Source organism: Planctomicrobium stercoris, from assembly GCF_051465655.1.
In the GTDB taxonomy this organism is placed as follows: domain Bacteria; phylum Planctomycetota; class Planctomycetia; order Planctomycetales; family Planctomycetaceae; genus Planctomicrobium.
In genome coordinates, this window is the sequence record NZ_CP195791.1 from 5,289,624 (window position 1) to 5,403,634 (window position 114,011).

Here is a 114,011-nt window from a genome sequence, read left to right on the forward strand (position 1 = left end):
TGTCGAAACGGACATAGCTGCCGTCTTCACGGCGAGTCCCCTTCCGGACACGAACCACGACTCCACGTGCCACTCTTCCTGACTTGAATGCGTCCGGAGCTCCAGCGATCGACTTCTGAATACTGACGACGATCACATCACCGAGCCCAGCGGCGCGTCGCTTGGTTCCGCCAAGCACTCGAATGCAGCGGGCCGATTTCGCACCGGTGTTATCCGCGACATCCAACATTGTTTGCATCTGAATCATGACGACTCTGTCCTTGTTGCCCTGGCGGCCAGTTCAACTCAATTCATCGCCGGATCAACCGGCTTTTCCGATGCCCGAAACGGACAAGACCAACCACAAGCTTACCGTGTGCCTTCCGGGACTTCGCTTTCAGCTCCGGCCTTGGCAGCGGCGATTGACTCTCGAGTCAGCTGGCTTTCCACGTCGCCGACGGCCGAAACGACCCGGACCAGTTCCCAGCGTTTCGTCGCTGAGCGGGGACGGGATTCGACGATCTCGACCGAATCGCCGACTTTGGACTCATTTTTTTCATCATGCACGTAGCAGATGGTCCGACCGCGGACAATCTTCTTGTACTTCGCGTGCTGATAGACCCGGCCGACATCCACGCGACGCGTCTTGTCGTTGCGGTCGCTGACTACAGTTCCAATTAACGTTCGTCGCATCTCGTCGGTACCTGGCAAATCTTGACTGATGAATCTTGTGTCTTCTAAATCGCTTCTCAACCGACCACCGATCTCTCGATAGTCAACCACACTACTGTCCGGACACCGGCTGACGTTCGTGAAGAATCGTCTTCATGCGTGCGATTGATCGCCGCAGTTTACGCAGGTTGCTGGGAGCATCGAGCTTCTCGGTTGAAGCCTGCAGCCGCAACCGGAACAGTTCCTGCTGAGTCTGTGACAACTCGGCAGTCAGCTGCTCTTCACTCATCTCTCGCAATTCTTTGGCTTTGGACATTGTCTTGCTTCACTTGTTGCGGCTGATGTCTCTTGTGTTGCCCGGCACCAAACTTGATGTCTCACCGGGCTCTTTGAAGTGGTGCGAATGGCGTCCACTTGCAAGTGCTGAACTAGGTCCCCGGAACTCGCTCGACCAGACGCACTTTCACCGGCAGCTTATGAGCCACGCGGTTAAAGCAGTCACGGGCTGCCTCTTTGTTTGCTCCCGCAATTTCAAAGAGAACAGTTCCAGGCTTGATCACAGCGACCCAATGATCTGGTTCGCCTTTTCCCTTACCCATTCGAGTTTCCAACGGTCGAGCCGTCACGGGCTTGTCCGGGAAAATACGAATATACAGTTTTCCGCCGGAACCGCGAATGTACTGGGACGCGGCGATACGGCAGGCTTCGATTGTGGTCGCTTTGACATGCCCTGGCTGCAGAGATTGCAGACCGAACTCGCCGAACACAACTGTGTTCCCGCGGGTGGCATTACCTTTTATGCGACCTCTTTGGTTTTTTCGATGCTTGACCCGTTTCGGCATAAGAGCCATCGGTATTCTCCTCGTCCGCGTAATCGCCTAAATCAACCCAAACCTTGACACCAATGACACCCTGCGCTGTCTGGGCGACAGCAAATCCGTAATCGACTCGACGTTGAAGGGTCGAGAGGGGGATCGATCCGCGGCTCGCCTTTTCACATCTTGACATTTCCGCCCCGCCCAATCGGCCGGACAGCTGAACTTTCACCCCATTGACTCCGGCTTCCATCACCTGGTCCAGAGTCCGCTTGATCGCCCGGCGGAAACTTCCGCGTTTGATCAGCTGCTGTGCAATGTCCTCTGCAATCAACTGAGCCCGTTTAAACGGATTGTTGATCTCGATGATCTTGACTTCCATCCGGCGGCCGAACTCGTCTTCGAGCCGGGCCTTCAGGCGGTCAATTTCCTGACCCTTACGGCCGATGATGATCCCGGGCCGAGCGGAGTGCATGAACACCACGACCTGATCGCGGGTCCGCTCAATCTCGACCTTGTCAATCGCAGCCGACTTGTATTCCGTGTTGATGAACTTGCGGATCTTCTGATCTTCGACCAGCAGGTCGCCAAATTCCTTCTTTGTAGCGTACCAGCGACTTCGCCAGTCTTCTGTCACGCCAATCCGGAAACCAAGCGGATGTGTCTTCTGTCCCATTTTTTATGTACTCTCGTCCCTAGACTCTCGTCCCCAGACCAAATCCACTATTCCACTTCCGGAGCATCAATCGCCACATGAATGTGAGCAAACCGACGACGAATCATGAACGACTGGCCGCGAGACTGCGGGCTCAGACGCTTGAACATCGGACCACCGTCGACCTGACAATCCACGATCGGCAGGTTATCCACATTCCGAGCTCCACGGTCTTCAGCGTTAGCCGCTGCACTCCGCAGAACCTTCTCGAGGAATCGCGCACCACGATTGGGGACGTATTTGAGGGCGTTCAAGCCTTCCTGAACCGTCATCCCTCGAATCAGGTCTGCAAACGGACGCACCTTGGTCGCTGCAATTCTTGCGAACCGATGTGTGGCCTTGACTTGTGACATGTTTCTGCTCGCTTCATCTGGCGTCGGTTATCTTCCCAGACATCGGGAAGGACCGCAAATCGTTTCGACGTTGACTATCGATTTCCCTTGGCACCGTGACCCCGGAAGGTCCGGGTCGGGGCGAATTCACCCAGTTTGTGGCCCACCATATCCTCGGTGACATAAACCTGGACATGCACTTTGCCGTTGTGCACCATGAACGTGTGACCGATGAATTCCGGGGAGATCGTGGAACGACGCGCCCAGGTTTTGATCTGCTGCTTCGCCCCGGAAGAATCCAGCCGAGAAATTTTCTTCAGCAGATTCTCATCGACGTAGGGGCCTTTTTTCAGCGACCGACCCATGACTGACCTTCCTCACAAACCGAATAATTAATTTCAGGAAACTGTTGTGTTCACCCAAACGAGGAGGACAACCCTCCACCGATTGAGATCATTAAACCTTTTTCAGACCATTGCGACGCGAACGACGGCGACGAATGATGGCCTTCGAAGAGGCTTTCCGTCGCTTACGGGTGTTTCCACCTTTCGCCAGACGCCCGGTCGGGCTACACGGATGACGTCCACCCGCTGTTCGTCCTTCTCCACCACCCATCGGGTGAGCGACTGGGTTCATCGCTGTTCCGCGGACGTGAGGACGTTTCCCCTTCCAACGGTTACGACCAGCCTTACCGATATTGATCTTAATATGCTCAGAGTTGCCGATCGTTCCGATCGTCGCTCGGCAGAGTGCCGGCAGACGACGAACTTCACCCGAGGGCAGCGTAATCTGAGCCCACCCCTTGTCGGTGGCATTCATCACTGCAGCTCCACCGGCACTTCGAACCAGCTGTCCGCCGCCGCCTGGCTGCATTTCGATGTTGTGAATGTTGGTTCCGGGTGGAATGTTGGCCAGCGGGAGGCAGTTGCCGTTTTTCGGCTCGGCCGATGGTCCGTTCATGAGAACGTCGCCGGCCTTCATCCCTTCAGCAGCCAGAATGTAGCACTTGCTCAACTTCTGAGTCTGCGGACACTGGAATTCCAGCAAGGCAATACGAGACGACCGATTCGGATCGTATTCAATGTGCGTAACTTTGAACTCAACCCCGTCGATTCGACGCTTGAAGTCGATCATCCGGTACATCTTGCGATGACCACCGCCACGATGACGTGAGACGATCTTACCGTGGTGGTTTCGTCCGCCGTGCTTCTTCAGACGGATCGTCAGGCTCTTCTCGGGTTGCTTCTTACGATCCGTGATTTCTGCAAAATCACTGACCGACGCCCCGCGACGTCCTGGTGTGACCGGTTTGTAAAAACGAATCCCCATCGATTCATCCCGAAATTTTCAGTGCCTGCGAACCTGTCGACCTGTCTATCGGTCTTCGTGTGATGCAGGCGGTTTAACACACCCCCAAAGGGATGCGACTCCTAGTTCCAATCAAGTTCGACCACGACTTAGAAGAACGAAATACGATCTTCTTCGTGCAGCTGAACAATTGCCTTCTTCCAGTCGGTCGTGTGCCCCACCAGAACTCGGCTGCGACGCGGCTTTCCACGGCGGGTCTGCGTCCGGACGGACACAACCCGAACATTCCACAATGTCTGCACAGCATTGCGAATGTCACTTTTGTTAGCCTGCGGATGAACTTCAAACGCATAGGCATTCAGCTTCTCTGACTGATGCACCCCTTTTTCGGTCACGAGTGGCCGAAAAATCACCTGATGCGGCTCGAGCTGAAGGCCTGCCTGGACTGTTTCTTCGATTTGCGGTGCTGACACTGCCATTACTCCCGACGTTGCATCCCGTTTTGCTACCTGCTTCATTCATCAACATGAACGCTGCAATTAGCTTGCGGTGACCGCCTCTCTTTGTTTCTGTCGTGCCTGATCGATTGCTTCGCGGGTGATGATCAGCCGCTTCTGATGGAGGAGCTGGTAGGCATTCAGCTCGGCAACCGGGGAAATCCAGAGATTTCCAATATTCCGACCGGAACGCCACACAGTCGTATCGTAATCCGGAATCACCAGAAGACACGACTCTTTGGCGACCCCCAGAGCAGTCAGCATCTGGGAAATGTTCTTGGTTTTGATTTCAGAAACCTTGAACGAGTCAACGACCGTTGCCTCGTTGTCCTGGAACTTGCTCAACAGAGCCATCCGGGTTGCCAGCTGAACCGCACGACGTGGAAGCCGGTAGCTCCAGTCTTTCGGACGCTTGGCGAAGGTGTGACCGCCGCCCCGACGGGTCGGAGATCGCTTTGTACCGACGCGGGCATTACCAGTCCCCTTCTGTCGATACAGCTTCTTTGTACTACCAGCCACTTCACCGCGAGTCTTGGTGCGAGCCGAACCCTGACGCTGGTTCGTCTCGTACATCACCACAACATCATGCAGCAACTGCTTGCTGATACGATCGGCGAGGTCTGCACTGTCGAAGTCGTAGGATCCGACGTTCTTGCCGTCCATCCCTCGAATCGGTGCGGAAATTTTTGTGTTCTCTGCCATTGCTCTGTCTCTAAACCGCGACTTTAAACGTTCACCGAAGACCGCGTTACTTTGCCACCCGAACCATCAGGTAGCCGCCATTCGGTCCCGGCACGGCGCCGTTCACCAGCAACATGTTGTTTTCAGCATCAACCTTAACAACCGTGAGATTCCGAACGGTGGCTCGCTCGTTTCCGTAGCGACCAGCCATCCGCATCCCCTTCTTGATCATTCCCGATGTACCGCGGTTCATCGCATTGGCACCGATTGCCCCGACGCGACGATGCACCTTCTTGGTACCGTGAGCTGCGCCCTGGCCGCTGAAGTTATGACGCTTCATCGCACCAGTAAAACCGCGACCCTTTGTAGTTCCAATCACATCCACTGCTTTAATGCCATCAAACAGGCTGGCAGTGATCACCTGGCCCACAGACACATCGTGCTGCTCGCCATCCATCCGAAACTCACGAACATACTTCTTCGGCTCGCAGTTTGCCTTCGGACGGCTCTCAACACCTGCCTCAGCCAACTTCTTCTGCCGCTTGCTCTTCAACTGAGCAACATGCCCCCGCTCTGCGCGATTGGCACGACTACGATTCCGCTGATCCTCAGGACGCTCCTGATCTTTCCAGCTCAGCTTATCGTCAAAGCCAAGCTGAACCGCCTGATACCCATCACGATCCAGAGTCTTCACTTGGAGAACGGCACACGGACCAACCTCGAGCACGGTGACCGGGACAACCGTCCCATTCTCACCATACACCTGTGTCATTCCGATTTTTCGTCCGAGAAGCCCGACGGGCATGGCTCGACCCCTCAAATATCTAACGCGACTGCAAACTAAATTCCACCACGAGGACTCAATCGCGAGCCACTCGAACGCACTTCACACACCGGCAACACACCCGCCCAGAACGGCGAACGCGACTCCACGCTTATGTCGTTGCCTTAATCTTGATGTCCACACCCGCCGGCAAAGAGAGCTTGTTCAGAGCATCAATCGTCTTACCAGTAGGCTGCACAATATCAATCACGCGCTTGTGAGTCCGAATCTCGAATTGCTCACGAGACTTCTTGTCAATGTGCGGACTTCGAAGCACGGTGTACCGCTCAATGCGAGTCGGCAAAGGAATCGGACCATGAACAATTGCACCCGTCCGCTTAGCGGTATCGACAATATCGGTTGCCGACTGATCCAGGATGGTGTGATCAAAAGCTTCCATCCGAATCCGAATTCGTTCGTTCGCAGCCACGACTTAACTTCCTTCGACTGAACATCTTGCGCCACAACTATGGCGACACCGGAAGCCATGCCCCGGTGCGGGAAACGGAGCATGTTACTGGTCACTCTGTTTTCTGTCAACGAACTGCGGCACTCGATTTTCACGGGAAATACACCGGATTCTCGAAGTTTCCTTTTCATTACCGCTGAATCTCGAAGTTTCTCCCGGTAACTTCGCGGACATCCAACTAACCTCCAACCTGCGCGGACACCCCATAATGACAAGTCATTCCAAGCATGCATAACAGTGACCATCGCACCCCTCAGCAGGCTGTGCCTCCCTGGTCACGATCATATTGCTGTTTCCGAACTCTGTACTCGGGAAAGGGTTTTTGCACATCTCGAGAGACTCAATGTTGCCCTGCTGCACTCGCCTCAGCATTGCATTGGCACTTGCGAGTCGTCATACTGTCACGCTTCTCAGACGCGAAGGCGAGAGCTGCAGGCTCTTCCAACTCCCTCTCAGGTTGAGGGGAGAAGTCAGGAGAATCGGCGACGGTTCAGACTGGCCTCTCTGAGTACGCCTTTCAAAACTCAGGTAAAATTCATGGCAACGCTGAACAAAGTCGACATTCGCAAGATTCGCAAAAAACGAGCACGCCTGAAGCGGAAGCTCAAATGCCGGTTCTGTCCGGACGGCACCATTCCACGTCCCGTCTATGTGGACTACAAAGACACCAAGACGCTGAAGCAGCTGGTCGACCGGGAAGGTCGCATCCTGCCGCGTCGCCGCACTGGCACCAGTGCCATTTTCCAGCGAGCAGTGCGTGAAGCCATCCTTCGCGCCCGCTTCATCGGCCTGATGCCGTACGTTGCGGAAGAATAATTCCTCGCAAAAAATATGGCTGCGAAATCCAGAGGGGAGACGAAATCGTCTCCCCTTTTTGCTGCGCGTGCGAGCACCGATTGTCGACGACTGGCAATTTGAAGCGAGTGGTTCGTGATTGCTTCAGAGTGAATTCCGAACATCAGCAAGGGGCCCCTTCTCATGCAGAGAGGTATTGCCCCCTCCACGTGTCACGCCACAGTAGCAGTCTGGCTGGGTGGGGGACGCGGAAAGGATTCGCCTACCCCGGAGAATCTGCACAACCCTCACAAGAAGCCGGGGAAAGCTGAGCAATCCCGTGCCGTTCGCCTTGTGAGAGGTTTCCATCGACCCGGAAGATTGGGAGTTCCGTCCCCCCGTGGAGCCCCCTGCGATGCCGATTCTCACTCAGCAACCGCGATCTGCCCATCACTCCAGGTGCGAACAGCCCGATTCCGTGGTCGGGACCGGGGATTCAACATCGCCCCGGCAACAAAGAAGCCAGACTCTCCCACTGCTTCTCTGTCTGCTGCTTCTCTCTGCATTGCTCGGATTAGGCCCGATCTACAGTGCCGACACGTGGTGGCATCTCAAGGCGGGTGAGATCGTCGTGACGCAGTTTCGCGTGCCTGCGGTCGATGAATTCACATATACAAACGCAGGGCGGCCCTGGGTGGATCTTCACTGGGGCTTTCAGGCCTTCGCCTACAGCCTTTACCAATCGGGTGGGCTGACAGCGCTCAGCTTCTTCCAATCGCTGCTCTTCACAGCGGCGGTCCTGCTGGGGTGGAAAGCCGGGGAAGGAAAGCTGCCCGCAGCGTACCGCCTTGCCATCTGGATTTTTCCAGTCCTCTGTATGTCCTCACGAATCATGATGAGGCCGGAACTGGTCACGTTGGTCTGCCTGGCTGCAATGCTGTCCATTCTTCATGCTTCCAGGAATCGCAGCGGCTTCCTCTGGCTGCTTCCCGCGCTGCAGGTGATCTGGGTGAACTGTCACGGGCTCTTTATTCTTGGTCCAATTGTGCTCGCGTGCTGGCTGGCGGATCAGCTTTTCGAGCGGCTTCGCACCTCATCCTCTCTTCCTGACGAATCAGAACACCCGGCCAGCGTACCGCAACTGTTGATGATCTTTGCAGCCACCACCGGTGCCTGCCTGCTCAATCCTTACGGACTCGAAGGATTTCTTTTTCCGTTGACGCTGTTTCGGAAGCTCTCCGTCGACCGCGAGATTTACGCGGGTGTCGTGGGTGAATTTCAGCCGCTGTTCTCATGGATCCGAGAACGAGGCTTCATGAACGTTGACGTCATCGCCCTGCTGGGAAGTGGACTGATCGTGACCGCAAGCTTTCTGACAGCAGCACGTCGCAGTCGATTTTCCCTGTTCGGAGCTCTGTTGTGCGCCGCGTTTGGGTATCTCGCCTGCACGATGGTTCGCAATGTCAATCTTTTCGGGCTGATCTGCGGTGTTGTCTCATGCCAGAACTTCCAGGCAGGCTGGCAACACTCGAATGCAGTTGCCATGACCCGCAGACGAGCGTTCTGGGAGTCTTCGCAGACACGGCTGTTGATGGCCAGCCTGATGGCTGTGCTCATGTGTGGAGTGACTTCGAACACGATTTACACGGTCGGAGGCCGACCCGGCTGGTTCACCTGGGGCGAGCCTGAAGACTGGTTTGCACATGGTGCAGCTGAGATCGCTGGCCGGGAAGGAATGCCAGCTTCTGCCTTCATCGCGAGCTTCGGTCAGGCGGCCCCGTACCTCTATCACAATGGGCCTGCAAAGAAGGTGTTTCTGGACGGACGGCTGGAAGTGGCTGATGTCAAAACTTTCAGCACGTACCTGCAGGTCAAACGGCTGATGTCACAGCGGGATCGCAAATGGGAAGATCTGGTCCGCGATCCGGCCGGAGAGTTGCCCGCTGTCATTCTCGACAAGCGGTCAGCCCCGCGACTGATTCAAAATCTGGCTCGCACGCCCGGCTGGCGACCCGTCTTTCAGGAACCCGCCGCCGTTTTGTTTCTGCCGGAGCACGTTGCAGCGAAGCTGAAGATGAGCCGGATTGAGCTGGAGTAAACTCCGTGCCGGATTTTCACTGTGTCGAGTCCGGCAGTCCCAACACTTCTCGGTGCTCAAATTCGTCGATCCGCCCTAAGTCCACTCCCCCCTCGGGCGAAGAACTCAGGATTTCATCCAGTCTCTCGAGCAGGTGAATCGCAGCCACTTCGCCAATTTCTCCTCGACGCCGGTAGATGGAGTCAAGAACCCATATGCCTCTACAGCCAACGATAGTCCTTCCAAACCATCCTGTCCGCAATTCATCTGAGTGTGTCAGCCAAAAGTGCTGACCATCATCAGGTCGGACGGTGTCGATCCACTTCGAAATGTCACCCTCCTCAATCGTGTCGACCTGTTTCTTTCCAAGCACCCATTTCTCAGTGCGCCAGCGTCCGCACCGCAGACATTGGGAATTCTGATTTTTCATGGGAGCGTACGCGATGATATCAGACTGGACGGCCCCCCAGAGCACGAGACCTGCCAACACCACTGTTGCCATTGCCCAGCAAACCCATGGCTCCCGCAGAAGATTCCTGCGGGTTGCACTCTTGCTGAATTCCGTCATCACACGCGGCCCTCCAGAGAGAACAGAATCTGAACGTTCACGACTGACGCGGCAGGAAAATTTCCTGCTCTGGACTCTCGTCTCTAGCGCCTCGGCCCCTCCCCATTTCTAAAACGCGTCGCCCTGCTTCAATGACAAATGACCATTGACCAATGACAAATCCCTCACACCTCAGGTGAGGGATTCATCCAGCACCGCATGCCCCCCCTGCACCATCCTGCGGGTCAGAGCGACTTCGCAGATCAGCATCGCCAGCACCAGCAATAGCAACACCCACCACAGCTCAACTCGGGGTCCTTGCCCGGCTGCAGCAGCGTTGATGTCTCTCATGGTTTTGACCCGCTGCATGCGGCCGTCACTGGTCAGCGTCGCCCAGTCCTGCTCGGTGAGCGAAGCCAGATTCGACTCCCGGTGATCATCATCAACCACGAACGGCTGAGCTGCGGATGCTCGATCATTCTTTTTCTGAAAGCGGTAGAGGCCCGGTGTGGATGTCTGTCGAAATTCAGCGAAGAAGTTTCGCCCCCGTTGAGCTGCGACAGCGGGCTCGTCGCTGAATCCCGGTCCACTCACAAAATAATCACTGGCATTCTCACCTGCCTTCAACGCCAGCAGCAGCGGCGAGCCGACATCAACATTGCGACGCTGACCGCTGGAGGTGAGTGCAAAGACGAGCTCGTGCAGGAACGGGACGAAATCACTCTTGGCGGGAAGCGTTGACCAGTCCGCATCCAGCGGAGTCGCCATCTCGATGACGCTGCCATGCCCATAATCACGCTGCAGCAGCCACGGGTCCCCCTGGGCAAGTCTCGCAATGGCCCGCACTGGACGGCTGTCGTCGGATGTCTTCTTTGAATCATCTGCACTGGCTGCGGGCGAGCGAACTGGCTCGAGCCGCCACCATCGGGAGAATCGGGACCGCGCGAGATCGACACCATTTTCCTCACGAAACCGCTGTAGCCAGGGAACCTCCAGCGAACTGGAATCCAGAGTGACTTCGGGTGATGGAGAGTCCGCTTTCCCCTGCACAAGTTCACTGAATTTGGCTGGTAGAAATGGAACCTTCTCATTCTGGTCGACTGCGTTCCACTGGGCGACATTAACCTTCTCCCCGGGTGCGATGACGAGCCCTCCGCCATCGCGGACGTATCTTCGCAGCAACTCCCATTGCCGCTGTGTCAGCTTCTCGACATTGCAGAGAAACACCGCCTGCTGGTCGAGCAGGAGACTGTCGTCCAGTTCATGGGGAGAAATCACCCGGGCTTTGATCCACGGAGATTCACTTCCAGAAGCGGCAAAGACCGATTGAATGTAAAAGGTCTCGCTGCGGGTAGGGTCGACGTGTCGATCGCCATCGACCAGCAGCACCGGAATGCTGGACGCGATGACGATGATCGCCTCAGCGTGGTCATCGTTCGGCAACTGGTCCGCTTCTTCCAGAACAATACTGGCAATGAAGTTCCCTTCAGCCGGGAACGCATGATCAAATTCAACGAGCGCCTCGCCGTCGGGAAGCAGATCGACTTCTGTGGTCTTCCCCGGGATCTGCTGACCATCGACAGAGAGCGACGCCTTTCGCCGGGCGGGAGCGGTTCCGCCCGATTGCCGGATCATCGCACGGATCTTGATCGGAAACTCGGGAACCGTGACCTGCCGGGAGAGTTCAATCCTGCCAACGGAAAAGTTGGTACGTGGTCTTTCCGACGCCCCTAGCGTCACAACGTCAATCGCCGGCACGACCTGCGTCTGTTTCCGCAGTTCATCGACTCGAGTCCAGGCCAGCTCGTCCCCGGGTCGCCAGGCCAGCGACTGGTCGTCCGTCAGCACTACCACCCGCCGGGAAACGTTCGAAGAGGTCGCGAGCACCTTCAGGGCTTCTTCGATCGCTTCGGGGAGTTGAGATGTTCCAGCGGGAGCGGCAATCCTGGTCAACTTGTCCCGTACCGCCTTGAAATCACTCGCGGGGGGAGAGACGAGTCGTCGGGGCTGATTCCGGGCGTCAATCAGCCCGGCGGTGTCTCCGGGCGACAGTTCCTCCAAAGCATCAAAGATCCACTGGACGGCGGCAAGATGCGGAGTTTGCGGATCGCGACGATTTTGAGGAGGCTGGCCTGCTACCCCTTCGTGCCAGTCCATACTGGCGGATCCATCAAGGATAAAAACGAGGTCCTGCTGGACATGAGCCCCGAAAGCACCGAACAGTCGATTCCCCCCCCAGGGGCGGGACAACGCGACGGCCAGACTGGCCAAGAGGCCCATCCTCAGCAGAAGTAAGAGTATATCCTGCAGTCGGATACGATTTCGGGTCCGCTGACCGAGTTCCAGAAACCGCATCGCCCCCCACTGGACGACGTCATACCGGCGTCGACTGATGAGGTGGGCCGCCACGGGCAGAGCGACGGACGCTAACCCTATCAACATCCAGACGTTAAGAAATCCAAGCCCCATTATTCCCGGAATTCATTCCTACGGAGGGTACGGCTGGCTGGCATTCCGACCCCGGCGGAGAATCGGAGCTGGAACTGTGACGCATTTCTGGCCGACTTCGTTCCCAAAATGCGCGAACTGCCTCACTCTATCGAATTCCGGTTGCCGATGCAGTTGATTCATCGGGGTCGGTCAGCTATTCTGCTCCGTTTCCCCGGCTGAGGCCCCATTGCGGTCCAGCCGTGCTGCCCTGCTTGAGAGTGCAGAAACCGCATGATTTGCGGCACGAGCCTCAAAAATACGGGCGACAGACATCACATTCGTGATCATCGAAGCCACCCAGTTAGCATCGAGGTATTGCCGTGCAAACGGTCCAGAAGACATACGTTGCCAAAAAAGAAACGGTCAACCCGGAGTGGTTCATCATCGATGGCGACGGCGCAATCGTGGGACGCCTGGCAGTCCGTATCGCCACCGTGCTGATGGGCAAGCATAAGCCCGGCTACACGCCGCACGTGGACACCGGCGATTTCGTCATTGTGACGAACTGCGATCAGGTCCGTTTCTCCGGAAAGCCGGTTGCCGACAAGGACAACCCGCACTTCACGAAGAAGACCATGACCAAGGAATACGATTACTGGACCGGTTATCCCAGCGGTCGCAAGATCGACACCGCTGCAGAGCTGCTCAACCGGCGACCGGAGAAAGTGCTGACCGAAGCTGTCCGCCGCATGCTTCCCAAGAGCAAACTCGGCCGCAAGATGCTTTCGAAGCTCAAGCTGTACGTTGGTACCGAGCATCCGCATCAGGCTCAATCGCCCGTTCCGTTCCCGGAATACGTGAAGTAATCCAGACGGCAACGTAATTCACAGATACACAAGATTTCGTTCATCAGTTGATGGAACCTCAGGACTCGGTTATGTCGGACAACGCGGATCACTTGGACACCCCAGAACTCGAACCAGCCACCGGTCTGGCTTCCGGACTCGATATCGGCAGCGAAGCCGCCGCTGATGCTGGCGAAGCTGCACCGCTGTTCGAGCCGAATATTCGCGGTAAAATCGACCGTTTCGGCGTCGCCTGGGGAACAGGCCGTCGCAAGACTGCCGTTGCCCGCGTTCGCGTGAAAGACGGAACCGGCAAGTTCCTGATCAACGGCCGAACCCTCGAAGAGTACTTCCCCGTCGAACGCGATCAGGGAATGATCTTCGCCCCACTGGATGCGACCAGCATGAAGGGGAAAGTGGATATCGAAGCCAGCGTTCAAGGTGGCGGCCCGACCGGACAGACCGGTGCAGTCGTTCTGGGAATCGCCCGCGCACTGCAGGCCAAGAACCCGCAGAACCATTCCGCACTGAGCGAAGGCGGCTTCCTCACTCGTGACAGCCGTATGGTCGAACGCAAGAAATACGGTCTGGCTGGTGCTCGTAAGAGCTTCCAGTTCTCCAAGCGTTAATGTCGCTGAGGATCATCAAAGGTTTGACGTCGATCGGTTCACTCAACCAAGTTTCGACCTGAACCCCCTCAATCTTCAACCAACTGCTCAGCCACAAGCGGCAAAGAGCTTTCAGAGTACAGAGGTCTTGTCATGGCACATAAAAAGGGACAGGGTTCGACACGGAACGGTCGTGATTCGAACGCACAACGCCGCGGCGTGAAGAAGTTTGGCGGCGAAGCAGTGATCGCTGGCAACATCCTCATTCGCCAGTGCGGAACCAAGTACCATCCCGGCAAGAATGTCGGCATGGGATCTGACTACACGCTGTTCGCACTGGTTCCGGGAACCGTGAAGTTCGACCAGAACGGTCGCCGTATCAACGTGATCGCTGCCGCCAACTGAGCTTTGACTCGGTTGACCTATTGTCTTTCAAGCCGCACACTATCATGCAGTGTGCGGCTTTTTTGTATTTGAAGCGACTGACTTTCCACATCGGTCCGCCGGGGAGCGCCCAGATGATTCGACGTCACTTGTCCATGGCCCTCTTCGTGCTCTGTACAGGCAGCACCGTCTTCGCGCAAGAGGACGTGGCGCAGTTGGAATCGCGTCATCTCTCGAACATCCGGCAGGAAACAAGCGGCCTCCCGCGCGCGGGCGAAGGTTATTTCTCTCCAGATGGGGAATGGATCGTTTATCAGGCGTATCCCGTCGGATATCCCTTCTACCAGATCTATGTCAAGAAGGTGGGCGACTCCGCCCCCCGTCGTATCAGTCCCGGCCGGGGACGAACAACCTGTGCATACTTCACGGTCGACGGCAAGCAGATCCTGTTTGCCTCCGCTCACACCAGCCCCGACCTCGAGGCTGAAGAGAAGAAGGCCCGTGACGAACAGGCTTCAGGAGCTCGTCGCCGATACATGTGGGATTTCGATCCGCACATGGACATGTACGTCTGCAACTTCGACGGCACCGGGCTCAAGCAGTTGACCGACTCTCCGGGGTACGATGCTGAAGGAAGCTATTCGCACGACGGCAAGCAGGTTGTCTTTACCTCTTCGCGCGACGGCGATCCCGACCTGTTCATCATGGACGCAGACGGTTCCAACGTCCGCCAGCTGACAAACGTTCCCGGTTACGACGGCGGTCCGTTCTTCTCCCCCGATGATAAATGGATCATCTTCCGCAGCGACCGTAAGCAGGAACATATGCTTCAGCTGTATGCCATTTCAGTCGACGGCAAACATGAAGTTGAACTGACCGATGACCTGAACACCGTTAACTGGGCTCCATTCTTTCACCCCAGCGGCAAGTACATCATCTGGACACGTGCTGACTATTCGAAAGGCCCGCAGGGGGCGAACTTCGACCTGTGGACCATGGACGTCACTTCGACCGACACCACATTCGAAGGCGGAAAGGTTGAAAGAATCACCTTCCAGGAAAAGGCGGACGTCCTGCCGGTCTTCAGCCCGGACGGCAAGAAACTTCTGTGGACCAGCAGCCGGGGCGAAGACGGCTCCAGCCAGCTCTGGATCGCCGACTGGAACCGCGAATAGAGCGGCAATGGAATCCTCATGGAAATGACGACAGACATTTCAGCTCCGACATTGCAGCAGAGGATGCGAACCTCGTGGGTCATCCTCCGCACCTGCATCGAGGAGCGCCTCGTCTACCGCGCGGATTTCGCGTTGGGAACCCTGTTCCGATTCCTGCCCATCGTCACTCAGATTTTCCTGTGGGGGGCCATTTTCGCCGTCGGCACGAGCCACGCCCACAAGGAGATAGGTGGCTACACCTATCACGATATGGTCGCCTACTACCTGCTGACGATGGTGGGGCGGGCTTTCTCCAGCATGCCCGGGCTTGCCAGCGGGATTGCCGCACAGGTGCGCGATGGCTCCATCAAGAAGTTTCTGACGCAGCCGATCGACATGCTCGGTTACCTGTTCTGGCATCGTGTCGCTCACAAGCTGGTATACTACGGAGTGGCCATCGGTCCATTTGCCCTGGTGTTCTGGCTGTGCCGAAGCTACTTCCCGGCCGTTCCCGATGCTGTCACCCTCGCAGCGTTTATCGCCACTCTCATGATGGCATTCCTGCTCGGCTTCCTCATCGAATCCCTGCTGGGACTGATCGCGTTCTGGTTTCTGGAAGTCAGCTCACTGCTGTTCATCTATATGATGCTCAATTACTTTTTGTCGGGGCACATGATCCCGCTGGACTTTCTTCCACCGTCCATTCAGTCAGTCATCTTCTTCTCGCCGTTTCAGTATCTGGCCTACACACCGGCAGCGATCTGGCTGGGCAAGTACACCCACGCTGAAATCGGGCGTCTCCTGATCGTGGAAGCCGCCTGGGTGATCGGGCTGCTGATCGCCAATCGACTCGCCTTCCATTATGGAGTCAAGCGGTATAGTGCCTTTGGAGGATGAGTTCGCGAAGCCCTGCCTCGAGTGAGCTGAACATGAGCTGTCGAACCGAATCTGCTCAGCTTCACTGGGCATTCCGAAACCTGCTCCTGTGCACGCTTCTGGTTCTGATCTGCTATTCCTGGATCGATCGACCGGTGGCGTTCTTTGTTTACCGGCATCAGCTCAACCACATCGAGCTGTTTCGCTGGCTGACCTATCCTCCGCCGATCTTTCAGGCGTGGGCCCCTGTGGTCATCATCGTTCTGACCATCAGGTCCGCATGGAAGCCGCTGGAGAGGTGGCAGCAGGTTTTGTTGATCGCCAGCCTGAACATGATTGTCGCCGACCAGTTTCGGACGTCACTGGGTGATGTGTGCGGTCGGTACTGGCCGGAAACCTGGTTTGACAACAACCCGTCGCTGATCGGCACGGGGACCTACGGATTTCATCCATTCGTGCACGGAGACGACATCGGCAGCTTCCCTTCAGGGCACGCCTGCCGCATTCTGGCGTTCGTCTCGATCTGGTGGATCGCGATTCCGCAGAGCCGCGTCTTTCTGTTGCTGATCGCACCTCCGATGCTGCTCAGCCTGATCGCAATGGACTACCACTTCGTGGGCGATGTCGTCGCTGGAGCAACGCTAGGGGGCGTGCTGGGAAGGTATGCCGCCCGATGGGCGAAGCTGAACGGATCCGACGCTTCCGTCAAATCCCGTGCATGAATGCCGACGCCTTCACGTCACCGGACTCTTCCTCACCCTTTGCGATCGACGCAGGATGCTCCGTTGTCGAATGGCACGCCGCTTGCAATCGACACAATCACTACAATCAGCTTCGCCAACATGTTCAGCACAACCATCAACACTGTAAAACTCAACGAAGTTGTTATTTCCTGAATGCCAGCAGCCAATCAAAGGGATCAGCAAACCTGAGTTTTCGCGCTGAACATGAACATGACTTCATTCGAACAGCGATGAGCTGACCAGAGTTTGAATCAATGTTTTAAACAAGTTGCTTCAGAGCCTGAGCGCGCCGCCACGTCCGCTGTTGTCAGATAACCACATCAGCAGAATGCGTGTTGAAATTATTCAACCTGCAGGAACGCTGGTTTTTATCAGGCCATCGGCAGGATTCACTCCCGACGCCATGATGCATTTTGGCATCACCCAGCGTCTTGGCGATGCTTTTCGGCACGCTGCCTGCTTTTCCTCTCTCACGTGAGCCGCCATGAGAAACGGCAGTACACCAGCGAAGCAGCTGACACGCCTGATCTTGATCAGGTGAATCAGTTCTTCCAGGCAGTGAGATCCACCGCGCATTCGAGTGCTTTCGCGGCGGAGTCCTTCACACGGCGTCCAGCGGGCTGACCCCCGTTTGGTGCCCACGCAGTTCACGGGTCGGCGTGAACGCGATCTCTTCTCAACCGGGAGGATCAGTCCTGGATGAGAGTCTGCACTCAACATTTACAAGAACCATCACACAGAAAACTTTAGGAACTCACACAAATGTTGCGTAACCTCCTCAATGACGAAGCTGGTTTCATCGTTTCCGCTGAACTCGTTCTGATTGCCACCATTCTCGTCCTGGGAATGATCGTCGGTCTGAGCCAGGTCCAGTACGCTGTGGTCGAAGAACTGAACGACGTTGCTCACGCTATCGGTGCCCTGAACCAGAGCTACATCTTCACCGGTTTCCACGCTGACAAGGCTGCTGGCCAGCTCAAGTCCCAGACCATCGGATCCAGCTTCAAAGACGAAGCTGATCAGTGCGATTACAACTGTGCAGCAATCGCCTGCGATCCGCCCGGTACTGAATGTGCCCCGTTCGCTCACTAATCCTCGATTAGTCTGAGAGAATGAAAAAACTTGACCTCGCGAACGTCCTGTTCGCGAGGTCTTTTTCATTTGATCTCACAACTCCTGCGACTACTGCCGTACCCGCAGTCGATATTCGGAATTGTTCTTGTCGAAGTCGGCTGCGTTGAGATTCTGTTCGAATTTCAGGTCGGTATACGCATAGAACTCAATCAGGGTTTCTTCGTCCATCTTCTCGGGGTCGACGTCTTTCCCCCAGGTGAAGTTCTTTACGCAGATCGGCAGTGACAGCTCCTTGTCGACATACACCATCGACTTCCGGTACAGATCGTTGAATTCCGGAGCCTCGTACTCGATCAGGTACAGATAGCACTGTCGGCCTTCAAACTCCTGCTGATCGAACAGCTGACAGGTGAAGCCCTTGCCCCGCTGCAGATCCTGCTTCTGATAGGTCAGAACGGATCGGGCCAGCTCCAGCAAACCGGCCTTGGTAATGGAGTACCTTGAATCGGACATTGCGAGCGAACCGGTCGGTTCAAGAGAAAGTACACCGGTTAAACGCCCTTTGATTCCCCCGGGCTGCACGAGCATGTTTCCATCGTTCTGACCGTCCACGTAGATCAGCTGCCGGCCGCGGTCCCCTTCACTCCACTTCATGTAAACGCTGAAGGGTTCGTGCCGGATCTTGACGTCGATCACCTGACAGATCCCCAGGGCTCCGCCGATCCGCTCCTGCTTGAGCATGTTGGCAGTGTAGTCGGGAACTTTGGCGAAGTTCTCACACCCTTTTTCCAACAGAGCCGAGGCCATTTTCACAGCCCAGATCCCTCGCAGGATGGCAGCATCGTCCTGACTTTGAGGTTTGGCTGCAGTGTGATCCTTTGCGTCCGCTCCCGAAGGAATCGGAACAGGCAGCTCCGGAGGGGGAGGTCCCAGGCGGGGGGCAGCAGCCGTCGCCGTGGAATGACTTCCCTGCAGCCCGCCGAAGTTAAACGGATCCAGATTGAGCTGGGCAATACTGAACGCCCCGCCCGCCACCAGGAGGGCAAGGAAATTTCGACCAAACGGAGAAGCCGATCGTTGCGAACGCCGCATGCGCCAGAACCTCAGAAAGAAATGCGTTCGGGTGAAGATCACACAAGTGCCCACAATTTGGAATCGGTTCACATCCAGCAGGATCGGCAACAAAATGCAGTTGGGTCGCGCAGTCGATTCCTGAATACGAAAGCGGACACACCGCAAAGCTTTCGCGAAAGGATTCGTTTCGCAAAACTCACCAGATTGCCAGGCACGAACTTTCCGCAGTCTGTTTTGCCGCGATCGGTCGAAGCGTTGAGACCGACGGGCGTGACCTGCAATTCGCCCCGGCCTCGGGTAAACTGGAGAGAGCGCCTGAGTTTCAGACTGGAGTAAACTGAAAATGCAGTGGTTTTCCTGCCCCGTACGAGTGCTGATCCTTTCCGCCTTCCTGCACATCGGGGGAACTGCCCTTGCCCAGAGTCCAGCAGCTCCGATGATGAAACTGCTGCAGAGCGGACGGGTTCCGGAACAACGACTGCCCGCCATCGTCAAACTCGTGTGCGAGCGAGGGGACGCAGACGATCTGAGCTATCTGCTTGCGGAAGTTCTGAAGGAAAACCACTGGCCCGAGAGTCTTCGGTCGGACGTGCTGACGGGACTGATCGTCGCCTCCGTTGAACGGAAAGTCATTCCGAGCGGAGACCTGTCCGGACTTTCATCCCTGATCGAGTCGACGCAGCCTGAGCTCAAGTTGAAGGGGGTCGAACTCGCTGGGGACTGGAAGGTCGCGTCGACGACACCGCTGCTCACAGAGCTGGCCGGGTCATCAGAAGCTGATGTTGAAGTTCGTCGTGCTGCGTTGAATTCTCTTGTGAAACTGGCACCGGAGCAGGCGGGCGATCTCCTGAAAGCACTGGCGAGCGAGAAGGAGACGTTCGCGCTGCGCGTGCTGGCTGTGTCGGTTCTGGCAAAGTTGAACGTCGAGGAAGCAGCCAAACTCGCCGCAGAACTTCTGCAGAAAGCCCAGCCCACCGATCAGTTCAATCCGCTCCTGCCGGCTTTCCTCGATCTGAATCAAGGTTCGAAGATCCTGGCAGCCCAGTTGCAGCTTGCCCCTCCGGAGAAGGACGTGGCCCGCCTGCTTCTGCGTCAGATGTACGCACTGGGGCGAACCGATCTGGAGTTGAATCAGGTACTCTCCAATCATGCGGGGATGAATCAGGTGGCAGCTCCACCGACCCCTGAAGAAGTGCAGGCACTGGTGAAACAGGCCGTTGAACAGGGCGATCCCGCCCGCGGGGAACTGGTCTTTCGACGCAAGGATCTCAGCTGCGTGAACTGTCATGCAGTCAGCAAGGCGGGTGGCCAGATCGGCCCGGATCTGAGTGCGATTGGTTCCAGCTCACCGGTCGAGTATCTGGTGACGTCGGTCCTTGATCCAGATCAGGCCATCAAGGAAGCCTTTATTTCAAAGACGATTCTGACCTCAGACGGCAAGATCCTGCAGGGGATTGTCGCGGACCGCACGAAAGATGCCCTGGTCCTCAAAGACGCGACCGGCAAGAAAATCTCCATTCCGCTGGAGGACATCGAAGACGAAGTCGAAGGGAAGTCGCTGATGCCCAAAGGTCTGGTCAATTTCATGACACAGGCGGAATTGTTCGACCTGATCTCGTTCCTTTCACACCTGGGCAAGCCCGGCGAATATGGAATCCGGTCGACGCAACGCATGCAGCGGTATCGCGTGCTGAACCACGCCCCCGAGAGTGTTCTGGACCATGTTCCGACCCTGCCTGTCTTTGAAGATGCCGTCCTGCAGGCTCAGACCTGGGAGCCGGCATACGCCATGGTGAACGGCAATCTCCCGTTGGAAGAGCTGGCAGCCCAGGTGCATTCCCGCGTTCTTTACCTCCGCGGCGACATCAACTGCACGGAATCGGGAAAAGTCGAAATCCAGCTGAACAACGCTGAGGGGGTCACGCTGTGGATCGATGACACCGAACTTGGCTCGGAGCAGTCGACGCTCGTAGACCTCACCCCGGGGGAACATGCCCTCGTCGTGCGAGTTGACCTGTCAAAGCGTTCGGTCCCGACCCTGAAGATTGAAGTCAATAAGCCGCAGGATTCCGCAGCGGAGTACACCGTCGTGGACGGCCAGTAGACACAGCTGCTGTCCCATCATGTCAAGAATGTACTCGCTCACGCTTCGTGCTCTGACAGATCATTCATTAAGTTTTTCAAGGAGTCGAACTGTCGCGCTGGAGCGAATCTCACGAGAGTGTGGATGCAACGAACGCCTTCAGTCAACTTCAATGTCGCAATCGATTCGTTCAATGCCATCCACAGCCAGAACGGCCTGATGCGCCAGTTGTTTGGCGTAGTAGCTGGGGACCGTCCCCGCCATGCGAACATGTCCCTGGTGGACGACCACCCGGAGCTCCGCAATGTGCCGGCGTCCGGTCGCCATTAACGACCGCTGGATTCTGGCAGCCAGCAATTCATCAGCCGCATCGACCCTGTAAAGGTGATGGTGATCATGCCATGGACTGAAGGAATGTCTGGGACCCGCTGCGCCGGTTGAAGGCAGGGGCCCCTCCGGCTGCGATTCTGGCAAATCACTGGCAGCCATTGTGCCGCTCCATTGAGTTTCGCCGAAACAAACCGCCTCAGCGTCTCAACGATGATCGGCAGTTTTTGCCGGAAGAGTGAGAACTTTTACAAAATTGGGCCGAGAATCGAAAAAATACTCAACTTCGAGTGACGCCCCGGAGCAGCTCCGGGGAGATGGATATCGATTACGAATTCACTTGTCAGCTCGCGATCAGCAGCTCGTTGAAGATCACAATAACGTCTTCCGAGAAGATTCCTCGGGATGTCAACGGACCGCTATCGCGAATCTCACGAAAGTGTGGTGTTCCGGCGGCGATAAACACAGCTTTCGAACGACAAATCTCCCCGAATCGCCGCCACACTCCGCTGAGACAGGGGCTAGACCAGTTTGGTCTATCATGTGCAGGCGATCCAGGATTTTCACCGCATGAAAGTCCATATTATCGCCTGCGGAACGTAATAGATTATTGGCAAAACCGCTCTAGTCCTTCTTCTGCTCGGCTTCAAAGAGTTCCTTGAAGAAGAGCTGCATGTTCGCCCAGGAGCGGCGATCAGCATCGGCATCGTAGGCGATGTTTTCAATACCGTAGCGGGCTGCGTCCGGATTGGTGAATCCGTGTCGTGCCCCGCCAAAGACCATGATCGTGTACTTCGCTTTGGCCTGCTCCATGCCAAATGCAAACGCATCGACCTGAGCTGCCGGAACAAACGTGTCCGCTCCTCCGGTACAGACCAGCACCTGCGGGTTCACGGGCGTCTCCAGATTCGGGGGGCTCAGTGCTCCATGAAAACTGACCACCCCTTTCAAAGGAGCATCGGCATATGCCATCTGCAGCACGGTCGAACCGCCAAAGCAATAACCGATCGCTGCCAGTTTCTCAGGATCGACTCCGGGTTGCTTCTTCAGAACGTCCAGGCCTGCCAGCGCACGGGATCTCCACTTTTCCGTGTTTGAACGGACGACGCCGGACCATTGAGTCGCCTGCGTGGGATGCTCTGTCACTTTCCCTTCGCCGTACATATCCAGTGCGAAAGCGATATATCCCATCTTCGCGAGCTGGTCGGCACGTGTCTTGGCGTAGTCGTTCAGCCCCCACCATTCATGCACAATCAGAATGCCGGGACGAAGCGCCGAAATGGATTCATCCAGCGCGAGATAGCCTTTCATTGGCAACCCGTCGTGCTCGTAAGTGATGTCCTTCCCTGTCACTTTGAACTTCTCAACCTGCGCCCACGCTGGGACTGCCATCGCAGCCAGCATCAGACCAGGGAACAACACGCGGCAAAACAGGGTGCGGACACTCAACATGTTCACTTCTCCAATGGGATTGATTTCCATACCCCGGAGACTACCAGCGCTACGAAAAGCGTCAACCCGATCAGCCTGTCTCCAGCATGATCACGCACTCGGAGAGTGCGAAGCCCTGTACGCCGCACTCTCCGAGTGCGGCAAACCCACGACCCTTCTCACGGGGCGTCGACATTGAGAACATCTGCAGGCTGCGTCGTTTTCCCACAGTGCTCGCAGCTGGGCAACAAGGAATGCCGAACCTGATGACAGGCATCACATTCTTCGTAGAGCTGCGTGCTGCACGAAGGACAGCAATACGGCGTTTCCGCTTCGACAGACAGCGGCACGGCCCCTTGCATCTTCTTGATCGAACGTCGCGTCCAGAACAGATATTTCAAAGGTCCACGGCGGATGGGATAGCTGCAAATCGGACACAAAAACACTTCATAAGCTTCACGGCATTGCTTTAACAGGAACTGCGGTGCCGGCCGCTTGATCGCTTTAATCAGACTCAGAAGCGCGCGAGTCACTACTGCTAGACTCGTGAGCAGAAGAATGTATTTAAATGGTCTCGCCGGAAAGTATTGATGCATCACAAACAGCACTTTTAATCCCACTGCGATCGCGAACGCGATATACATGGGGATAAACGGACTTGAACGCCGGGTGAAGAAGAGTCCCAGGGCAATGAGGAGAAGCGGAATCAGGATCGCCAGTTGAATCGCGGCCAGCCAGAGGGCGTGACGCTGCGACCTTCGGTGAAACTCTTCACGAATCGGCTGCGTCGCGAGTCTCATCTCATTTTCCAACGACTTCTGTTCTTCCGCATTGACCCGCAATTCGGACTGAATTTCTCCAATCTGCTTCGTCAGTTCCTGATACTGCTGCTGATTGGAAAGAAAAATTCGCTGACTCTCAGCCAGGGCCTGCTGTTCCTGTTCGGTCGGCTTGACCTCCTTCTCGAGGCTGAGCCTTTGGAACTGCAGGAGCTGGTTCATCGTTGTCTGGGCGTTCTCTGTGCTATCTCGCAAGATCTGCTGGCGCGACTGCTCCGTCCCAAGCCGTTGATTTAACGTCGCCTGCTGTTCTGACAGTTGCGTGGACCGGGCTTGAAGCTGCGGGTCCAACATCGACTTTTCCAACTCTGAATAATCCGGCCCGGGAAGAGTCGAGATATCGTTCAGCAGAAAACCAAGCAGCCAATAAATCAACAGCGCGAACAGCAGCGTAAACAGCCGCACAAGCCAGCGTTGCAGCCATGTCCCCTGATAAGAAGTGACAGCCATTCGCAGGTCCCAGACAAAAGAGGATTCACTCCCGCACCTGCGGGATGCGAATGACACACTATCCAATCGAAATTGCAACAACAAGCAGAACGAGGGCGAACCGGTCCCTTCGATCTTCAAACCGCTAGAGCGGTTTTGCAAATAATCTATTACGTTCCGCAGGCGATAATAAGGACTTTCATGCGGTGAAAATCCTGAATCGCCTGCACATGATAGACCAAACTGGTCTAGCAACTTCAGATCAGGGTAAACTCCGGCAATGCGACAATCGCTCCCCCCTGCATCGCGGACTGATGGGCACAGATCCCGACGCAGGTCCAGTTGGCCGACTGCACAGCATTCGGCCATGGGTCACGATCTTCGATCAACGCGCTGAGGAACTCGTGAACCAGATGCGGGTGGGAACCGCCATGCCCGCCCCCCTGCAGGAAGGAAAGATGTTCAGCATCGTGAATTTCCTGAGGCAGTGTGAACTTCTGGATCGATTCGGGGAGCAGATGAGCGTAGTCCGGAACTTCGATCGGCTGAGCGATCTCCGGCTCGGGCTTCTTGGCGGTGTGCAGGACGTGCGATTTTCCTTCCACCAGCGTCCACTCGAAACTCTGCTGGGTCCCGTAGACGTCGAAGCTCTCGCGGTATTGCCGGGCGACGTCATACAGGCATCGCCAGACATGCGCGACCAGATCACTGTCCTTGATCCTGATATGACACGACTCCACAGCGAAGCGGCTCCCGGACCGGCGGGCAATCTCTTCCCGGACCGTCCCCGAACCGAAGCAACTCACAGATTCCGCCAGCCCATTCACCAGACCCAGACAGGGACTCACCACGTGGGTGGCGTAGTACATGGGAATCATGTCTTTCCAGTACTCCGGCCAGCCATCCATATCTTGCGGGTGTGACGCCGCCAGATGCTGAAGCTTGCCGAACTCACCTCGTTCATACATCTCTTTGACGAACAGAAATTCGCGACTGTAAACCACGGTTTCAGCCATCATGTATTTCAGGCCGGTCTCCCGAACCTTCTCAACGATCTGACGGCATTCCTCAATGGTCGTCGCCATCGGGACAGTGCACATGACATGCTTGCCCGCATCAAGCGCCTTGAGCGACATCCAGGCGTGATCGGGAATCGGACTGTTAATGTGCACCGCATCGACCTTCGGATCACTCAACACGTCGTCATAGGACGTGTACCGCCTGTCGATTCCGAACTGATCTCCGGTCGCATGAAGTTCCTTCTCATTCCGTCGGCAGATCGCGTGAACATGTGCCTGCGGGTGGGCCTGATAAATCGGAATGAACTCCGCACCAAAGCCAAGACCGACCATCGCCACATTGACTCTGTTCGAGTTGAAGGATGCTTTGGAAGTCGGTTCAGCCAGAGGGGTGGAGCGCACGAGAAAGTTCCTTCAGATCGACCGGGCAGCAGGAAGAGGCTGTCATATTACAGCCTCTCTGAAAACCTGTTCCATGAACTTCCGCGCAATACACATGAGTTTTTTCACTCCCCCCAAGTGCACGATCTACTGTCCGCATCCCGACAAATATGCGATAGTCTCTTTGAAAGGGAGCAGGAGCAGACTCCGCCATCACCCGAAAATGATTTTTTACGCACATGAAGCAACGCGAAGTCGCACTGCTGATCGAAACATCGAATGGCTACGCACGCGGGCTCGTCGAAGGAATCATCCGCTACATTCGCGAGCATCATCCATGGTCGGTTTACCTGCCTGAACAGGGCCGTCGCGCAGACGCTCCTGCCTGGCTCTCCCAGTGGCGCGGCGACGGCATCATCGCCCGCATCGAAACGCAGGAGATCGCGAACATCGTCAAACAGACCGGTCTGCCTGTCGTTGACGTCAGTGCCGCCCGGCTCATCGAAGGAATCCCCTGGGCAGAAACTGATGACTCTGTGATCGCCGGCATGGCTGCGCAGCATCTGCTCGAGCGGGGATTCCGAAATCTCGCATTCTGTGGAGACGCGAGCTTCAACTGGTCCGTCTGGCGCGAGCAACACTTTGTCGCAGCAGTCCGCCAACACGGGTACACCTGTCACACGCACTCCACTTCCCCCGCCCACGGTCCGGGAACATCCTGGAGCCATGAAAAGAAGCAATTGGCCAAATGGCTGCAAAAGCTGCCCCGCCCGGTGGGAATCTTCGCCTGCTACGACATCCGTGCTCAGCTGCTGCTGGATATCTGCCGCGAACTGAATATCTCCGTCCCCGAAGAAATGGCGGTGCTGGGAGTCGATAACGATCGGCTCCTCTGCGATCTTGCGACTCCCCCACTCTCCAGCGTCATCCCCAATGCACACCACACCGGCTACCTGGCAGCGGAACTTCTGGACCGAATGATGTCCGGAGAAAGTGTTCCCCCCGAGGCCCATCGAGTCCGGCCGCTGGGAGTGCAGACTCGTCAGTCGACCGATATTCTGGCCATCGACGATCCGCACGTGGCTGCTGCACTGCGATTCATCCGGGCAAGAGCGTGCCAGGGAATCAACGTCAGCGATGTCCTGGATGCCGTCCCCCTGTCGCGACGAGCCCTCGAAAGCCGTTTCCGAAAGATCCTCGGCAGAACGCCGCATGAAGAACTGATTCGACTCCGGATCGATCGGGTCCGACAACTTCTTTCCGAAACCGAGCTCTCGCTCGCGGAGATCGCGGACCTGGCTGGCTTCACGCACGTTGAATATCTTTCCGTCGCTTTCAAGCGGGAGACCGGCCTCTCCCCTCGGGAGTTCCGGAACCGTTCCTGAAATTCAGCTCGCAACGCCCATCATCCGCCCTCCCCAGCGACAATCACCGAATCCCCCCACAACCCGCTTGCAAGTGACTGCATTCATCAAGATACTTGGCGTGTCGACGTGGATCTCCACAGCAGTCACCCCTGATTCCAGCGCTATCGTCTTGCAAGAACGATGACCGCATGGAACAGAGTCAGGGCCACGAACGCTGATCGAACTCCATTCTTGACACAGGTTTCCCGACCTTGCAGCCAGCACGAGGGCTCAACAGCCACCCTCATCAAGCCGGAGAAATCGATCCCACAGTGTTTTCACTGTCCGCGAGAGTGGCGAAACTGGCAGACGCGCTGGATTTAGGTTCCAGTACCGAAAGGTGTGCAGGTTCAAGTCCTGTCTCTCGCATTTTGATTCATCAGTTTCAGTTCCAAGACGTGACCCGAAACGTTCTTCCTGCTTGGGGAGAACGTTTTTTTGCGCACAGTCATTCGGAGCATCCGGAGAAATCACTTTTCCGGAACCTGCTGGTTGAGCCCGCGACTGTCGATCGTTTCACCCCATGGCAGTTGTTTGTCTTCTCGGCTCGCCACCTCCTCATGGCCGACGACCGCTGAAATCGGTTCTGGAGTTCTGGGGCAATATTCGAAGGAAAGGGCTTCCGCACCTCGAACACTTTCAGCAATGATCACAGCGGCGCATCTTGGGCTTCATCAGCAGTCGCTACACCATGCCACACGTTGCATTCATTTCGCTGGCTGGATTCCGAATCCACGAGCAGGAACTGCTCGAGTACGGAATGACATTGCCCGGATTTCATGATCGAGCACGGGCACTCGCTGAGCTCCCTGCGCTGGGCCTTCTCACCTTAGCTGGAATGCTCCCTGAACATTGGACCTGTTCCTATCGCGCTCCCGTCAGCGTTGACGAAAAGCTCATCGCACAGATCGAGGACGAACGGCCGGACCTCGTCGCCATTTCCGCGCTCACCGCCTCAATTCAGGAGGCCTATTGGCTCAGCGACCAGTTGCGAATCCGCCAGTTCCAAACGGTCCTTGGAGGTTTGCGCGTCACAGCCTGCTCACAGGAAGCAACCCGACACGCCGATGCGGTGGTTGTAGGGTCAGGCGAACCTGTCTGGAGAAAGCTCCTCTCCGATGTGGAAACCGGTTCTCTGAATCCGCTCTATCGTGCCTCACGAGCACTCCCCGAAACGGAATGGGCTCTTCCACGTCTCGATCTGCTCGAAAACGTTGCTCGATTCACGCTGCAGACACAGCGTGGCTGCCCATTTGCCTGCGACTTTTGCGCCGCGAGTCGACTTCTGGAACGCTTCCGTGAAAAGCCCGTCCAGCAAATTCGCGAAGAACTCCGCGCCATCTGTCAGTTATGCGAATCACCGCTGATTGAGTTGGCCGATGACAACACGTTCGCGGGATGCCGACCCGCTGACGAACTGCTGGACGCGTTTCGGATTTCAGGGGCCCGCTGGTTCACGGAGAGTGACTGGAGAATTGGAGAGAGACCGGACGTCCTGCAAGGCCTGGCGACTTCCGGATGCGTGCAGGTCCTGATCGGCATGGAGTCGATGGTCTTTCGCTACCCGGGAATGGGAACCAAGCAGGCTGAACTGCAACGTCTTCTCGATTCTGTGGAGGCGATTCAGGAATCCGGAGTGGCTGTGAATGCCTGCTTCATTCTCGGGGCCGAAGGAGAAACACTCGCTTCGATTGATCGTCTGACGGATTTCCTGCTCGAGGCCCCGTTTGCAGAAGTTCAACTGACCTTGCAAACTCCATTTCCGGGCACAGCTTTGCGGGAACGACTCAGGCAGTCAGGTCGCCTCTTGTCGCACAGAGGTTGGTCCTATTATTCTCTTTTTGAATTGACCTACCAGCCCGATCAACTGACCGTGGAGGAGCTGGAGCAGGCTTTCAAGGAAAGTATCACGCATGTCTATGGGCCAGCCGCATCGCGTCGACGCAAACGAATCCGCAACGACATCTGGAAGCGACATCCACGATTCAGGCGGGACTCCACGTCCTGACTTACAGGATGTCACGCTGGGAACTCTCGGCCTGTTTCTGATCGGGAATCGAGCCGCAATTCAGCGGGTGGCCAACGCCCCGGCAGCGACATGGCTGGCACTCTCCTCGGTGATCCTGGCCGGGTTATTCCGGGATTATGACCAGGCGGACCTGCTGCGTTATCCCGGCTGGCTGCTGGTCCCGTTACTGGCCTCCACGTTGCTGACCGCGTTCCTCTTCCTCTTTTTGAAATCAATTCCGGATGTCCGCAGCTGCTCAATTCCGAACGGGTTTCAATTTCGACGACTGCTGACCTGCTTCTGGATGACAGCTCCGATGGCAATCATTTATGCCATTCCTGTGGAGCGGTTCCTCTCTCCTCCCGATGCGACACGCTGGAATTTGATCTTCCTGGCTTTGGTGGCAACATGGCGTGTGCTGCTGATCACGCGCGTGGTTCAAGTTCTGTATGGCCTCGCATTCTTTCGGGCTCTTTTCCCGGTGATGCTTCTAGCCGACTCGCTGGCTTTGGCGGTGATGATCCTCATCCCGATTCCGATCATTCAGTTCATGGGGGGAATTCGGGTGTCCGAATCGTCAGAGATCATCAACGGAGCCCGACTTATCGTGATACTTCTGGGAGCAACAACGTGGCTCATCTGGTTTTTCGGACTGGTGGCTTTGATGTTCGGTACACGCCGAACAGGAACCGGCCCGGAGTGGACTCCTCCATCTGCAGCCGTCCGGAAAGGGCCGTGGGCTGCGGTCGGGTGTGGATTCGCAGCGATGCTCATCGCATGCGGTTTCACGCAGCCGGAGCAACAGCGTGCTTCGAAATTCCGCAGCCTGCTCCTCAGCGGTCATTCGGCACAGGCGATTGAGTACCTCAGCCAGTTTGATCGCGATAGACTCCCGCCGCACTGGGACGCTCCCCCTCGAATCGATTATCTGGAGCAGAATCCCCGGCGCTTTGGCATTCTCGCTGCCATCGCGGCCAATGACCAGACATCCGACTGGGTTCGTGAAATCTACACTCAGAAGCTGTTGAACCTGAGGGGGACGATGCTCGGACACCAGCAGTTCTGGTACAGGTTGAATGTGGAAGACATCCAGGACCTGATCCAGTTTCTGACAGCATTTCCGGAACTGCTGCCGAAATTTGACCAAGGAGGCCCGGGAGGCGATCACTTCCGGGAAGACCGCGGCTCAATTCGCGCCCTTGTGGCGGAACTGATTGAAAATGATTTCAAACTCCCCGGCTCACAGCAGCAGCTGTCTCGCCAGCAGGTGCAGCAGTTGCTGGCTCTGGACGATCCTCACAACGAACGCAGTTGTGGAACCAGGGAAGACGTGGAAAAAAGGCTCGATCAGCTCAGTAATCCCCAGACCGAGCAGCCTCCGCTTGCCAACCCCTGAAGGTTGCAAAGAGTGACAATGCGAGAGATGCATTGCGCACAGAGAGCAACGCCAAGCGAGCGAAGCCTCGTCTCCCTGGCAGAAGTCCGATGACGGCAGACCACCAGAGGAGAGAAGGCTCGCTGCAAATTCCTGCAGCGAGCCTTCTAACAGCCCGTTGAATTTCCTTTCTTCGCTTGACAGGTCTGGTAGATTGCCGGTGGTTCGGATTTCAGGCATTCAGGGAGGGTGACCGATGGCGTTGGGGAAGCGGGAGGAGTCGCAGCAGCAGGAGTTCTGGACTCCGACAGCGAATCTCTCCAAAGGGCCGGGGCATGTCTTTTATGACAAGCTCAATCTGGTGCTGGCCAAGGCGGGATTCGACAAGGCTCTCGAGGCCCTCTGCTCGCCTTATTACGCCAGCACGGGTCGCATGTCGATTCCCCCGGGTGTGTACTTCCGCATGCTGCTGGTCGGGTACTTTGAAGGGATCGACTCCCAGCGTGGCATCGCCTGGCGCTGCGAAGATTCTCTCTCGCTGCGAAGGTTCCTGGGCATTCCGATGGGGAAAGAGACCCCGGACCACAGCAGCCTGACACGCATTCGGGATCGGTTGCCGCTGGAGATTCACCAGCAGGTGTTCCAGCTGGTGCTCAGCATCATCGATGAGCATGGACTTCTCAAGCTGAAATCAACCGGTGTCGACTCCACGTTGCTGGAGGCCAACGCCGCCATGAAGACGATCGTCCGTAAGGACTCGGGTGAAGACTGGAAGGAGTTCCTCAAACGCCTGATGCAGGAGGAAGGGCTGATCGAAGAAGATGATGATCCCAGCGACGACGACCTGCGCAAGTTCGACAAAACCCGTCATCAGCAGGGGAAGAAGAAGGTCTCCAATGCCGACTGGGAATCGTCGTCAGACCCCGATTCCCGCATCGTGAAAATGAAAGATGGCCGCACTCATCTGGGCTATAAGGCTGAGCATGTGATCGACCTGGAGAATGAGTTCATCCTCTCCGCCACGGTGTGTCATGGGACGAACAGTGATGCCGGCACGCTCATCGAAAGCGTGGTGAATGCCCAGCAGAACGTGATTCTCGCTGGCAGTCCGGAAGAGATTGAAGAGGTTGCTGCCGACAAGGGGTATCACAAGAACGAGACGATCACGCAGGCCACGCAGCTGGGACTGCGAACGTACATTCCCGAGCCCAATTCACAACACAATCGTACGTGGACGGACAAGCCGGAGGAAGTGCAGCAGGCAGTGCTCAATAATCGTCAACGGATGAGTCGAGCCAAAGGGAAGAACCTGCAGCGTCAACGCAGCGAGAAGGTGGAACGCAGCTTCGCCCATGTGTGCGAAACCGGCGGAGCGAGGCGAACGTGGCTGCGAGGACTCGAGAAGATCAACAAGCGTTACCTGATCGTGACCGCTGCGAGGAACCTGGGTCTGCTCATGCTCAAAGCATTCGGCATCGGCAAACCCAGAGGTCTGCAAGGCGGAATCCGGGCCATTCTGGCACTCTGGGGAACCTGCACGCTGCTCTGGGCCGCTCTGAGAAGCTGCCTGCGATCGCTCCAGGCAAGGACAGCTCATCCGATGGCGTTCCGAGACATCAACTGGCAATTGAACCCACAGCGACCACGTACACCCCGGAAACTCCAAATCATGCCAACTTCAACGGGCTGTTAGGCAGCACCGAATCGCTGACCGATGAATCGGCTACAAAGACGGATGAGTATGCTTATGAAGCGTTCGGAAAAGAACTCTTTCACACCGGGACAACGGAAAATAAATTCACCTATGTCGGGGAACTTGGATATTATAGGGATGCAGACGGCCACTACCTCCTCCGAAGACGTCCGCTGACTTCCGAAATTGCGAGGTTTGATGCAGAAGACCCGTTGAGTTTCGACTCGGGAGACGAGGATTTGTATCGGTATGTAAACAACAATCCGACCAACGCAGTAGATCCGAGCGGAGAAGGACCACAATGGCACCACTTGTTGCCGCAAGCTCGCGAATCGATTTTTATAGAAGCTGGCTTCAAACCATTAGAAATCCACGAACCCCAATGGGGGTGGATGATGGACGAAGACGATCATCGCAAGTTGCATGGGCCATGGAACTCAGATTGGAACAGCTGGTATCTGGCAAGAAAACAAAAAGGATTGCCAATCACTCGACGTGCTGTCCAAGGGCAACTTAGGGCGTCCGGACAAAACCTATTCAGCGATGAGATATCTCCAGGTGATGAGTGAGTTGGCGATGTCATGGAACGCTTGGTGCACTTCCTCCAGCCTGTCCCAGCGAATCCGCAACCTGCGGAATTGTTTGAGCCAGCTGATGGTCCGTTCAATCGGCCAGCGGGTCGCACCCAGAGACGAGTCCTGCCGCTGACCTCGTTTGGGAATGAAGGTCTCAATGCCAGCCAGTCCCAGCAGGTCCCGAGTTGCCTGGCAGTCGTAGCCTTTGTCGGCGGTCACACTCCGTGGGCAATCCAGGGGGCGTCCCCGCTTGCCACCAATCTTCGGGTACCTCAGAAACACCAGTGGCAGAAGTTGTTTCAGATCATGAACATTGGCGGCCGTCAGGATGTTCGCCAGCGGAATCCCATTGTGAGTGGTCATCAGGTGAGACTTGCTGCCGCAGCGACCACGATCCGTCGGATTCGGTCCGGTTTTTGTCCTCCCAACGGGGCCTTGATCAATCCGGCATCGACGAGCACGTCCGCCAGTTCCAGACGCCCGGCTGCGTTCAGCACGGTGAGGAGGTGGCGATGAATGTCCTGAAAGACTCCCAGGTCGATCCACAGCTTGAGACGTCGATAGCAGGTCTTGTAGGAACACCCCAGTTCCAAGGGCAGGTCCTCCCAGGCGATGCCGGTCTTGAGCACGAACAGAATGCAGGTGAAGACGGTCCTGTTCTCCGCTGGCGGTCGGCCGCCTTTGACAGAGAACTCGTAAGTCGGAAAGAACGGCTCGATCTCGTCCCACAAGTCATCACTCAGCAATCGGGTGGCCATATCAGTTCCTCCGTGAACGGGAAAAACCAGACCTTCCCAAAATTTTCAAACCATGCCAACATTAGTTTTGTCCGGAACCTCTTAGCAGCCCGTTGAAGTTGGTATGATTTGGAGTTTCCGGGGTGTACGTGGTCGCTGTGGGGTCAATTGCCAGTTGATGTCTCGGAACGCCATCGGATGAGCTGTCCTTGCCTGGAGCGATCGCAGGCGGTTTCTCAGGGCGGCCCAGAGCAGCGTGCAGGTTCCCCAGAGTGCCAGCAGTGCCCTCTGTCCGCTTTGCAATCCTCTGGGTTTGCCGATGCCGAATGCTTTGAGCATGAGCAGGCCCAGGTTTCTTGCTGCTGTCACGATCAGGTAACGCTTGTTGATCTTCTCCAATCCTCGCAGCCACGTTCGCCTCGCTCCGCCGGTTTCACACACATGGGCGAAGCTGCGTTCGACCTTCTCGCTGCGTTGACGCTGCAGGTCCTTTCCCTTGGATCGACTCATGCGCTGGCGGTTGTTGAGCACTGCCTGTTGGACCTCCTCCGGCTTGTCGGTCCACGTGCGATGATGTTGTGAGTTCGGCTCCGGGATGTACGTTCGCAGTCCCAGCTGCGTGGCCTGCGTGATCGTCTCGTTCTTGTGATACCCCTTGTCGGCAGCGACCTCTTCAATCTCTTCCGGACTGCCAGCGAGAATCACGTTCTGCTGGGCATTCACCACACTTTCGATGAGCGTACTGGCATCACTGTCCGTTCCATGACACACCGTGGCGGAGAGGATGAACTCGTTCTCCAGGTCGATCACATGCTCAGCCTTATAGCCCAGATGAGTGCGGCCATCTTTCATTTTCACGATGCGGGAATCGGGGTCTGACGACGATTCCCAGTCGGCATTGGAGACCTTCTTCTTCCCCTGCTGATGACGGGTTTTGTCGAACTTGCGCAGGTCGTCGTCGCTGGGATCATCATCTTCTTCGATCAGCCCTTCCTCCTGCATCAGGCGTTTGAGGAACTCCTTCCAGTCTTCACCCGAGTCCTTACTCACGATTGTCTTCATGGCGGCGTTGGCTTCCAGCAACGTGGAGTCGACACCGGTCGCTTTGAGTTTCATCAGGCCGTGTTCATCGATGATGCTGAGCACCTGCTGGAACACCTGCTGGTGAATCTCCAGCGGCAACCGATCACGGATGCGGGTCAGGCTGCTGTGATCGGGGGTCTCTTTCCCCAGCGGAATGCCGAGAAACCTTCGCAGCGAGAGAGAATCTTCGCAGCGCCAGGCGATGCCACTTTGGGAGTCGATCCCTTCAAAGTACCCGACCAGCAGCATGCGGAAATAGACGCCCGGGGGGATCGACATGCGACCCGTGCTGGCGTAATAAGGCGAGCAGAGGTCCTCGAGAACCTTGTCGAATCCCGCCTTGGCCAGCACCTGATTGAGCTTGTCATAAAAGACATGCCCCGGCCCTTTGGAGAGATTCGCTGTCGGAGTCCAGAACTCCTGCTGCTGCGACTCCTCCCGCTTCCCCAACGCCATCGGTCACCCTCCCTGAATGCCTGAAATCCGAACCACCGGCAATCTACCAGACCTGTCAAGCGAAGAAAGGAAATTCAACGGGCTGTTAGACGAATGACAGGAGAAAAGTCACAATATCACAAATATTTGAAAAAAGGTACACAGGCAGTAGATAACTATCTTAAGTGGGTGAATTTTTCTCCTGCTGACAAAGCCGCAAAGTTTGCAAAGCTTCTCAAAGCCGTAGGAATCTTAATGGCATTGCTTGGCGCTGCAGGCGCTGCCGCTGATACATGCCAGGCTTTCACTCCGGCAACAAGCCTTGGTGACGAAGAAATTCAGCGACTATATCGCGAAGCTTTGAAAGCGCTAATGGATGAACGTTTTGAAGACGCACGTCGGGTTCTCTTTGGAAAAGAAGAAATGTGCGCAATCGAAGAGACAGACCCTGATGGAGTCATCTGCAAACTCCTTTCTCGACTCGTGCATGCGAACGAACTACTGTACAATCGTGCAATCGAAATGGACGCTGCACTGAGGGCTATGTTTTCCGAACTAAATAGCTCCACATCGTTTCCGGAGCGTCGTTTTCGATTGGTGTAGGAACAAAAACAGGCTTGGTCTACGTTGGGGAGGTGTACCACCACTTCCCTTTCGAGGAGTCAAGCCATGGATGGCAGTATCCAGCTCACAGCTCAGGAACGCAAGATGCTTTTGCAGGCCTATCGCTCTGGAGCCGATCTCTCCACTTCTCGACGGGCTCATATTGTTCTGCTCCGGGCCCAAGGCCTGACCTGGCAGCAGATCAAAACCGTGCTGTTTTGCAGCTTCGACCTGATTTCGACCACGTTGAAATTGTTCACGCAAGGGGGAGTCGCTGCTGTTCTGCAAAAACCGTCTCCGCAGCGTTCCTTTCCAGTCTGGATGACACAGGTCCTGCGGTGGGTCACTCAGTCCACTCCCCGGGATTTTGGATATTTCCGCTCCCGCTGGTCCTGTGAAACGCTCGCTCACCTGCTGGCGTTTGAAACCGGCCTGCGATTGAGCGGAGAAACGATCCGCCGGGGACTGCATCGGCTGGGCTTGGTCTGGCGTCGCCCCCGTCCAGTGGTCGGCCCGGTTGATCCCCAGCACGCTGAGAAATTTCAGGCAATCCAACATCTTCTGAAGAATCTTTCCCACAACGAAGTCGCCGTCTTTCAGGATGAAGTGGACCTGAATTTGAACCCCAAGATTGGCAGCATGTGGATGAAGAAAGGTCAGCAGGCCGAGGTGGTCACGCCGGGGAACAATCAGAAGTGCCATGTGGCAGGCTCGCTGATCTGGGGGACGGGAACACTGCTGGTGAGTCGTCCCTGCTGGCGACGAAACACGGTCCAGTTCCTGGCCCATCTGGACGACCTGCGTTTCCGACTCAGGAGCTTCCGGAAGATCCATGTCATCTGTGACAACGCCAAATTTCATGACTCGAAAGCGGTGAAAGCCTATCTGCAGAAATGGAGTCACCGGATCGAAGTCCATTTTCTTCCCAAGTATGCTCCGCAGTCGAATCCCATTGAACGAGTCTGGTGGCACCTGCACGAGACGATCACGAGAAACCACCGCTGCCAGACCTTGGAAGAACTGATTGACCAGGCGTACGAATGGTTCGAGGTGAATAATAATCACTACCTCGACATGCGACACTCCTTCGCCAAAGCCGCTTAAAACTCACTCCGAGGACGTGGAGGTCCTATTTAGTTGCGTCAGTTACTGCTGGCAACAAACCAGACAATTAGTAAACACGCTTGGTAGTGGTGGACATTAGATCCGCCGTGGCAATACCCAGTCAAATTGAAAATACCGCACATGAACGTGTTTTTTATAACGCCATCTCGGTCGTTCTTTGACCATCAGTATCGCACCACATGGATGCATAGTATGGTTTTTCACGGAACTACAGATAGAACGCGACTGTCACAATTAGATAAACCTCAATCCGAGCAAGATCCCACTTCAAATGGAACGGAATGTTTGAGTGTGTTACGAAGTGGCACATTCGTGCCAGATGTTTGGGCGCCAAGCACAGTGGATCTGGTTGTCGCAGAGCACATTGCCAATCGATTGTTGCAAATCACGAAGGTGCAACTCAGAGATGTCTGCTTTTCGAAAATCGTTGACCTACCGATGCCTGCACTAGGTAGTGATGTTTCATGGAGCCGCCCAGGTCCAATCGACCCAGATCAAGGCTTAGAGCAATTTCCTGATAGCCCAGAATTAAGAAAATCAATTGGTAAATTCAAAGCTATCAACTTCCCAACAATATACAAGATGCGTAGCCACCTAGGTGACAAAAAGAGAATACGACCAAATTTTGGCTCATATGCTGATGGCGAGACCTTTGGGAATTTTAGCTCCAAGACGGTATTGTTCTCGAATAAATTCATTCAAGATAACCCACTCTTTTGGGATGAGGTATTCATCTTGCGAGAAGATGTGTTTTCTGTTATTGCACCACATATTGACAGAGATTACTTTTGGGTTGCATGGAAAGAAGTGACGTAGCTTTACCATGGTGCTGATTTTTCATTTTACGAACCTGTTCTTTGACAATTCGCATAACAGCTTCTTCTTAAGTTAATGCCGGGTGCCCGGGTTGAGAGGCCCTGAACTTGGGTGCCACTGCTCTGTGAGTTTGCCCTTACCCACATTTTGGTGGTGATTGGGCGAGTTGGTAGCCTTCGACGAGGCGGGTCAGTGACGTAGGCTGGGTTGAGCGATTTAGCGAAACCCAGCGTCGAGCGATACTGGTCATTCGAAAGCGTTTTTTGGCAATTCGTGAGTAGCTTTGATTGCTGTCGGTCGCGAACCTGCAGGAGAACGATGATGTTCTCTCCCGGTTCACGTACACATACGACCCCGTCGGCAACCGCCTGAGCGAAGCCCGCGAAGACAGCGACCTGCGGCTGTTTGTGTACGATCCCACCAACCAGCTCATCAGCGAACGCCGCACCGACGGCGACAGCTGGGAAACGCTGACTGCCGACCAGTGGGGGGACCTGTCCGTCCTCGGCTGGGGAACCCTCCCCCCCTCGGGTTCGACGCTGGTGATGAGAATCTGTATCGCTATGTCGGGAACAATCCGATGCGCGGCACTGATCCGAGTGGCATGGCGGACACTTGGTGCGAATGGCTATTCGGTCCCAGCCAGAACGTGTGTGGCAGCAAAACAGACCTCATGAATCAGTTGAATAATCCGAAAGGATTCGTACCGGCCTACGATCCGGAATCAAAGAAGCTGGACGAAGCGATTCAACGTGCTGAAAAAGCGAAAGGGCTTGCCAATCAAATTGCAAATTCAATTGATCAGGCTATTTCCGCGGCCAATTCCGCGAGCCAGGTCGGTCAATCAGCTGTGAAGTGTGCATTCGACTGGGCAGCCAGCTTGGCTCCATTGCTGGGCGATCTGAAAGATTGGCAGGAGGCGATTACCGGACAAAACCTGATTACCGGAGAAACACTGAGCACAGTTGACCGCGTCGTCACGGCGCTTGCGGGAATTGTTCCTATTTTGCCTGCCAAATGGCTCCGAGAAATTCTTGCCATTCTGAATCGAGTCTATGAATGGCTCAAAGCGCAGTTGAAGACCTGCACAACCCAGAGTCGGGCGATCAGTGCGATCCTGAAGAAGCTGGAAGAATTGATCGACGCCATTCGAAAAAGACTGGGGAACAAAGACACACCGGAAGATTTTCCGCCTCCGACATGTTCGAAGAATCCACCAACATGCCCTGCGGTCATACCGACCCCGGATGACTTGCCCAAGGGACCAATGCCGCCGCTGAATGACAATGGGTTTGGTCTTCCATATGGAGCACTTTCGAACATTGGCAATGAATTGAGCTCGTTGATTTTGAAAGGTTGGCGAAAAGGAAAAGGTAGCATCCATTTCGAAAAGCATGGCGCCGAAATGGGATTCAGCACGCTAAAACAGTACACAGACGCTGCAATTGAATTTGCAAGAAAATGCGGAAATATAGTTGAAGCTAAAGTCGGAAACATTCTCTTCAAGTATGATTACGATACGAACTGGATATTGATCGTAAGCTCCAAAGAAAGAACAATCATTACATTTTACAAAGCAAAAGATGGATACAACTCATTTCTTGAGGCACTTAAACAACACATAGACGTACTGGAGAACCTGTAATGAAATATACATGTCCAATTTGCGGCCATAAAACCCTAGATGCCCGTTGCGATTGGGACGTGTGTCCAATCTGCTTCTGGGAGGATGACGTTTTAGAGAACAAAGGCGATCGAACGAGTTCTGCAAACCAGGGGCTTCGAATATCTGAGGCTCAAGCAAATTACATGGTTTTTGAAAGTTGTTCAAAAGACCATGAGCGATCTGTTAGAAGTCCACTGCCTCACGAAGAACTCGATCCTAATTGGCAACCACTTCCAGAGGCGATTGTTCTGGCAGAATCAATACGTTCAAAACTAGATAGTGGTACTAAATGAAATTACGGCAGGGTGGCCGAGGCTGGACGTAGCGTAGCGAAGGAAGCCCCGGTCGAGCGCGTAGCGGAGAGAGAGCTTGAGTTGAATTCGCTGAGTTTGAGCTCAAAATCTACCAATAAGGTTTGACTGTTCTCTGGCAATTTACTTTGCAGTTTCCATGGAATTGGTGTCCCGCTCCCAATTTGGAGCGGGACACTCGCTTACGCGTCGTGCTCTGATGACTTGCAACCATGCTGAATGTTTTATGGAGAAGAGTTCGTGTTGAGACCGCGATCTTGAGTCACGACAGGGAGGACTAGCCATACCGGTGCTCTTGATAGGCGCTGGATTGTGGACTTATGTTCGCGGAGTTGATATTTCAGCAGGCGCAGTAAATGAGCACAATGGCGGAGTTCAACACAGAGATTACACTAATCAGACGTTGGACTGGGTTACGGGAGACAAAGAAGCTAAATAGCTCCACATCGTTTCCGGAGCGTCGTTTTCGATTGGTGTAGGAACAAAAACAGGCTTGGTCTACGTTGGGGAGGTGTACCACCACTTCCCTTTCGAGGAGTCAAGCCATGGATGGCAGTATCCAGCTCACAGCTCAGGAACGCAAGATGCTTTTGCAGGCCTATCGCTCTGGAGCCGATCTCTCCACTTCTCGACGGGCTCATATTGTTCTGCTCCGGGCCCAAGGCCTGACCTGGCAGCAGATCAAAACCGTGCTGTTTTGCAGCTTCGACCTGATTTCGACCACGTTGAAATTGTTCACGCAAGGGGGAGTCGCTGCTGTTCTGCAAAAACCGTCTCCGCAGCGTTCCTTTCCAGTCTGGATGACACAGGTCCTGCGGTGGGTCACTCAGTCCACTCCCCGGGATTTTGGATATTTCCGCTCCCGCTGGTCCTGTGAAACGCTCGCTCACCTGCTGGCGTTTGAAACCGGCCTGCGATTGAGCGGAGAAACGATCCGCCGGGGACTGCATCGGCTGGGCTTGGTCTGGCGTCGCCCCCGTCCAGTGGTCGGCCCGGTTGATCCCCAGCACGCTGAGAAATTTCAGGCAATCCAACATCTTCTGAAGAATCTTTCCCACAACGAAGTCGCCGTCTTTCAGGATGAAGTGGACCTGAATTTGAACCCCAAGATTGGCAGCATGTGGATGAAGAAAGGTCAGCAGGCCGAGGTGGTCACGCCGGGGAACAATCAGAAGTGCCATGTGGCAGGCTCGCTGATCTGGGGGACGGGAACACTGCTGGTGAGTCGTCCCTGCTGGCGACGAAACACGGTCCAGTTCCTGGCCCATCTGGACGACCTGCGTTTCCGACTCAGGAGCTTCCGGAAGATCCATGTCATCTGTGACAACGCCAAATTTCATGACTCGAAAGCGGTGAAAGCCTATCTGCAGAAATGGAGTCACCGGATCGAAGTCCATTTTCTTCCCAAGTATGCTCCGCAGTCGAATCCCATTGAACGAGTCTGGTGGCACCTGCACGAGACGATCACGAGAAACCACCGCTGCCAGACCTTGGAAGAACTGATTGACCAGGCGTACGAATGGTTCGAGGTGAATAATAATCACTACCTCGACATGCGACACTCCTTCGCCAAAGCCGCTTAAAACTCACTCCGAGGACGTGGAGGTCCTATTTAGTGACTGGATCGTCTTTGCATTGGATACTGGCGTCATCGCAGTTGATTTCGGCGTTGCAGGATGGATGTTCTTTAAGAAATTCGGAAGACAGAAGGTTCATGTTAGGGATTGGGGACCAGCTGGCAGCGGCTCGCCAAGTGCAGGTGGTCAGTTAACAGACAATGCTTGTGGCATGGCTTGTGGCCAGCATGTCCTAGGTGATGCTGGAATTGACGTTTTTCAATCTAATCTTGCGACAGGCTTCTTCGGTGGTTTGACACCTCAGGACCTTGCAGCGAACATAAATAAATTCCAACCGGGCTGGGTCGGTGGGTTTGTCAACCGTTTAAGCAAGTCGTCGATATTAAAATTGTACAGCTCAAGCGGAAAATTTATTGCGAGATTCGGCGGTGTAAAGGGGCACTTCGTAGTTGTCACTGAAGTAACCGCTGATGTTGTTAAATACTGGGATCCAAAGGGTGGTGTATGTGCTCAGATGGCTATTGACGAATTCTTGGACATAATGACAGGTATCGTGCACAAGGGGAACTGATTTGGTAGATTTGGTCATGAATGATATAAAAGAGATTGTCGTTAAATTTCACAGCAAAAAACTGCTGAACACAGTTGACACAAACATGCTTCTTTCTGAGATATTTGCAGAGTTTGGTGATTCTGTGTCGGTTTGCTTCAAGCTTATGGACGACGACGAGAGAGCGTCTTCTGAGAAAGTATTAAACGACATAACCTATGTTGAAGACCGCTTCTGGGTCCTGCAGCCGACCGATCTCGGAGATGTTCGGAGATCAGATATAGAGAACAATGCGATCCGAAAGGGGCGCAAGTAACGCCTGTAGGGGCTTGACCTCAAAGTTACCCACATTTTTACGTTTGGGTTTGTCATTTTTGACAATGCCGGGGTGCACGGATTGAGAAGCCCTCAATTTGGGTGCCACTGCTCTGCGAGCAGTTCTGAACGTCAAGTGAATACGATTTGTTCTTTGGGAATCAGAATTGGCTGGGTGGCATGTTTAATAGATGAAACTGGTGCCATGCTCATGTCGCGCCAGCAGCATGAGCATGGCTAACGGGGCTGAAGGTTGAGAGGGGGTGTGGCAATTCGGGATTCGTTCCCGCGTCGCAGAGCGGGCTGTTCTAATGAAGGTCGCCACGCCGCTATTTTGTGCCCCCTGCGATAACAGCTGTTCTAATTGAAAGACAAAGTGATCACTGAGTCGCTGGCGCAGTGGACGAATTTCACAGATCATCCATCTCCTGCTCATGAGGAACGTTCAACATGCTGAACCCCAGCGGATGCTGCCTGGGCTGCGAGAAGTTTCCCTCGCAGTGGTATTTACACCTGAATGGGATCGGCCTGTGTGAAGGTCATATCAATGACGATGTGTTGATGATCCGGGAGTCCAGTTCTCCCGTTCGCTGGAAAGGCCAGGGGACGTTCAACTGTGGGGACGAGTTCAGCATCACGGTCACCTGCGAAGAGACCTGTGTGATCACGGTGGCGGCTTCACTCCCGTGTGCGACCCTGCCGCTGGAGTGCGACGTTTTCAGCAAAGACTGTTCGGGGCCGATCCCGGTGTTCACCTTTGCATGCTGGTCCGACAATGTCAGCAATTGCGTATGCTGTCCCGGAGGCGAAGGGGGACTGGGGGGATCCAACGAAACGACGACCACCACCAGCACGACTCCGCCTCCCGATCCGACGGGAGCCTGCTGCATCGATACCGAAGGGGCTGGAGGCTGCCTCGACAACCTGACCTTCCTCCAATGCCTGGCCCAAGTCCCACCGGTGGCATGGTACCAGGATCTGGCCTGCGGAACGTTCACGTGCCCTTCTACCACGACGACCAGCACATCCACAAGTACGTCGACCACATCCACGACATCCACCACACCGGCGCCCCGAGGGGCCTGCTGTTATGACATGGAAGGAACGCCAGCCTGCGTGGACAATGTGACGCAAGCGACCTGTGATTCCCAGATCCCTCCGTCCATCTGGTACGAAGGGGAAAACTGTGCCTCCATTCCCTGCGTTACGACGACCACTTCGACAATGACGACCACCACTCCTGCCGCTACAACCACGACGACCACCTCGGAACCCACATCGACCACTTCCGGTCCGACGACAACGACATCCGGGCCTACGACCACGACCTCGAGTCCGACAACGACCACGTGGGGTCCGACGACAACGACTTCTGGACCGACAACCACCACATCGAGGCCCACCACATCGACATCCAGCACCTCATCGACCCCCTATCCTTTTCTCTGAACTCATCAGCTTTTGATCGAGCTTGAGAGAGATCCTGAGTCATAAGCAACAGGCTGGCCCTTCCCTGGCGAATTTTGCCCGGCCAGATTGAAGTGTAATTGGCCCGAATGTCTTGAACGTGAACGGAACCTGCGGATGCCCGGAACCGATGCGGAATGTTGCTCAGTGGAGACCCCCTTACGGGCAGCCCGAGGTCTGCCGGTGCAGGATCTGACGTTGGCGGCGATGGAACAGACGCTGCGCGGGGGACGATTCGATCCCCTGTTGATCGAGACCGTGTCGCGAGGGCTGTTCAGGTCCTCTCGGCATGTCCTGATCGTGGGGGATGCGGGGGTGGGCAAAACCACCTTGCTGCAGGAACTCGCCCGACAGGCAACTTTAGGGGACCATCCCCATCTCGGCCAGCGGAGGTTTCTCGCGGTCGATTGCCGTCGCATCCCCTCAGGGGACGGCACTGCGTTTCTGGATGGGGTGATGGCAGCCGCAGTCCGGGAGCCGCAGACCATCTGGTGCCTGGACAACCTCGGAAACCTCTTCCAACACAATCGCCAGGCGATCAGCAGCATCTTCCGGGACCTGCTGGAGCAAGCGGAGGGGGGAATCATCGCCACGGTCTCCCCCGAGGAGTTTGCCCAGCTGCTCTCTTCCGATCCTCAGCTGATCCAGAGATTCACCCGGATCAATCTGGAGGAGCCGGGAGAATCCGCGGTGCAGGAGATCGTCCAGCAACAGGCTCAGCTGCTGGCTAAACAGTTTGGGCTGATCATCTCTCCCGAGGTGGTCGAGCGAACCATTGTGCTGACATCGAATTTCCTGCTCAGTGAACGGCAACCGGCCAAGTCGATCCGCATGCTGCAGCGGGTCTGCGAGGACCTGCAGTTCAATCGGACACAGCTCGCCCATCAAGTAGAAGAGCTTCAACTGGGGGACGTGATCCAGGCCCTGTCGCAACGGACCGGCATTCCAATCGAGACGATTGCCGGAGAATCCCGGGAAGAAAACCTGGAATCTGCCTTGATGGATGCCGTCGTCGGCCAGGACCGTGCCATTCGGGAAGTCGCTCGGGAACTCAAGCTGATCAAGGCGGGTCTGAACGAACCTGGCAAACCCGCCAGCGTGATGCTCTTTGCCGGGATGACCGGCGTCGGCAAGACGGAACTGGCCAAGCGGATTGCCGAGCTGTACTCCTCATCCCGGCGGCTGCAGACCTACACGATGGCCAACTTCACGGAGCCACACAGCGTCAGCGGCATCATCGGTGTGCCGCCGGGGTACGTGGGCTATGAAGATGGGGGCCGACTGATCAATGAGCTCAACGCCGATCCCTACTCGGTCATTCTGCTGGATGAAGCGGAGAAGGCGCACCCTAACGTCTGGAAACCGTTCCTCAATCTGTTCGATGAAGGCTGGATCGTCGACCAGCGAGGAGTGAAAGCCTACGCCGATCGCGCAATCTTCATTCTGACCACGAATGCCGGTGACCGGAACATCGCCCAGATGACCAGGAGCGGCAAGAGCAGCGAGGAGATCACCGAGCACGTCAAACAGGCCCTTTCCAAGGTCCGTCACGAACGTTCCACTCAGCCGGTGTTTCCTCCGGCGTTCCTGGCGAGAATCGGGCGGATCGTCGTATTCAACCCACTGGATGAGGCAGCCATGATCGGCATCGCCCAGCGAGTCTGCCGCAGAACAGAACGGCTCTGGCTGCAGAAACGCCATCAACAACTCACCATGACACCAGAGGTGATCGCATGGATCGGAAGAAAAGGGCATGAGTCCAACGAACGCTCTGGGGGCCGCGAAGGAGGACGGATCATTAAGAAGCTGGTCAGCGATGAAATCGAATGCCGAATCCAGTCTGCCGCGATCGCCCATTCATCAAAACACCACTCGTCCGAAACGATTCAGGTGATGATTGAAGGAGACGAGATTCGCGTTGAATTCAGCCCAGACGTCTGCAGCGATCATTCCCTCCGGATGAGTCCCCATAACTTCTGAGCTTCCGGGAACGTTCGCTTCGACATTCTGACTGCCTCACTGTCAAACACCTTGTATTTTCGATCAAAAGGAACGGGCCCATGCCACTCACGGGAAAACGAGCTTTGGTCACGGGGGCAGGAACAGGCATCGGACAGGGGATTGCCTTGGAGTTGGGTCGTCAGGGGGCAGATGTCGTCGTCCACTATTGTCACAGCGAGGCCGGAGCACTCCAGACCGTCGAACAGCTGCAGAACATGGGCCGACGGGCAAAGACGGTAAGAGTGGACTTTCGAGAGACAAGTCAGGTTCCGCAGCTTGGGGTAGCAGCCCTGGAGTTCCTGCAAGGACTGGACATCCTGGTAAACTGCTCCGGCGTGACCATGAATCTCCCGTTCGACGCGATCACGCCCGGCATGTTCGAAACCCTCTACAACATCAATGTCCACGTTCCCTACTTTCTGACGCAGGCGGTGCTCCCGGCGCTGCTCGAATCACAGGGGAATGTCGTGAACATCACGTCCGTGCATGCCTACGAAGGAATGCGGGAACACTCCATTTATGCCGGGACACGCGGGGCGATCGTGTCATTCACGCGCCAATTGGCAATCGAATTGGCACCGCGAGGAGTGCGTGTGAACGGGGTCGCCCCCGGGATGGTTCCTGTCGAGCGATATTACCGTTCAATCCCTGAGTTCGATCCGAACGGTGCCGGGAAGCTGCTCCCGATCGGACGGGCAGGAACCGTGGAGGACATTGCCCGCGTCGTTTCATTTCTTTGCCGGGAGGATGCCGCGTTCATCGTCGGGCAAACGATTGTTGTCGATGGGGGGACGACCTCCTGGATGCCATTTCACACGGAGGAGTTCGGAGGTCCGCTCCCCTATCGATTCGGAGCGGAATATGTTCCAGATCTTCCTCCCCGATGAACCACACTCCTCAGAGGCGATCCTGCGAGCCTCCATCTCGGTTGGCTCCTGCAGTTCTGCTCGGTTCCAGTCAGACACAATGAAACTCGAAAACCTCCATCCGTATTCCAGCGGGGGCCATGTCCGTGAACACGCGTTTTAATCCGACCGCCAATGGGTTTCTGCATCTGGGACACTTGTACCTGATTCTGGTAAACCTGGAGGCGGCCCGCTCGACCGGCGGCCGGTTCATCGTGCGATTTGATGATGACCAGCCTTACTGGCGGGATCGCCTGGGAGAGGAACGCATCCGGTTCTATTGTCAGGGAATTCGCGAAGATCTGGAATGGATGGGTGTCTGTCCCGACCTCTTCAGCCATGAGAGCCTGGATCGGGAACAGAATGAAGCGTTCCTACGTTCTCACGGCTTGGAGCAAATCCCGCCTGTCGCTGAGGATTGTCGGTTTGTCACTCCGCAGATCCTCAATTGTGATCGCCCCTACCCATATGTCCCCTACCTGACAGCGGTCAAAGTGGCACAAGATGCCCGCGAAGGCTGCGATCTGCTCATCCGGGGAGATGACCTGGTGACGGAGTTTTCGTTGTACTGCTGGTACTGTGACCGACTGCGGTTACCCATCCCACAGTTTCAGTATGTGCCGAAGTTGCTCGCTCAGAATGCGGATCTGGCCGATGTCTCGAAAACGTCGGGAAATTACAAGATCCGTGATTTTCGAGATCGTGGTTCCTCTCCCCAAGATGTCGAACAAATGCTGGCTGTCGCCTGCCTGAAAGAGCCTGAAGCAGGTTGGCACGTTGACAATCTGAAGCACCGCCCCAGCCTGGATGCGGCGATGGCAGAACAAACACTGCTCTGATTGACATCCAGATGTTGCATGATGCAACGGCAGATTCGAGAAGGCTTTGAACGGGAGGCAGAGGATGGGTGTCATCATGCTCGACTACGGTCGAAGCTTTGACCTCGAGGCGCTCCACCGTCTCGCTGAGGCCGGCTGCCGGGATATGCTGCTATTCGATGCTTGGCACCGACACGAACCGGAAGATGGAGTCTATGAGCTGGAGACTCTGATCGACTACGCGCGCACCTGTCGCGAACTGGGGATGCAACTCCGGGTGCAGACTCCGATCGGAGTTCCCTCCTGGTGTCCCCGGGATTGGTTTCTGCAGAATGCGGAGGGGAGCCGCAATGACTTTACGGAAGTGATGGCCCGGTATCCCGTGGACGATGGGGTTCCCAACTTCGAACGCCTGATCACTGAGGCGCAGCGGTTTTTGTCTTACTGGATTCCGGAAGCGGAGGCAGCGGTCCACCGCTACGTCTCAAAGCTCCGCACAGTACTCGAACCGGAAGGAGCGATCTGCATCAGTTCCATCGGCATCTGCGGCGAATACCTGTTCCCCTCCGTCTGCTTCTACGGATTCGGGCCGATACCCCCAGATGACTCCCGATGTGTTGAGGTCTCGTCCACGGACGATCAGAACTTCCCCCGGTCTCATGCCGATACATCGCTGCAATTCGATCATGGCCCAGACTTCCGGGCGAACATATTTCCGAATTGCGTCCACAGCATCTTCGGAAACAGGCTTCACTGGAGGCATTTCCTTGGCTTTTGTCCGCCCCTTCTTCACTCATCCAATGCCACGGGTTAGTACTGCCTGGATGCTGGGAACTCCGTGAACCAGTTCTTCTTCAAGTGCCCAGCGGTACATTCTTTTGGGTCTTCCCGGAATTTTGTGGGTGAGGTTGTTTGAATCTGGCGGGAGTGTGGTCAGTTTTGGAAGCTGTTGTTCATGAACACACTTTCTGAGCATTACGGGTTGTTGCTGGGGCTGGACCGGTCCTGGCGGGTGGTGGATGTCGATCTCTCGCTGGAGGAGAAGCGGGTTCAGATTCAGATTGAGCATGTGCCGGGAGCAGCAGTCTGTTGTCCGGAATGTTCGGCGGTGCGGCCGCTGAAGGATCATGCTCCGCAGCGGTCCTGGCGGCATCTGGACACCATGCAGTTCGAGACCCTTCTCACCGCTCGCATCCCTCGCACCGAGTGTCCCGACTGCGGAGTGAAGACGATTGAAGTCCCCTGGGCCGAGCCGCACGGACGGTTCACATTGGTGTTCGAAGCCTTTGCCGTTCGTCTGCTGCAGGTGGCCAGCAGCATCGAGAAGGCCCGGCTTCATCTGCGGCTGAGCTGGATGAGCGTGCAACGGATTATGGACCGAGCGGTCGAACGGGGATTGATCACTCGAGACCTGACAGACATCAGGCATGTCGGCCTGGATGAGAAGAGTTTTCTGAAGGGGCAGGACTACGTGTCTATCATGACCGACATCGATGGCAGCCGAGTCCTGGAAGTCTCCCCCGGACGTGACGAAACCGCAGCCGACACGCTGTGGAACACCTTCTCCTGGGAGCAGAAGGAACAGATCGAAGCGGTGGCGATGGACATGTGGCAGGCGTATCAGAACAGCGTGGATGCTCATGCTCCTGATGCAGAAGTCGTGCATGACCGGTTCCACATCGCCAAGCATCTGAACGAGGCTGTCGATCAGGTCCGGCGAGCCGAGCACAAGTCTCTGATGAAAGAGCAGGACGAGACGCTCAAGGGGACACGCTCGTTGTGGCTTTACAACCTGGAGAACCTCAGTGAGCAGAAGCGAGCGGAGTTCGAGCAGATCAAAGGTGCTCAGCTGAAGACGGCTCGGGCGTGGGCCATTCGAGAACAGTTCCGCTGGTTCTGGGACTGCCGGAGTGCGGAGGAAGCGGACGAGTTCTTCCAGACCTGGTTCAGCTGGGCCATCCGTTGCCGACTCAAGCCGATCAAGCGTGTGGCGAAGATGATCAAAAAGCGGATCGACAACATCCTGAGCTGGTTCCGCCACCAGATCAGCAACGCCGCAGCGGAAGGGTTCAACAGCATCATTCAGTCCCTGAAATCCGCCGCCCGAGGATTCAGGAACTTCGCCAACTACCGAACAAGAATCCTGTTCTTCTGCGGCAAACTCAAGCTGCTCCCAGAATCAGCAAGCCATTAAATTGTGGGAAGAACCATTCTTTTGATCACGGAGATCAAGTCGTTGATGTATTTCCTCGCGTGATCTCGTGCAATCAGCGAGTCCCGAAATCGTATGAGCCGCTTGGGGCCAAATTCCACGGCCCGCAGGTCACGACATTCTTCGTTAAGGTACTTCAAAGCATTGCGGACCACATGCAGGTGTCCGGACGGGTTGCCGTCTTTGACGTAGTAACTTTTCGCGTGTCGCCAGTAGAAGACTGTCAGTTGCCGAATCTTCAAGTCCTTCAAAGCGGACGTCTGTTCGCTTTGCCACTGAGAGATGATCTCGGCATATTTTAGGTGCGAGTCTCTCGAACCAAATTTTCCAAGATAGTGGTCTTTGCCGTTGATCGTGACAACGGCCTGCCCGCTCGCCTTATGAGACCGGTACGTTGGAACCCGCTTCGACATTGCAGCACCTTTCGTTATTTCCGGTAGTTAGCCGGTAACACGAATGCTGCACTGCCAGATGACAGGAAATCGTAAGTTACGATTCAGCAACAAGTTGTGGAGTCGGGACAACTGCCGCAGCTTCGAACCTTGGACACCAGCCCGGGATGCGTTCGCCACCGCGTTCTTTGGCCAACGGGAGCCGCACCTCAACGAACTCTGGGCCATGAGCGAGGAAATGGCGTAAACCGTGCTACATCAGAACGTAGTGACCTGTGCGAGGAGAACCGACGAACCGGATCATTTTCCGGTCCTTCAAATCGGAAAGATCGCGTTTGGCCGTTTTCTGTGAGCAGCCGAAGTGTGTAACCACCATGCTGACGCGGATTTCAGTCCCTCGTCGAATCTGCGTCAGCACCCATTTCTGGCGAGCGTTGAGATCGGGGACATCATCAGGGACATCGGGGTCACCAACGGGGACATGATCGGGGACATGGCCGTTGTGATTGGGGTCATCTGGGACATTTCCAGCCCTGGCGACTTCGACCGCGACGGTGCGTCGAGCACCGACCACAACGGTCACCGCATCGCTGATCCGGTAACCGAGTCCCTTGCTCCGGACAATATCCTGGTCGCCAATCTCAACGTGGGCCTCTTCCAGCACGGTGCTGGAGATCCGTTTTCGGAGGTTGTAGATCGCTTCCGAGATCCCGTTTTGGCCCCGGTTACAGCGAACGCCATCGTGTTCTGCCAACTCATCCCCACTGAACGCGGCATATTTTCCCGCTGCAGTTCGTTCGCTGAGAACCGCAAGAATCCGGTGCATCAGCGGAGTGATCGGCACCTCGACATCGCACACCACCAGCCGCTTCTTCAGCAGTTGCATCTCCCCACCCACGAACGGACGCGGTGGAGCCACAGGCTTTTGTCGAACCGCCGCCGACGTCAGGCGACCGGCGCGGCGCAGGGCTTCGGTGATCGCGCCATCCAGCGTCTTCCCCTCCGTTTTGAACGGCTTGGCCACGTAGTCGGCAGCCCCGAGTTTCACGCACTCGACCCCCTGGTCCGGTCCATGATTGCCATAACCCGTGACGACGATCACCGGACCGAGTCGGGCATCCACGAGTTCCCCCAGAAGATTCAGGCCATTTTGGAGTCGGGCAACGCTGCGTTCGGCCCGAACCGGGATCTCCAGGTCGAGCACGAAGTAATCGTACTGCGTCGTGGCCAACTGCCGCCGGGCCTCGTCCTGGCAGCCCGCGGAATCGCAGGTATGACCCAGGGAGGACACAATGTCCGAAATCACATCCACAATGTGCGGGTCATCATCAATGACCAAGGCGTGCAGAGTCATTCTGCTTCCTCTCCCCAGGCTTCCAGGGGCAGGACGATCCTCACTCTCGTGCCTGCCTGAACTTGACTGTCGATGTCGAGAGTGCCGCCGTGCCCCTCGATGTACCGTCGCGCGGTCGGGAGTCCGAACCCCGTCCCGTCATGCTTCATGGTCTTGCGGCCAGGAATGAACTCTCGAATCTGCTGCAGATCCTCCTCCCCAAACCCCACGCCGTTGTCTTCGATGATGATGGAAACTCGGTCACCATCAGTGCTGGCCAGCACTGCAATCCAGAATGGCCGGGTTTCAACGTCCAGCGAACGAAACGCCTCAAAGGCATTTCGCAGCAGGTTCGTGAACACCGACAACACCTGATGCCGGGCGACTTCCAGCGTCAGCGATTCCGGCACCTGCATCCGCAGTTCGATCCGGGCGGGATCGTGGCCAGTCGATGCGAAGTGGCGTCGGGCGGACTTCGCGGCCTCGCCGATCAGGTCGATCAACCGCTCGCGGCGTCGCTGGCTCGGGATCGGCTGGGCATAGGCTCGCATGTCATCGAGGAACTGTTCCAGGTCCGCGAGGCGCGAGGCAATGGCGTCCGCGTGCTGATTCACCAGCTTGCGATTGGGGGAAGTCCCTTTCGCCAATTCCTTCAGCTCATCGGCGTAGTGTTTGATGGGCGTGAGCAGGCCCCGCATGTTGTGGACGGTCCCCCCCACCAGCAGGTCAAAATGCTTCTCGACGATCCGACGGGCCTTGCGGGTCGGCAGCGACCCGTAGAGCCTCTCCATTGAAGTGTAATCCGCCGCCAAGTCCCCCGGCCGCTCGCTCCGGCTCAAAGCGTTCTTTTCCCCGCGTCGTCGTCGATCCAGCGCCCGGTCCGCATCGCGCCGAACAAAGGCATGGGAGTCGCGGCTGAACACTGCCATCAGGCGACTGAAAACAGGCTCGGGGAGCCAGACCAGCGTGGCGGCTGCCCGTCGGCGGACTTGCCATTTCGGGTCTTCCGCCAGTAACTCCACCACGGACAGCAGTTCCGGTGCGGGTGCTCCCGGCGGTCGCCAGTCCAGGGGTAACAGGGTCTCGCGATCGGGCCAGGGGATCGACTCCCGGTCCGTTTCCAATTGCTCCAGATGCGCGGGCCAGTCACGGTCATCGGGGGAGGCATCAGCGTTTGCCATAGCGTTCTCCCCGCTTCCGGAACGCCTCGGCTCCCCCTTCCAGCAACGTCACGATCTCATCTTTGCAGCCATCTACGCCCCCTTCCTTGATCAGTCGGGATCGTGTGCCATCGGAATCGAGCACGATGACCTGTTCGGCATCCCCCAGCACGGGAATGTTCGGATTGTGCGTGACGAGAATAAGTTGACGCTGCTGCTTCACCCGTCGCAGACTCTTGACGACGTTTTCGAAGATGAACCGATTGTCGAGGTTGTCTTCGGGCTGATCGATGATGAGCGGGTTGTCGCTGTCGAGCAGCAGGATTGGCAGAATTGTCGTGCATTTCTGACCGGTGGAGAGTGACGAGGTGTCCTTATAACCCTCGCCATCCTTCAGTTCGATCAACGGTTGGTCGCCGAGTTCGATCGCTTCCAGGCCGTACAAAAACTCTTGGTCCGCCAGCGCAACCGCCACTTTCCCCGCCTGCTCGTGGGACAGTTCCGCACGGTCAATCAAAGAATCTGTGTCGCGGGCACGGACGACTTCGGCCAATTCCGTCGGCGTGAGCGCCGTTGCGATCTTCTGCGCCACGAGGGACTGTTTGACGCCGCTCCCCTTGAGTCGAGACTCCAGCGCAGCGCGATAAAGATCCGTGTTGCCGTACTGGGAAATGGAAATCCGGATCGTGGGGGACAGTGCAGTGTTGATCCGCCCGGCGACTTCCCTCCGAGCGGCAAAACGCTCATCCCGGACATCACACAGCTGTCGCAACAGGCTCATCCGTTCGGACCGCAATTCACCAATGCGGAGTTGCACCTCCTCCAAACGGAACTGGCGGGATAGCAGATGATTGCGTTGTTTCTCCAGCGCGGAACGTTCGGCTGCCTGATGCTGGGCCTGCTGGTGTTTCTCAATGGTCGTCCGGAACGCCAGCTCCTGCTGACGATGACGCTGGGCCAGGTGGGCGATCTGCTGACTGAGGTCGGCATCCAAGGTCGCCAGGCGATCGATAGCCCGGAGGAGCAGCCGATCAACATCGCCGCCGCACGCCTGCCATTGAAGGGTCACTTCCTGAAGTAAGTCGCTGTTCGGACCGCCACTCGTTTCCGCATCGAAGAGCGCCCCAGTTCTTCCCAGCAGACCTCCCTGCAGCTGCCGCAGAGACTGCCCCACCTGCGCAAGCGACTCTTTCGCTCGTTGCAGTAAACGTGATTCCCGGTCCCTCAGCCCTTTCAGGCGATGGGCTTCATTGACCTCCGCCGTAACACCGCCGGCCGGGCCTGCGAATCCCTTCAGCTTCTGTTCGACATTGGGCAACCCTGCCAACTCTTCCTGAATCGACCCCACTTCTTGCTCCAGGGGAATCATTTGATGGGCGTTCACCAGCAGCAGGGAAACGAGCTGCTTCTCACGGGATGCGATCTGCTGGATCGATTCCGACGCGAAACTGTCGATCAGGTCCAACTGAAACAGCGGACGGTCCGCAATCGATTCCACCGCGTTCTGGCCGTAGACATCGGTGCGGAACAAACCAGCTTTCAGATTCAATGAGGCCGCAACCCCATCGGCATCCAGCACAATCGGATCATCCCCAAACGATCGGGTCACCCGGTAAGCGGTCCCATCCAGCGCCCGGATTCCAACTTCAATCCGCCCGCCGTTCAGGTTCCGCTTGATCAGCGTTTCGACACGTTTCCGCTCCTGCGGCGCATGATCGGAACTGGGGAGCGTGTCGAGGGCATAGGCCAGGCACTCGACCACGGTCGTCTTGCCCGTTCCGCGCGCCCCAATGATCGTGTTCAGCCCTGCGCTGAACGTGATGTGCAGTCCATCGAGGAATCCGCCAATGACGGAGAGGTACTCGATGCGCTGGAAGACTGAATTCCCACTCACAAGATGCTCCAGAAACCATCTCTGAAGCGGCCCCAGTGGTCAGGAATCCCGCACGGCTCGTGTCGGCGCAAGCACAAATCGCCGACTGATCTTTAAGTGTGATTGTGAACCCGCGAGAAACACCCACCGAGTTGGCTTCGATGTCCGGCATGACAGAGCCGGCGGGCTGGGTTCCACCGCACAGATGCGGCTTGGGTGGCTTCGCGATGTTGTAATGGATCTCCGGGCATTGTCAAGAATCTGATCGGAAAATACCGATGCGATTTCATGGCGGAGGGGTTCCGGCAGCGATTGTCGGATCGCATCGGAATCGGGCATCCGTCAAAGGTCCGAGGTGCAATGCAGACTTGGAATGTGCGATTTGTCCCAAGTCCTCAACGCGAGCCACCAAGATGAACCCCGAAAAACAAGAACGTATTCGTCAAAAACTCAAGAGTCTGGCTGAAGCTCAGGCGGCCACGATCGAGCTCCTGCAGGACGCGCTGATCCTCATGAGTGAGGAACTCTCCCTCGACCCCATCACTTTTTGGAAATCCCGGGGCACGTTCACGTTCCCCGGGCCCGCAGTGAAATCCGATCTGTTTGACATGGAGATGCTCACGGTCACCTACCAGGAAAAATCGTGCTTCCTGGGGAACACGCTGCCGTTTCGGTTCTTCGTCCGCTTGGCCCGCCGTCCGAATATTTATGTCACCCATGAAGATCTGCTGACGGACGTGTGGGACGGGGTACGGACCGATGAGGCGATTCGGAGCGTTGTCAAAACACTCCGCAGCAAGCTCCGGGAGGCCGACATGGCTTCCCTGGCGGACGCCATCGATGGGGCGGTTCCGGGGCACTACGCATTGAAGCTGGAAAAATAGACGTGGGAAATCACACGCAGATCACACAGCCACCTCCCGCGCCGTCACACAGGCGTGACGCAAACTGAATGCCATGAACGGACGAAAATGGCGCGTTCGCACGAATCCCTCACCCCCCAGCACCGAAACCTGAAATGTTCACCACTGCTCCCCCACCAGCACCAATTCGCGCAGCACAGTACGTGCGAATGTCCACCGAACACCAGCAGTATTCGACGGCCAATCAGGAGGATGCAATTCGCGAATACGCTGACCGCCGTGGCTATGAGATCGTGCGGACCTACGCTGACGCCGGAAAAAGCGGCCTCAACGTTGCCGGCCGGGAACAGCTGAAGCAGCTGTTTGACGATGTTCAAAGCGGGCAGGCCGATTTTCAGGCCATCCTGGTTTACGACATCAGTCGCTGGGGGCGGTTTCAGGATGCTGATGAGAGTGCTTACTACGAGTACCTCTGTAAGCGGGCGGGGATCGAAGTTCATTACTGCGCTGAGCAGTTCGAGAACGATGGTGGCCCCACATCGACAATCATCAAGAGCGTTAAACGGGCGATGGCCGGGGAATACAGTCGGGAACTGTCGTCCAAAGTTTTCCAGGGGCAGTGCCGGTTGATTGAACTGGGATATCGTCAGGGGGGCATGGCGGGATTTGGGCTGCGGCGGATGCTGATCGGCCAGACGGGTGATCAGAAAGGGGTGCTCGCCATTGGCGAACACAAGAGTCTGCAGACGGATCGCGTGGTTCTGGTGCCCGGACCGGAGGATGAGGTCCGCATCGTGCAGTGGATCTATAACGAGTTCATCAGCGGGAAACGCGAATCCGAAATCGCCGCCATGCTCAATGCCCAGGGAGTACGGACCGACCTGGGGCGGACCTGGAATCGGGGGACCGTACATCAGGTGCTGACGAACGAGAAGTATATCGGTAATAATGTTTACAACCGCACTTCGTTCAAGCTGAAGAAAAAGCACGTCAATAACACACCCGAAATGTGGGTCCGATCGAATGAGGCGTTTCCGCCTGTCGTCTCTCCTGAGGTGTTTTACACGGCGCGGGGCATCATTCAGGAGCGCTCCCGGCGGCTCTCGGACGAAGAAATGCTGGCCCGGCTCAAGAGTCTTATCCAGCGTCACGCGCAGTTGTCGAGTCACCTGATCGACGCTGCCGACGATGCTCCCTCCAGCGCGGCCTACCGATTCCGGTTCGGAAGTTTGTTGAAGGCGTACCGGCTCGCGGGGTATGAGCCGGAGCGGGACTTCCGGTACGTCGAAATCAATCGGGATCTCAGGATGCTTTATCCCCGTTTGGTAGCCGATGTGATGCGTCGATTGGATGCCGTCGGAGCGAAGGTGACACAAGACACAACCAGTGACCTGCTCTTGATCAATGGCGAGTTCAGTGCCTCCATGGTCCTGTCCCGGTGCCGGGAAACGCCTGCCGGTTCACTGCGTTGGCTGATCCAGATCAACCGTAGATTGGCACCGGATATCACGATTCTGGTCCGGATGGACGCGGCCAATGCACAGCCCGCGGACTATTACTTGCTGCCGATCATGGATATTGACTCGCCACGGCTGCTGCTCTGCGAAACGAATGGTGCGCATCTGGACACGTATCAGTTCGACAATCTGGATTACCTGGCCGGAATGGCCCGACGAACCAAGCTGGAGGATTTCGAATGAGCGCCAAATTCGACCCCCAGGTGCGGATGATCCCGATCTCGCAGATCAACATCCTGAATCCGCGTGAACGCGGGAAGAAGAAGTTTGCCCAGATCGTTTCCAACATTTCCCACATCGGCCTGAAGAAGCCGATTACGGTCTGCCAGATCAGCGGCAGAAATGGTGATGCCCGATACGATCTCGTCTGCGGACAGGGACGACTGGAGGCCTACATCGCATTGGGGCAAACGGAAATTCCGGCGATCGTCGTCGAAGGGACAAAGGAAGACCTGCTGCTCATGAGCCTGGCTGAGAATGTGGCACGGAGACAGCACTCCTCGGTCGAACTGGTCCGAGAAATCAGCGCGCTCAAAGAGCGGGGTTACTCCCATACGGAGATCGCTCGGAAAACCGATCTGGCCACATCCTACGTCAAAGGGATCCTGCAACTGCTGTCGAAGGGGGAAGAGCGTTTGCTGCAGGCGGTGGAGAAAGGTCAATTGCCCCTGTATATCGCGATCACGATTGCGACATCGGATGACAAATCCGTCCAGCGCGCTCTGCAGGAGGCCTACGAGCGGAACGATCTGCGCGGGAAGTCACTGCTGCGGGCCAGGAGACTCATCGAGAACCGGAGAACGCGCGGGAAGAAGCCGCGTGGTGCCCCCCGCAAGTCTCCGGACGCGGCGGTATCGACAGAAGATCTGCTCAAGACGTTTCAGAACGAAACTCTGAAGCAAAAGATGATTATTCAAAAGGCGAAGATCTGGGAAACGCGACTGCTGTTTGCGGTCTCGGCACTGAAGCAGCTGTTCCAGGACGAACATTTCGTCACGCTGCTGCGTGCCGAGCACCTCGATACCCTTCCGCAGTACCTCGCCGAACAGTTGGGAGGTTCGGAAGCAAAATCATGAGCAACAAACTGCGACTGGCGTGTGACACGGAGATTTTGGTTCTTCCACTGCCAAAGATCCTCCCGTTGCACAAACTCGACGACTCCGTCCGCAAGACGTCGAAGTACAAGTGCATTGAGGCATCGATCCGGGAACTCGGATTGATCGAGCCGCTCGTGGTGTTCCCACAGGCAAGTTCGGGCGGCTGCTATATGCTGCTGGATGGACATGTCCGCCACATGATTCTCAGGGATCTGGGCGAAGTTTCCGCCAAGTGCCTGGTCGCCACCGATGATGAGGGGTTCACATACAACCATAAGATCAACCGGCTCTCGGCCATCCAGGAGCACTTCATGATCATACGGGCCATCAAAAACGGTGTGTCGGAGGACCGCATTGCGCGGTCACTCAACGTGGATGTGAACACGATCCGCCAGAAGCGGGACATGCTCGATGGAATCTGCACGGAGGTCGTACAGATCCTCAAGGACCGCACGGTGGCGGGCAAAACGTTCCGGCAACTGCGACGGCTCAAGCCGATTCGTCAGATCGAGGTGGCGGAGCTGATCTGCGCGGCGGACAATTACTCCGAGGGATACGTGAAGTGCCTCGTGGGCGCGACACCCCCGAATCAGCTGGTCGATGAGGAGCGTCCAAAGGAGGTTCGCGGACTGTCGCCCGAAGACGTGTCCCGCATGGAACACGAAATGGCGACCTTGGGGCGCGAATTCAAGTTGATTGAAGAGTCCCACGGGAAAAACGTGCTGAACCTCGTAATCGTCAACGGTTACCTCAAGAAGCTCCTCGACAACGCCCGCATCGTGCGGTTTCTGTCGCAGAACCACCCGGAGATCCTGACGGAGTTCCAGAAACTGGTGGAGGCTCGCAATCTTCAGGATGCAATGGGCAACTGATCCCGTTCCACGGAAACGATGCACACTCAAGTATCCCCGAGCTTACAAGACGCTCGCTCCTGACAGGATTTCATTGGGCCCGCTGATAACAACACACGACCTCTTCTTTGATCAAACCCTTATGTCCACTGCGCTTTGGAGCGAGCAATCGGTCCCGGATGTGATCGCGAAACGTGTCGACGGGAGCGAATCCTCGTGCGGCGAGCATCCTTTGCAAGACCTCCCAGGTACGAATCCGCAGGCCGGAAACGAGATTGTCGCCACATACCAGTACGAACTTTCCATTTGGTGCGAGGCACCTCGCAACCGCGTCAAATGCCGTATCCATATCATAGAGGTAGCGGTGAACAACTGCCGCAAGTCGTGGTGATCGTAGTTCCATACTTCGAAGCCCGCGAATCATCGTTCGGAACACTGCACGCCTCTCTTCGCCAATACCCCCAAGCAGCGTTCCTCGATCCGTGCCAATGAACTTGTCCTTCACGCTGTCCACCCGAAATGGCAGCAGACCCTCCAAGACGTGCAGTTCGAGTTTGAAGTTGCGAAAGTAGTCCTGCGCGTTGATGTAGGGTGGAGATGTGACAACGTGGGAATAGAAGCCGAGCTTCTTTCCAAGCGTTTCGTCACGAACGAAATCTGCCATCAACACGGTCGATCCGTTGATAACCTTGCGACCGCCGTAAAGGCCCGACAGTTCGGCCAAGGTGCTGCGAACGGTTACATATGGGTCGTAATGCCGGCCACGTCGCTCCTCGCGAGCGGTCGCAGAAATGAATGGCTTGGGGCTTCGTTGATCAGCCCTTGAACAGAGCCGCACCGACAAGGCTAGACTAAGAAGAACGACCGCCTTTTCGTCGATAGGGGCATCGTGCGCAGCCAGAAGGCCGGCCCGCAGGCGCTCGAATTTGTCGAGCGTCTTTGGAGTGAACCAAAAGCTCTTACCTGTCCAATCGATTTTCGCCGGCTTTCGCGTCGCAATTGCTCGCCGAATCGCTGTTTCCGCAATATCCCGAGCCACGTCGCAGTCGAAGCCTCGCAGTTTGGTGCGAGACAGGAGTACTCCTATAGGATTGATATCTACTCCCGTTACTGCGATTCCGGCACACGATGCAGCCCTGAGGACCGCGCCAGAGCCACAGAACGGATCGAGCAGTCGCGTGGCGTCCTTTGCATAGCGCACGATAAGGTCGTCCGCCAAACGGCCGACCATCTTCGCCGGGTATCGATCGAGGCGGGTGGGTAATCGCATCGCTATTGACGTGCCTTCAGAATCCAGGATTTCCCAATTCCATGTGAAAAAAAGGATTGGTTGTGGCGCAGTGGACTGGCATAGATCACGGCGGGCGGGTCATGCGCTTCACGAAGATATGCGAATAATCCGAGCGTTTGAGGCTTTGTGCCCAACGGGCTAATGACCACAGCATTCGGGCCACGCCGCACATTGTCGACAAAAAGTTGCTGCAATAGGTTGGTGGTATCCTCAGGGTCAAGGGCGTCTGATTGCTGACAAGGCTCGTCGCCCGTCAGGCTGAGCAGATCGCGATTGAAGATCTGGGTACGCCCCTCCCATTCCGGCCGGAACGGTGGCGAGGGAATGACGATCGTCGTGTGCATCGGCTGCACTTGCTCGTAAACGGCTAAGGCACGGTCCCCTTCATATCCGAGAAAAAGGACGAGGTGAACAGGGCGGCTGCAATCGGCAACACCGGGAGACCCTGGTATCTGCTGGAGCGATTCAAGTCCAAACGTCAGAGGGATGAATTCTGAAACGACGTAGTCCTCGGGTTCGCTGTAGACAATGGTCAAACGCCCCCATGCGGACATGTCATCACACCAGCGCAACAGCATGAGTAGGTGCCGCTTGGTGAATACCGATATGTCGATGACGATGGGTGCTTGCTGATCCAAGACGAACCGCGTCAAACTGGTGATTTGCTGCCGGAGACAGTTGGCGGGATCCTTTTCACTGCACTCGATCACTTCGAATGCCAGATGGCGCGAGACAAGCTCTTCTCGGCAGTGCGTTAGGTGATCATCGCGGCGAGCGTTGCTTCCCGCATAAGTGCCAAGAAGCGTGTACTGCGGCCGCCACCCTCCCATCCGATCGATAACACCCCGACAACGATCCTCCTCAGTCACGCATGTGACAAAGACCGCCCCTGCTGGCAGCCGTTCGTGAGAAAGTTCAAGCTTCATCGGTCGTCCCTCCTTGCCCAAACAAAGAGGGCCCCGTCTTTGCTGGTGATGCACCGGCCCACAATCGCTTCAAGTGCGCGAGCGTCTCCGATCGGGTGTTCGGATCAATCAGGCGTCGCATGTCAGCACAAGTAATCGGAGTCCTCCAGCGCAATCGCGGACTGATCTGAAGCGCGGGGCCAAATAGCCGGCAGATGTTGATCTCGATTGGCTGCGGATCGGAGTCGTGCTTCGGCCGAAATGCCGGGAACCCGTCCTTGGACTGAAAAATGCCCTCGCGCACCGCGACGGTCAGAATGCGCCTGACGTCTGACATATCCGGCTGGCTCAGACGTTCTGGGTCAGTGAGCGTGAGACGAGCGGCTTCCGGCTCGCTGCCGTGTTTGAGGAGCTTGTGCCTCAGGGCGTCGCCAACATCCAACAACAGGTATTTAATCACCTCGCCGTCCGCTTCGACGTTGCGACTCAATGTGGCGATGTTATGCCGGGAGACGATGTGGACAGCTCGTGATTGGAGGTCCGGCGCGATCTCAAGTCGCATTCCAGTCGGTGCTCCGGATGGAAAACCAAGATGGAATGCGACTCCGAGAAACTCCTGGAAGTACCTAATGACTCCCGAACTCAGGAACACCAGATCGTCCGTGCCAGAGAATCGCTTGTCGCGCCTCCTGCCTCTTCTCCCGTACAAGCAGCGGTAAATGGCCGCTTCGCCGTAGTAAGTTAGCTTCTCCCGCTGCCGGCGCGGTTCCCATGACTCGAACTCCTCTGGTGTAATCTTGCAAAGGCGCAGTACCTCAACGCGCCGATCTTCCTCGGCCACCTCGGATTCCAGATTCCGAGGGAGCAACGTCTCAAGCGGCGTCTCGATAAACCCGTTGCTCGCGAGGGTGTTCCGGACGAACGTCTCTAGCAGCTGCTGGTAGGCCGCCAGCTGATGGCTGTCCTCGACGTCGTAGACCAGTGGAATTCGAGTGTAGTCGTGAATCTCCTGCAGCTCCTGGCCCATTACCGTGGCCGATGTGTCGGCCGTTCCCAGTTTCTTCGCAATTTTTACCGTGAGATCCGGCGCAGCCAGTTTCACGAGTCCATTGACGATCCGCTGCTGAAACGGGAAGAGGTTCTCATACTCGTCAAGCAGCACGGCAAACAGGGTGGTCGCCAGCGGAGTGACTTCCTGTCGGATAACCCGCAATGCGTTTCGGAGAAGCGTGATGTCGAACGTCGTGAAGGGGACGAGAGGAGATTCTCCGTAGATGAACCTCCTCCTGATGAAGTCGGCGATCTTTCGATGGGCGTCACCGAGCTCATCGCGCACGATATTCAATCGCGCAAACCGTGACCCATCTTCCGAAAACAGCAATCGTCCCAATGCATTGGCCAGTCGCGATTCAGTCGCGGCGTTACAGGAGAGCAACTGGTGCTCAATGCAGTACTCCAACTCCGAAACGAGGCTTTCGAGGACCGCAATGAAGATCTCCTGGGCAGAAATGTCGACGACAGGGAAGTCGGCGGCCTGCGCGCCAAAGTATGGGTCAGTACTCGCGGAGAGCGGAAGTCCGGCGTTACACAGTGCGCCGCGGGTGAGCTTCAAGTACGAACCGAAAATGGTAATCGTCTTTGGGGCCGCCGCCCTCGACAGGTAATTCCTGCCCCGAAGGGACAAGAGCAGCATTGATTTGCCCGTTCCGCGCGACCCCTCAAGAAGACACGGCTTCATGTCTTCGAGCGCCCCAACTTTGCTGGCATCGGGCGGCGCGAAGGTTCTCGCTAAAAGGTCCGGGCTATCCTCGAAGAACTCTGCACGGACGCGCCGGAAGGGATTGGACGCTGAACTCCCGAATGCTGATGCGACAATCGAAGATGCGGGCTGCGCCGGCAGGACGGCTCGGCACAAGTCCTCGATAAGCTTCTGGTATGGCAGGCCAGACGTCGCCTCCAGCTTTCCGTACACCTTTGGTCCCAACAACGGAGGGACGGCCGTGTCATCCAGCCTAACAAGGATGCATGTTCCTCCGTCCTGCGCGACTTCATTCCAGAGGGACGCATTGATCTCCAGCATCTGCCAACGCGCTTTCGGCGTATGCTGCGAGTAGAGGATAATCACCGTGTGTGCATCGGCGATTGCTTCATTCATGAAGTCGATTGAGTCATCGCCGAGTTTCAATTCGCGAGTATCGACCTTGGTCTCATGGCCGGCATCGCGTAAGTCGGCTGCGAGCTGATCGGCGAGCGCGCGGTCCGGCCCAGCATGAGAGACGAAGATATGCTTCAGTGGCGTGTCACCCATTTGCGAACTCTCTGGACAAACCGACTCACCACGGGAATGGAATGTTTGCGACTCGATGAAGCTTCAATTGTCGAAATGCTCTTTCACTCTTCCAACGCCTTGAACACCGCGTCGGCGGCGTCCTTGTAAAACTCGATGTTGATCTTCGTCCAAAGATCGTCGGGCAGGTCGTTGAGCTGCCGGCGGACGGAAACCGGCATCAGGAGCGTCTGGGCTTGCTTGTCGATCGAGAGTTCGGCGATCTGCACCGCATTCGGAACCAATTCAACCGATCCACCGAGGTTGAGCGCCCCGACGATGATCGTTCCGCCGCGAGTGTTGCGGCCCAAGAGGGCACCACAGAGAGCGACCAGGACCGGCAGGCCGATGCCGCCACCGGTCTTGTCCGCGTCCATCGCCCGCAGTTGGATCGAGAACTCTTCCTCGCGTGGATTGCGGTCGCCCACCAGTTCTTTCGACCGAAGGTACAGGTTCTGCTCCCCGACGCGAACGCTCTCGCGGAACGGCCCCGGCGTCGGCTGGTTCAGAATTTTGACACCGCTGCCCGGCCCGCAGGTGACTTCGATCCGACAGAGGCCGGGACCGGCCTCCGTCGCGCCGGGGCTGACCGCCCATACCTGGCCGGGAGGCAATGGATCGCCATCGATGGCTTCATCGCTGTGGAGCTCGGGTGTTGAGACGAACTGCTCAACCCCGTCCAGCCCGAGGGTGTAACTGAAGTGCGTGTTGCGGAATTCGCTCTTGAAGACCCGCTTCTGCTGTTCCTTCACCCGGCGGCGTGCTTCCAGCGCCAGGCGGACAATCCATTCGAGGTCTTCGTCGGAGATCTCCTGTTCTTCGTTGGGGAACAGCAACTTCGTCAAGCCGCTGACCGTCTTATTGACCGCTTCGATGTCGCGGCCACTGAGCGCCCCGCCCAGGTAGACCCGGCTCTGCAAGACGGAAACGCGGTTGGACGAACGCAAGCGGCTCCAGCATTCGCTTAAGAAATCGCTCACCAAGCCGAAGTGATCGGTTAAATGCTCGTTCGGGTTCAGTTTGGGGAAGTCCCAACCTGGCGCATAGGCGTGGATGCGGTCCATGAACGCCGTGTCGTTTCGCATCTCAGGTGGCAGTGGACTGAGCAGGTGACCGATCCGTTGCTGCTGCTCGACGTCGACGTCGAAATTGCCCACCATCACGATCCCGCCTTCAGCCCGAATGTTCTCCTTCCCGCGACTGAACTGGCCGGACGCCATGTAGCCCTTCATGATGTTGACGCCGTCTTTCTGGTCGAAGGAGATGCCGGATACCTCGTCGAAGCAGACGACGTCGTACTGACAGACCAACCCGCGCTGGCCCGTCGCGTTGTTCACGAACATTTTGGCGACGGTCGCCTTGCCGCCGGAGATCAGATGGGCATAGGGGGAAATCTGCTGGAAGAGGTGGCTTTTGCCGGTGCCGCGCGGCCCGAGTTCCACGAGGTTAAAGTTCCGCTCCACGAACGGAATCATCCGCAGCAGCATGACCTTCTTGGCCCGTTCATCCAGAGCGGATGGCTCCAGGCCGATTGACCGCATCAGAAAATTGATCCACTCCTGCGTTTCGAACGCCAGCCGACCGCGGGCGAAGTGATCGAGGACATCCGACTTCGACATCTGAATCGGCCGTAGGGAATCGATCCCAAACGGCCGACCACTCGATTGCTGAGCGATGATCCCGTCGTAATCAACGGTGATCTCCGCATAGAACCCGTCCGTCAGCATCCGCTCGTTGTCGCGGACGAATTGGTCGTCGATCCGCACATCGCGCAGTGCCAGACTCGGAAGTTCGGCGATGTAACAGTCGTTTTTTGCGTCCAGCCGTGCCCGAACGATATCAATCAGCCGGACGGACCCTTCTTCCTTGGCCCTCGACTTGAAGAGTTCCTCCTCACCCGTGCGGACGGTCCGGTCCCGCAGTTGCTGCTCGACGATCCGCAGACCTTCGGCGATTTCCTCTTCTTCAATGCTGGCGCAGTAACGCCCCAGCAGGAATTCCACCACGTAGGTGGGCACCGGGTACTGCCGGGCGTACTTGCGGACCAGATCCTTGCGGACGAGATAGCCGTCAAAAACACCTGCGGCTTCGCGATCAAGTGTGTCGAGTTCCATGCTCATGCATCCTCTCCCACGATTGTGGTTTTTTGGTCCAACACTTGACCGTTCGGGTCCAGAACTACAACCGCAGCGGCAACCCCTTCGTTGGCGTCGTCTTTGACGACAATGCTGGCCTCGCCCGAGGCGTCGATCGCCTTCACGGACGCGACGATGCTCGTGGCGGGCTGTTTCCAGTTGAGACGGAGGTCGATCCGCAGGCCCGCCATGTTGGTGTCGACGGCTACGCGGCAGCGCAGTCCGCGCCAACTGACGCCGGTGATCTTCGCGCTGGCTCGTTCGGCTCCGCGCTCCACCAGGAGTTCCGGGATTACGCACTCCTGCACGCTGATACCGCCGTGCGAGTAATCGGTGTTGGCGGCGAACGAGCCAATCCCCGGCGGCGACGCGATACGGATGTGCGTGTTCCAATGCCAGGCGTAGGTGGGCATCTCCGTGGCCGATTCACCCTTCACCAAGGCGCAACGGGACCACTTCGTTTCGGTCAAATACCGGGGCATGTCGACCTTCTTGAGGTGGCCCGGCATTAGCAGCCAGCCGTGGTCGGTGATCACCTTCACCCGCGTCCATCCGCCGTCGAGCAATTGCATCACCCGGTCAGCGATGGATTCCAGCTCCCGTGGAATATGGGTTACCAACTGAACGCCAAGTTTGTGACCCAGGCTGTCGAGTTGACCGATTTCCGCCCAGCCGCCGTGTTCCGCGCTGGCCGGCATGCGACTTTCGTCGGGCGTCAGGACCACGACGCCGTCACTCTCCATCTGGCTGCGCAGCCGGGGCGCATTGACCGACTGCCCGGTCGCGGAAACCACGGGAGCGAAATCGTCGGCCACGTCGTCGCCACGGAGCGCCGCGTGGGCGGGGCTGGCGATTGGCTTGGCCGTGGCGGTCACAGTCGGAGTGGGGGCCACACGGTGGCCCAGGCGAACGCGAACGCCCCGGGCCTCCAAAACCTCCTGGAGTTGCCCGGCGACGTCGAACCGAAGCCCGTCCGCGAACAGGAGGCAGGTCTCCCTCTGGGCCGTCACGCCCGTAACAAGCTGGCGGAGCGACGCCCCGTTCGGGCCGACGAGCGACTGGAAATGCCGGGCCGACTTGTCGAGCCACGGTTCGTACAGGTTCTTCTCCACTTTGGCCAGCAGCGCCAGGTCCGAAGGCGCACTCACCGCCGCCAGGGCATCCAGCGCAGCGCGGTCACAACGCCAGCCCGCCTCCACGTAGGAGCGGATCACATCGGGCAGCGTGGGACCACCGAGGGGGGACTGGGCTGATTTCGCCAGTCGGGCCAACGGCTCCAGCGCCATCGCCCAGGTGCTCTCGCCCAGTTCGACCCAGACCCAGGTGCGGCGAATGGCGTGCTGTTTCTCCAGTTCCAAAAGTCGGGCGCACGCTTCGTGATGCGACAACGTCGCAACGGTCTCCAGTTCCTTTCGCAGCGACTCTTCCTGGTCGGCGTTCGCCTTCGGGTCGCGCTCCAATGGGCGAAACAGTGAGGGTTTCTTCGGGGCACCCGTTTCTCGCAGCAGCGACGAAATCCCACGGTAGATGCGAGGGGCCTCGCAGAACCGTTCCCAGACCGCGTCCCATTTCCCGCCTCCCTCGCGAAGCGATTGTGCTGCTTCGGTCGTACCGCGTTCACAGTCGATGTCGAATTCACGGGCGGCGACCGTGCAGAACGTCTGCCAGCGTCCGCTCTCGCACCGCTGCCGGAAACCTTCCGCATCGCTCATCCACGACAACAGATCCCGGATTGGATCGCCGACGGAGAGGCGATCGAAATCTTCGGCGTCCAACCGGTGACCACGGAGATTGGCGACCGGTTCCGTTGCCAGCACCGGCAGTGCGCGGGCTACGGCCTCGCGCGTGGCGATGTCGAGGGCGACGTCCAGGCCCAGGCCATGCTCCGAGGTCAGAAACGCTTCGAGTGTCCAGTCCTTGCCATTCCGCTGGTGCCAGACCGTGCCCCGAAACTGCAGTTCGACCAGCGGCTGCAGTTGTTCGGGGCAGTCGCTGCCGGCGCGCAGTACTTGGCGGTCGACGCCGGGGAGATAGAAAATCGGCACGGTCCCTTCCGGCGGCGAAACCTCGGGCAGCGTGCGATCGACGATGCACTTCAGCCAGATCACTGGGCCTGTCCGTTCCTCCACGCTGTAGTCACCGAGCACATACAGGTGCGGAATGGCGGAGAGCATCGCGGGGACCAGCGGCCGCCACTGGCCGTCGGGATCGGTCCAGAGAATCACGCACGGCGGCTCGACTCCCTCGGGGGAACGGAGGCACCCAGTGAGTGATTTCTGCAGCTCGTCAATGAAAGTCACGGAGGCTTCCTTCATCGTTTTGCCCTCGAAGAAGGAATCAGCTTCCGGTACTCCGTGCATGCTGCTTCCAGAGATGCAGGAGCAGGTCGCCGCAACACTCCCTGCTGACACATGTCATGGAGTGCTTCAACGTATGGTTGGCAGTCGCGGGCGCGGTCTAATCGCGGATAGTTGCCTTTGGTATCATCAACACTGGAACCACCCAGGTAGGCTAACCATGCTTCAATGTTCCATGTCGGAATGAGAATGGCGACGGCCTCATCGTCTCGACGCGGCTCGATGCCCTCAGCCACGCATGCGTTCGACAACTCCTGAATCCGGTCAGTTACTCCCTTGTTGTCGCCGTCTCGCACAACGATCAGACCTTGTGCGACTCGGTTCCGGTTGGAACGGTACGCTGCCAACTCATTGGGAAACCGGTCCCGTACAAACTGTTCGGCCGAACCTTTCCCTGGTGGGGCCATTTCCACGCGCATGCGGCGAGTCGACCAGCCGGCCTTCTCCAAGAACCGCCGGACAAACGTTTCGTGCTGCCTGTCCTCGCACAGCAAGACCAGTTGGACGCCACGGCTCATTGTTGCCACCCCCTCGCGACGATCTCAGACAGCTTCAGCCCGCCATCTGTCGCGACATCCGCGAGCGGCTTAGCTCTCGTCACGCCGGAACTCTCCCGATCCAGGATCATCCCCCGATCCCCGCCGAGATAGTCGATCAGTTCCGGATGATGCGAACAGATCACAGCCTGGGGCACTTCTCCTCCGCACGCGTCCGCCACCTGAATAATCCAGGGCTGAATCTCGGCGAGGGCCACATAATTATCGGGCTCGTCCAAAAACAGCGTATAGCCCTGACCAGAAGCCAGTCGCACCAGCGAATACAACGCAATCAGCGCCCGCTGGCCGTCGGAGATCTCATCGAGGCGGAGCTCGTATTTCTTCTTGTACTGGTCGAACATGACCATCAGAGCCCGTGTGTCCAGCCCGACCTTTTCCATGCGAATACCGCGAAACCCCGAAATCACTTCCTTGAGGGCTTGGGTGAACTCGGGAACCAGCTCTTGCCGTTCCAAGAGCAAGTGCCGATACCACGCGGCGAAGTTCGCGGCATCTCGATCCAGCACCGAATCTTCCGTGGCCGACTCCGCTTTGAAGCTGGCCGGATACAACCCGCACACGATGACTTTGCGAATAAATTCCAGAAACCGTGTCAGGTGCGTATTGTCGTTCCGGGGCGGCACACGGGCCATTGCCGACTCCGTCCAATCCCCGCCGAACGTCGGGCCTTCTGAATGGTTGTCGCGATAGAGACGCACCTCTCCCTGATGGAACTTGAAGAGAGGATTCCCCGACAGCTCCAGCCGTTCCGACGAAATCCGCGCCTTACGGGTTGCCCGCTCGTGCTCCACTTCCACGCGGTAGCGGTACTCGTGGTTCTCCAGCACCACATCGAGTTCGAAGACTTGCAAGTCGATCGATTGCCACCGCGTCAACGTCGGCGTCGGAAAGATTCCCTTGTCGGTGACCTTGACGCTCCCCGACAGCAATTGACGGAGCGCGAAGATCACATCCAGAACGGACGTCTTTCCCACTCCGTTCGGCCCCAGCAGCAAAGTGAGTTCCTGGAGCGGGAGTTCGAAGTTCACCAGACTTTTGAAATTGTCGATGTAAAGTCGTCGGATCATTTTGACTTCCTTTCTGAGGAAGGTGGTGTCTTGACTGCAACACGCTCACGGGCCGCCTGCTTGACCGCGTTCGAGTAGTGCAGGTCGTTCCAGCGGTTGCCGTCGAATGCGGCACCGCCTTTGAAGTCCTGCGTCGCTTCGTCCCAGGACCAGAACCAGGGGAAGTCGGCCTTCTCCCGCTGCGGCTCCTTGCCGCGGTCTTTGGTCCATTTGATGTTCTTGGGGGTGGCGCGGAGGATGCAGGCGTTCCTCGCCCGTGCGCCGAGGGGGCGAGCGGTCATGAAGGGGCGGATGTTGAGCCGGACGCCGTCGTTGATGTCCGGTTCCCAGCCGATCGGCTGCTGGTGCAGCGGCTTCCAGCGGACGAACAGATCGTAGGGGGGCTCCCCCGTGAGGATGTTCTCCAGTTCTGTCCGCAGATGTTTGGCGGCGGCGAGGCGGGCATCGGCTCCGTCGAGGCCCTCTTTCTGTTCCCGTTCCTGCCGCTCGATCCAGTCGCCGAGGTAGCTGTAGATCAGTTTCTCCAGCGTGCGCCGTCCTTCGCCGTTGGGGGCGGCCAGGCGGTGGTAGTTGACCAAAGCGTGAAAGCCATCCCGGCGGCCGTCCCAGATGTGCCAGATGAACGGACGATTGTGGAATACGTCGCAGTGGTTCTCGAAGAACCCATCACGGAGCCAGTCGTCGAGCGACTTGCCGGCGTAGCCGACATCGCGCAGCAGCGAATCCAGTTTGCCGGCGGACCATTCGGAACCGTAGGCATCGGCGAGCAGTCGAGTCAGCCGGTCGGCTGCCAAGGCTTCCCCCTTGATCGGTGTCAGGCAAACGATGCCATCGGCGTCGGCATGAGGAAGAAGTCCATCGCAGCGTTTCACCAGTTCGCGCGCACGCTGGCTGAGCCGCATATCGCCATCTAGTTCCGCGGGCCAGCGGTAGCCGAGGAGACGCGCGACCGAGACTTGAAGCGGTGAAGTCGACTGCTCTGGCCGGCCGTGGAACAGCCATTGACTCGCGTCGTCACTTTCAGGTTCAGGGATGCCGTTCGGAAATCTCTGAGCGACTATCTGTTGCCAATACTCAAGATCAAATGGCACCTTCGTGAAGGTCGATGTGGATGAGACCGCCAGTGCTTGATTCAGGTCACGAATCGCTTTGCAGTACTCCCCGGACTGAAAATAGCACAGCAGCGCTGGAAGGATTGTCTGATCGTTTGGCACAACAGCGCAACAGTTACAGTCGTAGATCTCGCCCTCATAGAGCGAGAACGGAAGCTCTGACATGATTCCAACCACTACGCCGCGCTTATTCCAATTTGGTTTTCCTCTTAACCAGTTCTGAGCGACGTGATTCAGATGCTTCACACTGTCTGCCAGCGCCGCCATCTCACCGTTCTCGGACTGCCAGAGAACGGCAAGCTCTCGCCCTCCGTAGAGCGTCCGATTTACCGGGGCGCTCTGATAAAGTTCCCAGTCGACACCGATGGATGCCGATGGAATCTCCCACCAGCATGCGGAGAATCGCGACTTGTCGCCTGCGGTGGCTCCTGCAAGCGAGGTGCAGTAGTCGTCCAGTAGAGGTACATCCGCGCTGTCGTTACCGATCATGATCGATGCTCCGGGATTCAGGAGCATTTTCAACTGGTTGCCCTCAGTGATTTTCGCTGAAGTCAGGGACTCGGCCTTCCCGCGAGAATCTTCACTTTGTGAGACGTCGATCCCCACGAGCGTCGACGACTCAAAAGGACGGGATGATGTGAGAACAATCAGAGCGACATTCACGACGTGCCCCGAGATGGTCTCAAATGCTCCAGGACCAAGCCGCGCGACCATGTCCCACTGAAATCGCGTGAGTCCCATTTCGCGAAGAGGCTTAGTGCGATTTGAAAACAGCCAGTTGTGCGGACACACAATCGCAGCCGTCGCCTTGCGTTGAGTTAGCTGGAGGCAACGCATCAAGAATGCGGTTGCCAAATCGCCTTGACCTTCCTCAAAGTTCTGGGTCAGGTAATCTCGAAGTGACTCAATTTGTTTACTACGGCCCAGATAGGGGACGTTGGTGACGACGAGCGTGTGTTCTGCAGCGAGCAGTTCTGTTGCTTTCACCATGCCCGCCGCCGCGACAGCGCGTTCATGCACTTCGTGATCCCCGTGCTCAGCCTTCAGTGCGGCGGCGAGGTAGGGCTCTAGCGTCTCGTAGTCGGCGGTGATCAGGTCTGCCGACAACTGGTTCGGGTCGATCAGCGACCCCAGCGTCGGTGCTTCCGAGAACAGCGCGTGCAGGTTCCGCAGGCCGTTCAGGATCGGCTCGCGGGAAAGAGCCGTCATCTTCAGGCCCGACTTCTCGGCCAGCTTGAGCCATTCCTCTTCCGACGCGGCCGGCGTCAGGCCGGAACACGCGAGGTGCAGTTCGGGCAGTTCGTGGTAGCCCACGAGCTTCCACGCCGCCAACGCCAGGTTGAACGCGGCGATCTGCGTGCAGCGGGGGTCGATCTCCAGACCGTGCAGGTTGTCCCGAAGCACGGCGTCGACCGCGTCCCGCCGCGACAGCCCTTCCTCTTCCATCCGCAGCGCCACCAGGATCGGCAGCCCGAACACCAGAAAGTGCCCGCTCCCCATGCAGGGGTCGAGAACTGTGATCTCCCGCGCCGTTGTCGGCCAGCCGTCGAACGTGCCGGCAGCCGGCCGCCACGGTCCCTCGTCGGCACGCACGAACCGGAGGTACGTCCACTCGACATCGCCCACGGCGCACGCGGACCGCAACTCCGCTTCGCTTTCGGCGGTTGACGCCAACTCCGGCCGCGCCGCGAGCACCTTTCCGGCCCACCACGCCCCAAGCGTGTTGTGGAGCAGGAACAGGACCATGTAGTCCTCGGTGAAGAGCTGCGTCACCGCCGGCAGTTCGTCCGCGCCGATCTTCGTCTCGGACGCATTGACCTCTTCTTTGCGATCGGCCTGCCAGAACTGATAGACCCACCCCAGACTGTCATCCGCCAGAAACGTCTCGCGCGGCAGGGCCTTCAGCAGGTCTTCCAGTTGCGAACGGTTCTCCGGCGGAAGCTGCACTTCCAGGACCGGATCACCTTGCCGGAAGATCTGCGGCAGCATCCGCGTGGCATAGCTGCTGGCGAGTTCGAGCCAGTCCAGCCCCTGTTCGCGGGCCAGTTCCCGGCAGTCCTCCAGCGTGATCGAGAGCTGGTGCTCAGGCTCGATCAGCAATTCGTTCTCGGCCAGGAACCGCGCGAACAGCAGCCGGTGCCAATGTTCGTAAGCGCACTCGGAGATGAGGCGAGTCGTCGCCTGCGCCCCCTTGGCGAGCGGGCCGTCCCCCAACTGCCGGCCGTGGGCACGCAGCCGGCGACGGAGCGCCTGTTCGTCAGCCGTGATCCCCTTGGGCGGCTGCGCGTGGCCAACGCCCAGACGGTCGATGGCCTTCGTCGCCCCGTCCTCGGCCACCTTCCGGGCCTGCTTGACGGTGCGTTCGAGTTCGCGGCGGAGTTCTCGTGAAAGGCTGGGCATTTCAGGCCTTCTGAATCTGGTCGTCGAGCCAACTGGTCAGTGCAGTAAAACGGGAGCAGCGGGCGGCCACCTTCTTTGGATCAATACGGGCCAGCAGCTTGCTGGCGTGCTTAATCTTGGAATGGTTGGCCTCTGAGTATTCGCCCTTGCTGGTGTCCTTAGTCGCCTTAGCCAACTTGCCGTAAACTTCGGACTTGGGCTCTTCTTCGAGGTTCTCGCGAGCAGGGAGACTCTTAGGGCGGAAGCCCTTCCCGTAGTAGCCGGCGAGTGCATCCGGATCAGCAACAATCCAAGCCTCCATGCATTGAACCATGAGATGAATCTGCTGGGGCTTGATGTCGTTGAGGTTCCACCCGTCGCGATTGGAAAGATGCATCTTCCGAACGTGGGCGTTCACATCCGACTTGCCCTTCGTCTCGACCGCCAGGCCCTCTTCCGAGTCGACCAACAGCACGCACAAGGTCTTGGAATCAGCGTGCCCGATAGCCGCGACAAACGCCTGATAGGCGCTGTTCCGGCTGCCTGACGGAACCAGTTTCCATCCCAGACGTTTGTTGCGGGCGGCCTGTTTTTGGAGGCCGAGCAGTTCGTCGAGTCCGTTACGAAGTTCCGCCTTCTGCTGCGCGGTGTCACCGCCGCCTTCGACGTAAATGGCGATCTGATTCATGGGTTACCCCCCAGTTCGCCGATGCGCCAGACTTCTCCGAGACGGTACTTGTCGAGCCAATTCGTCAGCTTGTCAGGATCGACCCGTTCCAGCACCGTTCCACCTCGGTGCTCGCAGACGAGCACCGAGTTCGCCTGGTCTGTGAGACCGGAAATCAGCACGTCCGAGTGCGTTGTCACGACCAGTTGGGTGCGAGTTGCGGCGTCCGTTAACAGGTCGGCCAACAAACCGACTGCGTCGGGGTGTAAGCCCAACTCGGGTTCCTCGATGCACATCAACGGCGGCGGGGATGGCGAAAGCAGGATCGCCAGAATTGCCATGAAGCGGATCGTTCCGTCCGAGAGTCGCGTGGCCGGGACGGGAGCTTTGAGTCCAGACTCATGCAGGTAGAACTGAACTGTGCCACCTTGGATTCGTGTGGAGAACCGCTGATATCTCGGCAGGAAGCGGGTCAGCAGACGATTGAATTCGGCGCTGGCGTCGCTGTGTTCGAGTTCGTTCAACAGCAGACCAAGGTTGCGGGAATCCGGCAGCAGGATGTCTGTCTGAAGGTCGGCCGGCTGCGGTTGCCGGAGGGCCACGTAGCGACCAAAACTCCATTCACGAAACGTTTGAATCTTGGCGAACTGCTGGCCGAGCCAGGTCACCTCGGGATAAACGTCAGACCCCTTGCGTTGGGAGAGCACCGACTCGTCGGGCACAAGTTCTTCCCGCTTCAGCGACCGCCGCGTATACCCGCCGCTGGTGTCCCGGACGTTTAATGCCGGACGGCCGTGCTGGAACCGATAGTAGAACCGCACATCCTTTGCAGATGGATCGGTCTTGTGCGTTTCTTCAATAGCCTCGTCGATCACTTCGGTTCGCTGACCGGAAGCTGCAAACGTCAGCAGGTAGCGCAGGTCAGAAATGGACTTGCTGCCTTCAATGATCGCTTCAATCGTCGCCGGTTCGCTGGCCTTGTCTCCTTTCCAGAGCCATTCGTGAACTCCACCACCATCCCGAATCGCAGCGGCAAATGCGGTTGGCGCGGCGTGGAGAAGTTCGATGGCCTCGATCACGTTGGATTTGCCGGACCCGTTCGGTCCGATGAGTACATTCAGCGGTGTCAAATCGAGCGCCGGTGAATCCGGTGGAAACGACAAGAACCCAGACAATTTGAGTGACTTCAAGAATGGCATGAGATGTCCCTTTACTTCACCAGGATGGGACCGTGTTGGACGGCTTCCAGAAGTTGTGCTTTCGTCCGTTCCAGCCAGGCCTCGACTTCCGGGGCTGACCGCAGCGTCGCCCGTTCGAGGGAGACCGGCTGGACCTTCGGTTCCAGCAGTTTGGCCGCCTGCTCGATCGCCTGCTGCAACCGGCCGGGGACCGCATCAATCTCCGTGCGGGCCACAGACAGCGGATGGGCGTTCAAGTGCGCGACTAGCGCACTGTCGGAAGAAACGTCCGGCTTGCCTGGGGCCACCAGGCCGACGGAGCGCAAAATCGATTCCTGATCGCCGCTCTTCAACTTCTTCCAGAGGTCGCTCCCGGCGAGCGTGGACAGGGCGCTTTCGCAGGCGGTCGACAGGGCCTCGTGGGCCTCCTTGACGGCGGCCCGCAAGCAGTCGCCGAGACCGGTGCGCACGGATGCGACCGGATCGTTCGGCTCGAGCAGCAACCGCTGGTCGCGGATGGCTTCGATCTGATCGAGGTGGCTCTTTGCACCGTCCAGCCCGCGGGCGTGGCTGGCCAGCCGTTCGAGCGTTTCCCAGACGGGGCCACGCTGGGCGACCAGGTTCCGGCGCTCCGTCCAAATCTTGATCTTGGACTCGATGTCGGCAGAGCGGTCCTTGATTGCCCGAAGCTGTTCGTTGCCGACCAGTCGCGTGAGGTCGTCCACATCGGCCACGGACGGCGAAAGTGGCAACGGCGGCTCACCACCAGAAGAACGGGCGTATTCCAGCAGCTTGCTCAGGAAGACGGGAGCGATCGTCGCCTCCTCGCCGCTCTTGCAGTTCAGCCCCAGTTGCTGGAACAGCTTCCGCAACAATAGGCGATCCTGGACGGAGAGCGTCGCCTGCTCGACCCGGAACTCGGCCTTCGGGATTTTGTTCTGATCGAGCTGGCCCAATGCCACCGGAGCCCCGTTGAGCGTGGCCGAGATGTGTTGGGCGCGATGCAGGGCGATCAGCGCCGTATCGATCGCGTCCTGCGGCCATCCGAACGGCTGGCCCTTCAGCGTCTTGCGGACATCCGTGCCGGTCTTGCCCGCACCAATGGTCGTGAGCACCTGCTGGCAGACGGGATGCTTTTCCGTTGCGTCAGTGTGCCCCACCGGCTGAAGCGGTTGATCGACGCCTTCCTTCGCCCGTTTCAGGGCGACTTCCCAGGCTCCCGAATCGGCCTCCTTGAAGCGGGGGAAGAGTCGCACCAGCGCATCGTTGGCGGCGCTCTTCAACTTCTCCTCGACCGTCGCGCTGAGGACTTCGGACCCGCCCCCCTGGAAGACCTTGGTCGCCTTGACGATCTCTTCGATCAGACGATCGCGGTTGCCGACCGCGATGTTGCGCCGGCTCTCCATGCTCTGGCGGGCTTCCTGACCTTCGTTCGTCGTGGGATTGCCACGGGTATCGAGCGTCTGCTGGGCGGCTTCGGCCTCCACGATCAGCCGGCGAAGGTCTTCCGCCGATTGCTTCGGAACGAACACGAACAGCGTCGGGCTGTCTGCACCGGCGGAGCGGGCCGCTTCAACCATGTCCTTTTGAGCATGCGACCACTGGTCCCGAATCCAGACCGGGATGGATGAGCCATCGACCTCGGGCGGAGTCTGGTCTCGATGGACGCTGAACTTCCGCGGTTCCTTGGCTGCCCCCTGCTGAAGACGCCGTTCCACGTCACGGATGCCCTTGCCGATTTCGGCGTACAGCAATTCATCGCGGCGGAACTGAATGGTGGTCTCGTCCGCGTTGACCTTCTGCTGCTTAGTGCGAAACTCGCGGTCCCACTCGCTCCCTTCACGCGTCTGCAGCCGATACTCATCACCCACCGGCATCAGCACGCCGTCGTCGACGAGCTTCTTCAGCGTCGCCTCGACGTCGGAACGAAGTTTGCCGTTGTCGGCGCGGAGATCGGTGACGAGCAGATCCGAGATATGTTGCTTGGTGGCGCGGACGCCGATGTCGCCGGCTCCTTCACGCTGCAGCTTGCCAATCAAAAAGACGACGCCGCAGATTCGGCCAGCAAGCGAGTCTGCCTTGCCGACCTGAATGATGCGTTCATTGATCTCCCGGAGCAGCACCCCCGTGTTGACCATCTCTGGAGCCAACGCGGTGTAGAGTTCGTCCGCCGGAATGACCGCTCCGAGTTCCTTGCCGGACAGAGATGCGACGGCGTCGTGGATGATCCGCAACTGCGAACGCAACTGGCTGTGCGTGCCGGCTGCGTCGATCTGGCGGAAACAGTGCTCCCAAAACCGCCGACGCACCGGCAGGAGCGGATAGTCGTCGACGATGGTGGCCTGGTCTTCAACGCATTCGGAAATCCGAGTCCCTTGCAGCTGTCGCGAGACTTCGCCGGCGTGGTCGTGCAGCAGCTTCTTGACGTCGGCCACATCGGTCGGGTTCTTCTGCAGCAAGACTCGGCGGGTGACGGTTTCGACATCTGTGTCGGACAGCGGCACGCGAATCGTGCAACGATCCATGAGCTTTTGGAGCTGGCGGACTTCGGTCAGCGCGCTCTGTCCAGCTCCGACGACGATGACCTGGCTGTCCATCTGCTTGGACAGGGCCTCGACGACTTCCGTGACCAGCACGGAGCGGTCGTGGGAATCACCGACGTACTGCTGCAGTTCATCCAGCACCAACAGCGTGCAGGGCAACTGACCGTCTTTGCCGACAGTAAGCAACGCGTCCTTCGCCATGCGGAGGAATTCTTCGGTCGTGATGTCGCCTGAGACCGGAGGAAACTGAGCGCGCAGGGCTTTCTTGGCCTCGGCCTCCGACGTCGCAAACGTGGGGTTGCACTTCAGCAATGCGGGGGCGATGACCGGGCTGACGTAAAGCGCATTGAGCTCGCGGTCGAAGTCCTTTCCGGCAGCCGTCACGCTGGCACGGACCTGGTCCAGCCAGCCGTGCTCCCGAAGCCACAAGCAGAAGCGAGCCTGGGGGTAGGCGCTCGGCAATCCGACCGCTCGCAAGATTACGCTCAAGATCGTCAGGCGGACGTTATCGTTCGAGCCGCTCGGCATTGCGCCGGCAGCCGCCAGCAAACCGCCGGAGCGACGGCCGGCGACATCCAGCTCACGCAGGATGGCGGTGATATCATCAGGAATGCGCGGAACCAGGCTCTGAGCCGTGGCACCATCGGGGAACTCCGTGTCCTGCCACAGGTGGCAGAGCATCTTCAGCAGGTGCGATTTCCCGCTCCCGTAAAACCCGCTGACCCAGGCCCCCTTCTGGCTCGTGCGCCCTAAGCAGTCGAGGAACGATCGAACAATCTTTTGCAGACCATCGGCGAACTGGCCTTCGCAGACGAACGTCGACAGTTCGCCGCGTAGTTCCTGCAGTTCCTTCTCGCCGGCGCGATCGGCGATCCGGGCCTGCCCGTTGTTGACGAGTCCATGCTTGGCGGGATCTCGATGAAGAATCTGGCCGATGGTTTTCATGCCAAGGCTCCTGCGCTGTGCAAGGTGATCGGGACGGCGAGGTAGTTCCATCCGGCCCGACCATCGAGCAGGCGGTATCCGTTGTTCTCAAGTTGGCCTGGGAAGAACACGACCAATCGCCCGCGAATGTCCGGTTCGACGAGTTTCAGAATCTCGGACAGCCGTGACAGCCCGAACACCGCGCCTGCGCCGAACAGGGCGACCACTGATTGACTTGTGACTTCGGTTGCGGCGAGCACCGTTCGGATATTGGCGGCGACGAATTCGGGATATTCCGCTTCCAGCTTCAGCTTGAGGTCTTCTGGGTTATGGAAATACTCATCGCGATACTCTTCCAACGCCATCCATTTACCGAAGAGGTTGGAAATGTCGACTTCGTGCCAGTCATGACCGGCCTGGCGCGTAGCGGTTTCAAAAGCCACCTTCCGAGCTCGCAGAGTCCGCTCCAGTTCCTTGTCATAGACCACCATGACGACGCGCTGGGCACCGGCAATGGTCCGCTGCCAGGGCGTCGCAATGTGCTGGCCGTAACGCTCCGCCAAATCTTCGATGCGAGACATCCCTTAGCTCCCAGGGGTTGCTGGATCGAGCCTATCCAGGTTGAGTTCAATTACGTCCCCGGAAATGCGGATGTCGATCAGCCCGATCCGCTTCGCCTGGAGCGCCAGGTCTCGGGCGCGCGGAGGTGGACAATCGAGTAAGGACATCCAACCCGAGCCAAACAGATCCGCTCCGCGATAACCGACCACGCTGCCGAGAAACAGGGCGAAGCTGATGGTCGCGGGTGAAGGCGTGACGCGGTGACGCTTCTTGAGAGTTCGTCCCTCGAGGTGGCCGGACTGCGTCCATGTGCTGGCGCAGTTGCGAACAACCTTCGCCAGGATACTCTCGTTCAGCCGATCCCCCACGAGTGAGCGAATCGCAGCGGTCACCGGTTCACGCATGAATTCCCGCCCCGGTTCAATCCGCAGGATCGGTTCGGCGGTCGCGGCCAACAGGGGGTCGCGAGCCACGGAGCACAGAAGGGCCAGCAGTCGTCGCCCTCCAGGCTCCACATCCCACAGTCGTCGGAAAATACGGAACACGGGCACATTGAGATCAAGAGCGTACAGCTCGCCGATACGCTGGTTCGTCTGCCGGCGGCTGGCGGCCGTTGGCTTTGCCAAGCAATTCGACTCGATCACTGTGGCCGCGTAGTCATCGCGGCTGGCCGAAGAGTCTGTTGCCGACAGCAGGATCTCCAGCTCGTCGAACATCATTGTGCGGCTGGAGTGCGTCCCCTTCGCGCCGAACCGGAATCCGGCCGCGACTGCAGTGTGTTCATCGAGAATAGGGAGGAATAAAGAGTTCAAGAAATCACCATGCAAAGGCAGCCGGCGAACTTGCCGGCCGAATTATCTCGTGTTGAAACTCAGGTGTCAATAGAAAAGGCAGTTAGCCGGCAAGTTTGCCGGCTAACTGCCTTTTCTGGTACCAATGGATTTTCACTTCAACGATTTAGGTTAAGCTTCCTCCAAATTGACATATCAATCGCTCCAGCGTCGATTTTTCACTCCGTCCAGACAGGGATTCCGCGATCTGTCAGTCCATTGGCAGTCGCCAGTGCGGAGGCGACATCGCCAGCGTTGCAGAGTCAGAAAATCATCGCAGATCAGATCAACGGTCACAACACCCCCTTTTTCCGGAGGTATTCCTGTGCAGACTGTTGCAGTTGCCTTCGGTCTTGGCCGGAGCGTTTGAACGTGCTTTTGTGATCGTGGTCCGCGAATGCATCGAGGGCGATCAGAATCTTCCAACCCGCAGCCCGGGCGCGGTGGCACCAGTCATCATCGGTCCCCAGGCCGTGTGGCAGGTTCTCATCCAGCAGACCGATCTGGGTGATCGCTTCCTTGCGTTTCAACTGGCAGAACCCAGCGACCATGTTGCGTGCGAGTGATTTGCGTTTTCCTTTCTGTCGAGCGAGATCGCGATGCCGCTTGATGGACTGCGATCCCTGGTCAGCGGTGAGAGGGCCAACGCTGGCGACCCGGTCATCGCTGAGCAGATGCCGCAGGAGGGCCGGCAGGCAACCTTTGTGGATGTAGCAGTCATTGTTCAGTAGGAGAACATGTCCTGTTGCAATTTTCAGTCCTGCGTTGACCGCAGCTGAGAACCCGCGGTTTTCGGGGAACTGGACCGTGCGGAGCGGGAGCGCCAGTTTCACTGCCAAGTCCCGCACCTGATCGACCACGCCCGCATCGCTGCCGTTGTCAATATAAATGACATCCAGCGGGGAGACGCCTGCGTTCTCAGCCAGCGCCCTCAGGCATTTTTGGGTGAGGTCAATGCAGTTCCAGGCGGGGATGATCACCGAGAGCGGTTCCGCCAGCCGCATGCTCCCCTCGCTGTCGTAGCGGACATAAGGCATCCGCTCGGCAAACAGCTGGAACGGCGTGGTTTCTTCTCCGGCGAACTTGCCCGATCGTCGAAAGTGCCGGCCTTTGCGCAGGGAGTGATTCCCCCCGTGGCCGAGGGAGGAGGTTGTTGCGATGTGCTGGCAGAGCGAGGGGTTGGGATAGTAGACGTGCTTCTGTTCCGCGTGCAGGGCATGGCCAATCCAGGTATCGACCGCCTTCTTTTTCGTCTCATCCTGAATTTCCGGGCCGCGGGCGCAACCGCGCCAGTGCGTGTGCCGGGTGACCAGAGCCTCGGCCATCTGTCGCGGGTAAACCATCGCGCAGGCCCCGATCAGAAACCGGCCCCGCTGCCTCTGGAACCCCGATGGCTTGCGAAGTTCATACGAGAAGAAATCGGGAGAATAGAGCGAGACCGCCCCGATGCGATCGCTGGGCCAGAGGTCATGCTCCAGGAACTCCCGTGTCTTACGGGCGATGACCACATCATCCTGAAACACCACAATCGCCTGGGCCTGTGGATCGGCGGCCAGCAGATCCCGCAACGTCTGCAGATAATTGTGAAAGCACCCCAGCCGAGAGGATCTCTGAACCACTGGAGAGGAGATCTCCTGGAGCCCCCGGGTGTCCGGTTCGGCATAGACAGTGGGAGAGAACCCGGAGGCGATGACCGAATCGACACAGCGGGCGAGCGTGGGGATTCTGCGGGGAGCGGAGGTGATGCCAACGGCGAAACGGGTGATGTGCTTCGCCAGGGGATGAGAGAAGCGGAGAGCAGAGGGCGAAGAGCGAAGAGACAGAGGTTCTGACTCCGCTCGGCGCTCTGGGCTGATGAAGTCGGGGCAGGTCTCGCAAACTGTGAGGACCTGACGAATGTCGGGATCTTTCAGCCGGGACCGGTCTCGACGGGTCAGTACGCAGCGTTTGTGCAGCGCGCAGTGATGAACATCGATCAGCCGGCTGGCGCCGCAGGAGCACGGTTCCTGATGAATCACCGCGCCGCGATGGAGGCAACCCCCCTCCGGGTTCCGAGCGAGGATGCCGGGAGGAACTGATGTTCTCTCGCCGAATTCCGGTTTGAGCCGAACCAGCGGGGGAAGCACGAACCCGCGCTGGGCGAACAGGCTGCGGTAGGCGCGGACCCGCTCCAGGTCCAGGCCGGTGCGGCCGGAAGCGATCTCCAGGAGTCGACCTGTCAGTTCCACCATGCTCATTCCGTGATGAAGCTGGTTCCCACAGCAATCCCGCCGCACTCTTCTCCCAGCCCCCAGACCCCGGTGGAATAGTCCTGGATCCGCAGCAGCAGGGGATCGCAGGAATCCAGGAACAGTCGACCCTGGTCATAGCGGTTGTAGTTCCAGTAGCAGTACTCCATCTCCATGAACGGGTCGTAGAAGCACTGATAGGGATCGACGCAGTTGAGACCTGCGATGAACCGGTGGTTGTGGTTGTCGCACAGCAGGATCATGTACAGCGTGCCGCTGGGAGAACCTTCCCAGTCCGCGCTCCCCCGCCAGGTGTGTGACCCCGATTCAAACCCAACATAGTTCAGCGTCAGATCGACGGTCGGTGTGCCGGGGGCTGCGGCGTTCACCAGAGCCGCATTCAGTTGCTGCGGCACCGAACCGCAGGCGGTACAGCCGGTGACCGGGGGAAGTGGAGGGGGAGCGGAACTGGTTCCGGAACTGGTTGTTCCACTCGTCCCTCCGCTGGATCCTCCACTGGTGCCGGAACTGCTCCCCTCACTGCTGCCCGAACTGCCGCTGGTGGCGGAACTCTCGCTCCCGGGCTCGGGGAAGTCATCGGAGGAGTCCGGCTGACTGTCGCCGGAGGAATCACCGCTGGAGCCTGCTGAAGAATTTCCACTGGGGAACGGATCCGAGTCTGTGGAATCGTGGCTGGAATGCCCGGAAGAGGGCTGGCTGGCGACCCCGCTGGAGTCGGCCGAAGTCCCTCCCGAGGAGCCTCCGCTGCTGCCGCTGGTCGGGTCGGTGGAATCCGCACTGGACGCGCCACTGCTGGGAGCGGAAGAGTCTGCGCTCGAATCACCGCTGCTCCCCGTCGAGGAACCCTCACTGGGGAGATCTTCCGAGGAGTCTGCGGAAGAGGGAGAGTCCTCGCTCGAATCGCCACTGCTCTCTGCTGAAGATGCTCCGCTACTCTCCTCGGAGGAGAACCCGGAGGAGCCGGAACTTTCTCCAGAACTCCCACCGGGAGGACAGAGCGAGACGACCACCCAGCAGCAACAGGGTTCTCCCGCCAGCCCGAACAGGTCTCCATGCTGCTGCAGGCGAGTGGCGATTCCCCGGCACCCGATCAGCTCTTCCGGATCCCCTTCGAAGTGGCAGCCGGTAAAGTCGTACACCCGGATCCGGTCCGGAGTGCGGGTGCCACACGATTCGTACAGCACGGCGGAGTAGAAACAGCCCGGGCCACAGTCGCAGTCCTCATCTTCACCGGCTCCCGCTGGCTCACAGAGCGATTCGATCTCGAACAGGACGGTTTCGTTCTGGGGGAGTTCCCCGAACCGGACCACCGCGTAGCGTTCCTGATCCTCCGGTCCGGGATCGTGCAGGATCACGAACGGTCCGGTCCGGCCTGAGCGGAGTGCATAAGATCCCGGAACTGTCGTGGCCCGGGACTTTCCGGTCTTGCCTGTCAGCCGGGCAATGCTCACCCCGGCATGGACGGCTGAGCGGATCGACCCTGCGGGACACGGCTCCTGGAGAATGGCGACCCGGTCCTCTCCTTCCTCTTCAATCGGGCCACCATTGAAGCTGGTCTGCTGCAGATATTCCGGGAGGTTGTCCGCAGGACCGATCAGGGGACCGGCCAGCTGCACCACCTCGAACAGGTTTCGATCGCCCCCGGTCTGGTTCCGGACCCGGGTCTGGCTGTTCGAGCGGGCACTTGGAACCGAATTTCGCTGTGTGGACTGCTGGCGAGACTTAAAATCCCGGGCGGCATCCAGGAGCGTATTGAACGTCTCGGCCGGAATCCGCAGCGGATCGCCGCGTTGCACCTTCTTGAAAGGGTCACCCATGGCTCAGATCCCCAAGCCTCCAAAGTTTCCCATGGGGTAGACCTGCTCGACATACACCCCCACGGGGCGTTTCACGAGCACCCGCGCGGCGGTATCTTCGGCATCCTCATACCGCACCCACAGATAATCCCAGCCCCGCTTGGTGATCCCGCCAATGTCACCCACCACCAGCCCGCTGACGTTCGGACTGGCTGCGAACCGGTACGAGATCTCCCAGTCCTCCGGGCCCCGCTTGGAACCGGAAGCCCCCAGGAACAGCACTTCTCCCGTGTTGAACCCACGGAAGATCCCGTTGTTAATCGTGCCGGTCAGATGAAATAGCGTGGACTTGTAACCCTCCGTCACCAGGTCGGCGGCGATGTAATGCGTCTCGGCGAAGTTGTAGACCGGGACGGTGATGTCCACCCCTTCCACCCCATCGGGCGTGGCGCCGATCGCCCCTCGGAAGTTGGGGGCCGGTCCGGAGGCTGCATACGCCCCGACCGTCGCGAGCGCCTGGGTGACATGCTGGGTTCCACCTCCGGTGTCGAACGAGAACGTGGAGTCACCGACCTGTTTCGGTTCCTGCACGCCGTAGCGGACCGTCCCTTCCCAGGCCTCTTCCGCAATGCGTTCCGTATGGGCCGATTGCCGGACCAGACCGCCGTACAGCACGGGGGAGGCGGCCACCAGCGCATTGCGGGCTTCCGCATCATCAGCTGTACCGCGAATGAGGAACCGCAGATCGATCGAAGAGTTCTCGCTGATCGTCGACTCGCGCGAATCCCATTTTTCAAACACTTCGATCGGCATCGTTCCACTCATCCGACTCAGGTAAATGCCGGTCCGAAACGGGCTTCATCCAGCAGCCGCTTGGTGTTCTTGGCAGTCTCTTCGGTCGCTTTCGCGGTCCGTTCCTCGGGACCCACCCCGGAGAGTCCCCGCACCGCAGCGGCGTTGAATGTCCCACTGACGCTGACTTTGTCGGCAGCTGCCTGCAGACCGGATCCTGCATCGGTCAGCTTTTTCTCCAGCTCTTTGAGCAAGTCAGCGGGAGCCTTCTGATCCGGAGATTCACCAGCCTCGGCTGCGGAGCGTTTGCGGGAGGTGACCTCGAGTGCCGCCTGCCATTCCCGACGGGCGGCATCGAGTGCTGCCTGTGAGTCCTGGACCTCGGTGGCGAACTGCTGCGCGTTCCGCTGATGCTCGGCATCCCGCATCTGTTCCAGTTCAGTCAGCGTGCCGGACCGTTCCTCGCCGATCTGTGTCAACCGGGCTCGTCGTTGCTGTTCGCGGGCGAAGATCTCCTGATTCCGCTGGGAATCGGCTGATTCGTTCTTTCCCGAGACCTCCGCATTGATCCGCGTGATTTCCGCTTCGGCATCAATCTCCGAATCGAATAGAGACTTGAGCCGGACCCAGGCTTTGCGGATGAAGCCGATCGCAGTGTTCCAGGTCTTGGTCAGACCGGTTGTGAACAGCGCCCAGGCATCGGCCAGGAAGTCGACTGTCTCGGCCCAGCCGGCCTGCAGCCCGGCCCAGGCATTCGCGGAGACTTCCGCTGCGCCATAGACCGCTTCGGTCCAGACCGCCACGAAGAACCGTTTGACTTCCACCCACTGCTGGTTGAGGGCGTTGATCCCCTTCTGCCACTCCATTTCCAGTGTCAGCCACAGAATCCGGGCCGCCAGACCGAGGTCACCAGCAGCCAGCGCATCGCCAATCCCACCAAAGGCTCGAATAGCGGTCGATTTCAGGGCGTTGAACTGGGCTCCAAGCCAGTCGAGCGCCTGACCGCCGAGATCGGATGTATATATGAGGTATGCGCCGAGTGCTCCGATCCCCGCCAGGATCAGTCCGATCGGGGAAAGGAGCGCTCCGAGCAGTGAGGCGACCGTCCCGACGGCGGTGGCCAGTCCTCCCAGGCCGAACGCCACGAGCTGAATCGCCCCGCCCAGGCCGATCAGCGCCACACCGGCTGCCAGAATGCCGACGATGATCCCCACCGTGGTCAGGACCACCTGTTTGTTCTCACCGATCCAGGTTCCCAGTGCTGACAGGAACGACGTCACCCCCCGCACGGCAGCCCGCAGTTCTGAACCAAACGCTTCTCCAATGGCAATCGCCACCCCTTCCAGCGCCGAGAGTAGAATCGTGACATCCCCCTTGAGCGTATCGAGTTGCGTTCCCGCGATCCGGGAAGCGGTCCCGGAAGCATCCCCGAGGGCAGCCGTCGCTTCCCGCAGCCGGTCCGCTCCCTGCGAGACCAGTTCCGCAGCGCCGGCAGCCTGTCGCGCTGGAAAGATCGTCCCCAGCACCCGCAGCTTTTCGCCGGAGCCCACACCGGAAAGCCCCCGTTCCAGATCACCGAGGATGTCGGCCAGTCCCCGGACATTCCCGGCTTCATCGGTCACCCGCACCCCGAGGCGTTTCAACTCGTTGGCAGCCGCGGCCGAGGGGGAAGTGAGCGACAGCAGGATCCCCCGCAGTGTCGAACCGGCCATCTCCCCCTGAATCCCGGCATTGGAGAGCATCTGGACCGCCCCGGTGATCTCCTCCAGCGAGATCCCGGCGGATTTGGCCATCGGACCGACATACTTGAACGCTTCCCCCAGCATCGTCAAATCGGTGTTGGCGGTCGTCATTGCCTTGGCCATCACATCGACGGCATGCCCCAGATGATCCGCTGAGAGTCCCATCCCGGACATGATCTTGGCCGCGATGTCGGCCGCTTCGGCAATTTCAATCTGCCCGGCGGCTGCCAGATCGAGTGTCGGACCAATCGCGGTCAGAATCTGATCAACGCTGAACCCGGCCAGGGCAAACGAACTCATCGCCTCCGCTGCCTGACTGGCGGAAAAGACGGTGGTTGCTCCGAGCCGTTTGGCTTCCTGTTCCAATCGGGTGAATTGCTCGCCGGTCGCGCCGGTGAGCGCTTTGACGCGGGCCATCTGCGATTCGAAACTGGCGAGCGCCTGTGCGGAGAGTGCAAACGGCACGACCGCCAGCGACCCGATGGTGAGCAGCTGACGGCCGAATTGTTGAACAGATTTTCCGAACGCTTTCAGTTTCGCCTGCGCCCGTCGCAGCCCCCGCACGAGTTTCGAGTCATCGGCGAAGAGTTCGACATAGGCCCGGGCAGCACGAATCGCACCAGAGGGAGGCATAATAGGCTTGAGAAGTGAGGCTTGAGGAATGAGGAACGGCTCGCCTGGGCGTCCTCAAGTCTCACGACTCAGGACTCACCCCTCGCAGAAACACTTGTTTCAGCACATCCACACCCACGCGGGGTTTCTGATCATCGGGCGGACTCCGCTGCGGTCTGGCATGCGGATGAAAGTCCCGGGGCCGGGCAGCGCGGGCTTTTTTCGGATCGCGATGGCAGTTCGTGATCAGGGCGAGGAGGGAAGCGGTATGGTTCCAGCGGTCGCGGGACGCGGCATCGGCCATCCAGCAAAGCTGCCGCAGCGTCAGCGGGCCGGGGTCAACGCCGATGATGCCGGCGAGTTCGTAGCCGAGCTTGAAACAATCGATCGACCGGCTTCGTCGAGAGCGGTTTCGATCGCCTGGTTGAACTCCGGACTCTCCACCGCCTGCAGGGCCTGGTCCAACGTCGCCAGTTGTCGGCGTTCCGCGGCTGTCAGGACTTTCGTCAGCGCCCGCCTCAGCAGCATCCGCTTCCCTTCCGGGAAAAAATCGATGATCGCCTCAATCAGCGCCATCGAGGCTTTGTCACCGGACTCTTCATCAAGGGCTTCACCGAATTGTTCGGGACTGAGCCCTTTCTCATCGAGTTGCGGCTGGAGAACGGCAACCAGGCAGTCAAACAACACAAACGGATCGCCGGTCAACTGTTCCATCACGTTCGAATGGGGATCGACGATCCGGGTCAGGTTGATCCCGGTCAGCGCATGCACCCGCCGCAGCGAGGTGTAGTTGATCTCGATGGTCCAGGAGCGCCCCTGGCGGTCAGTGAAGGATTTCATGAAAAGAGTTGGCTCCAGGTTACGTGGTCGTCATCCACTCGGGAGGATGTTCGGCATAGGTCGGCTTCGCGGTCACCGAAACAGTGATTGCCTCCTCCAATGGTTCGTTCCGACTGAACGTGGTGATCGCCATCGTCGCCCGCAGTCCCTGGGAACCAGCTGATGTGACAGCCCCATCCAGGGCCGCAAACTCGACTGAGGTGTTGCCAAAAAACGCATCCTTGATGGCGGTGAACCCGGCATCCGCCGTATCCCAGACCATCTCAAACTCGATCGAGCCATCCTTGAGTGTCGCCAGGATTGCCCGCCAGCCGGCGTTGCCCCGCGTGGACGCATCCGCTTCTCCCGCTTCCACGTTCAGCGTCAGATCCTTGACGTTCGGCATCTCCTGCCAACTGGGAGATTCGTAACTGCCGGAATTCCGGAACAGTTTGGCATCGAGTCCCAACCGTACGCCCATCGATAGATCCTCTCAATCATTCTCGTGAAATGGACTGTCCTCTGGAATTGGTCGGGACAGCATGTCCGGCAGTGACCAGGGCGTGATTGAGGTTCACCTCACCACTGATCAGTTCCGCCAGGTAGCGGCCATACTTTTCAGTGACATCCTGCTGTGTGCGGACCACCAACTGACCGGTCTGGCCGGTCAGTTCCTCCAGCAGAGATTCGAGGTACTGCCGGGCGGCAAGTCCCCGAGGACGTTCGGAACCCCGGATCTCGGGGGCATTGATCCCCACCAGCCGCAGGGTGACCGTGAGAGCGATGCGGAATCCCAGATCGATCTCCCCCACCACCGTGTCCCCATCAATCACCCGAGTAATCCGGGTCCGATACTCATACATTCCTGATCACCTCCGCATCAGACCGTCGGTGAGGGCGCGAACGATTCGCCGCTGCCGGCAGGCGTTGCTGTCGTACCAGTCACACCAGCCTGGGGCGAGGAGGGCCAGCGGGGGAGTTGCGGCAGCTGACTGATTGGGATCCCGTTGGTCAGCACCTTGAGCTGATCCTCGGTCGGCCAATCCTGCAGTGAGGGGACCGTGTCGATCATCTCGGTCGAGGTGAACCAGGCGGAGGGGTTGTACGCCGCCAGTTGCGCTTCACTGAGGGTGAAATCTCCTGCACTCGCCTGCTCCAGCGGAACCCGGAACAGTTCCACCGCCATCAGGCGATAGACCCGCTGGATGTACTGGCCGATCAGACCGGAGAACGCTTCACTGATCTCCAGCGGACGGGCATTCTCCTGATGTTGAATCGCTTCCGTCTGGGCCAACAACACCAGTCCGCAGTACTGCTTCAGCCACTGATTCCGGACCCGGAAGTAGGGGGTGGGGTACAGCAGGAACTCCTCGGCTGCCGGCAGGGCGTGAATCGGTTCCATGTTCGGCGTCCCGGAGGCAACCGAACGGGAGAACAGAATGGAGCGGGCCCGGGTGCAGAGCTTGTGGATCCGGGTCAGCGTGTTGATGCTGGGGGGGACGGTCAGCCGGGCATCGGTGTGCCACAGGATGTTCTGCAGGTTCCGGCCCATGACGGAAACCAGGTAGCGGATCGTGTCATTCTGGGAATGACTGTCATCGCTCCAGTTGGGGACCGCCAGGCCGTATTTGGCCCAGTCGCCGACGTTGTACCAGAGAAACGCATCGTGAGAGATCTGTGAAGCCATGTTCAGGTTCCTGAGGAGGAGCGCCCGGTCAGTCCCCGGGCAGCGAGGTATTGGTCGATGAGGCCGCGGAGGGTTTCGAGGGTCGAGACCGATCCGGGATATTTACGGGCCAGTTCCGCACTGGCCCAGGCGAACGCTTCGGCATAGGTGTCCCGCTCATAGGGGACAAACTGGTTCTCCCGCACAATCGCCTGCGGGGGCGGGGGACTCTCAACGGTCACCACCGGAGGAGGGACGCGCGGTTCCGGTGGATCCCGGGCTGCGCGGGATCGACGGCGTTTGCTGATCGTCCGCCACAGGGCAACTCCGCCCAGAACGAGGCCGCCAGCGCCTCCCGTCATCCCCCCGATCCCCAGCCAGGTGGCGATCGAGATCCCCGATTGAACCAGTCCACTCAATCGATCCAGATGATCGGCGACGTTGGGCGATGCGATGAGGGATGGTTCAACGGGAACTGACGGTGCTGGAGATTCCATCAACGGTGGCTCAGCAACCGATGGCTCAACGGGGATCGTTGGTTCCGGCACCCTATCGGGTTGCGGCGGCTGTGGATCAACGGGATCAGGTGCCCCATCACGATCAGGGGGTGGCCGGGCTGCGATTTCTGATCGCAGCCCCAGGGCGATCAACAGCATCTCGCCATTCTCATAACCGATGATTCTGTCGCGTCCCGGAACCAGAAACGTCGGGACTTCGCTGATGTTGAACCGCTGGGCCAGATCGGTCTGCTGGTCAGCATCCACAAACTCAACGGTAAAGGCCGCTTCCAGAATCCGCCGCAGGTCTGCGTTCTCGCTGAAATTCTGTTTGAATTTCCGGCAGGGCCCACAACTCATTGAGCCGAACACATACAACTTGGGACGACCATCCGCGATGGCGGGTGGAGTGGATTCCCCACGCGGCCGCGTGGCGACAGATGCCTGACGGACAGCGGCCGAGGAGATGAACACGCTGGTGGAACGGTCGCTGCTGTTGAGCAGCCCGCAGACTTCCCCTTTCGCATTCAGCAGCGGACCACCGCTCCATCCGGGTGCGGTCATGAACCCGATGACGTTGCCATTGAATGCACCACCGGCATACTCAAACACACTCCACCGCAGCACGGGGCCACTGGCCCAGCGGAGTTCTCGCCTGCCATTCAGGTGCGGATAGCCGCAGGACCAGACCCGTTCACCGACTCGCGGGGGTGTGGCGGCGACCGGCAGGAAGGGATAACCCTCTCCTTCACAGTCATAGACCACCGGTCCCTCCGTCTCGGGACACGTATAGATACGTGTCGCACGCGCGGTCCGGTCCTTGAACCGAATGGTGACCATCGGGGGGAGATCGCAATGTTTCGCAGTGAGCACCAGCCCGGAAGAATCGACACAGACACCGCTGCAGCCATCGACCATCACGACAACTCGGTCAGGCTCCAGACCCCAGGCATGAGGCCCCAGGAGGAACAGCAGACTGAGAGCGAATGCCCCCCTCAGCAAACGGTTCAAGATCGCCCTCCACGGAACCGAATCAACCATGACCTGCCTTTCCTGAAGTCTGGAGCCTGTCGCCTGAAGCCTGCGGGCCGAAGGTCCGCACGAATTGAAACGTCCCCTGATGAACCAGATCCCGCAGCAGGCAGGCGGGGTTGAACCGGGTCGGGTTCGAGCGGTTCATTCGCCCCAGCCGCATGCAGACAGCCGCGACCAGTTCCGAGCAGAACAGTTCGTTGAGGTCGGCGGAGGGGAGCAGCCGGGTCCGTTTGAACAGCCGGGTGCCGGAGAGGAGCGCTCCCCCCAGGTCGTAGGTCACTTCCTGGCCGATGAAATGCCGCACCAGAATGCGGGTCAGCAGATCGCTCTCCGCGTGAGACAACTTTTCGATTGGCGTGAGCCGGTATAGATCGACATGTCCGCCGGCAGCGACATAGTCCAGAATCCGGATTTCGGGCAGATGGGCCTGCACCCCCGAGGTTCGTCGACCGAGCACCACACAGGGGTGAAGGCACTGCGTGGTCGATTCGACCCAGATCATCCGGCCGTGGTATTCGCAGAGGACCGCCACATGGGAGGGCCCAATCCGCAATCGGGAGGGGGCCAGCAAAGAAGCGGTGCCGTAACGGATGACGCTGGCCGTCATTCCGGTGCCGTAACAGGCAGCGATATCCAAGGGCTGAAAATCAGGCCCCAGGCTCCTGGCGTCAGGCTCCAGAGGGTGTGGCATCATCGCAACTGTCATCGAGACTCCCTTCTTTCCGGGAGCCCGAAGCCCGAGGTCTGAAGCCTGTCAATCAGGTCATCGTGGCGGGCCAGACGGCGACGGATGTCTTCGAGTTCCGCTCCCCGCAGTTCGTTCTGCGCCCGGACTTCTGCTTTGATGGCGCTCACATCGGAACTCATCTGCCAGGCCCACAGGATCGCCCCGACGAAAATCACCGAGACCGTGAAACTCAGAAACGAGACGAACCACTTGGGAATGACAACATACCCATTGCCATTCATGCCTAAAGGTGTGAGGGGAACGGGATTCAGGAGATCGTTCGCGCGGTCGCTCTGCATGAATTGCCTTTGCTACAGCCTTCCGCCTTCAGCCTTTGATTGAAGCCGCAGGCCTACCTGACCGAATCGCGCCACAGGGCGGGGACTTTGGGGAGTTCCTGGCGAAACGCCGGTCCCATGTAGGGTCGAGCCTCGATCCTCACCTGCACCGGCTGACGACGGGGGAGATTGATGGTCGTGGTTCCGCCGTATTCCAGCGTGGTGGGGGCATTGGTTCCGGTGCTGAGCTGTGCTGGTCCGATCACGACCGAGCGGCGATCGGGATCGAACACGAAATAGATGTGCCGCTTGAGCAGCCCGGTCTGGTTGGTCGGGGATTCATCCCGATTCGACGGACGCTGACGGCGACGAATCCGCTGTTTGGCATCCTGCCGGACATAGGCGCCGAACCGGGACAGCACTCGCCGTTCCGCCCGGCTGACTTTCGAGAGTACTTTCTGCCGATCGAAGAACAGCTGCTTTGCCTGCGAAAGGCGGAGACCGATGAACATCGGGCTTCTGGCTCCAGACCTCAGGCTTCAGGGAGGATTCCATGCGTGACTTCACTTTTCTGGAGCCTGACGCCTGAAGCCTGGGGCCTACTCTCCAATCACTCGAAACGTGAGTGTCTGCACACTCGTGAACGTCCGCAGCTGATCAATGTGCTCGGGGGCGTAGATCGGTTTAAACTCGGTCTTCACCCAGATGGCGTTTGGAAAGCTGTCGAGACGTTTCCCGCGAAAGTGAACAGCAATCTCCTCAGCGAGGGCCAGCAGTGGATCGAGGTCTATATTGTCCTCACCGCTCAGTTTCTGCTGGACAGCGACATCGATCCCCACTTCCTGCTGCGTTTGACCGCGTGAAGCCGTGACCACCGACAGGCCACTCGGTACCACGGTCACTGTCAGCGTCTTGAGTTCCGCCAGTTCCACGCGTGGCAGATACGATCGCACCGCCGTGAACGGCAGACTGAATGTTGCAGCGTTCAGTTCGGAAACGATAGCGGCAGCAACTTGGGTGATGAGCATCATCGTCCTGGAGCCTCAAGCCTGCTTCGTGGTGATCCGAAATGTCTGGCGATACGGATCGGAATATCGCCAGTCCAGCACCTCGAACTCGCGATCCCCTTCATGGATCAGATCCCCACGCTCCGGTTCGGTCGCCTGTCCAGCAAACATCAGGTCCGCCACCAGGATCAGAAAATCGCGATCGGTGAACTCGATCCGGACAGTATGCCCATCATCGGTTTCGAACTTCGTGCGACCGATCGTGGCGAGTACGTCAATCGACGTTTCCCCGCGAACATAGGTCACACTCGTGGCCAGATGCCGAGTCCGCTGCTGTTCCAGCCAGGCGGACCCTTGAGAGAGAAGATCAGGCATCGGGCTTCAGTCCTCCGGCTTCAGGAAAAGGACCAGAACTCCTTAAGCCTGGAGCCCGGGGCCTGAAGTCCCTTACTGTGACATCCGCACGCGGACGGTGGCCTCATTATCCCCGGCAGCAGCAACCGTCTTGCCGATCAGCCTGTTGGCCCCGGATTCGCTGTCGGTCTTGGCCTCCGCATCCGCGACGTCCCAATAGACATTGACGCCGGCGGTGATCGCTGTGCTGGCCCCGGTCGCCTTGGGGAAGTCGAACACCCCGGCCACCGCGAGTGCTCCGAGGACCCCCGCTTTCAGATCGAGTCGGGCCACTCCGATCAGATCCCCCTGGACGATGACATCACCAGCGGCGATTTCCGCCCCAGGGACATAATCGATCGCGGCCCCTTCGTGAACAAACACTGCTTGTGCCATGAGGCCGGCTCCAGAATTGAGGCGTCAGGCTTCAGGAAGAAACGAGAAACAGCGACCACAGTCCTGAAGCCGGAAGCCTGTGGTCAGAAGCCTGATCCTCACGCGGCCCCTTTTGATTTGACCGCCGCCCGGTGATCCTGCATGGCGACTCCGAAATCGAAGTAACCCCGCCACTGCATGCCGAGCGTATTGAAATCGGTTTCTCCACTTTCAATCGTCGGCACCCGCTTGCCTCGCAGATACGCGATCTCCAGTGCGGCGACATCATTTGGCTGCGCCAGCAGATACCACGCGGTACTGCTGTGACCGGGCATCGACGTCACGCTGAGATACGGCGAGCAGATCGGCCGGAACTTCCCGGCATGTGGGTTGTTGACCGGCTTGGCCTTGTTATTGGCCGGCACCTGATTGAGTGGCAGTTCCTTGAATAGCTGCTCGGCCGTCACTTTCAGCGATGTCGGCACGAGGATGATCGCCGGCTGCACCAGGATCGGCTTCCCCTGGGAATCGACCCGATCCAGAAACATCTGCTCGGCGACCGTCAGCGACTCGATATCAAGAACGCTCTCCGCCCCCTCGAAGTAGTTCTTGTGATTCGTGGAGAAGAAGTTGTTCGGGTTCGACAGCAGCAGCGTGAACACCACTTCTTCCAGCGCCAGGGCAGACATCCGGCCAATGGCCCGCGGGATTTGCAGAAATGCCCCCAGGTCATCATTGATCATCATCTGCCGGGTGAGGGCGATCATCCGGCCCCAGGTCTCGATCTGGTTGGTATAAGCCTCTTCGTCCAGTCCGGCGTGCTTGATCTCCCCATCGGCCCCGACTTTCTGAAAGATGCCGGCAGCAGTCATGCGGTACCGGGTCACCTGTTTGAAATCGTTGACGTCGGTCGCTCCACAGATCTGGGTGGCGACCGCGTTTACCGCCTCGTAGGCGGCGAGCATCGTCTTCGAGGCGACGTTGGACAGAATCCCCGCCAGGCTGATCGTCGAGAACCCGCTCGATGCCTGGATCAGCCGGTCGTTGGCAATGAATGCCGCCCGGATCACATCGTTGTCGATCTTTCCCGGCCGGATATGCCCGCCGGTTGCCCGGATCACCTCGTACAGCAACATATGCAGGCTCGATCCCTGCAGTTCGCGGGAGGTCGCCTGGTTCATCACCCGCTCATCGTACCACTGGCCGACTCGTGACTCCGGCAGACCGGCGGTCATACAGAGCGCGGCTTCGAGGGAGGCCGCCCGACGACCACTGCCATCTTCACCGTAGATCGGCTGCACCTCCGCCCGTTCGGCTCGCAGCAGTTCGAGTTCGACTTTGGTCAGATCCCACCCCTCATCCACAGCGCGTGCCTCCAATTCGGGAAACTTTCCAGCGCACAGATTCGAGATGGCGGTGATTCGCTTCCGCTCGGTGGTCCACCGCTTTCGCAATTGGTCGATCGGATCGAGCGGTGGCGTGGAGGAGGCTTGAGACGCGAGGGGTGAGACCTGTGGATTCATGGGAGCAGCAACTCTCTCGTCAGCAGTGACGTTCTCCGATTCTTCCTCCTGAAGCCCGGAGCCTGACGCCTCAAGCCTCTCCCCGAACAGCGCCCGCAGGCTGGTAGACTGTTGTTCGCTCAGCGTGTTGATGTCAAAGCCCTGGGCCTGAACCCACTGTTCGAATTCCATCGATTGCACCTCGATACGATTGGATGAGACTGGAGAACCGGCAGCCATGCGGGCGATCGCCTGATCATCCGCTCCCAGCGCCACGAAACTGACTTCCCGCAACGTTGACTGCCGGGCCACATACAGCGGCCCCGTGAACTTGCGACCGTTGACCTCGACCGTTTCCCCCCGGTCCACGAACACCATCCGCTGCGCACTGGCCCCGATGGAAGCCTGCCAGGGGAACCCGTTGTCCCCGGACTCGCTCACCTCGCGGGCATGGTCGTTCGAGCCGGATACGATCCCCGCCAGACGAATCGAGGAACCGTTGATTTCGATGGTCTCGGTGTGCCCCACGATCCGGCCGCTGTCATGATCGCGGAGGATCGGTCGGCTTTTGGCCGGAATCCGCAGCCCGGAAAGATCCACCACCACCGGGAACGGAAAGTTGGCCAGCAGGAGTTTGCCACCGGTGTAAGCGGTCATGCTGAATCGACGCAGCTTGCGGGGTTCGCTCGATTCTGGATCGGTGGCTTCCAACCGGAAATCGCTCGTCCCGTGTGCTTCGATGATTCGGAAATCGGCCGGAAGTTGCCGAGGATCAGGCGGCAGGTTCGTGTTCGGCATGGTCGTCCTGTGCGAAGTCGTCGGTCTCGTCTTCCTCTCCTGAAGCCTGACGTCGGGAGCCTGACGCCTGTTTCAGTCCGAGTTGATTCATCAATTCCAGTTCTTTGGCCCGTTGACGCAGCTGCGTTTCCCAGTCGAGACCCCGCCGGGCGTATTCATCGGCATAGGTGGTGGTGTGATTCGCCAGTCGCAATGCCTGAGCACTTGATTCTTTCAGCGGATCGACATGTTCATGGCCGTCGAAGAACCAGGTGTGCTCCGCGAATCCGGCACTCACTTGATGGGGCAGATAGCCCGGAATCAGGGCCGCTTCCGCCAGCCAGGCGGCCAGAATCCGGTCCAGCACGACCGCTTCCAGATGGGCCTGCTCCACCCGGACCGCCTTGAAATACATCTGGTGATCGAGTCGGCCGGAGGCATAGTTGTAACCGGAGGAGTTCCCGGCCGAGATCGCAAACGGCATGTTCAGACAGCGGGCGATCTCGTTCAGGATTTCCTTTTTGAATTCGGCATAGGTGGTGGTGGGCTGAGCGGCCTCCAGCTGGTTCATCTTCCAGCCACCCGGCATCGTCATCAGCATCCCCCGCTCGAGTTCGATGAGATCCATCGGCTCGACCGAGTCGGCTTCGCCATTGGCAGGAGCATCGGTATACAGCACACCACCCGGAATCGCAGCAATCTCGGCAGCGGTGATCACTGCCAGGGTGTACCGCCGCAGATGGGCGAACAGCGGCAGCGCCGGGGTGATATCGGGGATTCCCCGTCCTTGGCCTGCGCGATCCCGACGGTAATAGTGAATCATGTTCCGGGCCGGAACCCGGATGTATTCCCCGTACAGCATCCCGCTCGGGTCGCCGGGATGCTGCCGAAGGAGATGATACTCGACCGGGTTGCCGAACCGGTCAAACGTGATCCCATCAATGGCGTTCGGTTCCGAACCGTACAGGTCCGGAGTCGTCACCTGATCCGCTTCGATCAAGTTCAGGTCAAGCTGGACCGGCGTTGGCAGCTTCGGGTTTGTGACCAGGGCAGCGAAGCCTTCGCCATCGGACGCTCTGGCCATCCGCAGAGTGCGGAGTTTTTCGGGGAGCCCCACCGTGCGGGACCACCGCATCCATTCCAGTTCGATCTGATGGTTCGCCTCCGAATTCCCGGTCAATATCTGGAGCCGGGGGCCGGTGCCGATCACATCATTCGCCAGTGTGAGGACAATCCCTCGGGCATAACTGTTGTTGGCCACTTCGTAACGGGCCCGGTTTCGCAGGAGGCGGCGGACATCCGGGCTGTTGGCGGCGTTGGCCGACAGGTTGTCGGCATGGGCCCAGTGCCGGCGATTTTCATCATTGGTGACGGCCGCATCGTACCGGGCGCGGATCAGTCGCAGGGCCTGGGCGACTGCGGGGGAGGGCTGTGATCTCCCCGATGGCAGAAGTTGACGCAGCCAGCCCAGCAAGGAGAGTCTCTCCAAAGAAGATCTGAGATCGCAGACCAGCAAGGTTGCGAAAGAATGAGGAGCCGGGATCAGGAAGCGCCCGGCGGTGCCATTTTTGTAAATCGCACACCGCGCGTGCGGGACTTCACCGCTCGTTTCGAAGCGAGAAAGCGGTCCGCTTCGATCTGATCCTTCAGGGAGTGTTGTTTCACGCTGCCCGAATCGCCACGGGCCTCAGCGGGGCCCTGGGCATTTTCGCGAATGGCTTGGTCGAGTGGCTGATTTTGCATGAGGACAAATTGTCCCTCCCTATATTATTTACGTTCCAAAAGGCAAAAAGTGGCGTCGATTTTTTGCCAAGATTTTTGAGTCACGCCCGGTTTCGCTCTCTTTTCAAGTCGGAGAGCTTAATGCGACCTGGCTTTACGCGGACAACGTTGTTTTGGTGTTCCGACAGATTCACTCCCAGGATCGACGCCCCGACAGCACAGCCCACCAGGCAGTCGAGCCAGTGGTTGTCGGGCTGGTTGGGGCGGGGTTTCCATTCGTCAACCGTGCGACCACGACCTTCCGTGCGCACACGGTATTCCGCAACCAGATGCTCGGCGAACAGACGGTGGGGTTCCGGTTTCTGGCCGAACAGGGAGAGCGAACCTTTGTCCGCGATCGCCACCGCCAATCTGGCGAACACGAACGACTTCCAGAAGTTCGTGTCGAACAGGGCATGCCGAACCGCCCGCTTGCCCATCACACCGGGAATACGCCAGTTGAGACCGACACGGTCCCCCGGCCGGCGTTTGTAGTCCGAGAACGGGAGGCTCGACGCCCCCACGAACCGGCCGTGGCTGGGCAGCAGCAACGCTGCGTGGGGCGACTGCCGGCAGAACTGGTAGACCACATCGGTCGATGTTCCCCAGTTGGCATCGACGAGGCAGCGTTCGATCCGCAGCGAGGCCCCATCCTCGCGCTGCCATTCTCGTGACAGCTGTTTGTCCGTGAGAGCCTGCAGCCCCGCATAGATCGCTCCTTCGAGACCAGTCCCTTCCGCGACCGTGGACAAAGTCTTCGTCACATCACGCAGCGAGAAGTACGCCCGCTGGGGATCGGGCCAGGCGCCGTAATCCAGAACCGCTCCACTGAACTCTTCCCCCCACGCACAGACCACATAGAACAGCAACTTCTGCTGCACATCGATGAACATCGTCAGGTGCTGGCAACCGAGCGGCACCCGTCCCTTCGGCAGTCCGTTCAGCTTGGCGGCAATTTGGTCGGCGGTCAGCTCGTTCTCATCGACCTCGACTTCCGGCAGCGGCTCGTTCTGGTATTCCGCCCAGAACGCCGCTTCATCCTGCAGCTTGAGGTTCATCGCATGCTGGATCGCCGACAGCTCATCATGGTTGAACCGCTCAGCCCAGGCGATCTTCGCACCAGCATCCATCTGCTCCTGATGCTGAGCGTAGAACTCCGTCGCTGCCGCGCCCCCATCCTCGTTCCGCAGCCCCTCCGCCCGAAGTTCGGCATAGCGATCCCACAGCTTGGTCTCGCTGGGGAACGCATACACCATCTTCGTGCGCTCCCCCTGCCAGGATGGATGGTGATCCCGATTGAGAATTCGGTCGGCCATGTCCCCCGGACGAATCACCGTGCAGGGCATAATCCCGGAGATCTTGTGTCCGGGCCCCGCCAGGCCCAGGACCGCCCCGGCCAGAATGCTCTCCCGCTGCTGGCACTGAGAGACCGAGCGGGCGGACTCATCGGTTTGCGGGTCATCGAGCACCACGAGGCTGGGCCGAACACTTTTCCCGTCCGGCCGCTTGAACTTCATCCCTCGGATGCGGCCGGTGATGCCGGCCACTTTGATAATCGCGCCGCTGGCCAGCGCCCGACCATCATCCCGAATCAAGGCACCGCGTGTTTCATCCTGGGACCAACCCCTGAGCTGCAACGTCGGCAGGACGATGTACTTCGCCGTCCAGCCAATATGGGTCCGGTCCCCGTGATACAGCTGCCCGTTGCAGCGGTTGGCGATCCCATCCAGCGACTGAATCGGATGGCAGACCTCCGGGTAATCGGCCAGCAGCAGTTCGTTGGCATCCAGTTCGGTCTTGATCGATTCGAGCATGTCCATCGCATGCCCTTCATCGGAGCCGATCAGACAGACGAACTCCCGATGACCGTTGAGCACCGCCCAGATGCAGGCGCACTCGCAGATGGTCGTCTTGCCCGATCCGCGGGGCATCGCCATCGCGAACAGGCCCCCCTGCAGCACTGCTTGCTCAATCTTTCGCAGCACCTTCCGATGGTCATCGGACCACGCCAGGTGGAATGACTGCGGAAAGTAGGCTTCGCAGAAGAACTGGAAGTTGGTCGCTGCGTTCAATCGCCGCGCGGGATCGGCGATCGCCGGCAGATCACCGATGTCCCGACCAGCCGCGGAGAGTTCCGCGCTGCGACGGGCGGCACGATCTTTGTGCTGCTCATACGACTCGGTCGTTTGCGGGGGTTTCGGGTTGTGTCGTTCCCAGGCCAGCCACGCGGTGTAGCGCACCAGGTCAACGCGGTTCCCATCACCGATCCGGAACCCGGCCCGCTGGCGATCGCGATAGAGCTGCCGCTCGCTGGTCACCTCACCCAGCGGCGTCGAGTTGAGCAGCCGGACCAGTTCGCTCGGCTTCAATTGTCGGGGGTCAATCGGCACGGCCACGCTCCCTCGAAAGCCACGCGGAGTACATCACCAGGTTGATCGTCCCATCTCCATTCGTCGGCGCACCGGCCGCGACGTCTGCTTCGATCTGCTCAACGCGAATCTGTCGCGCACCCGCCTTCGAGAGCAGCTGCGCGGCAGCGGGAATCGGGAGCGCCAGAGGGTTGATCGGGCCACGTTCGGACATGTCAAAAACCTGCTGAATTCCTGGGGAATCGCTGCGGAACCGAGTGGATGTCATTCCGCAGTCGAGGTAACTGATGTCCTGTCGACACCGCGATGCAAACCACGCCAGGCCAACGAAAGGACCACCATGAACACCAGCGACATTCACCAGACCGACAGCCGCGAACTCCGCCAGCTCGCCGATGGACTGAAGCACGATGCACAAGCGTTGTGGGACGCGGGGAACAAACCGGAAGCCATGAAGCTGTTCCGGCTATTCCAACGGATCGCCCGGGAACTCCACCGCCGTCGAAACCCGGCCAACGTGCATCTCTGGAACTGATGACTCGATCCACTTATGCCGAAACGCCCTCGGGCGTCGTCGCGGGGTGGTGCCCGCGGCCTGATGATGGCAGCCGACTATCACTAACACGGGAGTACGAACATGGCGACCAAAACCAAGTCCGCAAAGATCACGAGCGTCCGCAAGGGAGACATCTATGAAACGAACTCAGGTCAACTGATCGAGGTGACCAGCGGCCGCCTGCAGGATGAGGGGGAACACGGGTCTTCGTTCGAAGGCCGGACGATCGAGTTCAATCTGGAGACCGGCAACCCGAATCGTTCGAAGACGGCTGACCGGTTCTACCTGGATGAGCTGGCGAAGAAGCTCTCCAAGAAGGACTACGATGAATGGGTCGAGATCGGCCGCCGCGAAGCCGAGGCGCTGGTCGATGCCAACAACCCGCCAACGGAAGCAGAACCGGCTCAGCCCGCCACGAAGAAGCCCGGCAAGACCCGCAATGCGAAGACTGACGACAAACTCAGCCAGCTTGATGCGGCGGTCAAGGTGCTCTCCGAATCCGGCGAGCCGATGACCACGAAGGCGATGATCGAGGCGATGGCGGCCCAGGGGTACTGGACCAGCCCGGGCGGAGCGACCCCTTGGGCCACGCTGTATTCCGCGCTGATCCGCGAGATCGCCAACAAGGGAGACGAATCCCGGTTCACCAAGATCGACCGCGGTCAGTTCGCCCTGAACGGCGCGACCACGCCAGCACCGAAGGCCACGGGCAAGAAAGCCAAGCCCGCTGACGGCACGCCCGGCCCGAAGTCGGTCTCCGATCTCTTGAAGATGTGAGGTGACGCCATGACCAACCCCGAACTGAAGATTGCCGATGCGATTCGCGAGGTGACCATCGCGATGCAGAAGGCCATCGCCGATGGATACCGCTCACGCATGATCGATGCTGACGACCTGGTCGAGGTGCTACTGGCAATCGCCGACCGCCTCGACGCGCCGGTCGCGGACACGACGAACCAGGTTGCCTGTCCGTGTCCCGATTGCGGAATGGCTGACGCCGACCGGCTGGTCTGGCAGGATGACGAATTCGTCCGCTGCGACGCCTGCGGGACGATCTACGCACCAGACGCCTGAGCGCCGCAGCCACCGGGACTTCCCCGGCGACGCCCCACGATCAACCGTGCGGGCGTTCTCTCATTGGCGGCGTGGTAGTCACGCGGCAATCTTACCGGCGGAAACGCGTTCCGCTTTCTCACCAGTGAACTGCTCCCAGCGTTGAACAATCACATCGCAGTAGAGCGGGTCGAGTTCCATCAGGAATGCCCGCCGACCGGTTTGTTGGGCGGCGATGAGCGTCGATCCCGATCCGCCGAACAGGTCAAGGACGTTCTCGCCCGTGCGGGATGAGAACTGCAGCGCCCGCACGGCCAACTCCACCGGTTTCTCGGTCAGGTGGACCATGCTCTGAGGGTTCACCTTCTTCACGTGCCAGAGGTCGGTGGCGTTGTTCGGTCCGAAGAACTCGTGGGCGGCCCCTTCTTTCCAGCCGTAGAAGCACCATTCATGCGCGCCCATGAAATCTTTGCGGGTCAACACAGGATGCCGTTTGTCCCAGATGATCGCCTGGGAGAAGTACAGCCCGTGCTTCTTCAGGAACGGCGGGTAGTTCGCGCAGTTGGCGTAGCCGCCCCAGATGTAGAACCCTCGTCCCGGCACCAGCACGCGGGCGATGTTGCCGAACCAGGCATCGAGTAGACGGTCGAACTCGTCATCGGACACGAAGTCGTTGGCCAGTGGACGATCCTTGGCCCGCAGTTTCTTCTGCGTCGGTTTTGACTTTTCCGGATGCCGGGCGACGTCCATTTTCTGATGATGGGTCGTCCCCTGGAACGAGGACAGCCCGGCAGCAATGGCGTTATTCGACCGTGGTTCGACCTTCACATTGTACGGCGGATCGGTATTGCAAAGGTGGATCGGCTGGCCATCCAGCAACCGGTCGAGGTCGGCAGGCTTACTGCTGTCGCCGCAAAGCAGCCGATGCTCGCCCAGGATCCACAGATCGCCCGGCTTGGTGGTCGCTTCATCCGGAGGGGCGGGAATCTCGTCCGGATCGGTCATTCCCTCCTGCACGCCGGGATCGAGCAGCTTGGCGAGTTCATCCTGGTCGAACCCCAGCAGCCCGAGGTCGAAGTCCATCCCCTGCAACTCCGAGAGTTCGATCGGCAGCAGCTCCAAATTCCATTCGGCGATCTCGGCGGTCTTGTTGTCGGCGATCCGGAGCGCCTTGATCTTTTCCGGAGTCAGTCCCCGGGCGACATGCACCGGTACTTCGGAGAGGCCGAGTTTCTTCGCTGCCTTCAACCGGGTGTGGCCGATGATGACAATGCCCTTATCATCCACCACGATCGGCTGCCGGAACCCGAATTCCTGAATCGATCGGGCGACCGCCTCAACCGCATCGTCATTCAGTCGCGGGTTCTTGTCGTAGGGGATCAGGCGATCGATCAGCCAGGTTTCGACTTGCATCGTGGTTGTCATGATGGCTCCAAGTGGGAGAGAGGGATGGTTCAGGATTGGCGATCGAGCAGCGGGGCGTTGGCCCAGTTCAGGTTCAGGTCATCGATGGCCCCAGTTCCGCAATGCTCGTCAATCCAGGCGAGTCCACTTTTCGTGAGAGCGACCTGCCTAACCCGATCCCGATTCGGTTCCGTCAGCCGGCGGACCAGGCCGGCGCTGGCCAGTCGCCGTGTCCAGCGGGACCACCGGCTGCGATTTCGTGAGGTCGGACGCTGCCGAAACCAGGCCGCCGGTTCGTAGCGTGTGGGGCGACCGTCCGGAGTCCGGATGGCAATCGCCAGGAGCAGTTTCAACGCGACAGTGGGCCACTCGTGTTCGCTGGTTGCCACAGAATCTCCGTCGCAACGTCAGCCACCGGAACACGTTGCCATGCCCGGCCAAAAAATCCGGACAGTCGAAAGAAAGTCAGCCTAATTCGGCGACGGTTCCCCGTGGTGTAACCTCTTACCCTGTCGAGGGAAGGAACCATTGCATTTGACGTAAGTCCGCCTCTCGCCGTGGGCCACCCGATGGCCGTCAGTCGCGGCGGTGCGGAGATCCGGAATTCCTGGCGTTGACCGAAACCGAACGCGACACGGGCCAACGTGGGCGACCGGGTCGGCGAATGGGATGTCTCCCAGTGGTGCCGTCCGGATGGACTTCTTTCTTCTTTCACCCCTATCACGCGCACACGGGGGTTTGGGGGTCAAAAACCAGTGCGCGGGGGGATGGGGGTGAAAGAGAGAAAGAAGAAGAGATATGTGTATTTTTCCAGTATTTTCCAGCAAAACTTCTTTCACCCTTCGTTCACCTTCCTTCCCCCTCTTTCACCGCCAGCGCCGCGACTTCTTTCACCTTGCCCGACTTATTTCTCCCCCCCGTCAGGATGCCTCGATCAGCCGATAGACTCGGGATGGACGACCGGCGGTTGCCTGGTTCACAAGGATCACGTCCCCCTGCTCAATGAGCGTGTCCATCATTTTCTGGAACGATTGACCGTCCACCTTCATCCGTTTGAGCAGCACGCTGTGCGGGAGCGTGCCGTCAGGAGCCTCGCTGAGTTTCTGCTTCGCCTTGAGGCATTCGGCGTGGAACGGGTTGGCGGCGACGTGCCCTTGTGCCATGAACAGCATTCGCCGGGTCTGGTGCAGCATGAATCGCGTCGCCCAGCGTGCGGCGCTGGCGTCGATCTCCGGTTCACGATGGTTGACGCTGATTGCATAGATCAGCGCCAGTTTGCGGATGTGCTCGCTCGTTCGGCCCCAGACCGTGGTTCCGACTGGATCGCCGCGAGATTCCGCCAGCTTGTACTCGGCCTCGCACGCTTTGCGGGCGTCGATCAGCAGGGCCTTCGCGTCTTCGGTGTACGGGACGATCTTTGGCGTCGGATAGAACTTGTCCAGATTCCCTTTGCCGGGATTAAAGTTGGCCCAGTACTGCGCCGTTTCCTGAATGCGAGGCGTGGGATGGAAATCACCTGGTTCCTGCCCGTCGCCACGTTTGATGGCATCGACGATGATCGACCGAGCGAAGAAGCCGTTGGTCAGCATTCGCTCAGAGAGGGCCGAATAGTATTCGTTCGGGATGGCCGTGCCATAGATCACGAGGCAAGGCTGTTCGATGGTCTCTGCCGCCTGTTTGCCTGCCTTCTTCCGCACCGGGTAAAAACCATTCGCGCACGAGTACATCTTGAGCAGCGTGCCGAGAATGTTCTCATACCGGGCGTCCTTGGCCTTGTTGATCGACTGTAGCAGCCCATCGATCTCGTCCGTCTGAAACAGCATGCACGGGTTGTCGTTGAGGCTGTCCTGCAGACCTTCGCCCGAGGCAAAGCTCTCACCCAGCCCTTTCGTCAGGCCAACGGCATGCAGCGTGGCCGCGTTAACCTTGCGGGGAAACTCCTTGCCGGACGAGGCATACGCCAGACCGATGAGATACAGGTTCGTGCGGTTGTCTGCGGGATCGCGGACTTTGCGACCGCCCAGGAACGCCTGGAGGGCGACGGCGCCGCAAAACGCCAATGGCACATTCGGATACGGGGCTGCACCCAGCGACAGGTCCATCACTTCGGACACAAATCCCGGAATTCGCAGCAGTTCGTCGGGCAGCGGACCGGGATCGCCGGTGGACGATTCGCTCGGCTTATCATGATCTTGAACAACGACGATCGGCATGGACTTCGTGACATTGGTCACCTTCCCCACCAGCGCTGAAATATCCACGCTGGAATCGACCGGTTGCTCCCGTGCCTGATTCAGCAACCAACCCCGGGGCTGGCTGTGAGGTTTGGTCGCGGCGCTGGTGACCTTGTGCCGCAGTTCTTTTTCGGACCACGGTGGTTCGCAGCGCGGGTTGTAATGGTCCAGCAGAATTCTCAGCGCCCGTTCGGGATCGATCTCGAACCCGTGGACCAGGACCGTCGCGGCCGCGTATGTGGCGGCATGACCACCGTTGCCGCTGATGGCTGGCGGGAGTCTGTCGAGGTATGCCAACGCACGAGACTCAACGTCGCTCGATGTTTGGTGTTTGGTGATCCGGTCAGGGTGCGACCCTGTGTGCGCCACAGCATCGGTGCGACCGTTGCCCGAGGCAGCAACCGGATCAATGTCTCCGTGTCGGAGCCTGATGACTCGATTCGCCAGCGCCTCGACACAGGCTGCCAGCATTTCCGCTGGCACAACCGCTGGTTCGCCAGACAGGACATCGTATCGCTGGCCGGTGGGATGAATGCTCGGACCAACGACCGTCTGGCCGCCTGTTGACCGCAGTTCAACGATCATTTTCCGGTTTTGCGGATCACGATGTTGGGCTGTTTTCGCGTCGGCAGCGATGTACCACCAGTGCGAGTCGGCTGCACCAGCGCGGCCCGATTTGGCTGCCGTCGATGGCAGGTAGCTACTGGCGATCGCCCGTGCTTCGACACAGTCGAGATCGACATCGACCAGGTTGCCGGATGGCTCTCCGAGGATCAGTCCAACGTTCGCCGGTTGGTCGAAGTACGGATCAAGGTCAGCTTCGCCCAGTCGAAGTTGCTCCCACTCCTTGATAACGGGGCGTTTCTGTTTGTACGGAATCGGTACGACGCACCATCCGCGGCGCACGTATGCACGTGCGGCTTCCAGGGGCGTGACAGTATCGTGACCAGCCTGGCCCATCGTTCCCGTTGGTTCTCCGTTAGCGCAGGTGCGGAGGCGAAGTCAGGCTGACGGCCTGCGTGTGCTTCTGAATCAATTCGGCTCCCGGACCGGCAGGCGGCCGATCGTCAATGACATTCCCGGTGGCGATGGCATCGAGCAGGACGCCGAGACAGGCCCGTGCGTGGGCCAGATGCGAAACACCACTCTCGGGATCGTCATCCTGGCCATCGAGCCACTGTGCCAGATGACGCTTGGCAGCCGCGATGTAGACCGTGGCCCGGACTTTCGAAGTCCGCCAATTAAATTCTCCATATTTGCGGGCACCGAGTCCCATCACGACCGCTTCCAGGATCTCAGCTGCTGGGGGAATCAGGTGCAGCGGTGGTTTGCCGGCACCAACGCGATCTTTGGGATTCTCGTCAGCGTGTTCCGGATGGAAGATGCGGGGCAGATCGTGTTCGGTCATCAAGTTCGTATCCTCAACGGGAGCACACCTCGGGAAAGCAGCCCGAAACAGTTCAGCGCAGGCAAGCTCCCAGCAATCCTGGCAAAGCCGATGGCGACTGCCGATCGATTCGTATGGCTCAAACTCCACGCGGCACCGAATGCAGATTGTTGCCATCAGCCTTCCCCCGCGCTGCAGCGGCAGCAGAGATGGCAGCGGAAACAATCAGCGCATTCGGAGCTTCCGGAGTCACATTCCGTGCAATGGACGGTCGTCTGTTCGTTCAAGATCGGGCCTTTCAGTTGGCAAAGAAGTGCGTCAGTGCGGCGACGCAGTCAGCGGGATCAGCGGACCGGGGCCGGATCACCAGAATCGCCAGTTCATTGGCAAACGTGCATTCCTGTGTGGCACCATGGGAAAATCCAGGGACACGGAGCACCGCATCGCAGCGGGCCAGAAGATGACGGTCGTATTCCAACCAGGTTTCGTAGGGTTTTGGTGAGACGAGATGCCACGCCAGTGTGAGGTGTGGAATCAGCGGGGTGAATCCGGCGTGGAGCAGGGCATCGGCGATGCGGATCACCGCGTGCGTGTTCAGGACCGGGTCCGGCTCGGAGTACGGTGCCGCGATGTACACCAGAGGTGCAAGCTGGACGGCGGTCTTCAGCGGAACAACGCGAACGGGCTCGAGCACAGTCAACGCGAACATCATGCAGTGGTCCTTTGAGAAAACGGAAAGGTGACTCAGCGTGAATGCAGCAGCCACGGTTCGAAATACGCCTGCTTGCCGTTGAGCACGACGCCGCAGCCGAGAATTGGCTTGTGTGAAAATTTGCGGCCGTACTCGAACTGCATCCGGCTCGCATCAATGCCGCAACCGACGGAGAGCCCGAACACCCGGAATTCCGGGTTGGCCCACCAGCGGACGCCGGCCTGATTGTGAAAATGCCCGATGACCGTGGATCGAAAGTTGTCTTTCGCCTGTTGGAGTGCCGCATCCTGGCCACCGCGCCCGCTGTCACCGTGGGAATAGATGACCCCATCGATGATCAATTTGGTGAACCGGGGGTGAACGGTCCAATCGACCTCCCACATGTCGGCATAGTCACGGAGCAGTTCCGGCGGCAGGCCAGCCGTGACTGCTTGGCGTTCGGTCAGCGCATCGTGATTCCCGATCAGCCAGTCGGCCTTGGGGAACGCCTTTGTCAGTGATGCCACCTGCCGTTTCGCACGGGCGTACTCCAGCGTCGCGTTCCGCAGGCAGGGACTTTTCTCGTGGTAGGAAATGGACGCCCAGTCCACGAGATCACCGATGTGGACCACGCGGTTGATCGCGTACCGGTCAGCGATCCGCTGCAGAAAGTCCACGTACCCCGTGCGCATGCCGGGTGCGTGTGTGTCGCCGATAATCAGGACTCGGGCCATAACAGGCTCCAGACTTCAGGATCCAGACCTCAGGAATGCGATGCTTCGCTCGATGGAGCGGCAGCTCCACTGTCGCCTGAAGCCTGTCGCCTGGAGCCTTGGTGGATGCAGGCCATCACCTTCGGATCAGGATGGCCGTCGCGACGGAGGCGCTGCACGATCGCCAGCACCTTGGGGCGGTTGCGGTACCAGAACGCCTCATCGATGCCGTACAGCAGGCGGACGGATTCGGACAGCGCCGCTTTCTCCTCGTCCGTGGTCACGAGGTTGTACCGAATACGGGAATCGTCACGCGGGCCGCATTCGTGGGGGTCACCGCCAAAGCGAAGGTACGATCCACATTGCGGACATTCGTGGACGTTCATCGTCCAAAAATCGGGCATCAGTCACCGGGCAGCAGGTTGGTGAACAGAAGGTGCCGCCCGGCCGTGCATTAGAGAATGCGTCCGAGCAGGCTGGCCTTCATGGCGTCGATCGCCTGGCTGGCAATCAGGTGTTCTTCGATCAGAGCGTGATCGTGCGGACTGCCCATCTTGGCATCCGCGATCTCCAGCGATTCCGCGAGGACACTCAATCCCTCAATCGCCTTATAGTACGCCTCGCGAATCTCCTGCGCCCGGTGGGGGTCCATCGTCCGGAAGATGTCTCGCAGGTTCCGTTCGCGTTAGGTCTTGGTCTGGTCGGTCATCTTTGGCTCCGGTGCTGGTGGTTGGTCTTCACGTGACACATGGAGCCATGATTCCGGAGAGACATCAAGCGCTGTGGGCCAGCATTCCAGAGCAAACGTGCAATGAGACCGCGCCCGTTCACATTTCCGCCATCGTCGAGGACCAAGCAGCAAGAATTTGTCGAATCCCCAAAGTATGCGTAGACTTCTAACGTTCCCGAGAATCCATGGAGTGGGCCAATGTCAAATCCAATCGTAAAGTCAACCGGGTTGACTTCGTCAGAGCAGTATCTCGCGAAAATCTGCGAAAGGACTTTTCTCCGGCTGTGGAGTTATCCGAACCCGTATCGCAATCAAGGGGGGGGTAAGGAACTGTGCGACCTCCTGGTTGTTTGCGGGGATGATGTCATCATTTTCTCCGACAAATCTTGCGACTACCCTTCGACAGGAAAGCCCGACCTCGAGTGGTCTCGATGGTATCGGCGGGCAATCGAAAAGTCGGCACAGCAGATTTTTGGTGCTGAGCGATGGATTCGTGAACGTCCCGACCAAGTATTCTTGGATTGTGCATGTGATCGCGGACTGCCGATCGCACTTCCAACTGCGGAAACACTGAGAATCCATCGAGTTGTTGTCGCCCTCGGGGCTAAGTCACGTTGCAGGCAAGAACTTGGCGGGAGCGGTTCTCTCTGGCTCTTCCCAGATCTACGCGGGACGGACCATGTAGCTGTTGCTTCGGAAAATTTCAGACGTTTTCACATTGGAGGCATATGCCCGGAAAAGGGATTCGTACACGTTCTCGATGACGTGACTCTAGACATTATCCTTGGCGAACTCGACACAATCACAGATTTCACACGGTACCTGCGCTGGAAGGAAGATTACATTCAATCAAACAAGTTATTCCTTGCACAGGGTGAAGAAAATCTACTGGCCGCATATTTGAGCAGCGTGAACGACAAAGGCCAACACGACATCGTTCTGCCAACGTCAGACGGAAAGCTGCAAGTCGAAAAGAATCTTTGGGAGAGGACTCGTCAAAGCCCCGAGTACTTGCGGAAGAGAAAAGCCAATGAAGATAGCTATTTCTGGGACCGGGTTATCGACGATTTCGCGGATCACGTCCTTGCGGGTACGATCATTGGAGAAGCCGAATACACCATCAACACGCACGAAATGATCCTGAGGGTCTTGGCACGAGAATCGCGGCTCGATCGCAGGATGCTTGTTCTTTCTCTCAAGGATCACATCCTTCAGGCTGATCCGACAAAGATTTGTTGGAGAACTGTGCTGTCGGAGCACAGGCAACACACGGCATTCGTGTTCGGACTCTTCCCGCAAGATCAGCTTGAGGAAGAGGTTTACAGAAAATCTCGCTGCAAGATGATGCAAGCCTATTGCTACGTCCTTGGTGAGAGGAATCGCAAACTTCGAACGATCGTTGGCATGGCAACAGAGAGTCACTCCAATAATGGAGTTTCTGAGGATCTGGTGTTATTTTCATGTCCTGAAGTGTGGCCTGACGAGATGGTTCAAGAGGCCCGAAGGTTGAGTCAAGAATTGGGGATTCACGATCGAAGAAAGCAGACCAGACAGGGAGTTCACAGTAACGAATATCCTGAACCTCGGATGAATCGAGCACAGGTTGGACGGAAAGTCGGTCGCAACGAACTGTGCCCTTGTGGGAGTGGGGCAAAATACAAGAAGTGCTGTGGACGCACAGACTGACCGGCGGCCGTTTACCAGAACCTGCGTGATCACGACATGTGGCGGCAAGACTCGTTGGCCTGCTGTTGATACGTCAGAATGGAACATCGTCCAAATCGATCTCGGCCCAGATCGGGCTCGGTTCCGGCTTGGGGCCAAGTTTGCAGCTGTGAATTCGGTCGAACTTCTCGCCCGCGACGGAACGGACTGTCACAGATTCCGGATGTGCCAGCGCGCCGTTGTTGGCCAAGTCGCACGCCTGTTCGGCGGTGTCGGGGCAGGGGTCAGGTGAGCGAGCCCGCCACCATTGCTCGGCTTTGCGTCGCGCCCAGCCGGTGTGCTCAAAGCAGATCCATTCGCTCACCCTGTAATCAAGGCCGAGCCGATAATCGACCCGCAGCGTTCTGGGGGCAGACTCATCCGCGTTCTTTTTAATGTGGACGCTGTACACCGTGTCCCGGACTTCGAACTCTGTGTCGCTGACCTGTCCGGAGAGGACACCGGCGCTGGTCGCCTGGGATTCGTGTTTCTTCCGTTCCGGCGGTGGGAATTCGTGTCCGCACTGCGGACAGATGGAATACGCTGGTGCGATCAGTGCCCGACAGTTAGGACATTCCTTCGCCGGGGCGGGACCGTCACCATTGCCTCGCTTCTCAACGACCTGCAGCTGGTCAACCGGACCGTGCCGCAGCACATTGCCGCCGTAATCCAGAACCAGGCAGTTGGATTTTCCGGGATGCAGTCGGAACCCGCGGCCGACCATCTGATAATACAGTCCCGGCGACAGCGTGGGCCGCAGCAGGACGACACAATCCACATGGGGAGCATCAAACCCGGTCGTCAGGACATTGACGTTGCACAGGTATTTCAGCGGCGGCTGCCGAAACAGGCCCTTTGACTCGCCCCGGAACCGCTGCAGCAACTGATCCCGTTCGCCATCGGGGGTCTCGCCACAGACGAACCCGCATTCGATACTGTGCTTTTCCCTGAGGACCTCGCAGACGTGCCGAGCGTGTTGCACGCCGCTGGCAAAGATCAGGACCGATTTCCGGTCCCGCGTGATCTCGGCGATCTCGGCACACGCGGCTTCCACCAGGGCGGCATCGTCCATCGCCGCTTCCACTTCGCTGGCGACGAACTCCCCCGCACGAACGTGCAGCTGGCTGGTGTCCGCTTTGGCGATCCCGGCTTTGGAAATCAGCGGTGACAAAAATCCGTCGGCAATCAGCTGCCGGACACCAGCCTCGAAACAGACTGCATTGAGGAAATGATCGTCACGGCAAATGGGTCCAGCATCGAGCCGGAACGGCGTCGCCGTGAACCCCACGATGCGAACGTGCGGATTGAGGACTTTCGCATCGGCCAGAAACTGCCGATACATCCCTTCGCCATCGGCGGGAATCAGATGGCACTCATCCACGAGGATCAGATCGAATGCATCGAGATCGCAGGCCCGTTTATAGACCGACTGAACTCCCGCCACGATCACCGCGTGCTCGGTGTCCCGGCGTTTCAGACCGGCGGAGTAGACTCCGACTTTCAGATCCGGACAGACCAGTTTCAGCTTATCGACGGACTGCTGCAACAACTCCTTGACGTGCGCGAGAATCAGCACGCGACCATTCCAGGTCTGCACAGCATCGCGGCAGATGCTCGCCATGACGGGGGTTTTTCCGCCGCCCGTCGGGATCACGACGACTGGATTGTCATCGTGCTCCCGCAAGTGCCGGTAAACCGCCTCGACGGCCTGGTGCTGATAGGGGCGAAGTGAAAGCACGCTCAATAAACCTCATAGACCTTGATGCGGGGCTTGAACCGGCGACGGCGAGTTGGATCGGCCCACCAGTCCCAGAACTGGTCCTCGATCGCGTCGAGAATCAGGTCGCAGACTTCGTCGGGCGAGCAGGCTTCGTCCGTCCCTTCCGAAGTGGTCATCTTGAACAGGAAGTCGTGTTCGAATCCGAGTTCATCGGGATCAAACTCATCGACTTCCTCGAATTCTTCGAGCGGGACAATGCTGGGCATGGCGGATCGACTTTGTGATCGGGGATGTACAGGGCGATCTGAATCTCGGCGCGAGGCTCGGTGGACTTGTCGTGCATCTCGACGACGCCTCTCTTGATCTGGCTGTCGTCAGCGAAGACGCCGGCGTGCTGGCACGCGTCCCACAGGGCCTTGTGAAAATTGTCCCAATCCCTTCGGCGGCGATCGGGGGGATAGAGATCCAACTGGACCTGGAGTGGGCCAGAAAGAGGCTGGCCGACCCGCCCCGCGAGGAGAGCGCAGACCGCTTCGCGGTACTGTCTCCCTTCGCGGCTGAGGAGCGTGCGATAGCCAACATGCCGGTAATACCGGTTGACGCTCGGCGGGAACGGCAGCACAAACCGAAGCACGGCTACCGCATCTGTCGCACTGTGAGGCAAGGACATAGCGATGTCCCCAGTCGACAGGAGAGGGATGAGTCGTGAGGGATGAGGTGATGAGGAAGAATCGGACATACTGACTTTCCTCATGACTCAAGCCTCAATCCTCACCCCTCCAGTCACGCCCGTTTCCACGGCGGCCCGCCGTGGGCGGATTGTGCCTGCGCACCGCTTCGCGGAGCTCCGGCGGGGGGCGTGGTGTTCTGCGCCACAGCATCACGCTTCTTGTAACTCTTGATGACGTTCGTCAGTTCCTCGGTATCGTCCCGCTTCTTGCAAGCGACCTTGGCCACGAGCGACAGATCGTGCAGTTCGCAACTGTCCTTGGGCTGCAGCACCCCGACCGCTCGGCAGATCGCCGACAATGTTCCCTTGGCAATCTTGACCGTGGTCTCGTTGGCATTGTTCAGATTGAGCCGGTCCCACAGTTTGCGTCCCTGGTACGGTCCCTCGATCACCTGCAATTCAAGTTCGAGATAGGCACCGTCACCCGCCTTCGTCGGCTTCATCTCTGACGTCGTGATGATGCAGAGGTAATCCCCGTTGGGAATTGGATCGAATGAGTCATTCGGTTCCACAGTCTGGGCATCGAAGTTCAATGCTGCCATGAGAATTCTCCTGTTGAAGTAATTGACTTACGTGACCTCGACCCACGTTCTCCCGGCCTTGATGGCCCAGACCGTGGCATGGCAGACATTGAAGCGTCTGCCGATTTCCCGTTGTGGAACGCCTTCATCCAGGAGTTTCCGGATGGCGATGACGTCATCAGGCGTGACACGTGTGTAGTTCCTGAGAGGAGACCCCCTTGGCCGTTTGTTGCGATTGTTTTCACTCGCCGTCACGAACCGGCAATTCTCAGGGCTGTATCCCAGGTCGTTGTCGATCCGATCCAACTGCAGTCCGGGGCGATATCCGTTCTGAACTGCCCACTGCTCGAAGGCGCTGAAGCTGTCACGCCATTCCTTACAGACAGTAATCCCGCGAGCTCCGTAAAAGGCGTAGTTGTCATGACACGGGGAATGACAACGGCCTTTCATCCCGACGTAGGTTGAGTAGAGCCGGTGCGACTTCTGCTGACGTCGGCGATACCATTCGCCGTTCTTGGAGCTGTTGCATTCCCGGCATTTGGAGTCGCGCCCGTCCTTTCGTAGGCGATGCCGATTGAATGCGGACAGCGGCTTCGTTTGATTGCAGATCGAGCAGGTCTTCACATGCGGGGTCGGATCGTCTTCGCTTTGGTCAACGACCGCCATGTGAAGGTCCTTGAGTTTGAGGTTGAAGGCTCTGTCAGTGCGCAGCGGTGGCGCGGTTCATCAACGGAAGTGCAAATCAAGCGGTATGTCCGAGATGCTCGGCGTAGACCCGGAAATCGAGCGGCATCTCTTCCGGCAGGCTCATCCGGTTCTTCGCCATGTGCGCCGGGCGTTCCGTGGTGCGGATGATCCGGTCGCCAGTGCCGATGCCACGGGTTCGCGTTTTGTCAAACCCCTCCTCGGTCTGCTTGGTGTGGACCTTGTAGGTCGCGAACAGCACCTCATCACACCATTCTTGAATCAGCGCGGAGGCGTGCTTGTTGAGGCGGGGCGAGTACCGGTCGTAAGCATCGGTTTCGGGATTCTCGAACCGTTCGATCTTGGCGTGGGCAATCAGGATCACCATCATGCTGCGCTCGCTCCGGAGGGCGTTCAGGCCATCGAGAACTTCTCGCCACGGTTCCAGGGCATACGTGTAACCCTTGGCGAATCCGTAGTCCTCAATCGAAGAGATGTCGCGTCC

111 protein-coding genes, 1 tRNA gene and 1 other RNA gene (2 of these 113 cut by a window edge) are annotated in these 114,011 nt (G+C 58.3%); 39 read left to right on the forward strand and 74 right to left on the reverse strand.

Annotated features, from left to right (window positions below; translation table 11 throughout):
• The 12 genes from rplN to rpsJ form a co-directional block, all read right to left on the reverse strand.
• Nucleotides 1–247 carry the 5' portion of a 50S ribosomal protein L14 gene (gene rplN, locus SH661x_RS21400; protein ID WP_437225870.1) on the reverse strand. The gene continues 128 nt to the left of window position 1, outside the view, so only the first 247 of its 375 coding nucleotides appear in the window; its start codon is at nt 245–247; the stop codon falls past the left edge of the window.
• Nucleotides 248–348: 101 nt separating this feature from the next.
• A complete protein-coding gene (rpsQ, locus tag SH661x_RS21405; RefSeq protein ID WP_437225872.1) occupies nt 349–672 on the reverse strand; it encodes a 30S ribosomal protein S17 in 324 nt (107 codons plus the stop codon).
• 91 nt (nt 673–763) lie between these two features.
• Nucleotides 764–967, reverse strand: coding sequence for a 50S ribosomal protein L29 (gene rpmC / locus SH661x_RS21410; protein WP_437225874.1), 204 nt, complete (start codon nt 965–967; stop codon nt 764–766).
• 112 nt (nt 968–1,079) lie between these two features.
• A complete protein-coding gene (rplP, locus tag SH661x_RS21415; RefSeq protein ID WP_437225876.1) occupies nt 1,080–1,502 on the reverse strand; it encodes a 50S ribosomal protein L16 in 423 nt (140 codons plus the stop codon).
• Nucleotides 1,441–2,142, reverse strand: a complete 702-nt coding sequence (gene rpsC, locus SH661x_RS21420) for a 30S ribosomal protein S3 (protein ID WP_437225878.1) — start codon at nt 2,140–2,142, stop codon at nt 1,441–1,443. The genes rplP and rpsC overlap by 62 nt, the downstream gene beginning before the upstream one ends.
• 47 nt (nt 2,143–2,189) lie before the next feature.
• On the reverse strand, nt 2,190–2,534 hold the full coding sequence (rplV, locus tag SH661x_RS21425; RefSeq protein WP_437225880.1) for a 50S ribosomal protein L22: 345 nt from the start codon (nt 2,532–2,534) through the stop codon (nt 2,190–2,192).
• Nucleotides 2,535–2,608: 74 nt separating this feature from the next.
• A complete protein-coding gene (rpsS, locus tag SH661x_RS21430) occupies nt 2,609–2,878 on the reverse strand; it encodes a 30S ribosomal protein S19 (RefSeq protein ID WP_437225882.1) in 270 nt (89 codons plus the stop codon).
• Nucleotides 2,879–2,969: 91 nt separating this feature from the next.
• A complete protein-coding gene (rplB, locus tag SH661x_RS21435; RefSeq protein WP_437225884.1) occupies nt 2,970–3,842 on the reverse strand; it encodes a 50S ribosomal protein L2 in 873 nt (290 codons plus the stop codon).
• 128 nt (nt 3,843–3,970) lie between these two features.
• On the reverse strand, nt 3,971–4,294 hold the full coding sequence (gene rplW / locus SH661x_RS21440) for a 50S ribosomal protein L23 (protein WP_437225886.1): 324 nt from the start codon (nt 4,292–4,294) through the stop codon (nt 3,971–3,973).
• Between the two features lie 66 nt (nt 4,295–4,360).
• The gene (rplD, locus tag SH661x_RS21445) at nt 4,361–5,020 is read right to left on the reverse strand and encodes a 50S ribosomal protein L4 (protein ID WP_437225888.1); all 660 of its coding nucleotides are present in this window, start codon (nt 5,018–5,020) and stop codon (nt 4,361–4,363) included.
• A 46-nt stretch (nt 5,021–5,066) separates the two neighbouring features.
• Nucleotides 5,067–5,804 carry a 50S ribosomal protein L3 gene (gene rplC / locus SH661x_RS21450; RefSeq protein ID WP_437225890.1) on the reverse strand — a complete coding sequence of 246 codons (738 nt, stop codon included), beginning with the start codon at nt 5,802–5,804 and terminating at the stop codon, nt 5,067–5,069.
• 130 nt (nt 5,805–5,934) lie between these two features.
• On the reverse strand, nt 5,935–6,252 hold the full coding sequence (rpsJ, locus tag SH661x_RS21455; protein ID WP_437225892.1) for a 30S ribosomal protein S10: 318 nt from the start codon (nt 6,250–6,252) through the stop codon (nt 5,935–5,937).
• A gap of 576 nt (nt 6,253–6,828) precedes the next feature.
• Between rpsJ and rpsR the strand changes: the two genes are divergently transcribed.
• The gene (gene rpsR, locus SH661x_RS21460; RefSeq protein WP_437225894.1) at nt 6,829–7,107 is read left to right on the forward strand and encodes a 30S ribosomal protein S18; all 279 of its coding nucleotides are present in this window, start codon (nt 6,829–6,831) and stop codon (nt 7,105–7,107) included.
• Nucleotides 7,108–7,480: 373 nt separating this feature from the next.
• The gene (locus SH661x_RS21465; RefSeq protein WP_437225896.1) at nt 7,481–9,163 is read left to right on the forward strand and encodes a hypothetical protein; all 1,683 of its coding nucleotides are present in this window, start codon (nt 7,481–7,483) and stop codon (nt 9,161–9,163) included.
• 718 nt (nt 9,164–9,881) lie between these two features.
• On the opposite strand, the gene SH661x_RS21470 is transcribed toward SH661x_RS21465, so the two are convergent.
• A complete protein-coding gene (locus tag SH661x_RS21470; protein ID WP_437225898.1) occupies nt 9,882–12,158 on the reverse strand; it encodes a BatA domain-containing protein in 2,277 nt (758 codons plus the stop codon).
• Nucleotides 12,159–12,493: 335 nt separating this feature from the next.
• Between SH661x_RS21470 and rplM the strand changes: the two genes are divergently transcribed.
• The 7 genes from rplM (at nt 12,494) to SH661x_RS21505 (ending at nt 17,821) form a co-directional block, all read left to right on the forward strand.
• Nucleotides 12,494–12,985 carry a 50S ribosomal protein L13 gene (gene rplM, locus SH661x_RS21475; RefSeq protein ID WP_437231232.1) on the forward strand — a complete coding sequence of 164 codons (492 nt, stop codon included), beginning with the start codon at nt 12,494–12,496 and terminating at the stop codon, nt 12,983–12,985.
• Nucleotides 12,986–13,056: 71 nt separating this feature from the next.
• The gene (gene rpsI / locus SH661x_RS21480; protein ID WP_437225900.1) at nt 13,057–13,593 is read left to right on the forward strand and encodes a 30S ribosomal protein S9; all 537 of its coding nucleotides are present in this window, start codon (nt 13,057–13,059) and stop codon (nt 13,591–13,593) included.
• Between the two features lie 132 nt (nt 13,594–13,725).
• Nucleotides 13,726–13,977 (forward strand): 50S ribosomal protein L27, encoded by a 252-nt coding sequence (rpmA, locus tag SH661x_RS21485; RefSeq protein WP_437225902.1) that lies wholly within the window; start codon nt 13,726–13,728, stop codon nt 13,975–13,977.
• 113 nt (nt 13,978–14,090) lie between these two features.
• Entirely contained in the window at nt 14,091–15,131 is a 1,041-nt protein-coding gene (locus tag SH661x_RS21490) for a TolB family protein (RefSeq protein WP_437225904.1), read from the forward strand.
• A gap of 24 nt (nt 15,132–15,155) precedes the next feature.
• Complete coding sequence (locus tag SH661x_RS21495) at nt 15,156–16,007, forward strand: ABC transporter permease (RefSeq protein WP_437225906.1); 852 nt, start codon at nt 15,156–15,158, stop codon at nt 16,005–16,007.
• A 32-nt stretch (nt 16,008–16,039) separates the two neighbouring features.
• Nucleotides 16,040–16,708 (forward strand): phosphatase PAP2 family protein, encoded by a 669-nt coding sequence (locus SH661x_RS21500; protein ID WP_437225908.1) that lies wholly within the window; start codon nt 16,040–16,042, stop codon nt 16,706–16,708.
• A 783-nt stretch (nt 16,709–17,491) separates the two neighbouring features.
• Nucleotides 17,492–17,821: a hypothetical protein gene (locus tag SH661x_RS21505; protein WP_437225910.1), complete on the forward strand. Its 330-nt coding sequence runs from the start codon at nt 17,492–17,494 to the stop codon at nt 17,819–17,821.
• Between the two features lie 90 nt (nt 17,822–17,911).
• On the opposite strand, the gene SH661x_RS21510 is transcribed toward SH661x_RS21505, so the two are convergent.
• A complete protein-coding gene (locus tag SH661x_RS21510) occupies nt 17,912–18,895 on the reverse strand; it encodes a DUF1571 domain-containing protein (protein WP_437225912.1) in 984 nt (327 codons plus the stop codon).
• 325 nt (nt 18,896–19,220) lie between these two features.
• Here SH661x_RS21510 and SH661x_RS21515 point away from each other — a divergent pair, with 325 nt between their 5' ends.
• Entirely contained in the window at nt 19,221–20,981 is a 1,761-nt protein-coding gene (locus tag SH661x_RS21515; protein WP_437225914.1) for a HEAT repeat domain-containing protein, read from the forward strand.
• 138 nt (nt 20,982–21,119) lie between these two features.
• Here the strand turns inward: SH661x_RS21515 and SH661x_RS21520 are convergent, their stop codons facing one another.
• From SH661x_RS21520 to SH661x_RS21535, 4 genes are all read right to left on the reverse strand, one after another.
• Nucleotides 21,120–21,449, reverse strand: a complete 330-nt coding sequence (locus SH661x_RS21520; RefSeq protein ID WP_437225916.1) for a BON domain-containing protein — start codon at nt 21,447–21,449, stop codon at nt 21,120–21,122.
• A 462-nt stretch (nt 21,450–21,911) separates the two neighbouring features.
• The gene (locus SH661x_RS21525) at nt 21,912–22,739 is read right to left on the reverse strand and encodes a dienelactone hydrolase family protein (RefSeq protein ID WP_437225918.1); all 828 of its coding nucleotides are present in this window, start codon (nt 22,737–22,739) and stop codon (nt 21,912–21,914) included.
• A gap of 158 nt (nt 22,740–22,897) precedes the next feature.
• A complete protein-coding gene (locus SH661x_RS21530) occupies nt 22,898–24,007 on the reverse strand; it encodes a hypothetical protein (RefSeq protein ID WP_437225920.1) in 1,110 nt (369 codons plus the stop codon).
• A 236-nt stretch (nt 24,008–24,243) separates the two neighbouring features.
• Nucleotides 24,244–25,338: a Gfo/Idh/MocA family protein gene (locus SH661x_RS21535; RefSeq protein ID WP_437231233.1), complete on the reverse strand. Its 1,095-nt coding sequence runs from the start codon at nt 25,336–25,338 to the stop codon at nt 24,244–24,246.
• Between the two features lie 287 nt (nt 25,339–25,625).
• Here SH661x_RS21535 and SH661x_RS21540 point away from each other — a divergent pair, with 287 nt between their 5' ends.
• The 6 genes from SH661x_RS21540 (at nt 25,626) to SH661x_RS21565 (ending at nt 32,437) form a co-directional block, all read left to right on the forward strand.
• Nucleotides 25,626–26,771: a substrate-binding domain-containing protein gene (locus tag SH661x_RS21540; RefSeq protein ID WP_437225922.1), complete on the forward strand. Its 1,146-nt coding sequence runs from the start codon at nt 25,626–25,628 to the stop codon at nt 26,769–26,771.
• Between the two features lie 308 nt (nt 26,772–27,079).
• Nucleotides 27,080–27,161, forward strand: a tRNA-Leu gene (locus SH661x_RS21545).
• Nucleotides 27,162–27,483: 322 nt separating this feature from the next.
• On the forward strand, nt 27,484–28,800 hold the full coding sequence (locus tag SH661x_RS21550; RefSeq protein WP_437225924.1) for a B12-binding domain-containing radical SAM protein: 1,317 nt from the start codon (nt 27,484–27,486) through the stop codon (nt 28,798–28,800).
• Entirely contained in the window at nt 28,706–30,196 is a 1,491-nt protein-coding gene (locus SH661x_RS21555) for a hypothetical protein (protein ID WP_437225926.1), read from the forward strand. Before SH661x_RS21550 ends, SH661x_RS21555 begins: the two co-directional genes overlap by 95 nt.
• 235 nt (nt 30,197–30,431) lie before the next feature.
• Nucleotides 30,432–31,868 (forward strand): transposase, encoded by a 1,437-nt coding sequence (locus SH661x_RS21560; protein WP_437225928.1) that lies wholly within the window; start codon nt 30,432–30,434, stop codon nt 31,866–31,868.
• 14 nt (nt 31,869–31,882) lie between these two features.
• Nucleotides 31,883–32,437: an RHS repeat-associated core domain-containing protein gene (locus tag SH661x_RS21565; RefSeq protein WP_437231234.1), complete on the forward strand. Its 555-nt coding sequence runs from the start codon at nt 31,883–31,885 to the stop codon at nt 32,435–32,437.
• Here SH661x_RS21565 and SH661x_RS21570 read toward each other — a convergent pair.
• Nucleotides 32,402–33,201 (reverse strand): IS5 family transposase gene (locus SH661x_RS21570; protein WP_437221910.1). Its coding sequence is split into 2 segments (ribosomal slippage): nt 32,402–32,862 and nt 32,862–33,201, totalling 801 coding nucleotides; the frame shifts between segments, so codons are not numbered across the junction. The genes SH661x_RS21565 and SH661x_RS21570 overlap by 36 nt on opposite strands.
• 81 nt (nt 33,202–33,282) lie before the next feature.
• The gene (locus SH661x_RS21575; protein ID WP_437225930.1) at nt 33,283–34,719 is read right to left on the reverse strand and encodes a transposase; all 1,437 of its coding nucleotides are present in this window, start codon (nt 34,717–34,719) and stop codon (nt 33,283–33,285) included.
• A 93-nt stretch (nt 34,720–34,812) separates the two neighbouring features.
• Here SH661x_RS21575 and SH661x_RS21580 point away from each other — a divergent pair, with 93 nt between their 5' ends.
• From SH661x_RS21580 to SH661x_RS21615, 8 genes are all read left to right on the forward strand, one after another.
• Nucleotides 34,813–35,301 (forward strand): hypothetical protein, encoded by a 489-nt coding sequence (locus tag SH661x_RS21580; RefSeq protein WP_437225932.1) that lies wholly within the window; start codon nt 34,813–34,815, stop codon nt 35,299–35,301.
• A 66-nt stretch (nt 35,302–35,367) separates the two neighbouring features.
• Nucleotides 35,368–36,405, forward strand: coding sequence for an IS630 family transposase (locus tag SH661x_RS21585; RefSeq protein WP_437221960.1), 1,038 nt, complete (start codon nt 35,368–35,370; stop codon nt 36,403–36,405).
• Between the two features lie 141 nt (nt 36,406–36,546).
• A complete protein-coding gene (locus SH661x_RS21590) occupies nt 36,547–37,242 on the forward strand; it encodes a hypothetical protein (protein ID WP_437225934.1) in 696 nt (231 codons plus the stop codon).
• Between the two features lie 287 nt (nt 37,243–37,529).
• Entirely contained in the window at nt 37,530–37,919 is a 390-nt protein-coding gene (locus SH661x_RS21595) for a hypothetical protein (RefSeq protein WP_437225936.1), read from the forward strand.
• Entirely contained in the window at nt 37,916–38,887 is a 972-nt protein-coding gene (locus SH661x_RS21600; RefSeq protein ID WP_437225938.1) for a pre-toxin TG domain-containing protein, read from the forward strand. Before SH661x_RS21595 ends, SH661x_RS21600 begins: the two co-directional genes overlap by 4 nt.
• Nucleotides 38,887–39,201 carry a CPCC family cysteine-rich protein gene (locus tag SH661x_RS21605; protein ID WP_437225940.1) on the forward strand — a complete coding sequence of 105 codons (315 nt, stop codon included), beginning with the start codon at nt 38,887–38,889 and terminating at the stop codon, nt 39,199–39,201. The genes SH661x_RS21600 and SH661x_RS21605 overlap by 1 nt, the downstream gene beginning before the upstream one ends.
• Nucleotides 39,202–39,764: 563 nt before the next feature.
• On the forward strand, nt 39,765–40,802 hold the full coding sequence (locus SH661x_RS21610) for an IS630 family transposase (protein ID WP_437221960.1): 1,038 nt from the start codon (nt 39,765–39,767) through the stop codon (nt 40,800–40,802).
• Between the two features lie 52 nt (nt 40,803–40,854).
• Nucleotides 40,855–41,367 (forward strand): hypothetical protein, encoded by a 513-nt coding sequence (locus tag SH661x_RS21615; RefSeq protein WP_437225942.1) that lies wholly within the window; start codon nt 40,855–40,857, stop codon nt 41,365–41,367.
• 833 nt (nt 41,368–42,200) lie between these two features.
• Here the strand turns inward: SH661x_RS21615 and SH661x_RS21620 are convergent.
• Together SH661x_RS21620 and SH661x_RS21625 are read right to left on the reverse strand one after the other, a co-directional pair.
• Nucleotides 42,201–42,722 carry a hypothetical protein gene (locus tag SH661x_RS21620; RefSeq protein ID WP_437225944.1) on the reverse strand — a complete coding sequence of 174 codons (522 nt, stop codon included), beginning with the start codon at nt 42,720–42,722 and terminating at the stop codon, nt 42,201–42,203.
• 27 nt (nt 42,723–42,749) lie between these two features.
• Complete coding sequence (locus SH661x_RS21625) at nt 42,750–43,082, reverse strand: hypothetical protein (protein ID WP_437225946.1); 333 nt, start codon at nt 43,080–43,082, stop codon at nt 42,750–42,752.
• A 193-nt stretch (nt 43,083–43,275) separates the two neighbouring features.
• Here SH661x_RS21625 and SH661x_RS21630 point away from each other — a divergent pair, with 193 nt between their 5' ends.
• The 5 genes from SH661x_RS21630 to SH661x_RS21650 all read left to right on the forward strand — a co-directional run bounded on the left by SH661x_RS21630 (nt 43,276) and on the right by SH661x_RS21650 (nt 49,046).
• Nucleotides 43,276–45,108 carry an AAA family ATPase gene (locus tag SH661x_RS21630; RefSeq protein ID WP_437225948.1) on the forward strand — a complete coding sequence of 611 codons (1,833 nt, stop codon included), beginning with the start codon at nt 43,276–43,278 and terminating at the stop codon, nt 45,106–45,108.
• 80 nt (nt 45,109–45,188) lie between these two features.
• Nucleotides 45,189–46,016: an SDR family NAD(P)-dependent oxidoreductase gene (locus SH661x_RS21635; protein WP_437225950.1), complete on the forward strand. Its 828-nt coding sequence runs from the start codon at nt 45,189–45,191 to the stop codon at nt 46,014–46,016.
• A gap of 119 nt (nt 46,017–46,135) precedes the next feature.
• Nucleotides 46,136–46,873, forward strand: a complete 738-nt coding sequence (locus SH661x_RS21640) for a glutamate--tRNA ligase family protein (protein ID WP_437225952.1) — start codon at nt 46,136–46,138, stop codon at nt 46,871–46,873.
• 64 nt (nt 46,874–46,937) lie between these two features.
• The gene (locus SH661x_RS21645) at nt 46,938–47,666 is read left to right on the forward strand and encodes a hypothetical protein (RefSeq protein ID WP_437225953.1); all 729 of its coding nucleotides are present in this window, start codon (nt 46,938–46,940) and stop codon (nt 47,664–47,666) included.
• A 141-nt stretch (nt 47,667–47,807) separates the two neighbouring features.
• Entirely contained in the window at nt 47,808–49,046 is a 1,239-nt protein-coding gene (locus SH661x_RS21650; protein WP_437222029.1) for an ISL3 family transposase, read from the forward strand.
• Here the strand turns inward: SH661x_RS21650 and SH661x_RS21655 are convergent.
• Entirely contained in the window at nt 49,043–49,477 is a 435-nt protein-coding gene (locus tag SH661x_RS21655) for a hypothetical protein (RefSeq protein ID WP_437225955.1), read from the reverse strand. The two genes, SH661x_RS21650 and SH661x_RS21655, sit on opposite strands and share 4 nt — an antisense overlap.
• 58 nt (nt 49,478–49,535) lie before the next feature.
• Here SH661x_RS21655 and SH661x_RS21660 point away from each other — a divergent pair, with 58 nt between their 5' ends.
• Nucleotides 49,536–49,703 (forward strand): hypothetical protein, encoded by a 168-nt coding sequence (locus SH661x_RS21660; RefSeq protein ID WP_437225957.1) that lies wholly within the window; start codon nt 49,536–49,538, stop codon nt 49,701–49,703.
• Nucleotides 49,704–49,709: 6 nt separating this feature from the next.
• On the opposite strand, the gene SH661x_RS21665 is transcribed toward SH661x_RS21660, so the two are convergent.
• Genes SH661x_RS21665 through SH661x_RS21675 form a run of 3 tightly spaced genes read right to left on the reverse strand, consistent with a single transcriptional unit; the run spans nt 49,710 to nt 53,843 of the window.
• Nucleotides 49,710–50,810: a response regulator gene (locus tag SH661x_RS21665; RefSeq protein WP_437225959.1), complete on the reverse strand. Its 1,101-nt coding sequence runs from the start codon at nt 50,808–50,810 to the stop codon at nt 49,710–49,712.
• Nucleotides 50,807–51,970 carry a sensor histidine kinase gene (locus SH661x_RS21670; RefSeq protein ID WP_437225961.1) on the reverse strand — a complete coding sequence of 388 codons (1,164 nt, stop codon included), beginning with the start codon at nt 51,968–51,970 and terminating at the stop codon, nt 50,807–50,809. Before SH661x_RS21670 ends, SH661x_RS21665 begins: the two co-directional genes overlap by 4 nt.
• On the reverse strand, nt 51,957–53,843 hold the full coding sequence (locus tag SH661x_RS21675; RefSeq protein ID WP_437225963.1) for an AAA family ATPase: 1,887 nt from the start codon (nt 53,841–53,843) through the stop codon (nt 51,957–51,959). Before SH661x_RS21675 ends, SH661x_RS21670 begins: the two co-directional genes overlap by 14 nt.
• Nucleotides 53,844–54,235: 392 nt before the next feature.
• On the opposite strand from SH661x_RS21675, the gene SH661x_RS21680 reads away from it, so the two are divergent.
• The 4 genes from SH661x_RS21680 to SH661x_RS21695 all read left to right on the forward strand — a co-directional run bounded on the left by SH661x_RS21680 (nt 54,236) and on the right by SH661x_RS21695 (nt 58,171).
• Nucleotides 54,236–54,706: a winged helix-turn-helix domain-containing protein gene (locus tag SH661x_RS21680; protein WP_437225965.1), complete on the forward strand. Its 471-nt coding sequence runs from the start codon at nt 54,236–54,238 to the stop codon at nt 54,704–54,706.
• 134 nt (nt 54,707–54,840) lie between these two features.
• Nucleotides 54,841–56,385 (forward strand): recombinase family protein, encoded by a 1,545-nt coding sequence (locus SH661x_RS21685; protein WP_437225967.1) that lies wholly within the window; start codon nt 54,841–54,843, stop codon nt 56,383–56,385.
• Nucleotides 56,382–57,278 (forward strand): plasmid partitioning protein RepB C-terminal domain-containing protein, encoded by an 897-nt coding sequence (locus SH661x_RS21690; protein WP_437225969.1) that lies wholly within the window; start codon nt 56,382–56,384, stop codon nt 57,276–57,278. The genes SH661x_RS21685 and SH661x_RS21690 overlap by 4 nt, the downstream gene beginning before the upstream one ends.
• Complete coding sequence (locus tag SH661x_RS21695; RefSeq protein ID WP_437225971.1) at nt 57,275–58,171, forward strand: plasmid partitioning protein RepB C-terminal domain-containing protein; 897 nt, start codon at nt 57,275–57,277, stop codon at nt 58,169–58,171. Before SH661x_RS21690 ends, SH661x_RS21695 begins: the two co-directional genes overlap by 4 nt.
• Before the next feature lie 70 nt (nt 58,172–58,241).
• Here SH661x_RS21695 and SH661x_RS21700 read toward each other — a convergent pair whose 3' ends face one another.
• The 34 genes from SH661x_RS21700 to SH661x_RS21865 form a co-directional block, all read right to left on the reverse strand.
• Nucleotides 58,242–59,420, reverse strand: coding sequence for a hypothetical protein (locus SH661x_RS21700; RefSeq protein ID WP_437225973.1), 1,179 nt, complete (start codon nt 59,418–59,420; stop codon nt 58,242–58,244).
• Nucleotides 59,421–59,422: 2 nt separating this feature from the next.
• Complete coding sequence (locus SH661x_RS21705) at nt 59,423–60,367, reverse strand: hypothetical protein (RefSeq protein ID WP_437225975.1); 945 nt, start codon at nt 60,365–60,367, stop codon at nt 59,423–59,425.
• Nucleotides 60,357–62,654, reverse strand: coding sequence for a toll/interleukin-1 receptor domain-containing protein (locus SH661x_RS21710; RefSeq protein ID WP_437225977.1), 2,298 nt, complete (start codon nt 62,652–62,654; stop codon nt 60,357–60,359). The genes SH661x_RS21705 and SH661x_RS21710 overlap by 11 nt, the downstream gene beginning before the upstream one ends.
• 83 nt (nt 62,655–62,737) lie before the next feature.
• Nucleotides 62,738–64,786, reverse strand: a complete 2,049-nt coding sequence (gene brxL, locus SH661x_RS21715; protein WP_437231235.1) for a BREX system Lon protease-like protein BrxL — start codon at nt 64,784–64,786, stop codon at nt 62,738–62,740.
• A gap of 2 nt (nt 64,787–64,788) precedes the next feature.
• Nucleotides 64,789–67,167 carry a BREX-1 system phosphatase PglZ type B gene (gene pglZ / locus SH661x_RS21720; RefSeq protein WP_437225979.1) on the reverse strand — a complete coding sequence of 793 codons (2,379 nt, stop codon included), beginning with the start codon at nt 67,165–67,167 and terminating at the stop codon, nt 64,789–64,791.
• On the reverse strand, nt 67,119–67,682 hold the full coding sequence (locus SH661x_RS21725; RefSeq protein WP_437225981.1) for a hypothetical protein: 564 nt from the start codon (nt 67,680–67,682) through the stop codon (nt 67,119–67,121). The genes pglZ and SH661x_RS21725 overlap by 49 nt, the downstream gene beginning before the upstream one ends.
• Nucleotides 67,679–68,788 (reverse strand): AAA family ATPase, encoded by a 1,110-nt coding sequence (locus SH661x_RS21730; RefSeq protein WP_437225983.1) that lies wholly within the window; start codon nt 68,786–68,788, stop codon nt 67,679–67,681. Before SH661x_RS21730 ends, SH661x_RS21725 begins: the two co-directional genes overlap by 4 nt.
• On the reverse strand, nt 68,785–72,300 hold the full coding sequence (locus SH661x_RS21735) for an Eco57I restriction-modification methylase domain-containing protein (RefSeq protein WP_437225985.1): 3,516 nt from the start codon (nt 72,298–72,300) through the stop codon (nt 68,785–68,787). Before SH661x_RS21735 ends, SH661x_RS21730 begins: the two co-directional genes overlap by 4 nt.
• Before the next feature lies 1 nt (nt 72,301).
• Nucleotides 72,302–72,967 carry a DUF4276 family protein gene (locus SH661x_RS21740; RefSeq protein WP_437225987.1) on the reverse strand — a complete coding sequence of 222 codons (666 nt, stop codon included), beginning with the start codon at nt 72,965–72,967 and terminating at the stop codon, nt 72,302–72,304.
• Nucleotides 72,964–74,145: an AAA family ATPase gene (locus tag SH661x_RS21745; RefSeq protein ID WP_437225989.1), complete on the reverse strand. Its 1,182-nt coding sequence runs from the start codon at nt 74,143–74,145 to the stop codon at nt 72,964–72,966. Before SH661x_RS21745 ends, SH661x_RS21740 begins: the two co-directional genes overlap by 4 nt.
• Nucleotides 74,146–74,156: 11 nt before the next feature.
• Complete coding sequence (brxC, locus tag SH661x_RS21750) at nt 74,157–77,612, reverse strand: BREX system P-loop protein BrxC (RefSeq protein ID WP_437225991.1); 3,456 nt, start codon at nt 77,610–77,612, stop codon at nt 74,157–74,159.
• Nucleotides 77,609–78,172, reverse strand: coding sequence for a BREX protein BrxB domain-containing protein (locus tag SH661x_RS21755; protein WP_437225993.1), 564 nt, complete (start codon nt 78,170–78,172; stop codon nt 77,609–77,611). The genes brxC and SH661x_RS21755 overlap by 4 nt, the downstream gene beginning before the upstream one ends.
• A 3-nt stretch (nt 78,173–78,175) precedes the next feature.
• Entirely contained in the window at nt 78,176–78,964 is a 789-nt protein-coding gene (locus SH661x_RS21760; protein WP_437225995.1) for a hypothetical protein, read from the reverse strand.
• A 311-nt stretch (nt 78,965–79,275) separates the two neighbouring features.
• On the reverse strand, nt 79,276–81,213 hold the full coding sequence (locus SH661x_RS21765; protein ID WP_437225997.1) for a glycosyltransferase family 2 protein: 1,938 nt from the start codon (nt 81,211–81,213) through the stop codon (nt 79,276–79,278).
• 2 nt (nt 81,214–81,215) lie between these two features.
• Nucleotides 81,216–83,048: a hypothetical protein gene (locus tag SH661x_RS21770; RefSeq protein WP_437225999.1), complete on the reverse strand. Its 1,833-nt coding sequence runs from the start codon at nt 83,046–83,048 to the stop codon at nt 81,216–81,218.
• A gap of 3 nt (nt 83,049–83,051) precedes the next feature.
• A complete protein-coding gene (locus tag SH661x_RS21775) occupies nt 83,052–83,840 on the reverse strand; it encodes a hypothetical protein (RefSeq protein WP_437226001.1) in 789 nt (262 codons plus the stop codon).
• Nucleotides 83,841–83,857: 17 nt separating this feature from the next.
• A complete protein-coding gene (locus SH661x_RS21780; protein ID WP_437226003.1) occupies nt 83,858–86,194 on the reverse strand; it encodes a phage tail tape measure protein in 2,337 nt (778 codons plus the stop codon).
• Between the two features lie 61 nt (nt 86,195–86,255).
• Nucleotides 86,256–86,477 carry a hypothetical protein gene (locus tag SH661x_RS21785; RefSeq protein WP_437226005.1) on the reverse strand — a complete coding sequence of 74 codons (222 nt, stop codon included), beginning with the start codon at nt 86,475–86,477 and terminating at the stop codon, nt 86,256–86,258.
• 20 nt (nt 86,478–86,497) lie between these two features.
• Nucleotides 86,498–87,013 carry a hypothetical protein gene (locus SH661x_RS21790; protein ID WP_437226007.1) on the reverse strand — a complete coding sequence of 172 codons (516 nt, stop codon included), beginning with the start codon at nt 87,011–87,013 and terminating at the stop codon, nt 86,498–86,500.
• Between the two features lie 19 nt (nt 87,014–87,032).
• A complete protein-coding gene (locus SH661x_RS21795) occupies nt 87,033–87,473 on the reverse strand; it encodes a phage tail tube protein (protein ID WP_437226009.1) in 441 nt (146 codons plus the stop codon).
• A gap of 16 nt (nt 87,474–87,489) precedes the next feature.
• Nucleotides 87,490–87,855, reverse strand: coding sequence for a thermonuclease family protein (locus tag SH661x_RS21800; protein WP_437226011.1), 366 nt, complete (start codon nt 87,853–87,855; stop codon nt 87,490–87,492).
• Between the two features lie 17 nt (nt 87,856–87,872).
• Entirely contained in the window at nt 87,873–88,679 is an 807-nt protein-coding gene (locus SH661x_RS21805; RefSeq protein ID WP_437226013.1) for a hypothetical protein, read from the reverse strand.
• A gap of 2 nt (nt 88,680–88,681) precedes the next feature.
• The gene (locus SH661x_RS21810; protein ID WP_437226015.1) at nt 88,682–90,166 is read right to left on the reverse strand and encodes a trypsin-like peptidase domain-containing protein; all 1,485 of its coding nucleotides are present in this window, start codon (nt 90,164–90,166) and stop codon (nt 88,682–88,684) included.
• Between the two features lie 22 nt (nt 90,167–90,188).
• Nucleotides 90,189–90,884, reverse strand: a complete 696-nt coding sequence (locus SH661x_RS21815; protein ID WP_437226017.1) for a hypothetical protein — start codon at nt 90,882–90,884, stop codon at nt 90,189–90,191.
• A gap of 8 nt (nt 90,885–90,892) precedes the next feature.
• Entirely contained in the window at nt 90,893–91,216 is a 324-nt protein-coding gene (locus tag SH661x_RS21820) for a hypothetical protein (protein ID WP_437226018.1), read from the reverse strand.
• A 53-nt stretch (nt 91,217–91,269) separates the two neighbouring features.
• Nucleotides 91,270–91,707 carry a hypothetical protein gene (locus tag SH661x_RS21825; protein ID WP_437226020.1) on the reverse strand — a complete coding sequence of 146 codons (438 nt, stop codon included), beginning with the start codon at nt 91,705–91,707 and terminating at the stop codon, nt 91,270–91,272.
• A gap of 87 nt (nt 91,708–91,794) precedes the next feature.
• Nucleotides 91,795–92,226 carry a hypothetical protein gene (locus SH661x_RS21830; protein ID WP_437226022.1) on the reverse strand — a complete coding sequence of 144 codons (432 nt, stop codon included), beginning with the start codon at nt 92,224–92,226 and terminating at the stop codon, nt 91,795–91,797.
• A gap of 12 nt (nt 92,227–92,238) precedes the next feature.
• Nucleotides 92,239–92,577, reverse strand: coding sequence for a hypothetical protein (locus SH661x_RS21835; RefSeq protein WP_437226024.1), 339 nt, complete (start codon nt 92,575–92,577; stop codon nt 92,239–92,241).
• A gap of 72 nt (nt 92,578–92,649) precedes the next feature.
• The gene (locus tag SH661x_RS21840) at nt 92,650–92,991 is read right to left on the reverse strand and encodes a DUF2190 family protein (RefSeq protein WP_437226026.1); all 342 of its coding nucleotides are present in this window, start codon (nt 92,989–92,991) and stop codon (nt 92,650–92,652) included.
• A 98-nt stretch (nt 92,992–93,089) separates the two neighbouring features.
• On the reverse strand, nt 93,090–95,270 hold the full coding sequence (locus SH661x_RS21845; protein ID WP_437226028.1) for a phage major capsid protein: 2,181 nt from the start codon (nt 95,268–95,270) through the stop codon (nt 93,090–93,092).
• Nucleotides 95,245–96,723 carry a phage portal protein gene (locus tag SH661x_RS21850; protein WP_437226030.1) on the reverse strand — a complete coding sequence of 493 codons (1,479 nt, stop codon included), beginning with the start codon at nt 96,721–96,723 and terminating at the stop codon, nt 95,245–95,247. Before SH661x_RS21850 ends, SH661x_RS21845 begins: the two co-directional genes overlap by 26 nt.
• Before the next feature lie 68 nt (nt 96,724–96,791).
• The gene (locus tag SH661x_RS21855) at nt 96,792–96,992 is read right to left on the reverse strand and encodes a hypothetical protein (RefSeq protein ID WP_437226032.1); all 201 of its coding nucleotides are present in this window, start codon (nt 96,990–96,992) and stop codon (nt 96,792–96,794) included.
• An 80-nt stretch (nt 96,993–97,072) separates the two neighbouring features.
• The gene (locus SH661x_RS21860; RefSeq protein ID WP_437226034.1) at nt 97,073–99,400 is read right to left on the reverse strand and encodes a terminase gpA endonuclease subunit; all 2,328 of its coding nucleotides are present in this window, start codon (nt 99,398–99,400) and stop codon (nt 97,073–97,075) included.
• A complete protein-coding gene (locus SH661x_RS21865) occupies nt 99,390–99,593 on the reverse strand; it encodes a hypothetical protein (protein ID WP_437226036.1) in 204 nt (67 codons plus the stop codon). Before SH661x_RS21865 ends, SH661x_RS21860 begins: the two co-directional genes overlap by 11 nt.
• 126 nt (nt 99,594–99,719) lie before the next feature.
• Between SH661x_RS21865 and SH661x_RS21870 the strand changes: the two genes are divergently transcribed.
• The 4 genes from SH661x_RS21870 to SH661x_RS21885 all read left to right on the forward strand — a co-directional run bounded on the left by SH661x_RS21870 (nt 99,720) and on the right by SH661x_RS21885 (nt 101,009).
• Nucleotides 99,720–99,914 carry a hypothetical protein gene (locus SH661x_RS21870; RefSeq protein ID WP_437226038.1) on the forward strand — a complete coding sequence of 65 codons (195 nt, stop codon included), beginning with the start codon at nt 99,720–99,722 and terminating at the stop codon, nt 99,912–99,914.
• A 16-nt stretch (nt 99,915–99,930) separates the two neighbouring features.
• Nucleotides 99,931–99,993, forward strand: an RNA gene (locus SH661x_RS21875) — hammerhead ribozyme type II.
• A 23-nt stretch (nt 99,994–100,016) separates the two neighbouring features.
• Complete coding sequence (locus tag SH661x_RS21880; protein ID WP_437226040.1) at nt 100,017–100,712, forward strand: winged helix-turn-helix domain-containing protein; 696 nt, start codon at nt 100,017–100,019, stop codon at nt 100,710–100,712.
• A 9-nt stretch (nt 100,713–100,721) separates the two neighbouring features.
• Nucleotides 100,722–101,009 carry a hypothetical protein gene (locus SH661x_RS21885; RefSeq protein WP_437226042.1) on the forward strand — a complete coding sequence of 96 codons (288 nt, stop codon included), beginning with the start codon at nt 100,722–100,724 and terminating at the stop codon, nt 101,007–101,009.
• Nucleotides 101,010–101,087: 78 nt separating this feature from the next.
• On the opposite strand, the gene SH661x_RS21890 is transcribed toward SH661x_RS21885, so the two are convergent.
• From SH661x_RS21890 to SH661x_RS21925, 8 genes are all read right to left on the reverse strand, one after another.
• Nucleotides 101,088–102,413, reverse strand: coding sequence for a DNA modification methylase (locus SH661x_RS21890; RefSeq protein WP_437226044.1), 1,326 nt, complete (start codon nt 102,411–102,413; stop codon nt 101,088–101,090).
• Nucleotides 102,414–102,442: 29 nt separating this feature from the next.
• Nucleotides 102,443–102,781, reverse strand: a complete 339-nt coding sequence (locus SH661x_RS21895; RefSeq protein WP_437226046.1) for a hypothetical protein — start codon at nt 102,779–102,781, stop codon at nt 102,443–102,445.
• Nucleotides 102,782–103,312: 531 nt separating this feature from the next.
• Nucleotides 103,313–105,586, reverse strand: a complete 2,274-nt coding sequence (locus tag SH661x_RS21900; RefSeq protein ID WP_437226048.1) for a bifunctional DNA primase/polymerase — start codon at nt 105,584–105,586, stop codon at nt 103,313–103,315.
• Between the two features lie 19 nt (nt 105,587–105,605).
• Nucleotides 105,606–106,034 carry a dATP/dGTP diphosphohydrolase domain-containing protein gene (locus SH661x_RS21905; protein ID WP_437226050.1) on the reverse strand — a complete coding sequence of 143 codons (429 nt, stop codon included), beginning with the start codon at nt 106,032–106,034 and terminating at the stop codon, nt 105,606–105,608.
• Between the two features lie 277 nt (nt 106,035–106,311).
• The gene (locus SH661x_RS21910; RefSeq protein WP_437226052.1) at nt 106,312–106,725 is read right to left on the reverse strand and encodes a DUF7768 domain-containing protein; all 414 of its coding nucleotides are present in this window, start codon (nt 106,723–106,725) and stop codon (nt 106,312–106,314) included.
• A gap of 32 nt (nt 106,726–106,757) precedes the next feature.
• Nucleotides 106,758–107,438, reverse strand: coding sequence for a metallophosphoesterase (locus SH661x_RS21915; RefSeq protein WP_437226054.1), 681 nt, complete (start codon nt 107,436–107,438; stop codon nt 106,758–106,760).
• Nucleotides 107,439–107,467: 29 nt separating this feature from the next.
• Nucleotides 107,468–107,803 (reverse strand): hypothetical protein, encoded by a 336-nt coding sequence (locus SH661x_RS21920; protein WP_437226056.1) that lies wholly within the window; start codon nt 107,801–107,803, stop codon nt 107,468–107,470.
• Nucleotides 107,804–107,871: 68 nt separating this feature from the next.
• Nucleotides 107,872–108,069: a hypothetical protein gene (locus SH661x_RS21925; protein ID WP_437226058.1), complete on the reverse strand. Its 198-nt coding sequence runs from the start codon at nt 108,067–108,069 to the stop codon at nt 107,872–107,874.
• Nucleotides 108,070–108,345: 276 nt separating this feature from the next.
• Between SH661x_RS21925 and SH661x_RS21930 the strand changes: the two genes are divergently transcribed.
• Nucleotides 108,346–109,833: a YecA family protein gene (locus SH661x_RS21930; RefSeq protein WP_437226060.1), complete on the forward strand. Its 1,488-nt coding sequence runs from the start codon at nt 108,346–108,348 to the stop codon at nt 109,831–109,833.
• Nucleotides 109,834–109,906: 73 nt separating this feature from the next.
• Here the strand turns inward: SH661x_RS21930 and SH661x_RS21935 are convergent, their stop codons facing one another.
• From SH661x_RS21935 to SH661x_RS21960, 6 genes are all read right to left on the reverse strand, one after another.
• Nucleotides 109,907–111,589, reverse strand: coding sequence for a DEAD/DEAH box helicase family protein (locus SH661x_RS21935; RefSeq protein ID WP_437226062.1), 1,683 nt, complete (start codon nt 111,587–111,589; stop codon nt 109,907–109,909).
• Between the two features lie 2 nt (nt 111,590–111,591).
• Nucleotides 111,592–111,837 (reverse strand): hypothetical protein, encoded by a 246-nt coding sequence (locus SH661x_RS21940; RefSeq protein WP_437231247.1) that lies wholly within the window; start codon nt 111,835–111,837, stop codon nt 111,592–111,594.
• Entirely contained in the window at nt 111,744–112,325 is a 582-nt protein-coding gene (locus SH661x_RS21945) for a RusA family crossover junction endodeoxyribonuclease (protein ID WP_437226064.1), read from the reverse strand. The genes SH661x_RS21940 and SH661x_RS21945 overlap by 94 nt, the downstream gene beginning before the upstream one ends.
• 29 nt (nt 112,326–112,354) lie before the next feature.
• Nucleotides 112,355–112,843 (reverse strand): DUF669 domain-containing protein, encoded by a 489-nt coding sequence (locus SH661x_RS21950; protein WP_437226066.1) that lies wholly within the window; start codon nt 112,841–112,843, stop codon nt 112,355–112,357.
• Between the two features lie 27 nt (nt 112,844–112,870).
• Nucleotides 112,871–113,488: a helix-turn-helix domain-containing protein gene (locus SH661x_RS21955; RefSeq protein ID WP_437226068.1), complete on the reverse strand. Its 618-nt coding sequence runs from the start codon at nt 113,486–113,488 to the stop codon at nt 112,871–112,873.
• A gap of 76 nt (nt 113,489–113,564) precedes the next feature.
• Nucleotides 113,565–114,011 carry the 3' portion of an ATP-binding protein gene (locus SH661x_RS21960; RefSeq protein WP_437226070.1) on the reverse strand. Its footprint extends 309 nt past the window's final position, so 447 of the gene's 756 nt are visible here — the last part of the coding sequence; its start codon lies beyond the right edge, outside the window; it ends in the stop codon at nt 113,565–113,567.

What these genes read in the sequence shown, in the direction of transcription:
- SH661x_RS21930 (WP_437226060.1), top strand. Translation starts at nt 108,346, where the DNA reads ATGTCAAATCCAATCGTAAAGTCAACCGGGTTGACTTCGTCAGAGCAG.
- SH661x_RS21670 (WP_437225961.1), bottom strand. Translation starts at nt 51,970, where the DNA reads ATGGCAAACGCTGATGCCTCCCCCGATGACCGTGACTGGCCCGCGCAT.
- SH661x_RS21950 (WP_437226066.1), bottom strand. Translation starts at nt 112,843, where the DNA reads ATGGCAGCATTGAACTTCGATGCCCAGACTGTGGAACCGAATGACTCA.
- SH661x_RS21755 (WP_437225993.1), bottom strand. Translation starts at nt 78,172, where the DNA reads ATGTCTCGCATCGAAGATTTGGCGGAGCGTTACGGCCAGCACATTGCG.
- rpsQ (WP_437225872.1), bottom strand. Translation starts at nt 672, where the DNA reads ATGCGACGAACGTTAATTGGAACTGTAGTCAGCGACCGCAACGACAAG.
- rpsS (WP_437225882.1), bottom strand. Translation starts at nt 2,878, where the DNA reads ATGGGTCGGTCGCTGAAAAAAGGCCCCTACGTCGATGAGAATCTGCTG.
- SH661x_RS21780 (WP_437226003.1), bottom strand. Translation starts at nt 86,194, where the DNA reads ATGCCTCCCTCTGGTGCGATTCGTGCTGCCCGGGCCTATGTCGAACTC.
- SH661x_RS21815 (WP_437226017.1), bottom strand. Translation starts at nt 90,884, where the DNA reads ATGATGCCACACCCTCTGGAGCCTGACGCCAGGAGCCTGGGGCCTGAT.
- SH661x_RS21795 (WP_437226009.1), bottom strand. Translation starts at nt 87,473, where the DNA reads ATGGGCGTACGGTTGGGACTCGATGCCAAACTGTTCCGGAATTCCGGC.
- SH661x_RS21910 (WP_437226052.1), bottom strand. Translation starts at nt 106,725, where the DNA reads ATGATGTTCGCGTTGACTGTGCTCGAGCCCGTTCGCGTTGTTCCGCTG.
- SH661x_RS21925 (WP_437226058.1), bottom strand. Translation starts at nt 108,069, where the DNA reads ATGGACCCCCACCGGGCGCAGGAGATTCGCGAGGCGTACTATAAGGCG.
- SH661x_RS21820 (WP_437226018.1), bottom strand. Translation starts at nt 91,216, where the DNA reads ATGCAGAGCGACCGCGCGAACGATCTCCTGAATCCCGTTCCCCTCACA.
- SH661x_RS21790 (WP_437226007.1), bottom strand. Translation starts at nt 87,013, where the DNA reads ATGAAATCCTTCACTGACCGCCAGGGGCGCTCCTGGACCATCGAGATC.
- SH661x_RS21510 (WP_437225912.1), bottom strand. Translation starts at nt 18,895, where the DNA reads ATGCGGCGTTCGCAACGATCGGCTTCTCCGTTTGGTCGAAATTTCCTT.
- rpmA (WP_437225902.1), top strand. Translation starts at nt 13,726, where the DNA reads ATGGCACATAAAAAGGGACAGGGTTCGACACGGAACGGTCGTGATTCG.
- SH661x_RS21885 (WP_437226042.1), top strand. Translation starts at nt 100,722, where the DNA reads ATGACCAACCCCGAACTGAAGATTGCCGATGCGATTCGCGAGGTGACC.
- SH661x_RS21520 (WP_437225916.1), bottom strand. Translation starts at nt 21,449, where the DNA reads ATGGCTGCCAGTGATTTGCCAGAATCGCAGCCGGAGGGGCCCCTGCCT.
- SH661x_RS21805 (WP_437226013.1), bottom strand. Translation starts at nt 88,679, where the DNA reads ATGGCTTCACAGATCTCTCACGATGCGTTTCTCTGGTACAACGTCGGC.
- SH661x_RS21710 (WP_437225977.1), bottom strand. Translation starts at nt 62,654, where the DNA reads ATGGGTGACACGCCACTGAAGCATATCTTCGTCTCTCATGCTGGGCCG.
- SH661x_RS21865 (WP_437226036.1), bottom strand. Translation starts at nt 99,593, where the DNA reads ATGTCCGAACGTGGCCCGATCAACCCTCTGGCGCTCCCGATTCCCGCT.
- SH661x_RS21915 (WP_437226054.1), bottom strand. Translation starts at nt 107,438, where the DNA reads ATGGCCCGAGTCCTGATTATCGGCGACACACACGCACCCGGCATGCGC.
- SH661x_RS21585 (WP_437221960.1), top strand. Translation starts at nt 35,368, where the DNA reads ATGGATGGCAGTATCCAGCTCACAGCTCAGGAACGCAAGATGCTTTTG.
- SH661x_RS21500 (WP_437225908.1), top strand. Translation starts at nt 16,040, where the DNA reads ATGAGCTGTCGAACCGAATCTGCTCAGCTTCACTGGGCATTCCGAAAC.
- SH661x_RS21905 (WP_437226050.1), bottom strand. Translation starts at nt 106,034, where the DNA reads ATGACCGAACACGATCTGCCCCGCATCTTCCATCCGGAACACGCTGAC.
- SH661x_RS21825 (WP_437226020.1), bottom strand. Translation starts at nt 91,707, where the DNA reads ATGTTCATCGGTCTCCGCCTTTCGCAGGCAAAGCAGCTGTTCTTCGAT.
- SH661x_RS21535 (WP_437231233.1), bottom strand. Translation starts at nt 25,338, where the DNA reads ATGGTCGGTCTTGGCTTTGGTGCGGAGTTCATTCCGATTTATCAGGCC.
- SH661x_RS21880 (WP_437226040.1), top strand. Translation starts at nt 100,017, where the DNA reads ATGGCGACCAAAACCAAGTCCGCAAAGATCACGAGCGTCCGCAAGGGA.
- SH661x_RS21580 (WP_437225932.1), top strand. Translation starts at nt 34,813, where the DNA reads ATGACAGGAGAAAAGTCACAATATCACAAATATTTGAAAAAAGGTACA.
- brxL (WP_437231235.1), bottom strand. Translation starts at nt 64,786, where the DNA reads ATGGAACTCGACACACTTGATCGCGAAGCCGCAGGTGTTTTTGACGGC.
- rpsC (WP_437225878.1), bottom strand. Translation starts at nt 2,142, where the DNA reads ATGGGACAGAAGACACATCCGCTTGGTTTCCGGATTGGCGTGACAGAA.
- SH661x_RS21870 (WP_437226038.1), top strand. Translation starts at nt 99,720, where the DNA reads ATGAACACCAGCGACATTCACCAGACCGACAGCCGCGAACTCCGCCAG.
- rplD (WP_437225888.1), bottom strand. Translation starts at nt 5,020, where the DNA reads ATGGCAGAGAACACAAAAATTTCCGCACCGATTCGAGGGATGGACGGC.
- SH661x_RS21635 (WP_437225950.1), top strand. Translation starts at nt 45,189, where the DNA reads ATGCCACTCACGGGAAAACGAGCTTTGGTCACGGGGGCAGGAACAGGC.
- SH661x_RS21855 (WP_437226032.1), bottom strand. Translation starts at nt 96,992, where the DNA reads ATGCAAAATCAGCCACTCGACCAAGCCATTCGCGAAAATGCCCAGGGC.
- SH661x_RS21785 (WP_437226005.1), bottom strand. Translation starts at nt 86,477, where the DNA reads ATGGCCGATGCCGCGTCCCGCGACCGCTGGAACCATACCGCTTCCCTC.
- SH661x_RS21515 (WP_437225914.1), top strand. Translation starts at nt 19,221, where the DNA reads ATGCAGTGGTTTTCCTGCCCCGTACGAGTGCTGATCCTTTCCGCCTTC.
- rpmC (WP_437225874.1), bottom strand. Translation starts at nt 967, where the DNA reads ATGTCCAAAGCCAAAGAATTGCGAGAGATGAGTGAAGAGCAGCTGACT.
- SH661x_RS21840 (WP_437226026.1), bottom strand. Translation starts at nt 92,991, where the DNA reads ATGGCACAAGCAGTGTTTGTTCACGAAGGGGCCGCGATCGATTATGTC.
- SH661x_RS21730 (WP_437225983.1), bottom strand. Translation starts at nt 68,788, where the DNA reads ATGATCCGACGACTTTACATCGACAATTTCAAAAGTCTGGTGAACTTC.
- SH661x_RS21465 (WP_437225896.1), top strand. Translation starts at nt 7,481, where the DNA reads ATGCCGATTCTCACTCAGCAACCGCGATCTGCCCATCACTCCAGGTGC.
- SH661x_RS21770 (WP_437225999.1), bottom strand. Translation starts at nt 83,048, where the DNA reads ATGGGTGACCCTTTCAAGAAGGTGCAACGCGGCGATCCGCTGCGGATT.
- SH661x_RS21470 (WP_437225898.1), bottom strand. Translation starts at nt 12,158, where the DNA reads ATGGGGCTTGGATTTCTTAACGTCTGGATGTTGATAGGGTTAGCGTCC.
- SH661x_RS21945 (WP_437226064.1), bottom strand. Translation starts at nt 112,325, where the DNA reads ATGAGGAAAGTCAGTATGTCCGATTCTTCCTCATCACCTCATCCCTCA.
- SH661x_RS21495 (WP_437225906.1), top strand. Translation starts at nt 15,156, where the DNA reads ATGACGACAGACATTTCAGCTCCGACATTGCAGCAGAGGATGCGAACC.
- SH661x_RS21540 (WP_437225922.1), top strand. Translation starts at nt 25,626, where the DNA reads ATGAAGCAACGCGAAGTCGCACTGCTGATCGAAACATCGAATGGCTAC.
- SH661x_RS21700 (WP_437225973.1), bottom strand. Translation starts at nt 59,420, where the DNA reads ATGCGATTACCCACCCGCCTCGATCGATACCCGGCGAAGATGGTCGGC.
- brxC (WP_437225991.1), bottom strand. Translation starts at nt 77,612, where the DNA reads ATGAAAACCATCGGCCAGATTCTTCATCGAGATCCCGCCAAGCATGGA.
- SH661x_RS21665 (WP_437225959.1), bottom strand. Translation starts at nt 50,810, where the DNA reads ATGACTCTGCACGCCTTGGTCATTGATGATGACCCGCACATTGTGGAT.
- SH661x_RS21525 (WP_437225918.1), bottom strand. Translation starts at nt 22,739, where the DNA reads ATGTTGAGTGTCCGCACCCTGTTTTGCCGCGTGTTGTTCCCTGGTCTG.
- SH661x_RS21490 (WP_437225904.1), top strand. Translation starts at nt 14,091, where the DNA reads ATGATTCGACGTCACTTGTCCATGGCCCTCTTCGTGCTCTGTACAGGC.
- SH661x_RS21695 (WP_437225971.1), top strand. Translation starts at nt 57,275, where the DNA reads ATGAGCAACAAACTGCGACTGGCGTGTGACACGGAGATTTTGGTTCTT.
- SH661x_RS21830 (WP_437226022.1), bottom strand. Translation starts at nt 92,226, where the DNA reads ATGATGCTCATCACCCAAGTTGCTGCCGCTATCGTTTCCGAACTGAAC.
- SH661x_RS21640 (WP_437225952.1), top strand. Translation starts at nt 46,136, where the DNA reads ATGTCCGTGAACACGCGTTTTAATCCGACCGCCAATGGGTTTCTGCAT.
- SH661x_RS21745 (WP_437225989.1), bottom strand. Translation starts at nt 74,145, where the DNA reads ATGCCATTCTTGAAGTCACTCAAATTGTCTGGGTTCTTGTCGTTTCCA.
- SH661x_RS21705 (WP_437225975.1), bottom strand. Translation starts at nt 60,367, where the DNA reads ATGAAGCTTGAACTTTCTCACGAACGGCTGCCAGCAGGGGCGGTCTTT.
- SH661x_RS21940 (WP_437231247.1), bottom strand. Translation starts at nt 111,837, where the DNA reads ATGCCCAGCATTGTCCCGCTCGAAGAATTCGAGGAAGTCGATGAGTTT.
- SH661x_RS21845 (WP_437226028.1), bottom strand. Translation starts at nt 95,270, where the DNA reads ATGCCGAACACGAACCTGCCGCCTGATCCTCGGCAACTTCCGGCCGAT.
- SH661x_RS21955 (WP_437226068.1), bottom strand. Translation starts at nt 113,488, where the DNA reads ATGGCGGTCGTTGACCAAAGCGAAGACGATCCGACCCCGCATGTGAAG.
- SH661x_RS21560 (WP_437225928.1), top strand. Translation starts at nt 30,432, where the DNA reads ATGGCGTTGGGGAAGCGGGAGGAGTCGCAGCAGCAGGAGTTCTGGACT.
- rplB (WP_437225884.1), bottom strand. Translation starts at nt 3,842, where the DNA reads ATGGGGATTCGTTTTTACAAACCGGTCACACCAGGACGTCGCGGGGCG.
- SH661x_RS21645 (WP_437225953.1), top strand. Translation starts at nt 46,938, where the DNA reads ATGGGTGTCATCATGCTCGACTACGGTCGAAGCTTTGACCTCGAGGCG.
- rplC (WP_437225890.1), bottom strand. Translation starts at nt 5,804, where the DNA reads ATGCCCGTCGGGCTTCTCGGACGAAAAATCGGAATGACACAGGTGTAT.
- SH661x_RS21575 (WP_437225930.1), bottom strand. Translation starts at nt 34,719, where the DNA reads ATGGCGTTGGGGAAGCGGGAGGAGTCGCAGCAGCAGGAGTTCTGGACT.
- SH661x_RS21550 (WP_437225924.1), top strand. Translation starts at nt 27,484, where the DNA reads ATGCCACACGTTGCATTCATTTCGCTGGCTGGATTCCGAATCCACGAG.
- SH661x_RS21740 (WP_437225987.1), bottom strand. Translation starts at nt 72,967, where the DNA reads ATGAATCAGATCGCCATTTACGTCGAAGGCGGCGGTGACACCGCGCAG.
- SH661x_RS21650 (WP_437222029.1), top strand. Translation starts at nt 47,808, where the DNA reads ATGAACACACTTTCTGAGCATTACGGGTTGTTGCTGGGGCTGGACCGG.
- rpsI (WP_437225900.1), top strand. Translation starts at nt 13,057, where the DNA reads ATGTCGGACAACGCGGATCACTTGGACACCCCAGAACTCGAACCAGCC.
- SH661x_RS21765 (WP_437225997.1), bottom strand. Translation starts at nt 81,213, where the DNA reads ATGGTGGAACTGACAGGTCGACTCCTGGAGATCGCTTCCGGCCGCACC.
- SH661x_RS21890 (WP_437226044.1), bottom strand. Translation starts at nt 102,413, where the DNA reads ATGACAACCACGATGCAAGTCGAAACCTGGCTGATCGATCGCCTGATC.
- SH661x_RS21610 (WP_437221960.1), top strand. Translation starts at nt 39,765, where the DNA reads ATGGATGGCAGTATCCAGCTCACAGCTCAGGAACGCAAGATGCTTTTG.
- SH661x_RS21800 (WP_437226011.1), bottom strand. Translation starts at nt 87,855, where the DNA reads ATGTATGAGTATCGGACCCGGATTACTCGGGTGATTGATGGGGACACG.
- rpsR (WP_437225894.1), top strand. Translation starts at nt 6,829, where the DNA reads ATGGCAACGCTGAACAAAGTCGACATTCGCAAGATTCGCAAAAAACGA.
- SH661x_RS21835 (WP_437226024.1), bottom strand. Translation starts at nt 92,577, where the DNA reads ATGCCTGATCTTCTCTCTCAAGGGTCCGCCTGGCTGGAACAGCAGCGG.
- SH661x_RS21590 (WP_437225934.1), top strand. Translation starts at nt 36,547, where the DNA reads ATGAACGTGTTTTTTATAACGCCATCTCGGTCGTTCTTTGACCATCAG.
- SH661x_RS21505 (WP_437225910.1), top strand. Translation starts at nt 17,492, where the DNA reads ATGTTGCGTAACCTCCTCAATGACGAAGCTGGTTTCATCGTTTCCGCT.
- SH661x_RS21555 (WP_437225926.1), top strand. Translation starts at nt 28,706, where the DNA reads ATGTCTATGGGCCAGCCGCATCGCGTCGACGCAAACGAATCCGCAACG.
- SH661x_RS21900 (WP_437226048.1), bottom strand. Translation starts at nt 105,586, where the DNA reads ATGGGCCAGGCTGGTCACGATACTGTCACGCCCCTGGAAGCCGCACGT.
- SH661x_RS21600 (WP_437225938.1), top strand. Translation starts at nt 37,916, where the DNA reads ATGAATCAGTTGAATAATCCGAAAGGATTCGTACCGGCCTACGATCCG.
- rplV (WP_437225880.1), bottom strand. Translation starts at nt 2,534, where the DNA reads ATGTCACAAGTCAAGGCCACACATCGGTTCGCAAGAATTGCAGCGACC.
- SH661x_RS21680 (WP_437225965.1), top strand. Translation starts at nt 54,236, where the DNA reads ATGAACCCCGAAAAACAAGAACGTATTCGTCAAAAACTCAAGAGTCTG.
- SH661x_RS21685 (WP_437225967.1), top strand. Translation starts at nt 54,841, where the DNA reads ATGTTCACCACTGCTCCCCCACCAGCACCAATTCGCGCAGCACAGTAC.
- SH661x_RS21725 (WP_437225981.1), bottom strand. Translation starts at nt 67,682, where the DNA reads ATGAGCCGTGGCGTCCAACTGGTCTTGCTGTGCGAGGACAGGCAGCAC.
- pglZ (WP_437225979.1), bottom strand. Translation starts at nt 67,167, where the DNA reads ATGCACGGAGTACCGGAAGCTGATTCCTTCTTCGAGGGCAAAACGATG.
- SH661x_RS21655 (WP_437225955.1), bottom strand. Translation starts at nt 49,477, where the DNA reads ATGTCGAAGCGGGTTCCAACGTACCGGTCTCATAAGGCGAGCGGGCAG.
- SH661x_RS21605 (WP_437225940.1), top strand. Translation starts at nt 38,887, where the DNA reads ATGAAATATACATGTCCAATTTGCGGCCATAAAACCCTAGATGCCCGT.
- SH661x_RS21690 (WP_437225969.1), top strand. Translation starts at nt 56,382, where the DNA reads ATGAGCGCCAAATTCGACCCCCAGGTGCGGATGATCCCGATCTCGCAG.
- SH661x_RS21920 (WP_437226056.1), bottom strand. Translation starts at nt 107,803, where the DNA reads ATGAACGTCCACGAATGTCCGCAATGTGGATCGTACCTTCGCTTTGGC.
- SH661x_RS21660 (WP_437225957.1), top strand. Translation starts at nt 49,536, where the DNA reads ATGACAGGAAATCGTAAGTTACGATTCAGCAACAAGTTGTGGAGTCGG.
- SH661x_RS21530 (WP_437225920.1), bottom strand. Translation starts at nt 24,007, where the DNA reads ATGGCTGTCACTTCTTATCAGGGGACATGGCTGCAACGCTGGCTTGTG.
- rplP (WP_437225876.1), bottom strand. Translation starts at nt 1,502, where the DNA reads ATGGCTCTTATGCCGAAACGGGTCAAGCATCGAAAAAACCAAAGAGGT.
- SH661x_RS21775 (WP_437226001.1), bottom strand. Translation starts at nt 83,840, where the DNA reads ATGCCGATCGAAGTGTTTGAAAAATGGGATTCGCGCGAGTCGACGATC.
- SH661x_RS21735 (WP_437225985.1), bottom strand. Translation starts at nt 72,300, where the DNA reads ATGCCCAGCCTTTCACGAGAACTCCGCCGCGAACTCGAACGCACCGTC.